Annotated in this window: 104 protein-coding genes (1 of these 104 only partly in view); 43 read left to right on the top strand and 61 right to left on the bottom strand. The window is 73.0% G+C overall.

All coding sequences use genetic code 11. The features are described from left to right. On the top strand, positions 1-1658 hold a 1658-nt coding region (locus tag JOD46_RS00005), incomplete at its 5' end, for a YhgE/Pip domain-containing protein (RefSeq protein ID WP_204390613.1). A gap of 22 nt (positions 1659-1680) precedes the next feature. Here JOD46_RS00005 and JOD46_RS00010 read toward each other — a convergent pair. From JOD46_RS00010 to JOD46_RS00025, 4 genes are read right to left on the bottom strand one after another with little or no spacing between them, the layout of a single operon-like run. Beyond that, positions 1681-2049 carry a DUF4440 domain-containing protein gene (locus JOD46_RS00010; protein ID WP_204390615.1) on the bottom strand — a complete coding sequence of 123 codons (369 nt, stop codon included), beginning with the start codon at positions 2047-2049 and terminating at the stop codon, positions 1681-1683. A 32-nt stretch (positions 2050-2081) separates the two neighbouring features. Then, a complete protein-coding gene (locus JOD46_RS00015; RefSeq protein WP_204390616.1) occupies positions 2082-3098 on the bottom strand; it encodes a magnesium and cobalt transport protein CorA in 1017 nt (338 codons plus the stop codon). Between the two features lie 22 nt (positions 3099-3120). Further along, the gene (locus JOD46_RS00020) at positions 3121-3753 is read right to left on the bottom strand and encodes a TetR/AcrR family transcriptional regulator (protein ID WP_204390619.1); all 633 of its coding nucleotides are present in this window, start codon (positions 3751-3753) and stop codon (positions 3121-3123) included. A 39-nt stretch (positions 3754-3792) separates the two neighbouring features. Further along, a complete protein-coding gene (locus JOD46_RS00025) occupies positions 3793-4449 on the bottom strand; it encodes a TrmH family RNA methyltransferase (protein WP_204396027.1) in 657 nt (218 codons plus the stop codon). Between the two features lie 146 nt (positions 4450-4595). Between JOD46_RS00025 and JOD46_RS00030 the strand changes: the two genes are divergently transcribed. Beyond that, complete coding sequence (locus JOD46_RS00030) at positions 4596-5990, top strand: Nramp family divalent metal transporter (RefSeq protein ID WP_204390627.1); 1395 nt, start codon at positions 4596-4598, stop codon at positions 5988-5990. A 149-nt stretch (positions 5991-6139) separates the two neighbouring features. Here the strand turns inward: JOD46_RS00030 and JOD46_RS00035 are convergent, their stop codons facing one another. Then, positions 6140-8668 (bottom strand): rhamnogalacturonan lyase, encoded by a 2529-nt coding sequence (locus tag JOD46_RS00035; RefSeq protein ID WP_372431770.1) that lies wholly within the window; start codon positions 8666-8668, stop codon positions 6140-6142. 212 nt (positions 8669-8880) lie between these two features. On the opposite strand from JOD46_RS00035, the gene JOD46_RS00040 reads away from it, so the two are divergent. The 5 genes from JOD46_RS00040 (at position 8881) to JOD46_RS00060 (ending at position 12900) form a co-directional block, all read left to right on the top strand. Then, positions 8881-9540, top strand: a complete 660-nt coding sequence (locus JOD46_RS00040; RefSeq protein WP_204390631.1) for a metal-dependent transcriptional regulator — start codon at positions 8881-8883, stop codon at positions 9538-9540. 58 nt (positions 9541-9598) lie between these two features. Further along, positions 9599-11248 carry an FAD-dependent oxidoreductase gene (locus JOD46_RS00045; RefSeq protein ID WP_204390633.1) on the top strand — a complete coding sequence of 550 codons (1650 nt, stop codon included), beginning with the start codon at positions 9599-9601 and terminating at the stop codon, positions 11246-11248. Beyond that, positions 11245-11592 carry a UBP-type zinc finger domain-containing protein gene (locus JOD46_RS00050; RefSeq protein ID WP_204390636.1) on the top strand — a complete coding sequence of 116 codons (348 nt, stop codon included), beginning with the start codon at positions 11245-11247 and terminating at the stop codon, positions 11590-11592. The genes JOD46_RS00045 and JOD46_RS00050 overlap by 4 nt, the downstream gene beginning before the upstream one ends. Before the next feature lie 82 nt (positions 11593-11674). Then, positions 11675-12013, top strand: coding sequence for a UBP-type zinc finger domain-containing protein (locus JOD46_RS00055; protein ID WP_204390638.1), 339 nt, complete (start codon positions 11675-11677; stop codon positions 12011-12013). 89 nt (positions 12014-12102) lie between these two features. Then, positions 12103-12900, top strand: coding sequence for an HAD-IIA family hydrolase (locus JOD46_RS00060; RefSeq protein WP_204390639.1), 798 nt, complete (start codon positions 12103-12105; stop codon positions 12898-12900). Positions 12901-12906: 6 nt separating this feature from the next. On the opposite strand, the gene JOD46_RS00065 is transcribed toward JOD46_RS00060, so the two are convergent. The 8 genes from JOD46_RS00065 to JOD46_RS00100 all read right to left on the bottom strand — a co-directional run bounded on the left by JOD46_RS00065 (position 12907) and on the right by JOD46_RS00100 (position 22305). Next, on the bottom strand, positions 12907-13611 hold the full coding sequence (locus JOD46_RS00065; RefSeq protein ID WP_204390641.1) for an NUDIX hydrolase: 705 nt from the start codon (positions 13609-13611) through the stop codon (positions 12907-12909). A 48-nt stretch (positions 13612-13659) separates the two neighbouring features. After that, on the bottom strand, positions 13660-13968 hold the full coding sequence (locus tag JOD46_RS00070) for a hypothetical protein (RefSeq protein WP_204390643.1): 309 nt from the start codon (positions 13966-13968) through the stop codon (positions 13660-13662). 8 nt (positions 13969-13976) lie between these two features. Beyond that, entirely contained in the window at positions 13977-14924 is a 948-nt protein-coding gene (locus tag JOD46_RS00075; protein ID WP_204390645.1) for a nucleoside hydrolase, read from the bottom strand. Beyond that, positions 14921-15874, bottom strand: a complete 954-nt coding sequence (locus JOD46_RS00080) for a ribokinase (RefSeq protein WP_204390647.1) — start codon at positions 15872-15874, stop codon at positions 14921-14923. Before JOD46_RS00080 ends, JOD46_RS00075 begins: the two co-directional genes overlap by 4 nt. A 1-nt stretch (position 15875) precedes the next feature. Continuing rightward, positions 15876-18749: a septum formation family protein gene (locus JOD46_RS00085; protein ID WP_204390649.1), complete on the bottom strand. Its 2874-nt coding sequence runs from the start codon at positions 18747-18749 to the stop codon at positions 15876-15878. After that, positions 18746-19315, bottom strand: coding sequence for an orotate phosphoribosyltransferase (gene pyrE, locus JOD46_RS00090; protein WP_204390651.1), 570 nt, complete (start codon positions 19313-19315; stop codon positions 18746-18748). The genes JOD46_RS00085 and pyrE overlap by 4 nt, the downstream gene beginning before the upstream one ends. A gap of 63 nt (positions 19316-19378) precedes the next feature. After that, positions 19379-20761, bottom strand: coding sequence for a threonine/serine exporter family protein (locus JOD46_RS00095; RefSeq protein ID WP_204390653.1), 1383 nt, complete (start codon positions 20759-20761; stop codon positions 19379-19381). 80 nt (positions 20762-20841) lie between these two features. Next, positions 20842-22305: a threonine/serine exporter family protein gene (locus JOD46_RS00100; RefSeq protein ID WP_204390655.1), complete on the bottom strand. Its 1464-nt coding sequence runs from the start codon at positions 22303-22305 to the stop codon at positions 20842-20844. Positions 22306-22748: 443 nt separating this feature from the next. On the opposite strand from JOD46_RS00100, the gene JOD46_RS00105 reads away from it, so the two are divergent. Then, positions 22749-23732 (top strand): LysR family transcriptional regulator, encoded by a 984-nt coding sequence (locus JOD46_RS00105; protein WP_204390657.1) that lies wholly within the window; start codon positions 22749-22751, stop codon positions 23730-23732. Between the two features lie 13 nt (positions 23733-23745). On the opposite strand, the gene JOD46_RS00110 is transcribed toward JOD46_RS00105, so the two are convergent. Further along, complete coding sequence (locus JOD46_RS00110; RefSeq protein ID WP_204390659.1) at positions 23746-24612, bottom strand: restriction endonuclease; 867 nt, start codon at positions 24610-24612, stop codon at positions 23746-23748. Between the two features lie 49 nt (positions 24613-24661). Between JOD46_RS00110 and JOD46_RS00115 the strand changes: the two genes are divergently transcribed. Together JOD46_RS00115 and JOD46_RS00120 are read left to right on the top strand one after the other, a co-directional pair. Then, positions 24662-25456, top strand: coding sequence for an enoyl-CoA hydratase/isomerase family protein (locus JOD46_RS00115; protein WP_204390662.1), 795 nt, complete (start codon positions 24662-24664; stop codon positions 25454-25456). An 80-nt stretch (positions 25457-25536) separates the two neighbouring features. Further along, the gene (locus tag JOD46_RS00120; RefSeq protein ID WP_204390670.1) at positions 25537-26007 is read left to right on the top strand and encodes a CinA family protein; all 471 of its coding nucleotides are present in this window, start codon (positions 25537-25539) and stop codon (positions 26005-26007) included. Between the two features lie 91 nt (positions 26008-26098). Here JOD46_RS00120 and JOD46_RS00125 read toward each other — a convergent pair whose 3' ends face one another. The 9 genes from JOD46_RS00125 to JOD46_RS00165 all read right to left on the bottom strand — a co-directional run bounded on the left by JOD46_RS00125 (position 26099) and on the right by JOD46_RS00165 (position 36545). Further along, on the bottom strand, positions 26099-27637 hold the full coding sequence (locus JOD46_RS00125; protein ID WP_204390672.1) for a CoA-acylating methylmalonate-semialdehyde dehydrogenase: 1539 nt from the start codon (positions 27635-27637) through the stop codon (positions 26099-26101). Positions 27638-27725: 88 nt separating this feature from the next. Continuing rightward, the gene (locus tag JOD46_RS00130; RefSeq protein ID WP_204390674.1) at positions 27726-29045 is read right to left on the bottom strand and encodes an aspartate aminotransferase family protein; all 1320 of its coding nucleotides are present in this window, start codon (positions 29043-29045) and stop codon (positions 27726-27728) included. Between the two features lie 128 nt (positions 29046-29173). Continuing rightward, a complete protein-coding gene (locus tag JOD46_RS00135) occupies positions 29174-30319 on the bottom strand; it encodes an ABC transporter substrate-binding protein (RefSeq protein ID WP_204390676.1) in 1146 nt (381 codons plus the stop codon). 98 nt (positions 30320-30417) lie between these two features. Further along, entirely contained in the window at positions 30418-31290 is an 873-nt protein-coding gene (locus JOD46_RS00140) for an ABC transporter permease (protein ID WP_204390678.1), read from the bottom strand. Next, positions 31287-32213, bottom strand: coding sequence for an ABC transporter ATP-binding protein (locus JOD46_RS00145; RefSeq protein ID WP_204390680.1), 927 nt, complete (start codon positions 32211-32213; stop codon positions 31287-31289). Before JOD46_RS00145 ends, JOD46_RS00140 begins: the two co-directional genes overlap by 4 nt. Further along, entirely contained in the window at positions 32210-33181 is a 972-nt protein-coding gene (locus JOD46_RS00150; protein WP_204390682.1) for an ABC transporter permease, read from the bottom strand. The genes JOD46_RS00145 and JOD46_RS00150 overlap by 4 nt, the downstream gene beginning before the upstream one ends. Next, positions 33178-34194, bottom strand: coding sequence for a TIGR03842 family LLM class F420-dependent oxidoreductase (locus JOD46_RS00155; RefSeq protein WP_204390684.1), 1017 nt, complete (start codon positions 34192-34194; stop codon positions 33178-33180). Before JOD46_RS00155 ends, JOD46_RS00150 begins: the two co-directional genes overlap by 4 nt. Positions 34195-34208: 14 nt before the next feature. Then, a complete protein-coding gene (hydA, locus tag JOD46_RS00160; RefSeq protein ID WP_204390686.1) occupies positions 34209-35645 on the bottom strand; it encodes a dihydropyrimidinase in 1437 nt (478 codons plus the stop codon). Positions 35646-35696: 51 nt separating this feature from the next. Next, complete coding sequence (locus tag JOD46_RS00165; protein ID WP_204390689.1) at positions 35697-36545, bottom strand: nitrilase-related carbon-nitrogen hydrolase; 849 nt, start codon at positions 36543-36545, stop codon at positions 35697-35699. Between the two features lie 252 nt (positions 36546-36797). On the opposite strand from JOD46_RS00165, the gene JOD46_RS00170 reads away from it, so the two are divergent. Together JOD46_RS00170 and JOD46_RS00175 are read left to right on the top strand one after the other, a co-directional pair. Continuing rightward, positions 36798-38222: an aminotransferase-like domain-containing protein gene (locus JOD46_RS00170; RefSeq protein WP_307834845.1), complete on the top strand. Its 1425-nt coding sequence runs from the start codon at positions 36798-36800 to the stop codon at positions 38220-38222. Positions 38223-38387: 165 nt separating this feature from the next. Next, a complete protein-coding gene (locus JOD46_RS00175) occupies positions 38388-38969 on the top strand; it encodes a dihydrofolate reductase family protein (RefSeq protein WP_204390693.1) in 582 nt (193 codons plus the stop codon). A 63-nt stretch (positions 38970-39032) separates the two neighbouring features. Here JOD46_RS00175 and JOD46_RS00180 read toward each other — a convergent pair whose 3' ends face one another. Next, entirely contained in the window at positions 39033-41144 is a 2112-nt protein-coding gene (locus tag JOD46_RS00180) for an elongation factor G (protein ID WP_307834846.1), read from the bottom strand. A 50-nt stretch (positions 41145-41194) separates the two neighbouring features. Further along, positions 41195-42073 (bottom strand): LLM class flavin-dependent oxidoreductase, encoded by an 879-nt coding sequence (locus tag JOD46_RS00185; protein ID WP_204390695.1) that lies wholly within the window; start codon positions 42071-42073, stop codon positions 41195-41197. A 152-nt stretch (positions 42074-42225) separates the two neighbouring features. Between JOD46_RS00185 and JOD46_RS00190 the strand changes: the two genes are divergently transcribed. Further along, positions 42226-44130 carry a pectate lyase-like domain-containing protein gene (locus tag JOD46_RS00190; protein WP_239562482.1) on the top strand — a complete coding sequence of 635 codons (1905 nt, stop codon included), beginning with the start codon at positions 42226-42228 and terminating at the stop codon, positions 44128-44130. A gap of 76 nt (positions 44131-44206) precedes the next feature. On the opposite strand, the gene JOD46_RS00195 is transcribed toward JOD46_RS00190, so the two are convergent. Further along, entirely contained in the window at positions 44207-45520 is a 1314-nt protein-coding gene (locus JOD46_RS00195) for an erythromycin esterase family protein (RefSeq protein WP_204390697.1), read from the bottom strand. Continuing rightward, on the bottom strand, positions 45517-46926 hold the full coding sequence (locus tag JOD46_RS00200) for a phosphoribosyltransferase family protein (RefSeq protein ID WP_307834847.1): 1410 nt from the start codon (positions 46924-46926) through the stop codon (positions 45517-45519). The genes JOD46_RS00195 and JOD46_RS00200 overlap by 4 nt, the downstream gene beginning before the upstream one ends. A gap of 157 nt (positions 46927-47083) precedes the next feature. Between JOD46_RS00200 and JOD46_RS00205 the strand changes: the two genes are divergently transcribed. Then, positions 47084-48082, top strand: coding sequence for a zinc-dependent alcohol dehydrogenase family protein (locus JOD46_RS00205; RefSeq protein WP_204390701.1), 999 nt, complete (start codon positions 47084-47086; stop codon positions 48080-48082). Positions 48083-48493: 411 nt separating this feature from the next. Further along, complete coding sequence (gene cofD, locus JOD46_RS00210) at positions 48494-49561, top strand: 2-phospho-L-lactate transferase (RefSeq protein ID WP_204390703.1); 1068 nt, start codon at positions 48494-48496, stop codon at positions 49559-49561. On the opposite strand, the gene JOD46_RS00215 is transcribed toward cofD, so the two are convergent. From JOD46_RS00215 to JOD46_RS00240, 6 genes are all read right to left on the bottom strand, one after another. Further along, on the bottom strand, positions 49539-51380 hold the full coding sequence (locus tag JOD46_RS00215) for an ABC transporter permease (RefSeq protein WP_204390705.1): 1842 nt from the start codon (positions 51378-51380) through the stop codon (positions 49539-49541). The two genes, cofD and JOD46_RS00215, sit on opposite strands and share 23 nt — an antisense overlap. 3 nt (positions 51381-51383) lie before the next feature. Continuing rightward, the gene (locus tag JOD46_RS00220) at positions 51384-52529 is read right to left on the bottom strand and encodes a type 2 periplasmic-binding domain-containing protein (protein ID WP_204390706.1); all 1146 of its coding nucleotides are present in this window, start codon (positions 52527-52529) and stop codon (positions 51384-51386) included. 71 nt (positions 52530-52600) lie between these two features. After that, positions 52601-53815 carry an ABC transporter ATP-binding protein gene (locus JOD46_RS00225; RefSeq protein WP_204390707.1) on the bottom strand — a complete coding sequence of 405 codons (1215 nt, stop codon included), beginning with the start codon at positions 53813-53815 and terminating at the stop codon, positions 52601-52603. 78 nt (positions 53816-53893) lie between these two features. Beyond that, positions 53894-55423 (bottom strand): DHA2 family efflux MFS transporter permease subunit, encoded by a 1530-nt coding sequence (locus JOD46_RS00230; protein WP_204390708.1) that lies wholly within the window; start codon positions 55421-55423, stop codon positions 53894-53896. A 29-nt stretch (positions 55424-55452) separates the two neighbouring features. Next, complete coding sequence (locus JOD46_RS00235) at positions 55453-57057, bottom strand: LVIVD repeat-containing protein (RefSeq protein WP_204390709.1); 1605 nt, start codon at positions 57055-57057, stop codon at positions 55453-55455. A 135-nt stretch (positions 57058-57192) separates the two neighbouring features. After that, the gene (locus JOD46_RS00240; protein WP_204390710.1) at positions 57193-58161 is read right to left on the bottom strand and encodes a LysR substrate-binding domain-containing protein; all 969 of its coding nucleotides are present in this window, start codon (positions 58159-58161) and stop codon (positions 57193-57195) included. 83 nt (positions 58162-58244) lie between these two features. Between JOD46_RS00240 and JOD46_RS00245 the strand changes: the two genes are divergently transcribed. Genes JOD46_RS00245 through kynU form a run of 9 tightly spaced genes read left to right on the top strand, consistent with a single transcriptional unit; the run spans position 58245 to position 66716 of the window. Further along, complete coding sequence (locus JOD46_RS00245) at positions 58245-59777, top strand: 2-hydroxymuconic semialdehyde dehydrogenase (RefSeq protein ID WP_204390711.1); 1533 nt, start codon at positions 58245-58247, stop codon at positions 59775-59777. Continuing rightward, positions 59774-60610, top strand: a complete 837-nt coding sequence (locus JOD46_RS00250) for a 2-keto-4-pentenoate hydratase (protein WP_307834848.1) — start codon at positions 59774-59776, stop codon at positions 60608-60610. Before JOD46_RS00245 ends, JOD46_RS00250 begins: the two co-directional genes overlap by 4 nt. Then, on the top strand, positions 60607-61563 hold the full coding sequence (locus tag JOD46_RS00255; protein ID WP_204390712.1) for an acetaldehyde dehydrogenase (acetylating): 957 nt from the start codon (positions 60607-60609) through the stop codon (positions 61561-61563). The genes JOD46_RS00250 and JOD46_RS00255 overlap by 4 nt, the downstream gene beginning before the upstream one ends. Further along, positions 61560-62609, top strand: coding sequence for a 4-hydroxy-2-oxovalerate aldolase (dmpG, locus tag JOD46_RS00260; RefSeq protein ID WP_204390714.1), 1050 nt, complete (start codon positions 61560-61562; stop codon positions 62607-62609). Before JOD46_RS00255 ends, dmpG begins: the two co-directional genes overlap by 4 nt. After that, on the top strand, positions 62606-63454 hold the full coding sequence (locus JOD46_RS00265; RefSeq protein ID WP_204390716.1) for a 2-keto-4-pentenoate hydratase: 849 nt from the start codon (positions 62606-62608) through the stop codon (positions 63452-63454). The genes dmpG and JOD46_RS00265 overlap by 4 nt, the downstream gene beginning before the upstream one ends. Next, the gene (locus JOD46_RS00270) at positions 63451-63900 is read left to right on the top strand and encodes a RidA family protein (RefSeq protein ID WP_204390718.1); all 450 of its coding nucleotides are present in this window, start codon (positions 63451-63453) and stop codon (positions 63898-63900) included. The genes JOD46_RS00265 and JOD46_RS00270 overlap by 4 nt, the downstream gene beginning before the upstream one ends. After that, the gene (locus JOD46_RS00275; RefSeq protein ID WP_204390720.1) at positions 63897-64421 is read left to right on the top strand and encodes a 3-hydroxyanthranilate 3,4-dioxygenase; all 525 of its coding nucleotides are present in this window, start codon (positions 63897-63899) and stop codon (positions 64419-64421) included. Before JOD46_RS00270 ends, JOD46_RS00275 begins: the two co-directional genes overlap by 4 nt. Before the next feature lie 5 nt (positions 64422-64426). Then, positions 64427-65419 (top strand): amidohydrolase family protein, encoded by a 993-nt coding sequence (locus JOD46_RS00280; protein ID WP_204390722.1) that lies wholly within the window; start codon positions 64427-64429, stop codon positions 65417-65419. A 22-nt stretch (positions 65420-65441) separates the two neighbouring features. Beyond that, positions 65442-66716, top strand: a complete 1275-nt coding sequence (gene kynU / locus JOD46_RS00285; protein ID WP_204390724.1) for a kynureninase — start codon at positions 65442-65444, stop codon at positions 66714-66716. A gap of 61 nt (positions 66717-66777) precedes the next feature. Here kynU and JOD46_RS00290 read toward each other — a convergent pair whose 3' ends face one another. From JOD46_RS00290 to JOD46_RS00315, 6 genes are read right to left on the bottom strand one after another with little or no spacing between them, the layout of a single operon-like run. Next, a complete protein-coding gene (locus JOD46_RS00290) occupies positions 66778-67125 on the bottom strand; it encodes a hypothetical protein (RefSeq protein ID WP_204390726.1) in 348 nt (115 codons plus the stop codon). Further along, the gene (locus JOD46_RS00295) at positions 67122-67964 is read right to left on the bottom strand and encodes a DODA-type extradiol aromatic ring-opening family dioxygenase (protein ID WP_204390728.1); all 843 of its coding nucleotides are present in this window, start codon (positions 67962-67964) and stop codon (positions 67122-67124) included. Before JOD46_RS00295 ends, JOD46_RS00290 begins: the two co-directional genes overlap by 4 nt. Before the next feature lie 14 nt (positions 67965-67978). Continuing rightward, positions 67979-68842 carry an amidohydrolase family protein gene (locus tag JOD46_RS00300; protein WP_204390730.1) on the bottom strand — a complete coding sequence of 288 codons (864 nt, stop codon included), beginning with the start codon at positions 68840-68842 and terminating at the stop codon, positions 67979-67981. After that, complete coding sequence (locus JOD46_RS00305; RefSeq protein ID WP_204390732.1) at positions 68839-70077, bottom strand: CaiB/BaiF CoA transferase family protein; 1239 nt, start codon at positions 70075-70077, stop codon at positions 68839-68841. The genes JOD46_RS00300 and JOD46_RS00305 overlap by 4 nt, the downstream gene beginning before the upstream one ends. Then, the gene (locus tag JOD46_RS00310) at positions 70074-70670 is read right to left on the bottom strand and encodes an OsmC family protein (protein ID WP_204390734.1); all 597 of its coding nucleotides are present in this window, start codon (positions 70668-70670) and stop codon (positions 70074-70076) included. Before JOD46_RS00310 ends, JOD46_RS00305 begins: the two co-directional genes overlap by 4 nt. Continuing rightward, a complete protein-coding gene (locus tag JOD46_RS00315; protein WP_204390736.1) occupies positions 70660-71691 on the bottom strand; it encodes an alcohol dehydrogenase catalytic domain-containing protein in 1032 nt (343 codons plus the stop codon). Before JOD46_RS00315 ends, JOD46_RS00310 begins: the two co-directional genes overlap by 11 nt. A gap of 231 nt (positions 71692-71922) precedes the next feature. Between JOD46_RS00315 and JOD46_RS00320 the strand changes: the two genes are divergently transcribed. Continuing rightward, a complete protein-coding gene (locus tag JOD46_RS00320; RefSeq protein ID WP_204390738.1) occupies positions 71923-73011 on the top strand; it encodes an ABC transporter substrate-binding protein in 1089 nt (362 codons plus the stop codon). Between the two features lie 268 nt (positions 73012-73279). Here JOD46_RS00320 and JOD46_RS00325 read toward each other — a convergent pair whose 3' ends face one another. From JOD46_RS00325 to JOD46_RS00355, 7 genes are read right to left on the bottom strand one after another with little or no spacing between them, the layout of a single operon-like run. Beyond that, positions 73280-73714 carry a RidA family protein gene (locus tag JOD46_RS00325; protein ID WP_204390740.1) on the bottom strand — a complete coding sequence of 145 codons (435 nt, stop codon included), beginning with the start codon at positions 73712-73714 and terminating at the stop codon, positions 73280-73282. 10 nt (positions 73715-73724) lie between these two features. Next, the gene (locus tag JOD46_RS00330; protein WP_204390742.1) at positions 73725-74564 is read right to left on the bottom strand and encodes an ABC transporter permease; all 840 of its coding nucleotides are present in this window, start codon (positions 74562-74564) and stop codon (positions 73725-73727) included. Beyond that, positions 74561-75394, bottom strand: coding sequence for an ABC transporter permease (locus JOD46_RS00335; protein ID WP_204390744.1), 834 nt, complete (start codon positions 75392-75394; stop codon positions 74561-74563). The genes JOD46_RS00330 and JOD46_RS00335 overlap by 4 nt, the downstream gene beginning before the upstream one ends. Further along, positions 75391-76227 carry an ABC transporter ATP-binding protein gene (locus tag JOD46_RS00340; protein WP_204390746.1) on the bottom strand — a complete coding sequence of 279 codons (837 nt, stop codon included), beginning with the start codon at positions 76225-76227 and terminating at the stop codon, positions 75391-75393. Before JOD46_RS00340 ends, JOD46_RS00335 begins: the two co-directional genes overlap by 4 nt. Positions 76228-76265: 38 nt before the next feature. Further along, positions 76266-77273 (bottom strand): LLM class flavin-dependent oxidoreductase, encoded by a 1008-nt coding sequence (locus tag JOD46_RS00345; protein WP_204390748.1) that lies wholly within the window; start codon positions 77271-77273, stop codon positions 76266-76268. Positions 77274-77275: 2 nt separating this feature from the next. Then, complete coding sequence (locus tag JOD46_RS00350; protein ID WP_204390750.1) at positions 77276-78688, bottom strand: dihydroorotase; 1413 nt, start codon at positions 78686-78688, stop codon at positions 77276-77278. Then, positions 78685-79635: an alpha/beta hydrolase gene (locus JOD46_RS00355; RefSeq protein WP_204390752.1), complete on the bottom strand. Its 951-nt coding sequence runs from the start codon at positions 79633-79635 to the stop codon at positions 78685-78687. The genes JOD46_RS00350 and JOD46_RS00355 overlap by 4 nt, the downstream gene beginning before the upstream one ends. A 237-nt stretch (positions 79636-79872) precedes the next feature. On the opposite strand from JOD46_RS00355, the gene JOD46_RS00360 reads away from it, so the two are divergent. Genes JOD46_RS00360 through JOD46_RS00385 form a run of 6 tightly spaced genes read left to right on the top strand, consistent with a single transcriptional unit; the run spans position 79873 to position 84706 of the window. After that, positions 79873-80907: a putative F420-0 ABC transporter substrate-binding protein gene (locus JOD46_RS00360; protein ID WP_204390754.1), complete on the top strand. Its 1035-nt coding sequence runs from the start codon at positions 79873-79875 to the stop codon at positions 80905-80907. Beyond that, entirely contained in the window at positions 80907-81998 is a 1092-nt protein-coding gene (locus tag JOD46_RS00365; protein ID WP_372431798.1) for a putative F420-0 ABC transporter permease subunit, read from the top strand. The genes JOD46_RS00360 and JOD46_RS00365 overlap by 1 nt, the downstream gene beginning before the upstream one ends. Continuing rightward, a complete protein-coding gene (locus JOD46_RS00370; RefSeq protein ID WP_204390762.1) occupies positions 81995-82876 on the top strand; it encodes an ABC transporter ATP-binding protein in 882 nt (293 codons plus the stop codon). Before JOD46_RS00365 ends, JOD46_RS00370 begins: the two co-directional genes overlap by 4 nt. A 57-nt stretch (positions 82877-82933) precedes the next feature. Next, positions 82934-83452, top strand: a complete 519-nt coding sequence (locus JOD46_RS00375; RefSeq protein WP_204390764.1) for a nucleoside/nucleotide kinase family protein — start codon at positions 82934-82936, stop codon at positions 83450-83452. Then, on the top strand, positions 83449-84090 hold the full coding sequence (locus JOD46_RS00380; protein WP_204390765.1) for a pyridoxamine 5'-phosphate oxidase family protein: 642 nt from the start codon (positions 83449-83451) through the stop codon (positions 84088-84090). The genes JOD46_RS00375 and JOD46_RS00380 overlap by 4 nt, the downstream gene beginning before the upstream one ends. Before the next feature lie 55 nt (positions 84091-84145). Next, positions 84146-84706: an SAM-dependent methyltransferase gene (locus JOD46_RS00385; protein ID WP_204390767.1), complete on the top strand. Its 561-nt coding sequence runs from the start codon at positions 84146-84148 to the stop codon at positions 84704-84706. 35 nt (positions 84707-84741) lie between these two features. Here JOD46_RS00385 and JOD46_RS00390 read toward each other — a convergent pair whose 3' ends face one another. Genes JOD46_RS00390 through JOD46_RS18385 form a run of 3 tightly spaced genes read right to left on the bottom strand, consistent with a single transcriptional unit; the run spans position 84742 to position 87908 of the window. Then, on the bottom strand, positions 84742-85590 hold the full coding sequence (locus JOD46_RS00390; protein ID WP_204390769.1) for an ABC transporter permease: 849 nt from the start codon (positions 85588-85590) through the stop codon (positions 84742-84744). Beyond that, positions 85577-86554, bottom strand: a complete 978-nt coding sequence (locus JOD46_RS00395; RefSeq protein ID WP_204390777.1) for an ABC transporter ATP-binding protein — start codon at positions 86552-86554, stop codon at positions 85577-85579. The genes JOD46_RS00390 and JOD46_RS00395 overlap by 14 nt, the downstream gene beginning before the upstream one ends. Positions 86555-86564: 10 nt before the next feature. Then, on the bottom strand, positions 86565-87908 hold the full coding sequence (locus JOD46_RS18385) for a LolA family protein (RefSeq protein WP_239562486.1): 1344 nt from the start codon (positions 87906-87908) through the stop codon (positions 86565-86567). A gap of 137 nt (positions 87909-88045) precedes the next feature. On the opposite strand from JOD46_RS18385, the gene ggt reads away from it, so the two are divergent. Further along, on the top strand, positions 88046-89896 hold the full coding sequence (gene ggt / locus JOD46_RS00405; protein ID WP_204390779.1) for a gamma-glutamyltransferase: 1851 nt from the start codon (positions 88046-88048) through the stop codon (positions 89894-89896). A 58-nt stretch (positions 89897-89954) separates the two neighbouring features. On the opposite strand, the gene fgd is transcribed toward ggt, so the two are convergent. The 6 genes from fgd to cofE all read right to left on the bottom strand — a co-directional run bounded on the left by fgd (position 89955) and on the right by cofE (position 95471). Continuing rightward, positions 89955-90974 carry a glucose-6-phosphate dehydrogenase (coenzyme-F420) gene (fgd, locus tag JOD46_RS00410; protein WP_204390781.1) on the bottom strand — a complete coding sequence of 340 codons (1020 nt, stop codon included), beginning with the start codon at positions 90972-90974 and terminating at the stop codon, positions 89955-89957. Continuing rightward, positions 90971-91789 carry an NTP transferase domain-containing protein gene (locus JOD46_RS00415; protein WP_307834849.1) on the bottom strand — a complete coding sequence of 273 codons (819 nt, stop codon included), beginning with the start codon at positions 91787-91789 and terminating at the stop codon, positions 90971-90973. The genes fgd and JOD46_RS00415 overlap by 4 nt, the downstream gene beginning before the upstream one ends. Continuing rightward, the gene (locus JOD46_RS00420) at positions 91786-92637 is read right to left on the bottom strand and encodes a coenzyme F420-0:L-glutamate ligase (RefSeq protein WP_204390783.1); all 852 of its coding nucleotides are present in this window, start codon (positions 92635-92637) and stop codon (positions 91786-91788) included. Before JOD46_RS00420 ends, JOD46_RS00415 begins: the two co-directional genes overlap by 4 nt. Beyond that, positions 92634-93605 (bottom strand): TIGR03557 family F420-dependent LLM class oxidoreductase, encoded by a 972-nt coding sequence (locus JOD46_RS00425; RefSeq protein ID WP_204396064.1) that lies wholly within the window; start codon positions 93603-93605, stop codon positions 92634-92636. Before JOD46_RS00425 ends, JOD46_RS00420 begins: the two co-directional genes overlap by 4 nt. 170 nt (positions 93606-93775) lie before the next feature. Next, the gene (locus JOD46_RS00430) at positions 93776-94549 is read right to left on the bottom strand and encodes a GntR family transcriptional regulator (protein WP_204390784.1); all 774 of its coding nucleotides are present in this window, start codon (positions 94547-94549) and stop codon (positions 93776-93778) included. A gap of 97 nt (positions 94550-94646) precedes the next feature. Then, the gene (cofE, locus tag JOD46_RS00435) at positions 94647-95471 is read right to left on the bottom strand and encodes a coenzyme F420-0:L-glutamate ligase (RefSeq protein WP_204390785.1); all 825 of its coding nucleotides are present in this window, start codon (positions 95469-95471) and stop codon (positions 94647-94649) included. 21 nt (positions 95472-95492) lie between these two features. Here cofE and JOD46_RS00440 point away from each other — a divergent pair, with 21 nt between their 5' ends. The 5 genes from JOD46_RS00440 to JOD46_RS00460 all read left to right on the top strand — a co-directional run bounded on the left by JOD46_RS00440 (position 95493) and on the right by JOD46_RS00460 (position 99155). Further along, entirely contained in the window at positions 95493-95909 is a 417-nt protein-coding gene (locus tag JOD46_RS00440; protein ID WP_465251102.1) for a hypothetical protein, read from the top strand. 70 nt (positions 95910-95979) lie between these two features. Then, complete coding sequence (locus tag JOD46_RS00445; RefSeq protein WP_204390787.1) at positions 95980-96504, top strand: DUF6328 family protein; 525 nt, start codon at positions 95980-95982, stop codon at positions 96502-96504. Between the two features lie 42 nt (positions 96505-96546). Then, positions 96547-97386 carry an exodeoxyribonuclease III gene (locus JOD46_RS00450; protein ID WP_204390788.1) on the top strand — a complete coding sequence of 280 codons (840 nt, stop codon included), beginning with the start codon at positions 96547-96549 and terminating at the stop codon, positions 97384-97386. 63 nt (positions 97387-97449) lie between these two features. Continuing rightward, positions 97450-98721, top strand: coding sequence for a serine/threonine-protein kinase (locus tag JOD46_RS00455; RefSeq protein WP_204390790.1), 1272 nt, complete (start codon positions 97450-97452; stop codon positions 98719-98721). After that, positions 98718-99155 (top strand): hypothetical protein, encoded by a 438-nt coding sequence (locus tag JOD46_RS00460; protein WP_204390792.1) that lies wholly within the window; start codon positions 98718-98720, stop codon positions 99153-99155. The genes JOD46_RS00455 and JOD46_RS00460 overlap by 4 nt, the downstream gene beginning before the upstream one ends. 19 nt (positions 99156-99174) lie before the next feature. Here the strand turns inward: JOD46_RS00460 and JOD46_RS00465 are convergent, their stop codons facing one another. After that, complete coding sequence (locus JOD46_RS00465; RefSeq protein ID WP_204390794.1) at positions 99175-100011, bottom strand: SDR family NAD(P)-dependent oxidoreductase; 837 nt, start codon at positions 100009-100011, stop codon at positions 99175-99177. A gap of 119 nt (positions 100012-100130) precedes the next feature. On the opposite strand from JOD46_RS00465, the gene JOD46_RS00470 reads away from it, so the two are divergent. Both JOD46_RS00470 and JOD46_RS00475 read left to right on the top strand, forming a co-directional pair. Then, positions 100131-101303 carry an acyltransferase family protein gene (locus JOD46_RS00470; protein ID WP_204390796.1) on the top strand — a complete coding sequence of 391 codons (1173 nt, stop codon included), beginning with the start codon at positions 100131-100133 and terminating at the stop codon, positions 101301-101303. A 32-nt stretch (positions 101304-101335) separates the two neighbouring features. Next, on the top strand, positions 101336-101806 hold the full coding sequence (locus JOD46_RS00475; RefSeq protein ID WP_204390798.1) for a GNAT family N-acetyltransferase: 471 nt from the start codon (positions 101336-101338) through the stop codon (positions 101804-101806). A 15-nt stretch (positions 101807-101821) separates the two neighbouring features. On the opposite strand, the gene JOD46_RS00480 is transcribed toward JOD46_RS00475, so the two are convergent. The 5 genes from JOD46_RS00480 to JOD46_RS00500 form a co-directional block, all read right to left on the bottom strand. Continuing rightward, positions 101822-103507 carry a DUF5671 domain-containing protein gene (locus JOD46_RS00480; RefSeq protein ID WP_239562488.1) on the bottom strand — a complete coding sequence of 562 codons (1686 nt, stop codon included), beginning with the start codon at positions 103505-103507 and terminating at the stop codon, positions 101822-101824. Beyond that, positions 103507-104019: an LpqB family beta-propeller domain-containing protein gene (locus JOD46_RS00485; RefSeq protein ID WP_204390800.1), complete on the bottom strand. Its 513-nt coding sequence runs from the start codon at positions 104017-104019 to the stop codon at positions 103507-103509. The genes JOD46_RS00480 and JOD46_RS00485 overlap by 1 nt, the downstream gene beginning before the upstream one ends. 95 nt (positions 104020-104114) lie before the next feature. Next, positions 104115-105644, bottom strand: a complete 1530-nt coding sequence (locus JOD46_RS00490) for a polysaccharide deacetylase family protein (RefSeq protein ID WP_204390802.1) — start codon at positions 105642-105644, stop codon at positions 104115-104117. Between the two features lie 53 nt (positions 105645-105697). Further along, the gene (locus JOD46_RS00495; protein ID WP_204390804.1) at positions 105698-106990 is read right to left on the bottom strand and encodes an RNA polymerase sigma factor; all 1293 of its coding nucleotides are present in this window, start codon (positions 106988-106990) and stop codon (positions 105698-105700) included. Positions 106991-107034: 44 nt separating this feature from the next. Further along, a complete protein-coding gene (locus JOD46_RS00500; protein WP_204390806.1) occupies positions 107035-107391 on the bottom strand; it encodes a YciI family protein in 357 nt (118 codons plus the stop codon). Between the two features lie 194 nt (positions 107392-107585). Here JOD46_RS00500 and JOD46_RS00505 point away from each other — a divergent pair, with 194 nt between their 5' ends. The 4 genes from JOD46_RS00505 to JOD46_RS00520 all read left to right on the top strand — a co-directional run. Beyond that, positions 107586-108284: a DUF998 domain-containing protein gene (locus JOD46_RS00505; RefSeq protein WP_204390807.1), complete on the top strand. Its 699-nt coding sequence runs from the start codon at positions 107586-107588 to the stop codon at positions 108282-108284. A 234-nt stretch (positions 108285-108518) separates the two neighbouring features. Continuing rightward, positions 108519-109982 (top strand): DUF6421 family protein, encoded by a 1464-nt coding sequence (locus JOD46_RS00510; RefSeq protein ID WP_204390809.1) that lies wholly within the window; start codon positions 108519-108521, stop codon positions 109980-109982. Between the two features lie 107 nt (positions 109983-110089). Beyond that, positions 110090-110749, top strand: coding sequence for an SDR family NAD(P)-dependent oxidoreductase (locus JOD46_RS00515; RefSeq protein WP_307834852.1), 660 nt, complete (start codon positions 110090-110092; stop codon positions 110747-110749). Positions 110750-110885: 136 nt separating this feature from the next. Continuing rightward, on the top strand, positions 110886-112494 hold the 5' portion of the coding sequence (locus JOD46_RS00520) for an amylo-alpha-1,6-glucosidase (RefSeq protein ID WP_204390813.1). 542 nt of this gene lie beyond the right edge of the window; only the first 1609 of its 2151 coding nucleotides appear in the window; the start codon lies at positions 110886-110888; its stop codon lies beyond the right edge, outside the window.

Below are 112494 nucleotides of genomic sequence, written 5' to 3' on the forward strand. Positions count from 1 at the left end.
TCGTGGAGGACGGCGCATTCGACTGGCACCGCGTCTCGGCCGATGCGGCCGCCGCAGGCCTCGACGACGCGACCTACGACTTCGCGATCACGCTGCCCGCCGACTTCTCCGACGCGCTGGCCTCGATCGAGACCGACCACCCGCGGCAGGCCGAGATCCTGCTGTCGACGAACGACGCCAACAGCTACCTCGCCGGCACGATCGGCGCGCAGGCGGTCGAGCGGATCCGCGCGGCGGTCGCCGAGCAGGTCGGCCACGAGGCGGCCGCGCTGCTGCTCGACTCGATCAGCGAGGTCCGCGGCGGGATCGTCGACGCCGCCGACGGGGCGTCGCAGCTGGCCGACGGGACCGCGAGCGCCGTCGACGGCGCCGCCCAGCTGGCCGACGGCGCGGGCCGGCTGAGCACGGGTTCGTCGCAGCTCGCCGACGGGACCGCGCAGCTCGCCGACGGCACCGCCCGGCTCGCCGACGGCTCGTCGCAGCTCGCGAGCGGCGCGGCGCAGGTGGCCGACGGCAACGAGCAGCTCGCCGCCTCCGCCGACCGCGTGGGCGCGGCGGTCGACGAGGCCGCCTCGGCCGTGCCCGAGGCCCGGCAGGCGATCGCCGATGCACTCGCCGCACGCGGGGTCGACCAGGCGACCATCGACGCCGCGCTCGCCGAGCTCGACCCGGTGGGCGACCGCATCGCCGCGGGCGACGACCGCGTGCAGGAGGTCGTCGGGCAGATCGACCGGCTCGCCGAGGGCAGCCGCCAGGTGGCCGACGGCAGCGCCGAGCTCGCCGCGGGCGCCGCCTCGGCCGCCGACGGCGCCGCGCAGGTCGCGGACGGCGCGGCGCAGCTCGCCGACGGCGCCTCGGCGCTGCAGGGCGGAGCGGGCGCGCTCGAGGAGGGGTTGGGCCGGCTCGAGTCCGGCGCGGGCGAGCTGCGCGACGGCCTCGCCGACGGCGCCGCGGAGATCCCCGACACGACCCAGTCCACGCGCGACGCGCAGGCGACGACGATCGCCGACCCGATCGCACTCGAGACCGACTCGGTGACGCACGCCGACAGCTACGGGGCCGGCCTCGCGCCGTTCTTCGCCGCGCTCGCGGGCTGGATCGGCATCTACGCGCTGTTCCTCATCGTCAAGCCCGTCTCGCGGCGCGCGGTCACGGCGCTGCACTCCCCCGTGCGCATCACGCTCGCGGGCTGGCTCACGCCGGGCCTGCTCGGCGCGGTGCAGATGGGCGCCCTGTTCCTCGTGCTCGCGGTCACGCTCGGCTTCCCGATGAGCCATCCGCTCGGGACCTTCGGCGTGATGACGCTCGCGTCGGCGACGTTCGCGGCGATCATCCTCGCGCTGAACGTCTGGCTCGGCTCGGTCGGCCAGTTCCTCGGGCTCGTGCTCATGGTGCTGCAGCTCGTGACGGCGGGCGGCACGTTCCCGTGGCAGACGCTGCCGGCGCCGCTCGCGGCCCTGCACCACGTGCTGCCGATGGGGTACGCGGTCGACGCCATGCGGCAGGTCATGTACGGCGGCGACCTCACGCGTGCGGGCACCGACGCGCTCGTGCTCGGGGCCTGGCTCGCGGGCGCGTTCGCGCTCGCGGCGATCGGGGTCACGCGGATGACGCACTTCCGCACGCTGCGCGACCTCCAGCCGAGCCTGATCGGCTGACCGGCCTCGAGACGCGGCCGCGCTACGCCGGAGTCTGCTGGTGCGCGGCCACGTGCCACGCGCCGTCGTCGTAGAGGTACGTCGTCGACATCCGGATGTTCGCGACCTCGTCGCCGCGGCGCGCGACCGCGCGGTACGCGAGCACGCCCGCGTGCTCGCCGAGGCGCACGACCGCGGGCTCGTGGATCTCGTACGCGTCCCACGGCGGCGTGCTCGCGAACGCAGCCATGATCTCGTCGCGGCCCAGCACGGCGCCCTCGACGATCATGAGCGCGTCGCGGGTCATCGCGCGGGCGTAGTGCGCGCCGCCGCGACCGGCGAGGATGGCGCGCCACCCCGCATGCTCCTCGTGCAGCAGCCGGGCGGGCAGATCGTCGGTGATCTCGGTCATGCGGCCACGCTACCCCGCGCCGGGCGCGGCTCCTACAGCCAGTTGCGCCGCTTGAAGATCACGTAGAGCGTGATGCCGAAGAGCACCATCGCGGCGAGCGCGATGGGGTAGCCGAGCGGATGGTCCAGCTCGGGCATGTGCCGGAAGTTCATGCCGTAGATGGTGCCGATCAGCGTCGGGGCGAAGATGATCGCCGCCCAGCTGGAGATCTTCTTGACCTCCTCGCTCTGGGTGAGGCTCGTCTCGGTCAGGCGCTGCATCTCGTCGTTCTGCCGCTGCGTGACGAGCGTCGAGTGCACGGCGAGGGCGTTCTGCAGGAGCTGCCGGAAGGACTCGCCGCGCTCGACGACGCGGATGACGTGGTCGAGCACGTCGCGCAGGTAGCGCTGCAGCTCGAGGTCGACGCGGTACTTCTCGAAGCCGCGCTCGATGGCCTGGACCATGTCGACGAGCGGGCGCGTGGCGCGCTGGAACTCCATGACCTCGGAGGCGAGGTCGTAGATGCGGCGGGTCACCTGGGGGTCGCCGTCGAAGAGCTCCTCCTCGATCTCGTCGATGTCGTTCTCGAGTCCGGCGAGCACGGGCGCGTATTCGTCGACGACCTCGTCGAGCACGGCGTAGAGCACGGCCTCGGGACCCTGTGCGAGCAGGTCGGGACTGCCCTCGAGACGCCGGCGCACCTTCGCCAGGTTCGGCGACTCGGCGCGGCGGATCGTGATGGCGAAGTCGCGCCCGACGAACAGGTGGACCTCGCCGAACTCCACCTCCTCGGTCGGGTCGAGGTAGCGCGCGGGGCGCAGCACGACGAAGAGCGTGTCGCCGTAGCGCTCGAGCTTGGCGCGCTGGTGGCCCTTGCGGGCGTCCTCGACGGCCAGGTGGTGCAGCGAGAACTCCTCGGCGACCGCGTCGAGCTCGTCGTCGGTCGGCCGGTACAGGCCGATCCAGGAGAAGCCGCCGTGCTCCTCGCGCAGCTCGAAGCTCTCCTCGAGGGTCGCGGGACTCGCCACGCGGCGGCCGTCGCGGTAGACGGCGTTGTCGATGACCGGCACCGCTCCAGTCTCCCCCGCCGGGTCAGTGCGCGGCGGCCCATTGCCCGCGCGTCGGCGTGGGACGCGTGCGGGCGAGCGAGCCCGACTGCATCGCGAGGCGCGCCTCGGCGGCGGCGAAGACGATGCGGTCGGCCTCGGCCTCGTCGATCAGGCCGATGGCGTGATGCTGCACGGCGACGCCGTCGAGCAGGGCCGTGAGCATGCGCGCGTCGGCCTCGGGGTCGGCGCTCGTCGCCGTTCCGGCCGCGACGTTGCGCTCGATGATGTGCGCGAGGCGCCGGTCGGAGTCGCGGTGGTGCCGGGTGAGCGCGGCGTGCAGCTCGGGGTTCCGGGGCGCCTCGCTCCAGGCGTCGATCCAGACGAGGTAGTGCTCGCGCGGGGTCGTGGTGAGCCAGTCGGCGAGCGCCTCGACGGGCTCGAGTCGCTCGGCGAGCTCGTCGTCCTCGATCGACTCGGCCAGCACGGCCGCGTCGAAGGCGGCGGCGACCAGCTGCTCGCGCGTGGCGAAGTAGTGGCGGATGAGGCCGTGCACGACGCCGACCTCGGCGGCGACGTCGCGGAGGGTCACGCCGGCGAAGCCGTCGCGCGCGACGAGGCGCAGCGTCGCCGCGATGATCTGGTCGCGCCGTTCCGCTGGAGCCAGTCGTGTCGCCATCCGCTCATCGTACCGCTCTTGTCCGCATGGACAACGCGATCATCTCCGCGCGTGACGGCGCACCCACTCGTGCATGACGATCGCGGCCGCGGCGCTCGCGTTGATCGAACGCGTCGAGCCGTACTGCGTGATCTCGACGACCGAGTCCGCCGCCGCGAGCGCCTCCTCGCTGAGCCCGGGGCCCTCCTGGCCGAACAGCAGCACGCACCGCTCGGGCAGCTCGGCCCGGTCGACGGGGCGCGCGCCCTCGACGTTGTCCACCGCGACGATCGGCAGGTGCTCGGCGTGCGCCCAGGCGACGAAGTCGGCGACATCCGGATGGTGCATCAGGTGCTGGTATCGGTCGGTGACCATCGCACCCCGCTTGTTCCAGCGACGGCGCCCGATGATGTGCACGGTCTCGGCCGCGAACGCGTTCGCGGTGCGCACGATCGAGCCGATGTTGAGGTCGTGCTGCCAGTTCTCGATCGCGACGTGGAACGGATGCCGCCGCTCGTCGAGGTCGGCGACGATCGCCTCGAGCCGCCAGTAGCGGTAGCGGTCGACGACGTTGCGCCGGTCGCCGTGCTCGAGCAGCTCTGGATCGTAGCGCGGGTCGTCGGGCCAGGCGTCGCGGCAGCCGGGCCACGGCCCGACGCCGTGCTGCGGCAGCTGCGGCTCGTCGTGCGCGGCACCTTCGGGGTGCGGCTCGCCCACGTCATCCGCTCCTCGCTGGATCTCATCCACCACGCGCCCACGCTAGCCCGACGCGTGCCGCGTGCACGACGGCGACCCCGGCCGCGGCCGGCCCCTCCACGAGTCGAGGGGTTTTCGGCGTGCCGAAAAATCCGTATCCTTTCGGTATGCCGAAAACCGTTGACGAGGACGTCACGACCCCGCCCGTCACGACCCGGGCCGCGCCGCAGGCCTCGGTCGCCCGCCTCGCGTGGCTGATCGGGCCCGCGCTCGTGGCCGGCGTCGCCTACCTCGATCCCGGCAACGTCGCGAGCAACATGACCGCGGGGGCGCAGTACGGCTACCTGCTGGTCTGGGTCGTCGTGCTCGCCAACGTGATGGCCTGGCTCATCCAGTACCTGTCGGCCAAGCTCGGCATCGTCACGGGCGAGAGCCTGCCCGAGGTGCTCGGGCGGCGCCTGCGCAACCGCTGGGGGCGGCGCGCCTACTGGCTGCAGGCCGAGCTCGTCGCGATGGCGACCGACCTCGCCGAGGTCATCGGCGGCGCGGTCGCCCTCAACCTGCTCTTCGGCGTGCCGCTCATCTGGGGCGGCCTCATCACGGGCGTCGTGTCGATCGCGCTGCTCGTGCTCCAGTCCCGGCGCGGCCCGCGCACGTTCGAGTTCGTCATCATGGGGCTGCTGATCATCATCGCCGCAGGATTCACGGTCGGCGTGTTCATCGCGCCGCCCGACCCGGCCGGGCTCGCCGCCGGGCTCGTGCCGAGGTTCGAGGGGGCGAACTCGGTGCTGCTCGCGGCGTCGATCCTCGGTGCGACGATCATGCCGCACGCCATCTACGCGCACTCGGCGCTGAGTCGCGACCGCTTCGTGATGCGGCAACCGCTCGGAGCGGCATCCGGTTCGCTGCCGGCCCGCCGTGGACTCCTCGGCCGCCTCGTGGTCCGCGAGGGCGAGGCGTCCTTCGACCGCCGCCGCGGCGGCGAGCCCGGCACGGCGACCGCGCTGCCCGCCGACCGGCTCGTGCGCGCCACCCGGTGGGACGTCTCGATCGCCATGGCGATCGCGGGCACGGTCAACCTCTGCATCATGCTCCTCGCCGCCGTGAACCTCGCGGGCGTCGAGGGCACCGACAGCCTCGAGGGCGCGTACGCCGCCCTCGACGCCTCGCTCGGACCGGCGATCGCCACGCTCTTCGCCGTGGGCCTCCTCGCCTCGGGGCTCGCCTCGACGTCGGTCGGCGCCTACGCCGGCGCCGAGATCATGCAGGGGCTGCTGCACATCCGCATCCCGCTCATCCTCCGCCGGCTCATCACGCTCGTGCCGGCGCTCGCGGTGCTCTGGCTGGGGTTCGACCCCACGCTCTCGCTCGTGCTGAGCCAGGTCGTGCTCTCGTTCGGCATCCCCTTCGCGCTCGTGCCCCTCGTCGCGCTGACCGCGCGCCGCACCGTGCTCGGCCGGTGGCGCAACCACTGGGCCACGACCGCCGCAGGGATCGCCGCCTCGGTCTTCCTCATCACGCTCAACGGCGTGCTGCTCTGGCTGGTCTTCACGGGCGCGTGAGCCGAGCTCCCGTCGCCCGGCCCGCCCCCCGGCCGCGACGACGGGAACCGCCCCGGGTGCACGGCACGGAACGGCACCCGGGGCGGGGTCATCGGCGGTGACGGATGCCGCGGCGGGCGGCACGCGGCATCCGTCACCGCGGTTCGGGGTCAGTCGTCGAACACCGACGACCACTCGGCATCGGCGCCGTCGGCGATCGAGACCCACGCCTTCGGCACGGCGACCACCGCGACCTCGCCCGTCGCGGCGAGCTTGCCCTTGCCGGCGAGCTCGCCGTCGACGTAGTACGCGAACGCCGGGTCGTACGGGATCTGCACCACGTCGTGGTCGGTGCCCGGGCGGTCCTTGAACGTCGGACCGACCGGCGTCGCGGGCGCCGTGAGCACCGGCACGTCGGCGAAGTCCATGTCGCTGGCCAGGTAGAACGACGTGTACGCGGGCTGGTTGTACGTCGTCTGCTGGCGCGCGGTCTCGGCGCGGTACTGCACGTCGTGCATGAGCGTCGGCAGCGCGTGCGTCGTGGGCTCGGTCGCCGTGTAGATGCGCAGCGCGGTCGAGTCGGCCGCGCGCACGAGCAGCTCCTCGCGCCAGTCGCCGAACACGTCGGCGACGAGGGACGGATTGCCCTTCGTGCTGTTGTTCGTCAGCGTTCCGGCCGCCGTGAGCACGCGTCCGCGCTCCCAGTCGTCGATCGTCGGCGTCGCGGTGCCGCTGCCGTTCACGATCTGCGTCGTGAGGTCGGGCGACCAGCGGATGGACATGTTCGTACCCGGAATGGACGACGACAGGATGTCGCCGCTCGCGCTGAGCAGTCCGCTCGCCTCGGTGCCGCCGGGCATGCTGGCCCACACCTCGATGCCGGGCACGTCGCTGCGGACGTCGCCGATCATCGCGCGGCCGGTGTCACGGCCGGAGTATGCGCCGAAGAGCGCCTGGCCGGTCGCCGCGTCGCGCAGCACGGAGCCGTAGGGCGCGTACGAGGCGCCCTCGTGCGCGGTCCAGATCTCGACGCCCGGACGCGCCGGGTCGATGTCGGTCACGTGCATCGCGTCGCCGTGGCCGAGCCGCACGGTCTCGCCGGGCGCCGCGCTGCCCTCGGGCAGCACGTCGGTCGAGCTGTACAGCAGGCTGCCGTCGTCGTCGATCGTGGCCGAGCCGTAGACGACCTCCTGCCGGCCGTCGCCGTCGACGTCGGCCGCGCTCAGGGAGTGGTCGCCCTGCGTCGTGATCGAGCCGAACTCGGGGTCGGTGCCGTCGCGGCCGTGCGGCGAGTCGTTGAACGGGTTCGACATCGGCACGTGGCCGCTGTCGACCGACCAGCGCTCGCTCAGCCGCTCGCCGTCCCAGTCGTAGGCGACCATCGTCGTGCGCGTGTAGTACCCGCGTGCGAACAGCGCGGACGGGTGCTCGCCGTCGAAGTAGCCGACGCCCGCGAGGAACCGGTCGACTCGGTTGCCGGGCTCGATGCGGGCCATGGCGTAGTCGCCCCAGAGCAGGCCGTCGTCGCCGCGCCCGGGCTCGTACGGGATGGTCTGGAGCTCCTCGCCCGTGGCGCTGTCGAACACCGTGAGGTACTCGGGCCCGTCGACGATGAAGCCCTCGAACGTCGTGAGGTCGTTGCGCGCGCTCCGCGCGGGAGCGTAGACGCCGATGAAGTGGTCGACGAGCTCCTCGGCGCCCTCGCGGCTGAGCGGGTACTCGTGCGTCACGGGGATGCCGAACGCCTCCTCGAGCGTCGCCGGCCAGTGGCCGGCGACCACCTCGGGGTGCTCGCTCCAGCCCTGGAACATCTCGACGAGGTGCTCGCGGTAGTCGGCCGCGCTCATGCGGTAGTCGTCGTCGTGCGAGTACCCGGCCGCGACATCCGCCTCGGGCATCGTGACGAAGCGCTCGCCCGCGACCGAGCCGTCGGCCGCGTAGGTGATCGACTTCGTGCCGGGCGCGGTCTTCAGCATGGTCTCGGAGCGGCCGTCGCCGTCGAAGTCGTAGACCAGGAACTGCGTGTAGTGGGCGCCGGCCCGGATGTTCACGCCCAGGTCGATGCGGTTCAGCAGCGTGCCGTCGAGCTCGTACGTGTCGAGGTAGACCGTGCCCGTGTAGCCCTTCTGCGAGACGTCCTTCGAGTTCGACGGGTCCCACTTGACCACGAACTCGTACTGGCCGTCGCCGTCGACGTCGCCGACCGACGCGTCGTTGGCCGAGTACGTGAAGGCCTCGCCGGCGGGCGTCACGCCGTCGGCGGGCTTCTGCAGCGGCAGGTCGTAGTAGCCCTGCTGCCAGGCGGAGGTCGCGGCACTCGCCTCGAGCTCGACGCCGTTCACGATGGGTGCCACGGTGTACTCCGCCTCTGCCGAGCCGTCGGGGTCGGCGAAGTTCGTGCTGTCGGTGACGACCGCGATGCGCTCGCCGTCGCGCGAGACCGCGAAGTCCGGGCCGTCGACGCCGGTGTCGGTGGTGCCGCTCACCTCGGGGGCGAGCAGGCGCCAGCTGAGGAACACGCCCTCGCCGGTGGCGACGGCGACGAGGCCGCGGTCGAGGGCCTCGAGCTGCGGCGTGCCGGCGGGCGGACCGGCGTCTGGCGGCGCCGCGGTCGCGGGCTGGGCGACCCCGGCGATGAGGCAGCCGGCGGCGGCGACCGCCAGCGCTGCGCGGAGCGGATGGTGTCCGAGATTCATCATCGAATCCTTCTCTGGGCGTGCGGCCCGTCGTTGGGATAGCGCTTTCCGTGCCCGCCCGACGCTACCCCCGTCCGGGGGCCGGGTCAACCCCGGGCCATCCGCTCGCCATCCATTCATGCGGATATACGATCCGCCACGCCGGGATCGCGGCCGGATCCGCGGCGCGCCGGATCGTATCTCCGCAGAAGCGGACGCGGGTAGGGTGGGGGCCGATGCCGACGACCCCCAGCCCCGCCATCGAGGACTACCTCAAGACGGTGTACGCCCACACCGAGTGGCAGCCCGAGGCCATCACGCCGTCGGGCCTCGCCGCGGCGCTCGGCGTCGCCCCGTCCTCGGTCACCGAGATGGTCAAGAAGATGGCCGCGCAGGGCCTCGTGCAGCACGTGCCGTACGGCGCCATCCGACTCACCGAGGCCGGGCGCACCCGCGCGCTCGCGGTCGTGCGCCGGCACCGGCTCATCGAGACCTGGCTCGTGCGCGAGATGGGCTACGCGTGGGACGAGGTGCACGACGAGGCCGAGGTGCTCGAGCACGCGCTCTCCGACCGGCTGCTCGAGGCCATCGACGCCCGGCTCGGCCGGCCCGCGCGCGACCCGCACGGCGACGCGATCCCCGCCGCCGACGGCACGCTCGCCTCCGAGCCGGCCGTGCGGCTCGACGAGGCGGCCGCCGGTCACGTCGGCCGGGTCATCCGGATCAGCGACCGCGACCCCGCGGTGCTCCGCGAGCTCGACGAGGCCGGGGTCGGCCCCGGCAGCGAGCTGCGGGTCGCGGATCGCGCGGACGCGGCATCCGTCACCGTCGTCGTCGACGGCACCACCCGCGCCATCGCCACGGAGGCCGCGGCGGGCATCTGGGTCTCTGCCTGAGCCATTCGCCGTCGGAGAATTCCTCCCGCTCGAGTCGATCGTCCGCGAGGATGGGGTGATGGGCCACGCAGGCGAGAAGATCACGCCCGAGCTGACGGATGCGCAGTGGGACCGGCTGCGGCGCTACGGCGTGCCGGTCGACACCGCCGCGGGCGACGTGCTGTTCCGGGTCGGCGATCGGAACTACGACCTGATCCTCGTCGAGTCCGGCGAGGTCGAGGTCGTGCGCGAGGCGCTGTGGTGGACCGAGGAGACCCAGCTCGCGCGCCTCGGGCCGCGGACCTTCGTGGGCGAGCTCGGGCTGCTCAACGGCCAGCGCGCGTTCCTCACCGCGCGCGCGACCGAGCCCGGGCGCGTGCTCCGCGTCGACCACGATGCGCTCCAGCGCATGATGGCCGAGGACGACGAGTTGTGCGACCTCATGCTGCGCACGCTCTGGGCGCGACGCGAGATGCTGCGCCACGGGCCCGCCGCGTGGACGCTCAAGATCGTCGGCTCGTCGCGGTCGGCCGAGTCGCTCGCCGTCCAGCGCTACGCCGAGCGGCTCGAGCTCGTGCACACGTGGATCGACGTGGAGGACCCCGCGCTCACGCACGACATCTGGTCGCACGGCTACACGCGCGACGACCTGCCGGTCGCGATCGTGCAGGGCGAGATCGTGCGCAGGGCGACGCCGGGGCAGATCGCCGAGATGCTCGGCCTCGCGTACACGGCCGATGACGACACCGAGTTCGACCTCGCCGTCGTCGGCGCGGGCCCGGCCGGCCTCGCAGCGGCGATCTACGGCGCATCCGAGGGCCTGCGCACCGTCCTCCTCGACGCGGTCGCGCCCGGCGGGCAGTCGGCCACGACGTCGCGCATCGAGAACTACCTCGGCTTCCCGTTCGGCGTGAGCGGCGACGCGCTCACCTCGCAGGCGTCGCTGCAGGCGTTCAAGTTCGGCGTCCGCATCGCGGCGCCCTGCCCCGTCGTGAGGCTCGACGCCGACGCCGGCGTGCACCGCCTGCTGCTCGCCGACGGCACGGTCGTGCGCGCCCGGGCCGTGGTCGTCACCACGGGCGTGGCATACCGCGGGCTCGACCTGCCGCGCTGGGACGAGTTCGAGGGCGCGGGCATCCACCACGCGGCGACCGCGCTCGAGCTGCGCCAGGTGGCCGGCTCCGACGTCGTCGTGATCGGCGGTGCGAACTCGGCCGGGCAGGCCGCGCTCGCGCTCGCCGCGAACGCCTGCCGAGTGCGGCTCATCGTGCGGTCGGGCGACCTGTCCGAGCGGATGTCGAGCTACCTCGTCGACCGGATCCGCGAGGACTCGCGCATCGACGTGCACACCGGCACCGAGGTCGTCGCCCTCGACGGCGGAGACCGGCTCGAGCGCGTCACCTTGCAGGGCCCGTCGTCGATGGAGACCGTCGACTGCACGGCGCTGTTCTGCTTCATCGGCGCGGTGCCCGCGACCGACTGGCTCGTCGAGCTCGAGCGCGACGAGGCCGGGTTCGTGCACACGGGGGCCGACGTGGTCGGCGTCGGCGACGCCTGGCGCGAGCTCGAGCGGATGCCGCTCCCCTTCGAGACGTCGGTGCCCCGCGTGTTCGCCGCGGGCGACGTTCGGCGCGGCTCGATGAAGCGCGTCGCGGCGGCGGTCGGCGAGGGGTCGAGCGCCGTCGCCTCGGTCCACCAGGCATTGGCAATGATGGAGGTGTTCGCATGACGGATCAGAAGAAGCAGCCCCCCGCACCGTCGGGCACGGGATGCGTGGAGTGCCTGGAGAGCGGCGGCTGGTGGTGGCGCCTGCGGCGCTGCGTCGAGTGCGGCCACATCGGCTGTTGCGACTCGTCGCCCGAGCAGCACGCCAAGCGGCACGCGCACGAGACCGGGCACGCCGTGGTCGCCTCGTTCGAGCCTGGCGACTACTGGTTCTGGGACTACCTCGCCGACACCTCCGCCGAGAGGTTCCCGCTGCCTCCGCCCCTCTCCCGGCCCGAGGACCAGCCGTCGCCGGGCCCGGAGGGCAAGGTGCCGCCGAACTGGCGGGACCTTGTGCTCTTCGATTGACCGCGCGCACCGCGGCGGTCGGCGAGGGCTCGAGCACCGTGGCATCCGTGCACCGCGCCCTCGCCGTACTGGAGGTGTTCGTATGACCGACCTCGCCCCGCCGCCGTCGGGTACCGGCTGCGCCGAGTGCCTTGCGAACCCCGACGGCTGGTGGTTCCACCTGCGCCGCTGCGTGGAGTGCGGCCATATCGGCTGCTGCGACGCGTCGATCGGACGGCACGCGCGCCGCCATGCCGACGAGACGGGGCACGCCGTCGCCGCCTCGTTCGAGCCCGGCGAGGAGTGGTTCTGGGACTACGAGGCCGAGACGTCGGCACGGCGCGTGCCGCTCGCGCCGCCGCGGTGGCGGCCCGAGGACCAGCCGGCGCCCGGACCCGAGGGACGCGTGCCGGCTGACTGGAAGTCGCGCCTGCACCAGTGAGCGCGCACTGCGGCCGGGTCCCGGCCCGGTGCACCCCGCGGCATCCGCTGTTCATCGGCTTGTGATGTGCGCCCCGTACGCTGGTGCGCATGGCGAAGCGTGAAGAGGTCGAGGCCTGGCTGACCGACATGGACGGCGTGCTCGTGCACGAGAACCACGCCCTCCCGGGTGCCGCCGAGCTGCTGCAGCAGTGGGAGGACGCCGGTACGCCCTACCTGGTGCTGACCAACAACTCGATCTTCACCGCGCGCGACCTGTCGGCGCGACTGCGCGCCTCGGGCCTCAACGTCCCCGAGGATCGCATCTGGACCTCCGCGCTCGCGACCGCGGACTTCCTCAAGCAGCAACTCCCGGGCGGCTCGGCGTTCGTCATCGGCGAGGCCGGCATCCTCACGGCGCTGCACGACGCGGGGTTCATCATGACCGAGACGAACCCCGACTTCGTCGTCGTCGGCGAGACGCGCAACTACTCGTTCGAGGCGATCACGAAGGCGATCCGCCACATCGGCAACGGTGCGCGGTTCATCGTCACGAACCCGGATGCCACGGGGCCGAGCGCCGAGGGCCCGCTGCCCGCGACCGGGGCGATCGCCGCGCTCATCACGAAGGCCACGGGCAAGGAGCCCTACGTCGTCGGCAAGCCGAACCCGATGATGTTCCGCTCGGCGCTGAACAAGATCGGCGCCCACTCCGAGCACACCGCCATGATCGGCGACCGCATGGACACCGACATCGTCGCGGGCATCGAGGCCGGGCTGCACACCGTGCTCGTGCTCACGGGCATCAGCGACCAGGCCGAGATCGAGAAGTACCCGTTCCGGCCCGACGAGATCCTCGGCGGCGTCTTCGAACTGGTCTCGGCCGAGCCGGTCGAGGTCGAGCTCTAGCCCGCGTCAGGGCAGGTCGATCTCGCGGGCCGGATCCCACGGCTCGGTCCAGCCGAGCCGGTCGAACATCGTGTCGAGCACGAGCGCGGTGAAGCCCCACACGAGCCGCTCGGCGCCGGCGGCGTGCACGACGAAGCCGGGGCCGCGCCATTCCTCGCCGTCGCGCCGCAGCACCGTCGTGCGCCGGTTCGCCGGATCGAGCAGGTCGGCGACCGGCGTGCGGAAGACCGCGGAGGACTCGGCGACATCGACGGGCCGCACGGCCGAGGGCCGGCTCCACCAGCCGAGCACCGGCGTCACGAGGTGCCGCGAGTAGGCGAGCGGGATGGCCTGCAGCGTGCCGAGCACGTCGACGCCGGTCGGGTCGAGCCCGGTCTCCTCGTACGCCTCGCGCAGCGCGGCCTCGATGAGGTCGCCGTCGCCGTCCTCGACGCGGCCTCCGGGGAACGCGATCTGGCCGGCGTGCGACCGGAGCGTGGCGGCCCGGGCGAGCAGCAGCACGTCGAGGTCGCGCGAGACGGCGGACGCCTGCGCGGCGTGATCGCTCGGCAGCCCGTCGAGCACGCCGAAGAGGATCAGCACTGCGGCCTCGCGGGCCTCGCCGTCGACCGGCTCGCGCACGCTCGCCCACCGCTCGGCCAGCCCGGCGTCGTCGACGAGCGCCGCCAGCTGGGCGCGGGCGGTCGCGGGCGCGTCGTCGCGGGGGGTCACCCGATGAGGGTACCCCCTCGCCCGGCTCCGGCCGGTGTGCGAGTGCGCCTACGCGCGGTCGGGTTCGCTCGAGCCGTCGGCGGCCGGCGGCTCGTCGGGACCGTCGGCGGCCGGCGGCTCGTCGGGACCGTCGGCGGCCGGCGGCTCGGGGGGATCCGGACGCTCGTCATGCGCGCCCTGCTCCGAGGCGTCGACCGCCTCCTCGGCGGCCCCGGGCTCGTCGGGCTGCTCGGCGTCGTGCGTGGCCGGCTCGTCCTCTCGCGGGCGGCGCGACCAGCGGCTCTCGTGCAGGAACACCTGCGTCACGATGACGGCGGCGACGATCACGACCGCCGCGACCCAGAAGGTCCAGTCCATGGTTCCCCTCAGGCCAGCCGGCCGTACGCGAGCTCGACGCCGGCCCAGAACCGCTCGACGTCGAGTCCGACCGCGACGCGAGCATTGGGCTCGCGCGCGAGCATCCCGTCGAGGTCGACGCTCGTGGCGCCCACGGTCTCGGACCCGACGAGCTCGACGTCGAGTCGCGTGTGCACGACCTCGACCGCGCCCGGGTCGGCGAGTACGGCGACGGCGACCGGGTCGTGCAGCGGGCCGTCCGGCATGCCGAACACCTCGTCGTTGGTCCGGCAGAAGAACTCGAGCAGCTCGTCGCCGAAACCCGCTGTGCGATTGCCGACGGCCGCGAGGCGTTCGCGCACGCGGCTCGTCACGAGTGCGCGGTGCGTCACGTTCAGGCCGACCATGGTGAACCGGACGCCGCTGCGGAGCACGAGGTCGAGGGCCTCGGGGTCGACCCACGCGTTGAACTCGGCGTACGGGGTCACGTTGCCGCGCTCGGTCGACCCGCCCATCCACACGATCTCGCGGACCCGATCGGCCAGCTCCGGCCGGTCGCGCAGGAACACCGCCACATTCGTGATGGGTCCGGTCGCGATGATCGCCACGGGCTCGGATGCCGCGACGAGGGTGTCGGCGATGAGCTCGGTGGCGCTGCGGACGTCGAGCGGCACGGGCGTCTCCCCCGCGTCGGGATCGGGCAGCTCCGGCCCGCCGAGCCCGTTCTCGCCGTGGATCCACTCGGCCGTCGACAGCTCGCGCTGCAGCGGACCGGATGCGCCCGCGGCGACGGGCACGCCGGCGACGCCGGCGACCGAGAGCGCGATGCGGGCGTTGCGGCTCGTGTGCTCGAGCGGAACGTTGCCGCCCACAGTCGTCACGGCGAGCAGCTCGAGCTCCGGGTGCCCGGCGGCGAGCCACAGCGCCATCACGTCGTCGTGTCCTGGGTCGCAGTCGACGATCACGGGAACGGTCACGGAGCCTCCATCCGCTCGGCGAGATCCAGCACCGCGTCGCGCGCGGCGTACGAGTCGACGGTGCCGCGGCCCTGCACCGCGAGCGCGCCGGCGGCGACCGCGGCCCGCACGGCGTCGAGCAGCCTGCTGCCCTCCGCGAGCATCGCGGCGAGCGTCCCCGTCGCGGCATCCCCCGCGCCGGTGGTGTCGACGACCTCGACCTCGGGCGCCGCGACCGCCCACGACCCCGTGCCGTCGGCGGCGACCGCACCGCGGGCGCCGAGCGTGACGACGACCGACCGCGCGAGCGCGCCGACGACGGATGCCGCGGCCTCGCGCCACGCGTCGGCCGGCGCGTCGTCGGCGAGCCCGGCCCCGAGGCCGAGCGTCCGCGCCTCGTGGACGTTGACGACGAGCGGGTCGGCGACGGCGACCGCCTCCTCGGCGACGGCGACGGGGGGCGCGAGGTTGAGCACGAAGCGCACGCCCGCCGCATCGCATGCCGCGGCGAGCGCCTCGATCGTCGGCACGGGCAGCTCGCCCTGGGTGAGCACGACGCCGGCGACGGCGATGCGCTCGCGCTCGGCCGCGACCACCTCGACGCCGAGGGCCGAGTTCGCGCCGGAGGTCACGACGATGGTGTTCTCGCCCGTGCCGGACACCGTGATCTGCGCCACCCCGGTCGGCTCGCCGGGCACGGAGGCCACGCCATCCGTCGCGAGGCCGAAGCCCGCGAACGCCTGCCGGGGCACCTCCGCGTTCGCGTCGTCCCCGACCCGCGCGACGAGCTCGACGGGCGCGCCCGACAGGTGCGCGGCGACCGCCTGGTTCGCCCCCTTGCCGCCGAGCGCGACCCGGAAGCCGTGCGAGTGCACGGTCTCGCCGGGACGCGGGAACTCGCCGACGTAGCTCGTCGCGTCGACGTTCACGGAGCCGAACACGACGACGCCGTGCGACCGCGTCTCGGCCACGTCAGGCCTGCGGGCCGGGGCCCTGCACGCTCACCGCGAGCGGCTCGCCGCCGGAGCGGTTCACGAAGCAGTAGAAGGTCCGCTCGCCCGAGGTCCACTGCGCCTCGTCGACCGGGTACGAGAACTGCATCTGCAGGTCGGTCACGTCGCCCACGGCGGCCGGATCGATCACGCCCTCGGCGGCGCACAGCTGGGCGACCTGCGCCTGGACCTCGGCCTCGCCGGGGAACGCGGCCGCCTCGTCGGTCGAGACCTCGCCACGGAGCACGAGCTGCGCCGAGTGCGGCGTCGCGCAGTCGACGACGGTGTACTCGTCGGCCCACGCGTCCTGGAAGGGTTCGAGGCACTCGCCGCCGAAGAGCTGGCTCCACGGATACACGCCGGGCGCCTGCACGGCCGTCGGCTCGGGCAGGTCGACCGTGTCCTCGGACCCGGACGCGACCTGCTCGGATGCGCCACCGCCGGCCGTCATGCGCGAGACCAGGGCGATTCCGCCGACGACGAGCAGCACCGCCGCGAGGGCGCCCGCGATCCAGGCGAGCACCGTGACGGGCGAGCGCCCGCCCCGGTCGTCGTCATCGGATGCCGGGCGCGCGGCCGGGCGACCACCGCGGTCGTCGCCGTAGCGGTCGTCGCCGTAGCGGTCGTCACGCACATCGGCGCCGCGGCCGAAGGGGTCGTTGCCGAACGGGTCGCGGCCGAACGGGTCGCGGTCGTCGCGGCCGAAGGGGTCGCGGCCGTACTCGTCGTCGCGGGAGGCGGGCCGCCCGGCGGGAGGCACGGCGGTGCGACCGGCCGCGGCCCCGGAGACCACGCCCATCGGGCCCGTCGCGCCGAAGCCGGCGCCGCCGAAGAGCGCCGAGAGGCCGTCGCCCGTCTCGGTTCCCGGCTCGGCGGCGCGCCCCGTGCCGGGGCGGTCGTCGAACCCGGGAGCGTCCTGGCCGCCGCGGTCGTCGGCCCACGGGGCGCGACGATCGTCCTGCTCCCAGGGCGCGCGAGCGTCGTCCTGCTGCTCCCAGGGCGCGCGGGCGTCGTCCTCCTGCTCCCACGGCGCGCGAGCGTCGTCCTGCTGCTCCCACGGCGCGCGAGTCTGGTTCTGCTCCCATGGCGCGGCGTCGTCGTCCTCCTGCCACGGCGCGCGGCGATCCTCGACCTCGTCCTGCGCGAAGCGGGCGAACGGGTCGTCCGCGTACTCGTCGGCGTCGCCGGCCTCGGTCTCGGGCGCGCCGAAGCGGCCGACCGCGGCATAGGTGTCGACGCCGAAGGGCTGGTCGTCGCGAGCGGCGTCGTCGCCCGTGCGTCGACGGGGTCCGGGAGCGTCGTCGTCGGGCTCGGCCTTCGGGTCGCGACCCGTGGGGTCGGGCGTGAGATTCCAGAAGTATCCGGTCTGGGCCAGTTCCTGCGCCATCGGCGAGCTCTCGCCGCGGTCCCACGGCGCTCGCTCGCCGGCGTCGGCGTCCGGCGCCCAGCGGTCGGAGGTGGCGTCGTCGCGCGGGTCCTCGCCGCGTCGACGCTCGCGCTCGGCAACCTCGTCGGCGTACCAGCGCACGTCGTCGGCGCCGTCGGCGTGCTCCGAGCGGCCCCACGTCGGCGGGAAGGCCTCGCCCGCGGCGTCGTCGTACCCGTCGCCCCCGGCGTGGCCGGCGGCATCCTGACCGGGCTCGTCGTACCCGAAGCGGTCGTCGTACCCCGCGCTGCGGTCGTCGTAGCCCGACCGCTGGTCGTACCCGCGGCCGTCGTAGCCCGACCGCTCGTCGTACCTGCGGTCGTCGTAGCCCGACCGCTGGTCGTAGCCGCGGTCGTCGTACCCCGAGCGGTCGCCGTAGCCGGACCGGCCGTCGTCACCGGATCGGCCATCGTAGCCGGACCGGTCGTCGTAGCCCCGACCGTCGTCGTAGCCGCCGCCGTCGGCGAACAACTCGGGGGCGAACCCGGACGCGTCGGCGCCGGCCCCGTCCGCGCGGTCGTCGTATCCGTCGTTCCCGCCGAAACGATCACGCCAGTCGTCGCCGTCGTTCCAGCCGGCGTCGTCGCGCGGGGTCCCGGCGTCCTCGGTCAGCGCCGACCAGAGCTCGTCGTCGAAGTCGGACCGCGCGGGCGGGAAACCACCGCCCGGCTGGGGAGCCGGGGTGAACGGCTGCGGCGCGGCGGAGGGCGGCGCGAAGGCGGACCGGTCGGCCGTCGGCTCCTCGGGACGCCGGGCGGGCTCGGGCGCATCCCAGTGCGGCGGCTCGTCGTGACGTGCCTGGTCGACGGGTTCCGACAACTGGCGGAACGCCGCACGCAGGCCCGCCTCGGAGTCCATCGCCTGGTCGCCCCACGTGAGGGCGAAGCTGGCCGGCGGCGTGACGGGACCGGGCGGCACGACCGGAGCGGGCGGCACGACGGGCATCGCCGGGGCCCCGCCGAAGGCGGGGGGCACCGGCGCGCCGACCGGCGGCTCGACCGAGGTCAGTCGCTCGGATGCGGCAGGCGCACCCGGCACGTGCGGCGGCGCCGGGTGGGCCGGCTGGTTCCACGCGGGCTGGTTCCAGGCGGGCGCGGGCTGGACCGCGGGCGCGGGTTCGGGGGCCTGCTGGCGCAGCGGCTCGCCGACGACCGGCAGCGCGCGGGTGGCGGCATCCGGCTCCTCTGCCGGCTCGGCGAGCGAGAACCAGTCGAGCGACTCCTCGGTGCGCCGGCGCCCGCGCGAGGCGGGAGGCGGCGGCTCGACCGGCGCGGGCGCGGCGTACGGCTCGGGCATGACGGGCTCGGTGGCGGACGGCAGGGTCGGGCGACCCTCGAGGTCGGGTCGACGACCGCTTCCGAGCTGGCTCAGCAGCCAGTCGGCGTCCTCGTAGTCGCCCCCGTCGTAGCGTCCGTCACGTCCGTTCATTCCAGTCCCAGATCCTTCAATCCGATCGCCGCGAGGTAGGGCACCCCCGCGGCCTCGATGACCTCGCGCGCGCCGGTGTTCCGGTCGACGACGACCGCGACGGCGGCGATCTCGGCGCCCGCGGTGCGCAGCGCCTCGATGGCCTTGAGCGGCGAGCCGCCGGTGGTCGAGGTGTCCTCGAGCACGATCACGCGCTTGCCCGCGACATCCGGGCCCTCGACCTGCCTGCCGCGGCCATGGTCCTTCGGCTCCTTGCGCACGACGAACGCGTCGTAGGCCAGGCCGCGCGCGGCGCCCTGGTGCAGGACCGCCGTCGCGATGGGGTCGGCGCCCATCGTCATGCCGCCGACCGCGGCGACGTCGGGCACGTCGGCGATGAGGTCGAGCATGACCTGGCCGATCAGCGGCGCGACCCGGTGGTCGAGGCTGACCTTGCGGAGGTCGACATAGTAGGTGGCCTTCTTGCCGCTCGTCAGCGTGAAGTCGCCGTGGAACACCGCGTCGGTGGAGATGTACTCGATGAGCCGGCGGCGCGCGTCAGTGGCGAGGGGGGTTCCGGAGGTCACCCGAATACTCTACGTCGTGCTTCCTGAGCGTCGGAGGGCGGATTGCACGCCGGTCCGGCGTGCTCAGTCGCGCCGGCCACGTCGCCGCCGCGACGACCGGGTCGTGGTGGCCGAGGCGATGCGCGTGAGGACCGGCTCGTCCGAGGGCGCGAGCACCGCCGGGAGGTCGATGTGGAACTCCGAGAGCTCCTCGGCGCTCCGCCGCACGAATCGGTACAGCGCGGAGCCGATCAGCACGCCCAGCGCGATCGACATCACGGTCACGAACGCGGCCGAGAAGTCGCCGATGCCCGCGCTCGCGCCGACCGCCTCGGTGACCCCGATGAGCCCCGACGCGCCGGGCACGAGCACCCAGAACGCGGGCAGGAAGACCATCTGCGAGGGCACGCCGCGCAGGTCCTCGATCCACAGGACCAGCGGCGCGACGACGAGCGCGCCGAAGAACCCGCTCACCGACGGCCCGAGCAGGAACGCGCCCAGCTGCTGCGCGCCGTAGGCGACGACGAGCGCGAGGAGCACCCATCCGTAGCTGCGGCCCGGCGCGGCGAAGTGCAGGTAGGTGCCGAGGGCGTAGAGGGCGAGCCCGATCCCGGCCACCCACCAGGGCAGCGTCGTGGTGGCCTCGAGCGGCGAGTACGACTCCTCGCCGACGCCGACGATCGTGCCCGCCGAGAGGATGCCGAAGGCGAGCAGGGCGAGCTGCACCAGGCCGGCGCCGAGCCGGGAGGTGCCGGCGACCATCTGGCCCGCCGCGAGCTCCCGCACGCCGGTGGTCAGCAGCGCGCCCGGGAGGAACGTCGCGAGCGGGGCGATGAGCACGCGCAGCGGGTCGCCGAGCGCAACGTACGGCGCGAGGAGGAAGACGATGAGCGCGCACGTGAACGACGCCACGATGGGCAGCACGAGCGTGAGGGTCTGCGAGCGGACGAGCTTGGCGACGCCGATGAGCGCGCCGAGACCGAATCCGACGAGCGCGGCCTGCCAGCTGGGCGCGAGCAGGAGCGCGAGGCCCGCCGTGAGCAGCGCGTGCCCGAAGGTGCGCATGAACCAGTGCCGCGACGGCGGCATGGCGCCGATCTCGTTGAGGCGCCGGATGCCGTCGGCCGGCGTGATCTCGGCCGCGCGGGCCTGCCGCATGAGTCGCGAGAGCTCGGCGATCTGGTCGAAGCGGAACGTGGCCCGCACCGACCGCAGCGCGACGCGTGCGGTGTCACCGCGGCCGGTCTGCACCATCGCGATCGTGGGCAGGACGACCACGTCGACGTCCTCCCAACCGTACGCGCGGGCGATCTGCACGACGTCGGCCCGGATCCGGTCGGTCGACTCGGCCGACGCGGTCATGCCCTCGGCGAGGCCGAGGAGGAAGGTGCGCAGCAGGGCCGGGTCCTGCACGGTGTCGCTGGGGCGCTCGCCGTCGGCCGGCGGCGGCGCGGGGGTGATCGGCATGGTTCGCTCCCGTCGTGCGTGCCGTCACGCTATCGGGCCGACCTGCGCGACCGCCACGGGGTCCCGCGCGCCGGAACGGCCTAGGTCGCGGCCGCCGCGGGGCCCGGATCCGCACCCCGTCCGCCGAGGCCGCCCGCCTCGCGCCCGTCACGGCCGTGCGACGGACGATGCCAGATCGATCGCGGCGTGCCCGGCAGGAACCGGGCCCACAGCGGCGGCTCGTCCTCCTCGGTCAGCGCAGCCGGGACCTCGACGTGGAACTGCGCGACCTCCTCGGCCCCGCGGTGCACCGTGCGGTAGAGGGCGACGCCGATCAGCACGCCGAGCGCGATGGACATCACCGAGGTCAGCGCCGTCGCGAAGTCCTCCAACCCGGCGCCGGCGCCGACGGCCTGGGTGAGCCCCAGCAGGCCGGCCGCACCCGGCACGAGCAGCCAGAACGCCGGGAGGAAGGTGAGCTGCGAGGGGGCGCCGTTGCGCAGGCTCGCGATCCAGAGCACCACGGGCGTCATCGCCAGGGCGCCGATGAAGCCGCTCACCGTGGCGCCGATGAGCGCCGCGCCCGCGGCCTGCGCGCCGTAGGCGACGGCGAGCACCAGCAGCACCCATCCGAACGTCGAGGGCGGGGCGGAGAAATGGAGGTGGTTCCCCAGGGCGAACAGCAGCACGCCGAACGGGGCCACCCACCATGGCAGGCCGCTCGTGGGTGCGAGCGGGACGTAGCCGGACTCGCCGATGCCGGCGAGCGTCCCGGCGGCGAGGATCCCGAACGAGAGCAGTGCCAGTTGGACCAGACCGAACACGAGGCGGGACGCGCCCGCCGTCATCTCGCGCGCGGCGAGCTCCATGGTCCCGGTCGTGAGCATTCCGCCGGGCAGGAAGGTCGCGAGCGGGGCGATGAGCAGTCGGATGGGGTCGCCGATCTCGACGTACGGTGCGACCAGGAACACGGCGAGCGCGCAGGCGAAGGAGGCGAAGACGGGGAAGACGAGCTGGAGCGTCGGTGACCGCACGAGCTTCGCGAGCCCCACCGCCGCACCGAGGACGAACGCCACGATCGCACCCTGCCAGGTGGGCGCGAGCAGGAGCGCCAGCCCGGTGGTGAGCACGGCGTGCCCGAAGGTCCGCACGAGCCATCCGTGCCTCGGTCGCATGGACCCGATGTCGTTGAGGCGGCGGATGCCGTCGAGCGGCTCGACCGCGCCGCGTCGCGCCTGCTCGATCAGCCGGTACAGCGCCGCGATCTGGTCGAACCGGAAGCTCGCGCTGACCGACCGGATCGCGACGCGCGACTCGTCCTGGGTGCCCGTCTGCACGAGGATCGCCCTCGGCAGCACCACGAAGTCGGTGTCGGCTCGGCCGTACGCGCGGGCGACGGCCGTCATCGTCTCGCCGATCCGGTCGACCGACTCGTCCGCGGCGTTCATGCCCTCCGCCAGTCCGAGCAGGAACCGGCGCAGCACGGCCTGGTCGACCGGCGCCTCGGTGCGGCCCGACGCCGGGCGGTCGTCGCGGCGGCGGCGTGGTCTCGAACGGTGGTCCATGTCGTCGCTCCCCTCGCCCGGCGCGACCGCCGCAGGCGCAGCGGTCGTCGACCGGTCAGCGTCACGCTAACGGCGACGCGCGGCGCGCCGTGGGTCCTTCGACATGCGGAAGGGCCGCCCCGCGGGGTGTCCCTCCCCCGCGCGGCGGCCCTGCTCGGAGCGACGGGCGCTCCTCGGACGCGCGACTCAGACGGTGCGCGCGAACGTCTCCCGCGGCTGGCGACGGTAGCCGTCGCGAGCGGTGACGACGATGGATCCGATGACGCCGGCGACCGAGGCGGCGGCGAGCAGGACGAAGAGAGACACGGCAGTTCCTTTCAGCGATGCGCGAGGGGATGTCGGGCGATCGAGCGCCCTTGCACGTGTCCGACACCATCTATTGTGCGACGTCGAAATGTTCAGCACAAGCGTATGGAACTACACGAACGATGTAGCATCGCTACATGGATGTGAACCGCCTCGACCTGCTCCGCGAACTCGCCGAGCGCGGCAGCGTGACCGCGGTCGCCGAGGCGACGGGGCGCACGCCGTCGGCGGTCTCGCAGCAGCTCAAGGTGCTCGAGCGCGAGGCCGGCATGCCGCTGACCGAGCGGGTCGGGCGCGGGGTCGTGCTCACGAGCGCCGGGCACGCACTGGCGCGCAGCGCGACCGAGGTCGCGATCGCGCTCGAGCGCGCGACCGCCCTGTGGGACGAGTTCCGCAACCACCCGAGCGGCGAGGTGACGCTCCTCACCTTCCCGACCGTGGGCGCCACGCTCCTGCCGACGGTGCTCGCCGATCTCCGCTCGGTCGCCGGGCTCGTGGTCCGCGCGACCGACCTCGACCCCGAGCTCGCCGAGTTCCCGGAACTGACCAACGACTACGACATCGTGCTCGCCCACACCATGCCGGGCGAGCTGCCCTGGGGCGGGCGGGGCCTGCGCGCGTTGCCGCTGCTCACCGAACCCCTCGACATCGGCCTGCCCGTCGGCCACCGCCTCGCCGGCCGGTCGCACGTCACTCCGGCCGACCTCGTCGACGAGACCTGGCTCGGCGTGCCGCCGGGCTTCCCCTTCGAGCGCATCCTGCACGCGATCGAGCAGGCGGGCGGGAAGCGGCTCGAGGTCTCCCAGCGCTTCAGCGACATGCGCATCGTCGAGGCGTTCATCGAGGCCGGGCTCGGCATCGCGTTCGTGCCCCGGTACACCTCGGGCGCGCTCCCCGAGGGGATCGTGCTGAAGCCGCTGCGTGGCGTGACCTCCGTCCGGCAGATCTTCGCGCTCGTGCGGCCCGATGTCGCGGAGCGCCTCGCGGTGCGGACCGTGCTCGAGGTGCTCGTCGATCGGGCCGCCCGGCTCGATCGCTCGCACGACCACCCGTCCCGGGGCGGGGTGTCGGGCGAGGGCGCGGGCCCGGGCACCCCAGTGGACGACGCGACGACGGCGTGAGTCCGCCGTTCCGTCAGGACGGCGGGCGCAGGCCCTCGACCACCGCCGCGCGCGCGAGGCCGTTGGCCGCGCGCAGCGCGCCGCCCTCGGCGTGGTACTCGAACAGGCCCATTCCCGCGCGGTCGGCGAACGCCACTCCGCCCGTGGAGTACGTGCCCGACGTGAAGAACAGCGGCCGCCTCCCGTCGTGCGCGGCCACGCCCGCCAGTTCGCGGATGTGCGCGACGGGCACGGTCGTGCGCTCGCCCAGGTTCTTGACCTGCGCGATCCAGTGCGCGCTCACGACGTCGACGCCGCCGTCGCCCGTGAACCGGGTGACCTCGGCGTCGGCCGCCCCGAGGTGGCGCATCCAGTCGGCGACGAGCTGCTCGGCTCCGCGATGCGAAACACCGTACGGCTGCGGCGCGGGCCGGGGCCACGCGGGTTCGAGCGGGAAGCCGGGTGCGGACCGGCCGGCCCTCAGCGCCTCGACGAGACCTGCCTCGATCGCGCGGTCGGTCACGGCGCAGGCGAGCCGGGCCGCCCGTTCGTCGTGCACCGCGCGCACCCAGCGCTGCACGGCCGCGAGCACGCCGGCCGCCCATGCGAGCAGGACCGCGTGGGCCGCGGGGCCCGCGGCGAGCGGCATCGGGAACTCGGGCCGGGTCGACAGCGCGAGCGCCGCGACGCCGGCCGCCGCCCACGCGGCGGCGTAGACGAGCCACCACCACCAGGTGACCGGACGCCGGAGGCCGGACTCGCCGACGATCCGCGGTGCGGCGAGCCGAGCCGCGCGCGACAGGGTCTCGCGGGCGGCGGCCTCGGGCAGGCCGAGCGGGACGCGCCCACCGAGCCGCAGGCCCAGATCGGCGGCGGCGCGGTCGAGGGGCTCGGTCAGCACGTTCGCATACTAGGAACGGCATGCGACATCGGCGGGGTAGCATCCGAGGATGCCCGACGACGTGATCCTGTTCGACGTGCGCGACGGACTCGCGCACCTCACGCTGAACCGCCCGGCCAGGCTCAACGCGGTCGACCCCGAGGCGATCGCCCGGTGGCAGGAGCTCGCGCACGAGATCGCTGACCGCGACGACATCGCGGCGGTGCTGTTCGACGCGAGCGGGCGCGCGTTCTGCGCCGGCGGCGACGTGGTCGCGATGTCGGAGCTCGCGGCGCAGTCCGCCGACCGTGCACCCGGCGAGACCGTCCGGCGCCTCGCGGATCGCATCCACGACGGGCACCGCACGCTCCGCGAGTGCGCGAAGCCCATCGTCGCGGCGGTGCAGGGTCCCGTCGCGGGCGGCGGACTCGGGTTCATGCTCGTGGCCGACGTGATCGTGGCATCCGAGCGGGCCACCTTCGCGAGCCGGTACGCCGACATCGGCCTCACGCCCGACTGCGGGGTGAGCACCCTGCTGCCCGAGGCCGTCGGCGTGCGCCGCGCGCTGGAGCTCACGCTCACCCCGCGCACCCTGAGTGCTGCCGAGGCCCTCGAGTGGGGACTCGTCGCCGAGGTCGTCGCGCCCGACGCCCTCGACGGCCGCGCACGCGAGGTCGCCGCGGCGTGGCTCGGCGGCGCGGCGCACGCCGCCGGGCAGACCAAGCGGCTCATGCACACCGGGCTCGGCCGCCCGTTCCAGGACGCGCTCGACGACGAGGCCCGCACGATCGGCGCCGCGTTCGAGACCGAGCACGCGCAACGCGCGGTCGCGCGCTTCGCGGCCGCCTCCGCGTCGCGCCGCTGAACCCCCCGGCGGGGATCGGCCGAGGCGCCGTGCCGGCGCAACCCCGTGACGGCGCGCCATCCGCTCGGCAGGATGAAGGCATGGCAGCCGACGACGACCTGCACTCCCTCGCCGACGAGATCGGCCGGATGGCGCGAGCCCGCGGTCTCGCGGTCGCGACGGCCGAGTCGCTGACCTCGGGCGCGATCGCGAGCGGCCTCGGGCGCGGCGAGGGCGCGTCGGAGTGGTTCGCCGGCGGGGTGGTCGCCTACGCCGAGCGCGTCAAGCGCGACGTGCTCGGCGTGACCGCGACGTCGGTGCTCACCGCGCAGTGCGCCCGGGAGCTCGCGACCGGGGTGGCCCGGCTGCTCGACGCGGACGTCGCCGTCGCCGTCACGGGCGTCGGCGGCCCCGACGCCGAGGAGGGCCTGCCGCCCGGCACCGTCTACGCCGCCCTGCGCGTGGGCGACGAGGTGACGGACGCCACGTGGCGGTTCGAGGGCGACCCGTCGTCCGTCGTCGAGCAGACCGTCCGGGCCGCCATCGGCCTCGTGCGCGCCGCGCTGGGCTGACTCGGCCCACCGATCGGGGGACGGCGCCGCGCGTGCGGCGGCCGTGGCGCCGGAGCGAGCGTAGGCGGTCGCTCCGGCGCCATCCGCTCACTCAGTCGTGCTGGGGGAACCCCAGGTTGATGCCGCCGTGGCTCGGGTCGAGCCAGCGCGACGTGATCGCCTTCTCCTGCGTGTAGAAGTCGAAGCCGCGCGGGCCGTACGCCTTCGCGTGCCCGAACAGCGAGTCCTTCCAGCCGCCGAACGAGTGGTAGCCGACCGGCACCGGGATCGGCACGTTGATGCCGACCATGCCGACCGTCACCTCCCGCTGGAAGCGCCGGGCGGCGCCGCCGTCGTTCGTGAAGATCGCCGTGCCGTTGCCGTAGCGGCTGTCGTTGATGATCCGCAGGCCGTCCTCGTAGCCCTCGACGCGCACGACCGAGAGCACGGGCCCGAAGATCTCGTCGCGGTAGACGGCGGATGACACGGGCACCCGGTCGACGAGCGTCGGTCCCATCCAGAAGCCCTCGGCCTCGCCGTCGATCGCGTGCTCGCGACCGTCGACGACCACGTCGGCGCCGTCGGTGCGGGCGGTGTCGACGTACCCGGCGACCTTGTCGCGGTGCTCGCGCGTGATGAGCGGGCCCATGTCGGTGCCGCGCGTGCCGTCGCCCACCGTGAGCTTCGCCATCCGCTCGCGCACCTTGTCGACGAACACGTCGGCGACGGAGTCGACCGCGAGCACGACGGAGATGGCCATGCAGCGCTCGCCCGACGAGCCGAACCCGGCGTTCACGGCCGCGTCGGCCGCGAGGTCGAGGTCGGCGTCGGGCAGCACGAGCATGTGGTTCTTCGCGCCGCCGAGCGCCTGCACGCGCTTGCCGGCCGCCGTGCCGTGCTCGTAGATGTACTTGGCGATCGGCGTCGAGCCGACGAACGAGATCGCGCGCACGCTGGGGTGCTCGAGCAGCGCGTCGACTGCGACCTTGTCGCCGTGCACGACGTTGAACACGCCGTCGGGCAGGCCCGCCTCCTGCAGCAGCCGCGCGAGCCACACCGACGCCGACGGGTCCTTCTCCGACGGCTTCAGCACGACCGTGTTGCCGGTCGCGATCGCGAGCGGGAAGAACCACAGCGGCACCATGGCCGGGAAGTTGAACGGGCTGATGATGCCCACCACCCCGAGCGGCTGGCGCACGGTGTAGACGTCGATGCCCGACGAGGCGTTCTCGGAGTACTCGCCCTTGGTGTACTCGGGCATCGCGCAGGCCAGCTCGACGACCTCGAGGCCGCGCGCGATCTCGCCGAGCGCATCGGAGGTGACCTTGCCGTGCTCGCTCGTGAGGATCGCGGCGAGCTCCGTCGAGCGTGCGGCGAGCAGCTCGCGGAACCGGAACATCACCTGCTGGCGCTTGGCGATCGAGGTGTCGCGCCACATCGGGAAGGCGCGTGCGGCGGCCTGCACCGCGGCATCCACGTCGTCCGCGCTCGCGTAGCGAACCTCGCGCTGCACGACGCCGCGAGCGGGGTCGTAGACGGGTCCGGTGCGGTCGGATGCGCCGGCGGCGGGGGCGCCGTCGATCCAGTGGTCGAGCACCTCGGCAGCGGGCGCGTCGCTCCGCGCCGCCTGGTCGGTGGTCGTGTCGGTCATGGTCTCGTTCCTCTCGGTCGAGTGTCCGGGTCTTCGCAGGGTGGGTCGACGGATGCCGCGGCGCCAGACGGATGCCGCGGCATCCGCCTCAGACGGCGACGGTGGCGAGCACCTCGTCGTAGATCTCGGCCGCCTGGGCGACCTCGTCGGCGGTCACCACGCACGGCGGCACCACGTGGATGCGGTTGTCGGCCGTGAAGGGCAGCAGCCCGCGCTCGACGAGCGCGCCCTTGATGCGCCCCATCTCGGCCGCGGGCAGGGGCTCGCGCGTCTCGGGGTCGGCGACGAGGTCGAGCGCCCAGAACACGCCCTCGCCGCGCACCTCGCCGATGACGCGGTGCTTCTCGGCGAGCTCGGTGAGGGCCGGCGCGATCGCCTCGGCGCCGACCTCGCGCGCGTGGTCGACGATGCCCTCGGACTCCATCGCGTCGATCGTCGCGACGATCGACGCCATCGCGAGCGGATGGCCCGAGTAGGTCAGGCCGCCGGGGAACACGCGCTCGTCGAAGTCGGCCGCGATCTCGTCGCTGATGATCACGCCGCCCGCGGGCACGTAGCCCGAGTTCACGCCCTTCGCGAACGTGATGAGGTCGGGCGTCACGTCGTAGCCGTCGAACGCGAACCAGCGCCCGGTGCGGCCGAAGCCGGCCATGACCTCGTCGAGGATCAGCACGATGCCGTGCCGGTCGCACAGCTCGCGCACGCCCGCGAGGTACCCGGGCGGCGGGACGATCACGCCCGCGGTGCCCGGCACGGTCTCGAGCAGGATCGCCGCGATCGAGGCCGGACCCTCCGACTCGATCACGCGGCGCAGGTGCTGCAGCGCGCGCTCGGTCTCCTGCTCGGGGGTCTCCGACCAGAACTCGCTCCGGTACGGGAACGGCCCGAAGAAGTGCACGTGCCCGCGCGCGAAGCGGTTCGGGATGCGACGCCAGTCGCCCGTCGCGACGATCGCGGCGCCCGTGTTGCCGTGGTACGAGCGGTACGTCGACAGCACGGTGTCGCGGCCGGTGTGCAGGCGCGCCATCCGGATCGCGTTCTCGTTCGCGTCGGCCCCGCCGTTGGTGAAGAACACCTTGTTGTGCGCGCTCGGGGCGCGCGCGACGATGCGCTTGGCGGCCTCGCCGCGCGCGAGGTTCACGGCCGACGGCGCCACGGTCGCGAGCAGTTCGGCCTGTTCCCGGATCGCGGCGATCACCGCCGGATGCTGGTGGCCGATGTTGACGTTCACGAGCTGGCTCGAGAAGTCGAGGTACTCGTTGCCGGCGTGATCCCACACGCGGGTGCCGCGGCCGCTCGCGATCACGAGCTGCGGCGGCTGCCCTTGGGCCGACCACGAGTGGAAGACGTGCTCCGCGTCCAGGTCGCGCGCGAGCGCGTCGAGGTCGGCGGTGAGGTTCTCGGTCATCAGCGTCGTCGCCTTTCTTCAATGGTGCACCCGACCCCGGTGATCGAGTAGGGCCGCCGGGCCCGTATCGAGATCCCTCGAGGTCTCGATAGGGCGCTGCGCGCCTACTCGACCACCGGCACGGGCTGCTAGTTGCCGCCCTCGTTGAGGGTGACCTCGATGGGCTCGTAGCCCTCGCCCATCACGTCGACCCCGTCTGCCTTGAGGTTGTCCAGGGCCTCGTCGACGTACTCGTTGGAGTAGGCCGTGTCCGGCGGGTCGGTCGTGATGACCTGCGCGCCGTCCTGGTTCTTCGTCATGAGGGCCATCTCGACGGTCGAGTTCCACTGGTCCTCGTTGATGTGGCCGATGCCGCTCGTGGACGGCCAGATCAGCTTGTTGATCTCGTTGGCCATCCACAGCTGGTGGCTCGTGCCGAGCGTCGAGCCGGCCTCGGTGACCGCGTCGGCAGCGGCCTGCGGGTCGTCGCGCTGGTCGATCCATCCGAGGATGGCGCCCTGGATGAGCTTGACCGCGGTCTCGCGGTACTGCTCGTCATCGGCGAGCCGATCGGTGTTCGCCCAGATCGCGTCCTGCAGCATGGCGGTGCCGACCTCGTTCCAGTCGATGACCGAGAAGTCCTCGGGCTGGTAGAGCTCGCCGGTCTCCGGGTTCACGGCCTCGAGCAGCTGCGCGTACTCGTTGTACGTCATCGCCTGCGCGGCGTCGATCTCCTTGTTGAGCAGCGCGTTCATGTCGAAGTTCTGCTGCACGATCGTGTAGTCCTTCGCGCCGGCCTCGGTGAGGCCCGCGAAGAGCTCCCACTCGTTGCCGAAGCCCCAGCTGCCGATCTGCTTGCCAGAGAGGTCCTCGGGGCCCTCGATGCCGCTGTCGGCCCACGCGACCTGCAGGGTCGCCGACCGCTCGAAGATCTGGGCGATGTTCGTGATGTTCGCGCCGGCCTCGATCGACGCGAGCGCCTTCGGCACCCACGCGATGGCGAAGTCGACGTCGCCCGCCGCGAGCACGTCCTGCGGCACGATGTCGACCGCGCCGGGGATGATCTCGACGTCGAGGCCGAGGTCCTCCCAGTACCCGTTGGCCTTGGCGAGGTAGTACCCGCCGAACTGCGCCTGCGTGAGCCACTGCAGCTGCAGGGTGACGGGCGTGAGCTCGCCGTCCCCGCCGCCGTCGGAGGCGTCGCCGCCGGTGTCGCCCCCGCTGGAGCAGCCGGCCAGCACGAGCGCGGTCGCGGCGGCTGCGGCCGCGAACGCTGCGATCCTGTTGCGCTTCATCTGCATTCCTCTCTTGGTGGTGGTGCCGTGGTGCATCCGACCGGCGGTGCCGGTGGCGGTGGCGCCGGTCGTCGTCGTCCGGCGGGTCAGGGTTCGGGTCATCGGTGGCGGGAGGCGATCCTCTCGATCAGGCTGGTGAGGGCGAAGAAGACGAGGCCGAGCAGGATGGCGCCGATCACGAAGGCCCACGCGCGGGCGTAGGCGCTGGATGCCGCAGCCGTCGTGATCGCCGAGCCGAGGCCCTCGCGGGGTCCGCCGAAGTACTCGGCGACGAGCGCCGAGATCACGGCGAGCGACGAGGCGATGCGCAGGCCCGTGAAGAAGTGCGGCAGCGCCGACGGGATCGTGACGAAGACCGTCTGCTGACGCGAGGATGCGGCGTAGGCGCGCATGAGGTCGCGGTGCACCGGCCGCACCTGGCGCAGCCCGCGCAGCGTGTTGAGGAACACGGGCACGAAGGCGGCGAGCGACGCGATCATGATGCGAGCGACCTCGGACGTGGAGCCGAACATCGTGTAGAGCACGGGCGCGAGCGCCACGATCGGCACGACCGCGACCGCCGCGACGACCGGGGCGAGCATGCCGTCGATCGAGCGCACCGACGAGGCGAGGATCGCGAGCACCACGCCCAGCACGGCGCCGATCGCGAGCCCGATGAGCGCGTTGACGCCGGTGACGAGCGTCGCGGCAAGCACCTGGGGCGCGTACTGCACGAGCTGCGCCCAGATCGCCGACGGGCTCGCGAGCACGAAGGGCGGGATGCCGGCGGCGACCACGATCAGCTCGACCAGGAGCACGAGCACGATGAACAGCGCGACGGGCGGCACGACCAGGGCGACGAATCGGCGGAACGCGCCCGCGGGTCGCGGCGCACGCGTCCCGCGCGTCTCGAGGCCCGTCACGGCGAGCTCGGGGTCCCGGGACGGCGCGGGAGGCGCCTGGTCGACCCGCACCGGCGGAGCGTCGGTCATCGCACGTCCACCCCCCGAGCGCTGCCGGTCGCCGGCGCGGAGGCCGGCCCGTGCAGCGCCTCGCGCACCGCGGTCACGCCGGCGAAGAAGGCCGCGTCCTCGCGGAGGTCCTCGCCGCGCTCGGCTGCGTCGCCGAGCCGCACGTCGACCTCGTCGGTGATGCGACCCGGCCGCGGCGACATGACGACGACCCGATCGGAGAGGTAGACGGCCTCGGGAATCGAGTGCGTGACGAAGACCACGGCCGCGCCGGTCTCGGCGCGGATCCGCAGCAGCTCGGTCTGCATGCGCTCGCGGGTCATCTCGTCGAGCGCGCCGAACGGCTCGTCCATGAGCAGCAGCCGCGGCTGCTCGGCGAGCGACCGGGCGATCGCGACGCGCTGCTGCATGCCTCCCGAGAGCTGGTCGGGGTAGTGCGTCGCGAAGTCGGTCAGGCCGACGAGCTCGACGAGCTCGGCGACCCGGGCGCGGCGCTCGGCCGCCCCGATGCCGTGCAGTTGGAGGGGCAGCTCGATGTTCGCCGAGACCGTGCGCCACGGCAGGAGCCCCGCCTGCTGGAACGCGATGCCGTAGGACTGGTCGATCCGGGCCTGCTTGGCGGTCTTGCCGAACACCCGGATCTCGCCCGAGGTGGGCGTATCGAGGTCGGCGATCAGGCGCAGCAGGGTCGACTTGCCGCACCCGGAGGGGCCGATCAGCGAGACGAACTCGCCCGCGTGCACGACCAGGTCGATGCCCGTGAGCGCCGTCACCGTGGCGCCCTTCGCGCCGGGGAACACGCGCTCGACGCCGCGCACGACGACGGCCTCGGACGCCGAGGACGCGGCGGATGCGCCGGACGCGGCCGGCACGGGCGTGCTGGACGAGGCCGGCGTGGGCTCGGGCGCCGAGGCGGCTGTGCTCGCGGATGACGGGCTGCTCATGCGACGGTCTCCTGTCGACGGAAGGGGCTGAGGAAGGCGGCGAGGAGGGCGACGAACCCGGCCGCCACGAGGCCGAGCAGCACCGCGCCGAAGATGGGCGCCCACGGCTTCGCGGGGTCGCTCGACGCGGCGACCGCGGTCTCGAGGATGAGCCGCCCGATGCCGCCCGAGAAGCCGACCGAGATCTCGGCGACCACCGTGCCGACCACCGCGTTCGCGGCGGCGAGCCGCAGCGCCGGGATGAGGAACGGCACGCTCGCGGGCAGCCGCAGGCGGAACAGCGTGGTCCACCACCCGGCCGCGTAGCTGCGCATCAGGTCGAGGTGCGCGGCATCCGGCGACTGCAGTCCCCGCAGCGCGCCGACCGCGACCGGGAAGAACGCGAGGTAGCTCGCGATGATCACGACCGACATCCAGCTCTCCCACGAGAACGCGCCGAACTCCAGGCGCGAGCCCCAGTTGCGGATGAGCGGCGCGAGCGCGATCAGCGGCACGGTCTGGCTGAGGATGACGAAGGGGAGCACGGCGCGCTCGGCGATCCGGAACCCGAGCATGAGCAGCGCGAGCGCGAAGCCGACGATGACGCCCACGAGCCATCCGAGCGCCGCGACGCCGAGGCTCGTGAGGGCCGCCAGCAGCACGACCACGCCGAGCGGCAGCGCGCCGCGCGCCCGGGTCACGGGCTCGATGATGCGCGCGACCATGTCCCAGGTGTGCGGCATGGCCTGGTCGCTCGTGCGCGGGAGCAGCCGGATGCCGCTGCCCGTCACGCCCTCCTGCGCGCCGACGAGCCATCCGTCGGCCGGGCCGACCAGCTTGTACAGCTCCCACAGCGCGGCCAGGGCGAGCACGCCGAGCGCCCCCCACAGCACCGCGCGCCAGCGGCGCGACGTCGGTCGGGCCCGCACCGGTCGACGGGCGTCCGGCGGAGCCGCACGCGTGTCGAGACCCGCAGCCGGTGCGGTCATGACTTCGCCGTGATGTGCTCGGAGAGCGCGGGGATCACCGTCTCGCCGTAGACCCGCAGCGTCTCCTCCTTGTTGTCGTGCTGGAGGTAGCCCGCGAACTGGTCGACGCCGAGCGCCTTCAGCTGCTCGAGCTTCTCGATGTGCTCGCTCGCCGACCCGAGCACGCAGAACCGCTCGACGATCTCGTCGGGCACGAACTCGGTGTGCGTGTTGCCGGCGCGACCGTGCTCGTTGTAGTCGTAGCTCTGGCGTCCCTCGATGTACTCGGTGAGCGCGGTCGGCACCTCGCCCGACTTCCCGTACTTCGCGACGATGTCGGCGACGTGGTTGCCCACCATGCCGCCGAACCACCGGCACTGGTCGCGCATGTGCTCCCAGTCGTCGCCGATGTACATCGGCGCCGCCACGCAGAACTTGACCTCGGCCGGGTCGCGCCCCGCATCCTCAGCGGCGCGGCGCACGGTCTGGATCATCCACGACGCGATGTCGATGTCGGCCAGCTGCAGGATGAACCCGTCGCCGACCTCGCCGGCGAGCTTCAGGGCCATCGGCCCGTAGGCGGCGACCCACACCTCGAGCTCGGAGCCACGGCTCCACGGGAACTGGATGTGCGAGCCGTGGTAGTCCACGCCGCGAGAGTTGCCGAGCTCGCGGATGACGTGGATCGACTCGCGGAGCTCCGCGATCGTGGTGGGCTTGCCGTTGGTCACGCGCACCGCCGAGTCGCCGCGGCCGATGCCGCACACGGTGCGGTTGCCGAACATCTCGTTGAGCGTCGCGAACACCGACGCCGTCACGGTCCAGTCGCGTGTCGCCGGGTTCGTGACGAACGGACCGACCTTGATGCGCTGGGTCTGCGCGAGGATCTGGCTGTAGATGACGTAGGGCTCCTGCCAGAGGATGTGCGAGTCGAACGTCCACACGTGGCTGAAGCCGTGCACCTCGGCGAGCTTCGCGAGCTGGATGGTGCGCGACGCCGGGGGGTTGGTCTGGAGGACCGCTCCGAATTCCATGCTGCTCCCGTCGCTCAGATGAGGTACTGGCTGAGGCCGCGCTTGAGGTACTGCCCGTGGCCCGCCGCGCCCGTGAAGGTGTCGTTCTCGACGACCACCCGGCCGCGGCTCATGACGGTGTCGACCTTGCCGTCGATCTCGTAGCCCTCCCACGCGGAGTAGTCCATGTTCATGTGGTGCGTCTTGTCGAGGCCGATCGACGTGTGGCCGTTCGGGTCGTAGACGACGATGTCGGCGTCGGCGCCGGGCTGGATGACGCCCTTCCTCCCGTAGAGGCCGAACATGCGCGCCGGCGTGGTGCTGGTCAGCTCCACCCAGCGCTCGAGCGTGATCTCGCCGGTCACGACGCCCTGGTACATGAGGTCCATCCGGTGCTCGATCGAGCCGATGCCGTTCGGGATCTTCCGGAAGTCGCCGAGCCCGAGCTCCTTCTGGTCCTTCATGCAGAACGGGCAGTGGTCGGTCGAGACCATCTGGAGGTCGTTCGTGCGCAGCGCCTGCCACATCGAGTCCTGGTGGCCCTCGGCGCGGCTGCGGAGCGGCGTCGAGCACACCCACTTGGCGCCCTCGAACGCGCCCCACTCATCGGACTTCGCGCCGAGCTGGTCCTCGAGCGAGAGGTAGAGGTACTGCGGGCAGGTCTCGCCGTAGACGTTCTGGCCCTTGTCGCGTGCCCACGCGAGCTGCTCGACCGCCTGCTTCGCCGAGACGTGCACCACGTAGAGCGGCGCGCCCGTGAGCTTGGCGAGCATGATCGCGCGGTGCGTGGCCTCCTCCTCCATCTCCCAGGCACGCGCGATGCCGTGGTAGTACGGGTCGGTCTTGCCGGCGTCGACGAGCTGCGCCGCGAGCACGTCGATCGCCGGGCCGTTCTCGGCGTGCATCATCGTGAGCAGGCCGGTGTCGCGCGAGACCTGCATGGCCTTGAGGATCTGCGCGTCATCCGAGTAGAAGACGCCCGGATAGGCCATGAACATCTTGAAGCTCGTGATGCCCTCGTCGGGCAGGCGCTTCATGGCCTCGAGCGAGGCCTCGTTGACGTCGCCGACGATCTGGTGGAAGCCGTAGTCGATCGCGCAGTTGCCGCCGGCCTTCTCGTGCCAGGCCGCCAGTCCGTCTTCGATGCGCTGCCCGTAGGTCTGCACGGCGAAGTCGATGATCGAGGTCGTGCCGCCGTGCGCCGCCGCGATGGTGCCCGATTCGAAGGTGTCGGATGCCTCGGTGCCCCCGAACGGCAGCTGCATGTGCGTGTGCGCGTCGATGCCGCCGGGGATCACGTACTTGCCGGTCGCGTCGATGACGCGGTCGGCGGATGCCGCGACATCCGTGCCCATGAGCTCGCTGCCGGGCTGCAGCACGGCGACGATGCGCTCGCCGTCGACGAGCACGTCGGCCTCGACGCGCCCGGTCGCGCTCACCACGGTGCCGCCGGAGATGAGGGTGGTCGTCATTGGTTCTCCTTGGTGTCTGCTGGTCGAGGAGCGCGAAGCGCGTCTCGAGACCTACGGCTTGGGGATGGACGTGTACGACTCGGGGCGACGGTCGCGGTAGAACTGCCACGAGTTGCGCACCTCGCGGATGAGGTCGAGGTCGAGGTCGCGGATCACGACCTCCTCGTGCTCGTCGGAGCCGTACTCGCCCACGAGGTTGCCGCGCGGGTCGACGAACTGGCTCTTGCCGTAGAAGGTGACGGCGAGGTCGCCGTACTCGTTGTCCTCCGTGCCGACCCGGTTGGGCGCACCGATGAAGTAGCCGTTCGCGGCGGCCGCGGCGGGCTGCTCGATCTCCCACAGCCGGTTCGAGAGCGCGGGCTTGGTCGCGTTGGGGTTGAACACGATCTGCGCGCCGTTCAGGCCCAGCTCGCGCCATCCCTCGGGGAAGTGCCGGTCGTAGCAGATGTAGACGCCGATGGGGCCGACCGCGGTCTGGAACACCGGGTAGCCGAGGTTGCCGGGCCGGAAGTAGAACTTCTCCCAGAACTTGTCGAGGTTCGGGATGTGGTGCTTGCGGTACTTGCCGAGGATGGTGCCGTCGGCGTCGACGACGACCGCGGTGTTGTAGTAGACGCCGGGCTGCTCCTCCTCGTAGATCGGCAGCACCATGACCATGCCGAGCTCCTTCGCGAGCGCCGCGAAGCGCTGCACGATCGGGCCGTCGGCGGGCTCGGCGTAGTCGTAATACTTCACGTCCTCCGTGATGCCGAAGTACGGACCGTAGAACAGCTCCTGGAAGCAGATCACCTGCGCGCCCTGCTCCTTGGCCTGCCGGGCGAACTGCTCGTGCTTGTCGAGCATCGACTCCTTGTCGCCCGTCCAGGTCGTCTGGGTGATGGCTGCTCGAACGATCGTCATGGTGCCTCCTGAGTCGGTCGGCGTCGTTGCCGCCCGCCCGGACAGGCGCGGTGCGCGTGCTGCGCTAGTGCCTGCCCTGCGCGCGGGGACGCCGAGAGGTGGTGCCGAGGACCGCCGTCGGCTGGGGGCCGGCGACGGAGGAGCGGGCCATCCGACCCGTTCTGTTATTCTTCGGCTTGAACATTTCCCTTGTGTTTCCGATTGTGACGCGGTGGTTAAACATCCTGTCCCTTGCTTGGTGAGGAGGCAATGGTGGGTTCTGCTCGTCGTGTGGATGTCTCGGAGCTGACGGCACTCGCCCCCTTCGCCGACACGACCCCGCGCGGCATCGCGGGCGACCTGGCGCGCCTCGTGAACAGCGGGGAACTCGCGGCGGGCGTGCGCCTGCCGACCGTGCGTGAGCTGGCCTCCGAACTGGGGGTGAGCCCCGCCACGATCAGCCAGGCCTGGCAGGCGCTCGCACGCGCGGGACTCATCGAGTCGCGCGGTCGCGCGGGCAGCTACGTCCGGCGCGACGCGACCGACGGTCCCGCGATGCGCATGCGCGGGATGGCCGCGCCCGACGACCCCGTGCGCCTCGACCTGTCGCGCGGCACGCCCGACCCGCTGCTGCTGCCGCCGCTCGGCCCCGCACTGTCGCGCGTCTCGGCACGCGCCGACGTGGGGAGCTACCAGGCCGAGCCGGTGCTCCCGGCACTCGCCGCGGTGCTGCGCGACTCATGGCCGGGCGACGCCGACTCCATCGCGGTCGTCGACGGCGCGCTCGACGCGATCTCGCGCACGCTCGACCAGGTCGTGCGGTTCGGCGACCGGGTCGTCGTCGAGCACCCCGGCTTCCCGCCCTTCCTCGACCTGCTCGACCTGCTCGGCGCCGAGGCCGTGCCGGTCGCGATCGACGAGCACGGGATGTCGCCCGAGGGACTCGCCTCGGCGCTGCGCCGACGACCGGCGGCGGTGCTGCTCCAGCCGCGCGCGCAGAACCCCACGGGCGCCTCGATGACGCCGGAGCGCGCCTCGGCGCTGGCGGGCGTCATCCGCTCTGCCGCCGACGACGGGCTCGCCGACCTCGTCGTCATCGAGGACGACCACTCGGGCCTCATCTCGACCGAGGGCGACGTGTCGCTCGCGCCGCACCTGCCCGACCGCGTCGTGCACGTGCGGAGCTTCTCGAAGTCGCACGGACCCGACCTCCGCATCGCCGCCGTGGGCGGGCCGCGCGAACTCATCGGCCGCATTACGGCGCGCCGCATGCTCGGGCCGGGCTGGACCTCGCGCATGCTGCAGTCGATCCTCCTCGACCTGCTGACGGATGGCGCGGCCATCGACGCCGTCGCCGAGGCGCGCCGCGCGTATTACACGCGCCAGCGCGCGCTTGGCGACGCGCTGCGCGCCCGCGGCGTGCCCGTCATGCGCGCCGACGGGATCAACCTCTGGATGCCCGTGCTCTCGGAACGCTCGACGCTCGTGCAGCTCGCGGCGGCGGGCATCCGCGTGGCGGGCGGGACGCCGTTCCTCGCGGCGGCGTCGAACGGCTCGCCGGTCGCGGGAGCGCCGCGCCGCGGCGGACCGGAGCGCGAGTTCGTGCGGGTGACGGTGGGCGCCGTGCGCGAGGACGCGCCATCCGTCGCCGACGCTTTGGCGAGCGCCGCCCAGCACCTCGCCGCGGGCGGGTACTGACGCGCTGCTCCGCAGTCCGCCACCCCTGCGGGGCGGGCACGCGTGGTCGACTGCGGGCTCGTTCCGCTGGGCGGGGTGGTGGCGGGGCGGGTGGGGGGTGGTCGCTGGGAGTGCGCGGGGCTAGCCTCGGGGCGGGGGACGGACGGGCGTCGAAGGGGACGAGCGATGCAACGACTGACCGTGGACTTCATCATCTCGCTGGACGGCTACGGGGCGGCCGAGGGCTGGCCCGGCTGGTGGGGCATGGAGAGCCCCGAATACCTGGGATGGCTCGAGCAGTCGCCCGAACGGGACCATCCGATCCTGATGGGCGCGACGACCTACCGGCTGATGTCGTCGCTCGCCGCGTCGGGCGAGCCGGGCACCGACATGCTCGACGCCGTGCCGAAGGTCGTGTTCTCATCGAGCCTCGCCGAACCGCTGACGTGGCCGAACACGCGCCTCGTGACGACCGACGCGATCGCCGCCGTGCGCGCGCTCAAGGAGGAGTCGGATCGGCCGCTGCGCACGCTCGGCAGCGTGTCGCTGTGCCGCTCGCTGCTGCGCGCCGGCCTCGTCGACCGGTACCGGGTCGTCGTGTTCCCCGTCATCACCGGGGCGACGGGCACCGACCGCATCTTCGACGGCTACCCCGACGTGCGCCTGGAACTCGTCGAGAGCCGCACCTTCGAGGGCGGCCTCCAGCTGCTCGAGTACGTGCCCACGGTGCTCGACGGCCCGCCCGGCGTCGGGCCCGCAGCTCGGTGACGACACTCGTTGCGGGTGCGCGGCCGCCCGGACCCGCAACGACCGTCCACACCTGAAGGGGGATCAGGCGCGCGCGGGGTTCGGCGCCTTCGCGTAGTGGTCGGGCGTCACCGTGAGCTCGGCCTGCCCCGCGGTGATCGAGCGCAGGTCGAGCACGTAGCGCTCCAGCTCGGCCTCGGGAACGTGCGCCACGACGCGAGCCCGGCCGTCGGGCGCGGACTCGGTCGCGTGCACCCGGCCGCGCCGACCCGACAGGTCGGTGAGCACGGCGCCCTGCAGGTCGTTCGGCACCGTCACCGTCACGGATGACACGGGTTCGAGCACGATCGTGCCGGCCTCGGCGAGCGCGGCCTTCACGCCGATCGACGCGGCCGTGCGGAACGCCATCTCGGACGAGTCCACCGAGTGGGACTTGCCGTCGAGCAGCTCGACGCGCACGTCGACCACCGGGTGGCCCTGCGGCCCGCCGGCTGCGAGCGCGTCGCGCGCCCCGCGCTCGACCGCGGGGATGTACTGCCTGGGCACCGCGCCGCCCGTCACCGAGTCGACGAACTCGAAGCCCTCGCCCGGCGTGAGCGGCGAGAGCCGCAGCTGCACGACCGCGAACTGCCCGTGCCCGCCCGACTGCTTCTTGAGCTTCCCCTCGACCTCGGCCGAGCCGGCGATCGTCTCGCGGTACGCGACCGGGGCGGGCCCCGTGGTGACGTGCACGCCGAACACGCGCGCGAGGCGCTCGACCGCGACGGCGACATGCGTGTCGCCGAGACCGCGCAGGATGGTCTTGTCGCCGGCGCGGTCGACCACGAGCGTCGGGTCCTCGGCCACGAGCCGCGCGAGCGCGGCCGACATCTTCTCGTCGTCGGACTGCGACGCGGGCTCGAGCGTGACCGAGTAGACGGGCGCACGCCGGGGCAGCGCCGCCGGCCGTGCCGTGCCGCTCGGCCGCGACCACAGCAGCGAACCGGATGGCGAGCCCTGCAGCTTCGCGACCGCGCCGACCTCGCCCGCGGCGAGCGTGCCGGCCGTGAGGTGCTCGGCCCCGCGCAGCCGGAACAGCCCGTGGATGCGCTCGTCGGCGCCCGTGGTGGCGTTGCGGAGCTTGTCGCCGGTGCGCAGCGTGCCCGAGAGCACCTTGAGCATCGACACCTGGCCGACGAAGGGATCGGCCACCGTGCGGAAGACGTGCACGAGCGCCTCGCCGTCGGGTTTCGGCGCGACGCCCAGCTCGGTGCCGCCGCCGTCCTCGGCCGACCCGCCGACGAGGATGCGCGCGTCGTGCTCGAGCGACGACGGCGCGAGCTCGCAGATGAGGTCGGCGACCCGGTCGACGCCGGTGCCGCTGACGGCCGAGCACACCAGTACCGGCACGGCCTCGCCCGAGGCGACCTCGTGCGCGAGCGTGCGCTCGAGCTCCCGCACGGGCGGTTCGTTCCCCTCGAGGTAGGCCTCGAGCTGGGCGTCGTCGTGCGACACGATGTCCTCGGTCACGTCCACGTGCATGCGGTGCTCCTCGGCCTCGGCCTCGGGCGGCAGGGGCTCGTCGTGGTGGCGACCGTCGCCGTCATAGACGAGCGCCTGCTCGCTCAGCACGTCGGCGATCGCGTGGAACGCCTGCTCCTCGCCGAGCGGCAGCTCGAGCGGCCACAGGTGCTCCCCGAACGCCGCGCGGAGCTCGCCGATCACTCGGCGGAAGTCGGCGCGCGCCTTGTCCTCCTGCGTCACGACCACGATCCGCGGCACGCCCGCGGCCTCGGCCGCCGCCCAGACGAACCGCGTGCCGCCGGTCACGCCGTCGACCGCGCTCACCACGACGATCGCGACATCCGCCACCGACAGCGCGGCGTCGACGCCGCCGACGAAGTCGGGATGCCCCGGGGTGTCGGCGAGCGTCACGCCGTACGGCACGCCGTCGGGCCCGGTCCAGTCGAGGTAGGCGAGCGAGAGCCCGAGGGTCGTGCCTCGCGCGATCTCCTCGGGCTCGTGGTCGCAGACGGTCGTGCCCTGCTCCACGGCGCCGACCCTCGGGATGGCACCGGCCCGATGCAGCAGCGCCTCAGCGAGGGTCGTCTTGCCCGAACCTGCCGCGCCCACCAGCGCGATGGTCCGGTGGGTGGGGGTCGATGCCGAGTTCATGAGGCCTCCCGCGCCGGTGCGGATCTCCGTCAGTCCATCCATCGTGGACCCGTCGGCGTGGGAATGCCAGAGGTCGGAGGTCCCTCGCGGCTTCACCCGACCAGTGGCGCCGCCGTGCGGCGGTCGGCGACGAGCGCACGGGCCTCGGGGATGATCCGCGCGCCGAGCTCGGCGACCAGCGCCTCGTCGTCGCCCGCGACGATGAACGTGTCGACGCCGTGCCGGGTCGCGAGGTCGGCGAGCACGTCGGGACGAGCCTGGTCGGGGCCGACGTTCAGCAGGCGGCGGATGTCGCGGGGCGCGCGTCCGGCCGACCGCGCCGCCGCGTCGATCACCGCGTGCCCGGCGTCGAGCGACGCCGTGCCGTGCTCGAGCCGGCCGAGGGAGGGCAGCCAGCCGTCGGCCGCGCGCCCGACGAGCCGCAGCCCCTTCGGCTTGAGCACGCCGAGCCAGATCGGGATGGGTCGCTGCACCGACGCCGGGCCGCGCTTGGCACCCCGGATCGGGTAATGGGGCTGATCGAGGAACACGCCGCCCGCGGCATCCGTGTCGAGCAGTTCGCGGATGGCCGTGACCGCCTCGGCGAGCGCGGCGCCGGACTCGGCCGGCGGTCGCACCGGCGCGCCCATCGCCTCGGCCGCCTGCGGGAACCCGCCGGCGCCGAGCGCGAGCACCACGCGACCGCCCGTGAGCAGGTCGAGGGAGGCCGCGGCGCGCGCGAGCACGGCGGGCGGGCGGAGCAGCAGGTTGTGCACGTTCGCCGAGACGCGGATGCGGTTCGTGCGCGCACCGACCCAGCTCATGAGCGTCCACGTGTCGAGGAAGCGAGGCTGGTACGGGTGGTCCTGGAACGTCGCGAACTCGAGACCGGCGGCCTCGCTCGCGAGCGCGAGCGCCACGGTGCGCTCCGGGTCCAGGGCCGAGGGCGTGATGAACGAGCCGAACTCGATCGGGCGGCCGTAATCGGGCATGGGCCAACGGTACGCCGCCGCACACGTGGGAGCGCTCTCCCGGTTGTCTGGGGCCCATTGCGGTTCGCCGACGGGATGGTTACTGTCTCGTCAGTGACCGGCAGCGGAGCCGGGCACGCGGCTCCACCACCGCCTCGAAGGAGAGGACCAGGATGAGCACGATCGCCCCACGCATGCAGACCACGAGACGCAGGGCTCTCGCCGCCGTCGCCGGCGCGGCCCTCGTCGCCGGCGCACTCGCCGCCGGCCCGGCGCAGGCGGCGCCCCCGCCGGTCGTCGACCCGATGCATCCCGACTTCGGCCCGAACGTCACGATCTTCGACCCGTCGATGCCGCTCGCCGACATCGACGCCGAGCTCGACGCGCTCGCCGACCAGCAGCGCGACGACGAGATGGGTTCCAACCGGCAGGCCGTGTACTTCATGCCCGGCACGTACGGCGGCGGCGCGACCCCGCTGCAGTTCGAGGTCGGGTACTACACCGAGGTCGCCGGCCTGGGCGCGTCGCCCTCCGACGTGACGGTCGACGGCAAGATCGAGGTCTACAACCGGTGCCTTGCCGACGGCGGGACCTCCAACTGCCTCGCCCTCGTGAACTTCTGGCGCACGCTGTCGAACCTGTCGCTCCACGTGAACGGCGCCGGCCAGGACGGATGCCGCGCCAGCGCGAACTTCTGGGCGGTCTCGCAGGCCGTCTCGATGCGCCGGCTCGACATCTCGGGCGCGAACCTGTCGCTCATGGACTACTGCACCGCCGGCCCGCAGTACGCGAGCGGCGGCTACATCGCCGACTCGCGCCTGCCGTTCACGATCAACGGCTCGCAGCAGCAGTGGCTCACGCGCAACAGCGACGTCTCGGCCGGCTGGAGCAACGCCGTGTGGAACCAGGTCTTCTCCGGCACCGTCGGTGCGCCCGACGAGACGGCGTTCCCGAACCCGCCCTACACGACGCTGGACAAGACGCCCGTCAGCCGCGAGAAGCCGTACCTGTTCGTCGACGACACCGGGGCGTTCAACGTGCGCGTTCCGTCGGCGGCGACGGGCACCCGCGGCATCTCGTGGGGCGAGGGCATGACGCCCGGGCGCACGGTGCCGATCGGCGACTTCTTCATCGCGAAGCCCGGCGACTCGGTGCAGGCCATCAACCGCGCGCTCGCCGCGGGCAAGAACCTGCTGCTCACGCCCGGCATCTACGACATCGGCGCGACGATCACGGTCAAGCGTGCCGGCACGGTCGTGCTCGGCATGGGCCACGCGACACTCACCGCGACCGGCGGCGCCGTGGCGATGGAGGTCGCCGATGCGCCCGGCATCGTCGTCGCCGGAGTCACGTTCGACGCCGGCGAGAAGCTGTCGCCCGCGCTGCTGCGCGTCGGCAAGGCGCAGAGCGGCACGAGCGGCGCGGACCGCGGCACGGCGACGGATCCGATCACCCTGAACGACGTCTACGTCCGCGTCGGCGGACCGCACGTCGGCAAGGTCGACACGGCGATCGAGGTCAACGCCGACCACGTGCTGATCGATCATGCCTGGGTGTGGCGCGCCGACCACGGCATCGAGGGCTTCACCGAGGGCGTGAACGGCGACACCGACCGCTGGAACACCAACACCGGGCGCAACGGCCTCGTCGTGAACGGCGACGACGTGACCGCGACGGGCCTGTTCGTCGAGCACTTCCAGCAGTTCAACACGCTCTGGAAGGGCGAGGGCGGCACGGTCGTCCTCTACCAGAACGAGCTGCCGTACGACCCGCCCACGCAGGCAGATTGGACCCAGCCCGACGGCACGCTCGGCTATCCGGGGTACGCCGTCGCCGAAGACGTCGGCACGCACGAGCTCTACGGCGCCGGCGTCTACGTGTTCAACCAGAACACCCCCTCGATCGTCACCGAGAACGGCTTCACGGTGCCCGAGCGCGAGGGCGTCAGGCTGCACCACGTGATGACGGTCAACCTCAGCGCCGGGACGATCCTGCACGTGGTGAACGGCACCGGCGGCACCGCCGACACGAGCGTGATCGGCCAGCCGCGCTTCGTCACGGACTACCCCGCGCCCTGACCGGAGCCGGCCGAGGCGCCCGGAGCGCCCGGAACCCGCGCGGTTCCGGGCGCTGGGGGGCGCCGCGACATCCGGCTCAGAACCCCGTCGGCTCGGTCTCGTACTCGGCCTCGGCCGCACGCGCCTCGCGGTGCAGCGGCAGGAGCGCCCGCGTCCGCTCGCACCAGAGCAGCGCGTCGTACCGCGCGCCCATGATCGTCGGCACGACGTTGCCGTGCTCGCGGGCGGGGTCGTAGACGACGCCGATCGCCCGGTGCCCGAGGCGCCGGGACAGCCACGGTCCCGACCGGTCCGCGCCGAACACGAACAGCGCCGGCGTGGCGAGCGTCTCGTGCAGCAGCCACTCGTGCGACGACGGTCGCGCCTCGGGCACGGGCATGACCCGGTCGGGCTCGCCCCACGCATCGGCCGCGACGACGGTCCCGCCCGAGGAGGCGAAGCCGACGAGCACCACGTCAGGCGTACCGTGGCGGCGCCGCAGCAGCTCGCCCAGGTTGACCATGCCCGCGGAAGCCATGTCCGTCGCGCGCGCATCGCCCACGTGCGTGTTGTGCGCCCACAGCAGTCCCTTCGCGTCGGGTCCGAGGTGCTCGGCGAGCCGGTCGGCCGTGTCGGCCATGTGGATGTCGCGCAGGTTCCACGACTCGCGGTCGCCGCGGACCATCACGCGGTAGTAGCGTTCCGCGGCCGCCACGACCTCGGCGTTCTGCAGCACGTCGAAGTCCTCGTCATCCAGGCGCGACGTCGGATGCGCCCGCCGGCGCACCTCGACGAGCAGGCCGACGACCTCGTCCTCGCAGTCCTCGGGCACGATCCGCGTCGCCCACGCGTACCGCTGCGGATCCTCCTGGTACGGCAGGAAGCACTGCCACGCCTGCATCGCCGCGGGCAGCGAGTCGACGCGGTGCGCAGCGAGCCAGCCGAGGATCTCGGACAGCGACTCCCAGAGCGAGTACACGTCGAGGCCGTAGAACCCGACGCGCTCGGTGCGGTCCAGGTTGACCGCGTGCAGCCAGTCAAGGAAGTCGGCGACCTCGCGGTTGGCCCACATCCACGTCGGCCATCGGTCGAACCGCGCGAGCACGCTCGCGGCATCCAGGCCCTGGTCGTCGAGCCCGCGCACCCAGCGGTCGAGGCGCCAGCAGTCGGGCCAGTCGCCCTCGACGCCGATCCACGTGAAGCCCGCCTCCTCGATGAGCCGCCGACTGAGGTCGGCCCGCCAGGCGTAGAACTCGTGCGTGCCGTGCGACGCCTCGCCGATCGCGACGAACCGGGCGTCGCCGGCACGGGCGACGAGCGGGTCCAGGTCGGCGGGCGTGCCGAGCGGGCGTGCGAGCGCGCGGATCTCCTCCGCCGCGGTGAGCGGGCCGCCGAGGCCGTCGAACGTCATGCGGGGCCTCCCGGGCCGGATCGCGCGGAGGACTCGGATGCCGCGGACGCCGCGGACGCGGCGGACGGTGCGGACGCCGCGGACCGTGCCGACCCAGCCGCCGGCGCGGACGGCGCGAAGTGCCGAAGGAACCAGTCGCGCGCGAGGATCGCGACCTCGGCGAGCGTGCCCGCCTCCTCGAAGAGATGCGTCGCCCCCGGCACGATCTCGAGCTCGCACGGCGCGGCGATGCGCGCCTGCGCCCACCGGTTCAGCTCGATCACCTGGTGGTCGGCACCGCCGACGATGAGGAGGGTGGGCGCGCGCACCGAGCCCAGCCGCTCGCCGGCGAGGTCGGGCCGGCCGCCGCGCGAGACGATCGCCGCGATGTGCGCCCCGGGCTCCGACGCCGCCCACAGCGCCGCACCGCCGCCGGTGCTCGCGCCGAAGTAGCCGATCGGCAGGCCCGTGGCCCCCGGATGCGCGCGCAGCCACGCGACCGCCGAGACGAGCCGGTCGGCGAGCAGCGGGATGTCGAACACGTTCGCGCGGTCGGCCTCCTCGTGCGGGAGCAGCAGGTCGGGCAGGAGCGTGCCGAGCCCGGCGCGCTGCAGCGCGTCGGCGACGAGCCGGTTCCGCGGGCTGTGGCGGCTGCTGCCGCTGCCGTGCGCGAACACCACGAACCCCGTCGGCGCTTCCGGCACGCTCAGGTCGGCCGCGAGCCGGAGCCCGCCGTGCGGGACCTCGACCTGCGCCGTCTCGATGGACCGGGCCGGTCGCCACGGCTCGCCCGCGAGGCGGCGCTCCGCGGCGTCCAGCAGCAGCATGACCTCCTCGTCGCTCGTCGGGGAGAAGTCCTCGTACCCCTGCCCGACGGCGTGGAACCAGTGCGGCGACTCCACGCACACGACCTCGTTCGCCGACGGCACGCGCGACGCGGCATCCTCCGGGCCGATCGGGATGGCGAGCACCACGCGGTGCGCGCCCAGCGAGCGTGCCACCCGGCACGCGACCTCGGCCGTCGACCCGGTGGCGAGCCCGTCGTCGACGACGATCGCGGTGCGGCCCTCGAGCGAGCGCGGTGCGGCGCCGCGTCGCAGCATCGCCACGCGCCGGTCGAGCGTCGCGCGCTCGTGCCGCTCGACCTCGGAGAGCTCGGCGATGGAGACGCCCGCGCGTCCGACGAGCTCGCTGTTGACCAACCGGACGCCGCCCTCGCCGATCGCGCCCATCGCGACCTCGGGCTGGAACGGCAGGCCGAGCTTGCGCACGACGATCACGTCGAGCGGCACCCCGAGTCCCTCGGCGACGACCGCGGCGACGGGCACGCCGCCACGCGGAAGGCCGAGCACCACGGCATCTTCGCCGCGGAGGTGGTCGAGGCGGCGCAGGAGCTGTGCCGCCGCATCGGGACGATCGCGGAACACCCCTCCAGCGTCGGCCCCCACCCCGCGCCGCGCGAGAGTCGTAGGTCCTCCCACGGCCGCTCGCGTGACCTTCGGCCCGGATGCCGCGCGCGAACCGCGGCACGCTGCTGCAGAGGGAACGAGCCGAGGGATCGGACGAGTTCGCACGGGGGTGCGCATGCGCGAGGTCGACGCGTGGATCACGCGAGGGGACGGTGGGCTCGAGCGCGCACGCCTGCCGGTTCCCGAGCCGCGGGGCGACGAGCTGGTCGTCGACGTGCTCGCGTGCGGCGTGTGCCGCACCGACCTGCACGTGATCGAGGGCGACCTGCCGCCGCACCGCACCCCGGTGGTGCCCGGTCACCAGGTCGTGGGCCGCGTCGCGGCGACCGGTCCCGGTGTCCGTCGCACGCGCGTGGGCGATGTCGTCGGCATCGCGTGGCTGCGCTCCACGTGCGGGTCGTGCGTCTGGTGCCGCACGGGGCGCGAGAACCTCTGCCCCGGCGCGACCTTCACCGGCTGGGACGCCGACGGCGGCTACGCCGAGGTCGCGACCGTGTCGGAGTCGTTCGCCTACGCCCTTCCCGCCGACACCGACCCGATCGCGGTCGCCCCGCTGCTGTGCGCCGGCATCATCGGCTACCGGGCGCTCCGACGGGCGAACCTGCCGCCCGGAGGCCACCTCGGCATCTACGGCTTCGGGTCGAGCGCCCACCTGACGGCGCGGCTCGCGATGGCCGCGGGCGCCACGGTCTCGGCGATGACCCGCGGCGAGGCCAATCGCGCGCTCGCGCGGGAGCTCGGCGCCGCGTTCGTGGGCGACGAGCGCGCGCGGCCGCCCGAGCCGCTCGATGCGGCGATCGTCTTCGCGCCCGCGGGCGAGCTCGTCCCCGTGGCGCTCGAGGCGACGGCGCGCGGCGGCACGGTCGTGCTCGCCGGCATCCACATGACGGATGTCCCGGCGATGACCTACGTCGACCACCTGTTCCTCGAGCGCGACCTCCGCACCGTCACGGCGAACACGCGCGCCGACGGCGACGAGTTCCTGCGGCTCGCGCACCGCCTCGACCTGCGCCCGTCGACCACGCCGTACCCGTTCGACCGTGCGCCCGAGGCGGTCGACGCGCTGCTCGGCGGACGCGCGTCCGGCTCGCTCGTGCTCGCGCGCGACGCCTGACGCGGCGGGCGGGCACACGGCCCCTCCACCGTCCCGCCTGGGCACGCCACCTGCCTCGCCCAGCGCACCCCATTCCCCGATTCCCGGACTTCCGCGGGTCCACCCACCACAACCCGGGACTCGGCACGCGAACCGCCGCCATCCTGCGCACCCCATTCCCCGAATCCCGGGTTTGTGCGGGCCCACCCACCACAATCCGGGACTCGGCACGCGAACCGCCGCCATCCCCCGCACCCCATCCCCCGAATCCCGGGTTTCCGCGGGTCCACCCACCACAACCCGGGACTCGGCACGCCCCCCGCCGCCATCCCCCGCACCCCATTCCCCGATTCCCGGGTTTCCGCGGGCCCACCCACCACAACCCGGGACTCGGCACGCGGGGCGGCGCGACGCACGGGATAGCGTGGGACGGTGAAGATCACGGTGCTCGCAGGAGGCGTCGGCGGCGCGCGATTCGTGCGCGGACTGCGGGCGGAGTGCGCCCGCAGATGGCCGGCGGACGGCACGGCGACGGCGGATGACGCGACCGCCGCCGCGACGGCGGGGCCCGGCGTCGCGACATCCGCCGACATCACGGTCGTCGTCAACACCGGCGACGACCTGTGGCTCGCGGGCGTGCGCCTCATGCCCGACTTCGACTCGCTGCTCTACGCGCTCGCGGGCGTCAACGACACCGAGCGCGGGTGGGGTCGCGCGGGCGAGACCGAGCGCGTGGCCGCCGAGCTGCGCGAGTGGGGCGTGGGCTGGCCGTGGTTCACGCTCGGCGACCTCGACCTCGGGACGCACCTCGCGCGAACCTCATGGCTGCGCGAGGGCCTCACGCCCTCGCAGGTCGGCGAGCGGCTGCAGCGGCGGTGGCCGCTCGGCGTCCGGCTCATCCCCGCGACCGACACGGAGGTCGACACCTGGGTGCGGATCGACCCTGCACACCCCGACGCGGCCGGCCGGAGCGAACTGCACTTCCAGGAGTGGTGGACGCGGCACCGCGCGTCGATCCCCGCGCTCGGCTTCGTGCAGCGCGACCTCGACCGCGCCCGCCCGGCGCCCGGCGTCGAGGCGGCGATCGCCGAGGCCGACGTGGTGCTGCTCGCGCCGTCGAACCCGGTGGTCTCGATCGGCACGATCCTCGCCGTCCCCGGCATGCGCGAGGCGCTCGCGGCGACGCCGGCGCCGGTCGTCGGGGTCTCGCCGATCATCGGCGGCCGCGTGGTGCGCGGCATGGCCGATGCGTGCCTGTCGGCCATCGGGGTCGAGACGGATGCCGCGGCGGTCGCGCGGCACTACGGCGCGCGCCGTCCGGAGGGCGGGCTGCTCGACGGATGGCTCGTCGACGAGACCGACGCGGCCGCCGTCGCGGGGCTCGAGGCGGCCGGGATCGCCGCGGCGTCCGTCCCGCTCTGGATGCACGATCTCGAGACCTCGGCCGCGCTCGCGGGCGAGGCCATCGACCTCGGGCTCAGGTCGTCGGCGACGCGATGACCGGCACCGCCGGCTCGCGAGCCGCGTCGTCCGGTGCGACCGAGCGCCCTCTCGCACGTCCGATCGCGCGCCGCGACACGGCCCACTGCAGGCCGTAGCCGATCACGAAGACCAGCAGCGTGAAGATCAGCGCCATCGCCGCGCCCTGGTCGGGCGCGTACAGCTGCGCCGATCGCGGGTTGATCATCGCGTACATGTAGACCGAGAGCGGCCGGGTCTCCGGCGTGGCGAGGAAGGCCGGCAGGGTGAACTCGTTGGTGCCCAGGATGAACACCTGGATCCAGACGGCGAAGACCGTCGGCATCAGCAGGGGCACGACGATCCGGCGGAATCCCTCCATCTGGCTGGCTCCGCTGACCTGTGCCGCCTCCTCCAGCTCCCGCCGGATCTGCAACGTCGCGCTGTACCCCGACCGGTAGGCGATCGACACCCGGTACGAGTAGGCGATGATCAGGGCGAAGAGGGTCCCCGCCAGCGGGATGACCGGATTGATCACCATGAAGGTCAGGAACATCGCGAAGCCCGCGATCACGGTCGGGATGGCCACGGACGACGAGGCGAAGAGGTCCATGCCCCTGGTCCACGCGGTCGAGCGGCTGCGGGCGATGCCGTAGGCGAGCACCGTCGCCGCCACGCTCGCGATGGTCGCGCTGCCGCCGGCGATGACCAGCGTGCGCCCGAGGGACGCCCAGAACTCGCCGTCGCCGAGGACCTCGCCGAAGGCGGTGAAGTGCGTCTGCTCGACCAGTGCCGAGAAGGAGAACGCGATCGGATAGGGCGTGATGGCCGCCCAGAGCAGGGCGAAGAGCGGCAGGATCGCCGTGAGGAGGATGAACACGACGATCGCGGCGAGGGCGGGGATCCGCCAGGCCCCGAGCCTCATCGTGGTCGGGCGGAACCCCTTGCCCGAGACGGACGCCCGTCGCTCGGCGTCGCGGGTCGCGCGGAGGTAGACCACGAACGCGATCGTCGTGATGACGAGGAAGACGCACCCCCACGCGGCGGCCAGGCCGTACTGCGGCAGTTCGCCCGCGTCGGCGCTGATGAGCGTCCAGAGCTTGAGGGCGAAGATCGACTGGCCGGACTGCTGTCCGAAGAGGAGCGGGATCTCCAGGCTCCCGAGTCCGAGGATGAAGGTGAGCACGGTCACGCCGAGCAGGCCCGGCCACAGCATCGGGAGCGTGACGCGTCGGAGGGTCTTGGGCCAGGACGCCCCGGAGACCCGGGCGGACTCCTCGAGCGATCCGTCCATGTTCGTGAGGATCGGCACGATCATCAGGTACGGGAAGGTCACGTTCGTGAGCGACTGGATCACGATCATGGTCGAGAAGGCGTACGGGTCGACGGTGACGCCCTCGAAGCCCGGCGCGGCGTGCAGGAGCTGGTTGAGGACTCCCGACTGCGGCGAGAGCATCAGCAGGTAGGCCTGCGCCTTGACGATGGGCGGGATGATGAACGGCACGATCACGAGCACCGAGATCACCCGCCGGAACGGGGCGTCGGTGCGCACCGTCACCCAGGCGAGCCCGAACGCGATCAGGAGCGAGAGCACCGTCGAGCCGCCCACGAACGCCGCCGTCGAGCCGAGGACCGCCCAGAAGTCCTCGCGGAGCTCCCACAGGGTCGCGAAGTTGTCGACCGACCACCTCGCGGACGAGACGCCGAACGGCAGGAACGGACCACGGAAGGCCGTGATGACCTGCACCACCAGCGGAATCGCGAGGAGGAGGACGATCACCGTCCCGGCGATGACCGTCGCGACCTTCATCGCCGTCGGCCGGGTGCGCTCGGCCTGCGTGGTCCGCCCTGCCCGGAACATCCGCTAGCCGTTCAGCGCGTCGTCGGCGGCGGTGATCATGGCGATCCAGTCGTCGCGGGTCTCGACCGTCTCGGTGGCCGATCCGTTCTCGAGGCCCTGGAGCAGCGCATCCGCGTTGGTCTTCATGAGGCCGGTGGCCTGCTCGAAGACGGAGGACGGCAGACCCGCGTACGGGACCTGGGTCGTCGAGAACCGCTCGTCGGTCATCCGGAGCTTCAGCCATTCGGGGTCGAAGGCGTTCCAGAGCGACCAGAGCATGGCGCCGGAGGGGTTCTCCGCGTCGGAGTTCACGCCCGAGAACTGCGCGAAGACCCCGGAGTGCTCGAAGGGCGCGACCGCCAGGCTCGGGTTCGGGTTGTACAGCGTCTGGTTGAGGGCGACGGGGACGTCGCCGCTGGACAGCGGCGAGTTCTGGTCCTCGAGCACGACGAGGTTCCCCGAGGACTTCAGCTCGCCGATGAGGTCGACCATGGCGTCCTCGCCTTCCGCCATGCCGTAGCCGGAGAAGACGATCGGGTTGTAGTTCGCGATCGAGACCTTGCCTCGGTACGCCGGGTCGAGCAGTCCGTCGAGCGTCGAGGGCACCTCGATCGCGTCGCGGTTGTACTGCATGAGCGAGCCGTTGATGCTGTCGGGCAGCATCCCGGGGGCGCCAACCGTGAGGAATTCCTCCGGAACGCCGAAGTCGGTCCAGTCGACGTCGGCCCAGAACCCCTCGTCGGTCATCGCGGCCGCCGAGACGAGGGATCCGGACAGGATGTCGCTGTTGCGCGAACCGGTCGCCTTGGCGGAGATGACCGCCGAGGACAGGTTGTAGGTGAGGCCGCGCGTCTCGATCGTGAGGTCGGGGTAGCGCTCGTTGAACTGGGCGATGACCTCGGGAGCGAGTTCGTACCAGTCCCAGATCACGAGCCGGCCGCCGTCGGTCTCCTTCGCCGTCTCGTAGAGCGCGTCCATCTGGCGGTCGATCTCGGGCCAGAAGTCCTCGTAGAAGTTCTCGCAGCGGGTGATGGCGCCGAGTTCGACGGCATCGCAGGCGGCGCCCTGCGCGGCGTCGCCGTCGGGGTCGATCGCGTCCGGCACCGCCGCCTGCGTCGAGCTGCATGAGGCGAGCAGCAGGATCCCTGCTGCCGGGAGGGCGATGGGCACTGCGCGTAGTGTGCGTGCGTTCATGATCCGGATGTCCTCTCTGACGTGGATCTGTCTCTTGTTGGGGTGGGTCACGCCGTCAGCACTCGGCACGCGCGGGGCGCGAGCTCGACGTGGATGGTGCTGCCGGGGCCGGGCGCGTTCATCGGGGCACCTCGTGCGATGAGGCGGCCGACCGCCGCGTCGCCGTTGAGGATGTCGACCTCGTACTCGACGATCTCGCCGAGGAACTCCGCCCGCACCACGCGGGCGGGCAGCACATTGGGTCGATCCGGTGCGACATCGTGCCACCGGACGCTCTCGGGCCGGAAGGTGATCGTGACGTCGGCTCCGATGCCCACGTTCTCGGGGCACGGGCTCGTCAGTCGGGCGCCGTACGCCTCGACGAGCGCGTCGCCGTCGGTGTCGCGACCGCGGACGACGGCCGGGATCATGTTGACCCGGCCGACGAAGTCGGCGACGAATCGGTCCGCCGGCTCGAAGTAGAGCTCGCGGGGCGTGGCCTCCTGCACGATGCGACCCTGGTTCATCACGGCGACGCGATCCGACATCGACAGCGCCTCCGACTGGTCGTGCGTGACGTAGAGCGCCGTGATGCCCAGGCGCTGCTGGAGGCTCCGCAGCTCGTTGCGCATCGTGTCGCGCAGCTTCGCGTCGAGGTTGCTGAGCGGTTCGTCCAGGAGCAGGAGCCGCGGGCGGTGGGCCAGTGCGCGGGCGAGCGCCAGGCGCTGCTGCTGCCCGCCCGAGAGCGCCGTCGCCGGGCGGTGGGCGAAGGCGTCGAGCTGGACGAGCTCGAGCGCCTCCATCGCGCGCTTCCGCGCCTCCTTCTTCGGCAGCCGCCCCGACGCCACCTGGAGGGGGAAGACGGCGTTGGCGAACACCGACATGTGCGGCCAGATGGCGTAGTTCTGGAACACCATGCCGACGTCCCGCTTGTCGGGCGAGAGGTGCCGGCTGCTGCTCGACAGCACCCGATCGTCGAGCGTGATGCGCCCGCCGTTGCTGGTCTCCAGGCCGGCGACGCAGCGCAGCGTGGTGGTCTTGCCACATCCCGAGGGGCCGAGGAGCGAGGTGAAGGTGCCCGGCTCGATGGTGAACGAGACGCCTTTCACGACCCCGACGCGGGCGCCGTCCAGCTCGTAGTGCTTCTCCAGCCCGTCGACCACGAGGCGACCGCCGCCGATGCGAGGGTCGACCTCGCCCGGGGGTTCGCCGTTCGCGGCGTCGGGTGCGGAGTCCTTCGGGGCCCGCGCGATCCGCCCGCTGTGCTGGTACGACGTCGTCATCGACGGCTCCTTCGGCATTCTCTGGATTCTGGATACATGAATGGATCGGCTGCGTAGCTCCGGACGTCCGGCACGCGCCTAGCTGCCCGGCGCGGCGCCAGCGGGTTCCGGGTCCGCCGCCCGGTCGCCCTCGGCCGCGTGCTCGCCCCACTCCACGGTCACCCGCGGCGAAGCGAAGCAGAGGACCACCACCGCGCAGGCGGCGAATGCCCCGACCGCGAGCCACAGCGACTGGGACATCGACGCGGCGAACCCCTCGGCGAGCGAAGCCGGAAGCCCGCCGCCCGACCCCTCACCGGCTCGCCGGGCCACGTCCGCGTCCACGCCCGGGAGCTCGACGTCGAGCCGGGCGCTCATGAGCGCGGCGATCGCCGCCGAGCCGAGCACGGAGCCGAGCTGCCGAGTCGTCGTGTACACGCCGGATCCGATCCCCGCGCGGGCCGGAGGCAGGTTGCGCGTCGCCGTCGACGCGAGCGGGGCGAAGACGCCCGACATGCCGAGCCCGAGGAGCGCCGACGGCAGCAGCAGCATCCAGAGCGCGACGTCCGGGGACATCAGCGCGACGTAGCAGCCGAGGGCGGATGCCACGGTGGACAGCCCGGCGAACGCGATCCACTTGGGGTTCACGCGATCGCCGAGCCGCCCCACGAGTGGCGCCAGGACGCCCGAGACCACCGCCATGGGGACCAGCATGAGCGCGCCCTCGGTCGGAGTCATGCCGCGCCCGACCTGGAAGTAGAACGCGAGCGGCAGCGGCATCGCCACGACGCCGACGCCGACCAGCGCGATCGCGAGATTGGAGAGGGCGAAGTTGCGGTCGCGGAACAGCGCGAGCGGCAGGAGCGGCTCGACCGGGTTGAACGCCTGCCAGGCCACGAAGGCCGCGAGCACCGCGACACCCGTCCCGATCACGCCCCACACCGTGATCGGGCCGACGACGGTGCCCCACTCGTACGTCGCGCCCTCCTGGATGCCGAACACGAGCAGGAACATGCCGATCGCGCTGAGCACGACCCCCAGCCAGTCCAGGCGGTGAACGTGCCGTTCGAGGCGCGGGACGAATCGCCAGGCGAGCAGGAACGCCGCGATGCCGAACGGCACGTTCACCAGGAAGACCCACTGCCACCCGAACGCGTCGACCAGGAGTCCGCCGAGGATCGGGCCGACCAGCATGGCCACGCCCGCGACGGCGCCCCAGAGTCCCATGGCCGCGCCGCGGTGCTGCGGCGGGAAGATGCGCGTGATGACGGCCATGGTCTGGGGGGTCATGAGCGCGGCACCGAGCCCTTGGACCGCGCGGGCCGCGATGAGCACGCCGATGTCGTCGGCGAACCCGCACCAGAGGGAGGCGAGCGTGAAGACGACCAGTCCGGCCAGGTAGACGCGCCGCGGCCCGAACCGATCGCCGAGACGGCCGGTGATCAGCAGCGGCACGGCGTACGCGAGGAGGTAGGCGCTGGTCACCCAGATCACCGCCGTCAGGTCGGTGCCGAGGTCGCGCAGGATCGCCGGGTTGGCGATGGTGACGATCGTGGTGTCGACGAGGATCATGAAGAACCCCATGACGAGCGCCCACAGGGCGGGCCACGGCGTGGTGATCCGGTTCATTCGCGGGCCTTCCGGGCTCGGGATGTCGCTCAGTCCGCGACCGGGAGCCCGACGAGCGGCTCGCCGAGGAGGGGCGTCGAGACCGCGTAGATGCCGTGATTGGCGAACACCCAGATCAGGTTCCGGTCCCACTCGACGAAGATGCCGTGGACGGGGGCGGCGAGGTCGTCGTCGTCCTTGAGTCCCATCGGCGGCACGAAGTAGGCGCCCACCTTCGGATCCTCCGGGTCGCGCACGTCGAAGACCTGGAGACCCGCGGCGTAGAACGCATACGGGATGACCCCGCCGTGCGGCGTGCCGGTGTTGATGAAGTACCCCGATCGCTTGGGCCCGAACGACCCGCGTCGCTGCGCCCAGTCCGTGAACGGCGCCTCGGCGGGCGGGAGCGGTCGGGGCAGCGTCCGCACCACTCTCGGCTGCGTCGGGTCGCTCACGTCGACCTGGTAGATCTCCTTCGCGGGCTCGTAGCAGTCGGTGTTCATCGGGTACCCCGAGACGTAGACGTACCCGGTCTCCTCGACCTGCGTGGTGTCGACGTTGTCGCCCTCCGTCCCGGCCACGCTCACCGGCAGGTCGCACCATCCGACATGGTGGATGTTCGCCGGGTCGGACACGTCGAGGACGAAGAAGCCCTGCCCGCCCTGCGCGGCGTAGCCGTAGCGCCATCCGGACTCCACCGAACGCGGCATGAAGATGCCCATGCGCGAGCCGAACCACGACGTCTTGTTGTTCCACCGCGCGTTCCCCGCGAGGTAGGGCGAGTCCGCTTCCTCGCCGACGCGGGTGCCGGGCACCCACCACGTCGACAGGTGCACCGGTCGGGCGGGGTCCGAGACGTCGTAGGCGGCGTGACCGGCGGCCCAGAGCGTGGTGCGGTACGGCTGATTGGTGAACGTGTTGTCGGGCGCGGTCGCGACGAACAGGTAGCGGTCGCCGTAGTAGACGGGCAGGTCGAGGACGCCGTTGCCCTCCTGGATCTCGTCCGGGCCGTGGTTCGGATCGGTCGAGACCTCGGTGAGCAGCGTCCAGTCGCGCGGCGTCGGACCGTTCACCTCGAACACCCGGAACCCGCGCAGCCCCTCCCACCCGAGCAGCTGGCCCTCGACGGTCGGGTCGGTCCACTTGTTGGCGACGCGACCCTGCAGGAAGTAGCGCGGGGTCTCGTTGGCCTGGATGGCGATGTGCTTCCCGAGCCTCTCGTTCCACTGGATCGTCACGGCACCGAAGCTCGGGCCGCTCCAGGGCAGCGTCTCCTCGTCGACCACGACGAGGTCGCGCGGGTCGGTGATGTCGTACACGTTCCACCGGTTCCCGCCGCCGTAGTGGAGCATGTAGCGCCGGCCGTCCCAGTCGTAGACCGCCTGCCAGGTGTGGCTCGTGTTCACGACGATGGGGTAGAATGCCTCGGCCGTCGCGTTCAGGCTGTAGGTCGCCGGGTCGCGGTACGGGAGCTGTCCGGGCCAGTCGACGAACACGTCGCGCGGCACCGACGGCGTGGACTCCGGCGGCAGGAACGTCCCGTCGGGCTGCATGCCCCAGCTCCCGGGCTCGGGGTCGGCCGGTTCGCCGTCGACGCGCTCGAAGTCCTCGGGGTCGTACTTCTTCGCGTCGGGAACGTACGGGGAGCCGGCCATTTCGCCTCCAGGATCGGCAGGGGTGAGATCTGGGATCGGCGACCACCCCGCGGGGCGTCGTCCCTCTCAGCGTCACGAGACCGATCGATGCTGTCCAATATCTATCCGGCTCCGAGCCATGACCGGATGGGCATATCAGGTTGAGGAGCGCGCCTCGGTCCTCGCGTACTCGCGCTCGAGCTCCGCGAGCCGCTCGCCCTCCGCCCGCAGGTGCGCGAGCAGCGCGGCGGCGGCAGGGGACGGCGCGCGGTCCTTCGGCACGGTGACCCCGACGGACCGCCGGATCGAGCTCAGCGGCGTGGGCAGGATGCGCAGGTCCCGGTCGTCGACGGCGATGAACATGGGCAGGGCGGCGATGACGTCGGTCGAGACGAGGAGGTTGCGCAGCGTGAGCATTGAGGTGCACTCGACCCGGTCCGCCGGCAACGGGAGGCCCTCGTGGAAGAAGACCGCCTCGAGCTCGGCGCGCAGGGCCGTCTGCGCCACGGGGAAGATCCACGGGTAGGCGATCAGGGAGGCGAGCGATGCCGCGCGCGTCCCGCCGATGACCGGATGGCCCGCCCGGGCCACGAGGCGGATCGGCTCCTGGTGCAGGCGCTCCTGCTCGAGGCGCGCCGGGACGGTGGGTGAGAGCCTGCCGACCGTGAAGTCCAGGTCGCCGGCGAGGAGCCACTGCTGGAGCGCGTCCGGCGTCCCCTCCCGCACGACCACGGTCAGCCGCGGGTGCTCGGCCTTCAGCGCGGCGATCGCGCGCGGCAGCAGCAGGTTCGACCCAGCCAGGTGCGTCCCGACCGTGACGGTCCCGAGCTGGCCGGACTGCATCAGCCGCACCTCCTCGCCCGCGGCCCGGAGCTCGGCGAGCACCGATCGGGCCCGCTCGATGAACGACCGGCCGTAGGGCGTCGGCGCGACCCCGCGCGGCATCCGCTCGAACAGCGGCACGCCGAGCACGTCCTCGACCTCGCGCAGGCCGCGGGTCACGACGGGCTGGGTGATGTGCAGCGACTCCGCCGCGCGCACCAGGGTGCCCTCGTCGGCGATGGCGGTGACGAGGATGAGATGCCGGATCTTGAGCCGGCCGTCCAGGAGGCGATCGATGGCCATGCCGCGAACTATAGCCACAGGGGCATGGCACTGCATCAAGTGGGCATTTGTCCGGCATCGTTCGGCCTTCCTAGCCTGAGGCCATGCCCAGCCAGACCACGAGCGCGACCGCGACGAGCGCCGGCACGATCCACGGCCGGCCGCCACGGAGGACGCGCGCGACCCGCACGATCCGCAACCTGATCGGCGGTGCGGCCGTCGACGGCATCCGCACGTTCGACAAGGTCGACCCGGTCGACGGCACGCTCATCGCCCGCGTGCACGAGGCCGGCCCCGAACAGGTCGACCTCGCCGTCGCCGCGGCCCGCGCCGCCTTCGAGGGCCCGTGGGGGCGCATGGGCGTCGCCGAGCGCGCCCGCCTGCTGCGCCGGATCGCCGACGCGGTCGAGCGGCATGCCGAGGAGCTCGTCGCGGCGGAGGTCGGCGACACCGGCAAGCCGGAGACGCTCGCCCGCGACCTCGACGTCGCCCGCGCCGCCGCGAACTTCCGCTCCTTCGCCGACACGATCGCCGCCGCCGGACTGGACTCCTACCTGACCGAGCTGCCCGACGGCCGCAACGCGCTCAACTACGCGGTGCGCAAACCGCTCGGCGTGGTCGCCGTGATCGTGCCGTGGAACCTGCCGCTCCTGCTGCTCACGTGGAAGCTCGCGCCGGCGCTCGCGGCGGGCAACACCGTGATCGTGAAGCCCTCCGAGGAGACGCCGTCATCGGCGGCACTGCTCGCCGAGATCCTCGCCGAGGCCGGGCTGCCCGATGGGGTCGTGAACGTCGTGCACGGGTTCGGCGTGGGCTCCGCGGGCGAGGCTCTGACGCGGCATCCGGGCATCGACGGCGTCACCTTCACCGGCGAGACGGCCACCGGCTCGGCCATCATGCGGGCCGTCTCGCCCCGGGTGCGGCCCGTCTCCTTCGAGCTCGGAGGCAAGAACGCCGCCGTGGTGTTCGCCGACGCCGACCTCGAGCTCGCCGTCGCCGGGCTCGCCCGTTCCACGTTCCTCAACACCGGCCAGGTCTGCCTCTGCACCGAGCGGATCTACATCGAGCGCACCGTGTTCGACGACGTGGCCTCGGCGCTCGCCGACCACGCCCGGCGCCTCCGCCTCGGCCGTCCCCAGGATGCCGCGACGACCACCGGCCCGCTCATCTCGCAGGCGCACCGCCAGAAGGTCCACTCCTACCTCGACCTGGCACTCGAGGAGGGGGCCACCGTGCTCGCGGGCGGCGGCATCCCGAGCCTCGGCGGCGATCTCGACGGCGGATCCTGGATCGAGCCGACGCTGTGGACCGGACTGGACAACTCGCACCGCACGGTGCGCGAGGAGATCTTCGGCCCGGTCGCGGCCCTGATCCCGTTCGACACCGAGGAGGAGGCCATCGCGATGGCGAACGACACCGACTACGGCCTCGCCGCCGTGACCTGGACCTCCGACCTCACGCGCGGTCACCGCGTCGCGCAGCGCATGCGGGTCGGCATGTCATGGGTGAACACGTGGTACCTCCGCGACCTGCGGAGCCCGTTCGGCGGCGTCGGGCTGTCGGGCATCGGCCGCGAGGGCGGCCGCCACTCGCTCGAGTTCTACACCGAGCCGACGAACGTGTGCGTGCAGCTGTGAGCGCCGAGCGGATGGCACGGCTCGACCCGGTGCACGCCGCCGAGGCACGACTGCGCGCGGCCTCGTGCGTGCACGTCGCGTGCGCGCCCGTGCGCGACCTGATCGCGGAGGACGACCAGGACGCCGCCTACGCGGTGCAGGCGCTCGGCATCGCGCGGCGCATCGCGGAGGGTCGGCGGGTCGTGGGCCGCAAGATCGGCCTCACCTCGGCCGCGGTGCAGGCGCAGTTCGGCGTGCACACCCCCGACTACGGCGTCCTGCTCGACGACATGGTCGTGGCCGACCGCGAACCGCTGCCGCTCGACCGCTTCCTCCAGCCGCGGGTCGAGGCCGAGGTCGCCTTCGTGCTGGGCCGCGACCTCGACTCCCCCACGACGCACGTCGCCGACGTCCTCCGCGCCACGGCGTTCGTCCTGCCGGCGATCGAGGTGGTCGACTCGCGGATCGCCGCCTGGGACATCCGCATCGCCGACACGATCGCGGACAACGCCTCGAGCGGGGCCGTCGTGCTCGGCACGACCCCGCGCGGAGTGGACGGGCTCGACCTCGCCGCGGTCGGCATGCGCCTCGATCGCGACGGTGAACCGGTCTCGACGGGCTCGGGCGCCGCGTGCCTCGGCAGCCCCGTCACGGCGGTCGCATGGCTCGCCAGAGCGGTCGCGCGACACGGGCGGCCGCTGCGGGCGGGCGAGATCGTGCTCTCCGGCGCGCTCGGCCCGATGGTCGCCGCCGAGGCGGGCGTCTACCACGCGCGGCTCGAGGGCCTCGGCGAGGTGCGCGCCGATCTCGTGGCGTCGGCCGAGCCGGCCCTGGCGCTCGGCGGTGCGGCATGAGCGCCGGCGTGGCCGTCATCGGCTCGGGCAACATCGGCACCGACCTCATGATCAAGGTGATGCGGCTCTCGGAGACGCTCCACGTCGCCGCGATGGCCGGCATCGATCCCGGCTCGGACGGCCTCGCGAGGGCGCGGCGGCTCGGGGTCGCGACGACGCACGAGGGCGTCGACGGCCTCGTGCGGATGCCGGAGTTCGCCGACGTCGAGCTCGTGTTCGACGCGACCTCCGCCGGGGCGCACCTGCGCAACGACCGCGTGGTCCGGGAGCATGGCCGGATCATGGTCGACCTCACCCCGGCCGCGATCGGACCGTACGTCGTCCCGGTCGTCAACCTCGATGCGCACCTCGGTGCGACCAACGTCAACCTGGTCACCTGCGGCGGCCAGGCCACCGTGCCGGTGGTCGCCGCCGTCTCGCGGGTGGCGCGCGTCGCGTACGCCGAGATCGTCGCGTCGATCGCGTCGCGCTCCGCCGGTCCCGGCACGCGTGCGAACATCGACGAGTTCACGCAGACCACCGCCCGGGCCATCGAGGCGATCGGCGGCGCCGAACGCGGGAAGGCGATCATCGTCCTGAATCCCGCCGAGCCGCCGCTCGTCATGCGCGACACCGTGTTCTGCCTCGTCGAGCACGATCCCGGCGGCACGCTCGACGAGGCCGCGGTGCGACGCTCGGTCGCCGACACGGTCGCCGAGGTGCACGACTACGTCGGCGGCTACCGGCTCAAGCAGGAGGTGCAGTTCGATGCGGTCGAGGAGGCGTACGTGCCGGCGCTCGGCCGGCCGTTCCGCGGCACGAGGGTCACGGTCCTGCTCGAGGTCGCCGGAGCCGGCCACTACCTGCCCGAGTACGCGGGCAACCTCGACATCATGACGTCGGCGGCCCTGCGCACCGCGGAGCGGCTCGTCGCCGCCCGCATCGCGGCCGACCGATCGGAGGTGGTCGCATGACGGCGACGGCGCCTCGCGTCTACGTGCAGGACGTGACCCTCCGCGACGGCATGCACGCCGTCGGCCACCGCTACTCGCTCGAGGAGGTCCGCGCGATCGCGTCGGCCCTCGAGGCCGCGGGTGTCGACGCGATCGAGGTCGCCCACGGCGACGGGCTCGGCGGGTCGAGCGTGGCCTACGGGCACGGGGCGCACACCGACGAACGGTGGATCGAGGCCGCCGCCTCGGTGCTCGAGCGCGCCCGGCTCACGACCCTGATCCTCCCGGGCATCGGCACGATCGACGACCTCGAGCGAGCACGCGACCTCGGCGTGCGGAGCGTGCGCGTCGCGACCCACTGCACCGAGGCCGACGTCGCCGCACAGCACATCGGCTGGGCGCGCGAGCACGGCATGGACGTCTCGGGTTTCCTGATGATGAGCCACTTGAACGACCCGGCCGGCCTGGCCGGGCAGGCCAAGCTCATGGAGTCGTACGGCGCGCACTGCGTGTACGTCACCGATTCGGGGGGCCGCCTCACCATGCGCGACGTGGCCGAGCGCATCGATGCGTACCGCCAGGTGCTCGGGCCCGCGACCGAGATCGGCATCCACGCCCACGAGAACCTCTCGCTCAGCGTCGCGAACAGCGTCACCGCGGTCGAGCACGGCGCGGACCGCGTGGACGCCTCGCTCGCGGGCCAGGGCGCGGGCGCGGGCAACTGCCCGATCGAGGCCTTCGTCGCGGTCGCCGACCTGCTCGGCTGGCAGCACGGCTGCGACCTCTTCGCCCTGCAGGACGCGGCCGAGGAACTCGTGCGGCCGCTGCAGCGCCGGCCCGTCCGCGTCGACCGCGAGACCCTGACGCTCGGATACGCGGGGGTCTACTCGAGCTTCCTGCTCCACGCCGAGCGCGCCGCCGAGCGCCACGGGCTCGACGCCCGCGACATCCTGGTCGAACTCGGACGCCGGCGGATGGTGGGTGGCCAGGAGGACATGATCGTCGACGTCGCGCTCGACCTGGTGGCGGCCCGACGAGCGACCAGCAGTGCGGAGGGGGCGGCATGAGCGCGGAACAGGGCACGCACACGCACCACGACGACCGGGCCACGGTGGCCCGCCACGCCGTCGCGGCCGACGCCGCCGCGCTCGACCAGGCGCAGCGCACCGCCTCGCCGATCGCCGGCCGTGCGGCTGGCGCACCGAGCGGGCTGGACGCCGCGTACGCGACCCAGCACGCGCTCATCGCGCGTCGCACCGACCGCGGCGAGCGCGTCGTCGGCGTGAAGCTGGGCTTCACGAGCCGGGCGAAGGCGGAGCAGATGGGCGTGGCCGACGTCATCCTCGGCACGCTCACCGATGCGATGGGCGTCGACGACCACGGCCGCTACGACCCCCGGACGGCCATCCACCCGCGCGTCGAGCCCGAGGTCGCGTACCTGCTCGGCCCCGGCGTCGAGGACGAACTCGCGGAGCCCGACCCGTCCGCCTCGATCGCGGCGGTCGCGCCAGCGCTCGAGGTCATCGACTCCCGGTACCGCGACTTCCGCTTCAGCCTCGACGACGTCGTCGCCGACAACGCCTCGGCCGCCGCCTTCGCGATCGGGCCGTGGCGCCGCCCCGCGGACACCGGCCCGATGGACAACCGGGCGGTGTCGCTCGAGTTCGACGGCCGGCTCGTCCAGGCCGGCTCCACGGCCGCGATCCTCGGCGACCCGGGCCGGGCGATCGCCGCGGCACGGCGGCTCGCGGGGCGCCACGGCTTCGCGCTGCGCGCGGGCATGATCCTGCTCGCGGGCGCGGCGACCGCCGCGGTCCCCCTGCCCGCCACCGGCGTGGTCGGCGCGGAGATCGCCGGCCTCGGCCGGGTCTCGCTGCGCGTCGGCGACGGCGCCCGGACGGAGGCACGATGACCGAACGACGATCGATCCTCGTGGCCGGCAAGGCCGCGCCCCGCGGCCGGTTCCCGCACGCCAGGGTCGCCGGCGACCTCGTCTTCGTGTCGGGCACGTCGAGTCGCCGCCCCGACCACACCATCGCGGGCGCCGACGCCGACGAGTTCGGCGCGACCCGGCTCGACATCGCCGTGCAGACGCGCGCGGTCATCGAGAACCTGCGCGAGATCCTCGCCGAGGCCGGATGCCGCCTCGAGGACCTCGTGCAGGCGACGAGCTACCTCGTCGACATGAACGACTTCGCCGGGTACAACGCCGTCTGGGCGGAGTACTTCGACGAGTCCGGCCCGGCGCGGACCACCGTGGCCGTGCACGCCCTGCCGCACCCGCACCTGCGCATCGAGATCCAGGCGATCGCGAGGCGCACCGAACCGACCGCCATCGAACTCCAGGAGGAGAAATGAGCACCCTGCCCCCCGTCATCGACTTCGCCGCGTGGATCGCGGAGAACGAGCACCTGCTCAAGCCGCCCGTGAACAACAAGCAGGCCTGGCAGCCCATGGGCGACTTCATCGTCCAGGTCGTCGGCGGCCCCAACCAGCGCACCGACTACCACTTCGATCCCTACGAGGAGTGGTTCTACCAGTACCGCGGCGACATGCACGTGAACGTGATGACCGAGGACGGCCCGCAGCGCATCGACATCCGCGAGGGCGAGATGTGGCTGCTGCCCGGCAACGTCTACCACTCCCCCCAGCGTCCGGAGGCCGGCTCGATCGGCATCGTCATCGAGCGGATCCGCGAGGAGGGCACGCTCGAGAAGTTCGCGTGGTTCTGCCCGAACTGCGACACGAAGGTGCACGAGGTCGAACTGCAGGTCCGCGACATCGTCGAGGACCTGCCGCCCGTGTTCCGCGACTTCTACGAGAGCGAGGAGGGCCGCACCTGCCCGAACTGCGGCACGGTCCACCCCGGCAAGGGCTGACGCGGGTGGGCACGATCGACGTCCACACGCATTACGTGCCGAGCGCTTGGCCCGACCTCTCCACGCGGGCCGGGCCGGGCACGTGGCCGTCGTTGCGGGTCGACTCCGAGCGCGAGGCGATGATCATGCTCGGCGACGCCGAGTTCCGTCGCATCGGCGCCGACTGCTGGGATGCCGCGGCGCGCGTCGCCGACATGGACGCCGAGGGGGTCGAGCTCCAGGTCGTCTCCCCCACGCCGGTCTTCTTCGCCTACGACAAGTCGGGCGACGAAGCCGCGAAGGTCGCGCGAATCTTCAACGACCTCGCGCTGGAGATCTGCGAACCGGCGCGCGATCGCCTGCTCCCGTTCGCGCAGGTGCCGCTCCAGGATCCGGATGCCGCCTGCGCCGAGGTCGACCGGGCCGTGGCATCCGGGCATGTCGGCGTCGAGATCGGCAATCACGTCGGCGACCGCGACCTCGACCACGAGGGCATCGTGACCTTCCTCCAGCATTGCGCCGGTCGCGGGATCCCCGTGTTCGTGCACCCCTGGGACATGGCCGGCTCCCCGCGGCTGGATCGGTGGATGGCGCGCTGGCTGACCGGCATGCCGGCCGAGACGCACCTCTCGATCATCGCGATGGTGCTCGGCGGCGTCTTCGACCGCGTGCCCGACTCGTTGCGGATCGCCTTCGCCCACGGCGGGGGCTCGTTCGCGTTCTGGCTGGGCCGGTTCGAGAACGCCTGGCATCGTCGACCCGACCTCATCGGCGTGAGCGAGCGGCCGCCATCCGAGTACCTCGACCGCTTCAGCGTCGACTCCGTCGTCTTCGATCCGGCCGCCCTCCGGCTGCTCGTCGAGACGCTGGGCGCCGACCGTGTGATGGTCGGCAGCGACTACCCCTACCCGCTCGGCGAGCGCCCCGTCGGCGCGGTGGTCGACCGGGCCGACTTCCTCTCCGATGCCGACCGGGCCGCGATCCGGCACGGCAACGCACGCCGCTTCCTGGGCGTGTGAGACCCCACGAAGGCAGGACCCCATGAACACGCCGACCTCGGTCGCCCACTCGCTCGACCGCGCCACGTGCACCGCCCTCGATGCGGCGGATGCGCTCGCCCCGTTCCGGGACCGCTTCGTCCTGCCCGCGGGCGTGGTCTACCTCGACGGGAACTCGCTGGGGGCGCTCCCCGGGCACACGGCCGCGCACGTCCAGCGCGTCATCACCGAGGAGTGGGGCACCGGGCTGATCCGCAGCTGGAACGACGCCGGATGGTTCGCCAAGCCCGTCGCGCTCGGCGACCGCATCGCCCCCCTGATCGGCGCCGCACCCGGCGAGGTGGTGCTCGGCGACTCGACATCGGCGAGCCTGTTCCAGGCGGCCGTCGCGGCCGTGCGGATGCGCCCGGGGCGACGCGTCGTCGTCTCGGAGCGGGGAAGCTTCCCGACCGACCTCTACATGCTCGAGGCCGTGCAGGAGCTCCTCGGCGGCGACGAGCCGCTCGAGCGCCGCTTGATCCACGACGAGGGGCCAAGCCTCGAGGACGTGCTCGGCGACGACGTCGCCGTGGTCGTGCTCACGCACGTCGACTACCGCACGGGCCGCATGCGCGACCTCGCCGAGGTGACCCGGCAGGTGCAGGCGTCGGGGGCGCTGATGCTGTGGGACCTCTGCCACAGCGCGGGCGCAGTGCCGGTCGACCTGAACGGCGCCGGCGCCGACCTCGCGATCGGCTGCACGTACAAGTACCTCAACGGCGGCCCCGGGGCACCCTCGTTCATCTGGGTCGCCGAGCGTCACCAGTCCGCCGCCAAACCGGCACTCACCGGATGGCACGGCCACGCGCGCCCGTTCGACTTCGAGTTCGGCTACGCGCCCGCCGACGGCATCACCCGATTCCGCGTGGGCACCCCGCAGCTGCTGTCGATGGCGGCGCTCGAGGCGAGCCTCGAGATCTGGGAGGAGGTCGACCTCGAGGCGGTCCGCGAGAAGAGCCTGCGGCTGACCGAGCTGTTCATCTCGCTGGTGGACGCCCGACTCGCCCCGTGGGGCGTCGAGGTCGTCACCCCTCGCCAGTCGGCGCTGCGCGGCAGCCAGGTCGCCCTGCGCGTCGAGGACGGCTTCGCCGTGATGCAGGCGCTCATCGAGCGCGGCGTCATCGGCGACTTCCGCGCGCCCGACCTCATGCGCTTCGGCTTCGCCCCGCTCTACGTCTCGCACGCCGACGTGTGGGACGCGGTCGCGGCCCTCGAGGAGATCCTCTCGACGGAGGTGTGGCGGGAGCCGCGATTCGCCCGGAGGGGCGCGGTCACCTGACCCGGCCCGGCCACCCCATGACGAGGGGCCGCGTGCGTCGCACGCGGCCCCTCGTCATGGGTCACGGGATGTAGTCGACGTGCCCGTGGGGCGCGACATCCGCCCGGTAGCGCTCGACGAGGTCCCGCCAGCCGAAGCCGTCGCCGAACTCGTGCGTGTGCGCGGCCTCGATGAAATGCCACAGCAGGTACGGGTGCGCGCCGAGCGCGTACAGCGCCTCGTGGTCGATCGTCGCGAACGCGGCGCGCTCGGCCTCGGTCAGCGACCGGTCGTCGGTCGGCCGGTGGGGTCCGCCGGCGCCGGCCAGCCAGGCGTCGACGAACGCGGCCGGGTCGGCGACGTACCGGGCCACGTCGGCGTCGCTCATCTCGACCGCCCGCATGAACTTGTCGATCATGTACTTGCTCACGCCGGATCCCTCCACATGAAGAACGGGCTCGAGGCGAACCGCGACTCGGTCGCCTCGGCCAGGTCGGCGGGGCGCCCGCCCATCGCGGCGAGCGCCGTGATCACGTTCACGTACTGGTAGGTGACGTTGCCGGCCGCCATGACACGGTCGAACCGGCATCCGGCGATCGCGCCCTCGAGGTCGCCGTCGCGCATCCACGCCACGGCCTCGGCGTCGAAGGCGGGGTCGGGCGAGCCGGCGAACTGCCTCGGCCCCCCGACATCCGTCGCCATGTGCCCGGAGGTGATGAGCGCGACGCGCGCGTCGGACTCCCAGCCGGCGATCGTCTCGCGCAGGTGCTCGCCCAGCACGGCGAAGCGGCGCGGCGAGGGCAGCGGCGGCAGGGTGGCGTTGGTGTGGATCGGCACGATGGGCAGGTCGAGCTCGGGCCGCAGGTACTGCAGCGGGATCACGAACCCGTGGTCGAGCCGCCACTCGTGGCTCACCGCGAAGTCGATCGCCTCGGGCAGCAGCTCGCGTCCGGCGATGCGCTCGGCGAGGTCCGGATGCCCCGTGAGTTCGACGTACTCCATGCCGAACGTGCGCACCTCGTTCTCGTAGGTGCCGTGGTAGTGCGCGGCCTTGCCGACGACGAACGCGGGCGCGTGGTCGAAGAAGAACTGGCGGATGTGGTCGGTGCCGACGACGACGAGCACGTCGACGCCGAGGTCGCGGATCGCGTCGCGGATGCGCGCGAAGTTGCCGGCGACGCCGGCGAGGTCGTCGGGCATCGGGTCGCGCATGGCGCGCCAGAGGAGCGGGTTGTGCGGCGTCGCGGCCGCGAGCACGAGCTTCGCCATGGTTCGCCTCCGCCTCAGATCCCGAAGAGCCCGCGGGCGTTGCCGAGCAGGATCTTCCGCCGGGACTCGTCCTCGAACGGCAGCCCGGCGAACTCGTCCATCCACCGGTCGGCGGTCATCACGGGCCAGTCGGAGCCGAACAGCACGCGGTCGGTGATGAGCGAGTCGGCGTAGCGCACGACCTCGGGCGGCAGGTACTTCGGCGCCCAGCCCGACAGGTCGAGGTACACGTTCGACTTGTGCCACACCATGGCGAGGTTCTCGAGGTGCCACGGCCAGGCGGGGTGCGCGCTGATGATCTTCAGCTCGGGGAACTCGGCGGCGACGTCGTCGAGGTACGGGATGGGACGGGCGTTCTCGAGGCGGTACCCGCCGCCGCCCGGCGTTCCCGCGCCGGCGCCCGGGAAGCCCGAGTGGAACATGACGACGAGCCCCAGCTCGGCGCAGGTCTCCCAGATCGGGAAGAACCGCCGGTCGTTGGCCAGGAACTTCTGCCGCGACGGGTTGAGCTCGCCCACCCCCTTGATGCCGTACTCGGCGTGCATGCGCCGGATCTCGGCGATCGCCGCCTCGCCCTTCCACGGGTCGATGCCGGCGAACGCGAGGAACACGTCGGGGTGGTCGGCCTGGGCCCGGCCGAGCAGGTCGTTGGGGGCGCCGGGGATGCCGGAGGTCGTCTCCGAGTCGGAGTTCACGATGACGGCCATCATGCGGCGGTCGCGGTACTGGTCGGCCTGCTCGGCGAACGACACCACCGGGCGCTCGCGGCCGAAGTGCTTCGCCATCTGCTGGTGGCGCGCGCCCATCGCGGCGAGGAACTCCTCGGTCTGCGGGTGGGTGTGCACGTCGATGGCGACGAGATCGTCCATGCGGTTCATGCGCGGCTCCGTTCGTCGGTGGTCGTCGAGGCGGTGGTCGTCGAGGCGACGGTGGTCGAGGCGGATGCCGCGGCCGCGGCGAGCACGTCGGCCTGTCCCTCGCCGAGCCGCGGCGCCGCGCGAAGGGCCGGTCGCCCGCTCGCGTGGAACACGGTGCTCGGCGCGGGCACGCGCAGTGGCGCGCCATCCGGGCCGGGGATCTCCTCGACGAGCGCCATCGAGGCGACCTGCGGATCGTCGAACAGGTCGGCGACCGTGTTGAGCGGCCCGTGCGGGATGTCGTGCGCCTCGAGCCGGTCGAGCCAGTGCTGCCGCGGCATCCGCCCGGTGATCGCCTTGAGCTCGGCGTCGAGCGCGTCGTAATTGCGCACGCGCGCCTCGCGCGTGGCGAAGCGGGGGTCGTCGGCGAGGTCGGGCCGCTCGAGCACGGCGAGCAGGCCCGTCCAGAACTTCTCGGGCACCGACATGTGGATGACGAACGCCCTGCCGTCGGCCCCGACGCACGCGTAGGCCTGCGCGCGGCGTGGGCGGGAGTCGGGCCCGGCGACCTGGCCGGTCTCGAGGTAGGTGGACGCGGCCTCGGTGAGGAAGTCGATCAGCGAGCCGACCATCGACACCTCGACGTGCTCGCCCTCGCCCCGCGCCTCGCGCGCGTGCAGCGCGGCGAGCACGGCCTGCGCCGCCGACATGCCCGAGAGCAGGTCCGAGAACGCCGGCCCGAGGGGTCGCAGCGTGTCGGCCGGCACGACCTGGCTGTACATCGCGCCGACCGCCGAGATGACGGTGTCGTACGCGGGCCGGGCGGCGTAGGGACCGGTCGGGCCGAACCCCGTGATCGAGCACGTGATGATCCGCGGGTTGAGGTCGTGCAGGGCCTCGGGCCCGAAGCCGAGCCGGGTGGCCACGCCCGGCCGGAAGTTCTCGATCAGCACGTCGGCGTCGCGCGCGAGCGCGTGCAGCGCGGCGATCCCGCCCTCGGTCTTGAGGTCGAGCGTGACGGCGCGCTTGCCGCGGTTGTACGCCGCGAACTGGGGGCTCATCGCGCCGTGGCCCTCCCACCGGCGCATCGGGTCGCCCTCGGGCGACTCGACCTTGACCACGTCGGCGCCGAGGTCGGCGAGCAGCTTGGCCGCGTAGGGGCCTGAGATGTACTGGCCGAGCTCGACGACGCGGATGCCCGCGAGCGGGCCGCCGCCTCGGGCGGGCGGGCCGGATGACTCGGTGCGGGGGCTCATCGGGTCTGCTCCTCTCGGTGCTCGTTCCTGAGGTCGTCGGGTCGGGTGTCGAGCACCGTCCAGCCCCGCTGCACGAGCACGAGGTGCAGCGGCACGGCCTTCGACACGAGCGCGGTGGTGGGGCATCGGCGGATCGCCTCGTGGAGCAGGCCCACCGCCTGCTGGGGGGAGGCGTCGTCGTCGATGCGCACCTCGACCACGAACCAGAGCGGATGGGCCGGCACCGCCTCGACGAGGTGCTCGCCCCGCAGGTCGAGGCACGTGCGCACCTCGGCCTCGAGCGAGCGCACCGCGATGTCCGCCGCCGACCAGGTCTTCGCCGTCCAGCCGAGCACGCAGAACGCGATCGAGCTGAGGAGGTAGCGCATCGGGCTCGGCGCGGAGTCGTGGCCGCCGCGCTCGGCGGACTCGTCGGAGCGGAAGGCGTAGCGCGTGCCGTACTGCTCGAACTCCGACACGGAGGCGACGTCGCCCTCGAGTCGCGCGGCGACCCAGGGGCGCATGCGAGCGGATGCCGCGTCGGCCCGGGTCCGATCGGCGATGCGGTGGAGCGACGCGCGCAACCGCGGCCGGTCGATGAGGTCAGCGGACATCGATGATCACCTTGCCCGGGGTCGTGGTGGGGAACTCGCGGTAGGCGCGTGCCACGTTGTCGAGCACGTAGCGCGCTCCGATGCGGGGGCGCACGGCGCCGTCGCGCACGAGGTCGAGCGCACGGCGCACCTGGTCGAGGTCGGCGCTCGCGACGCCGGCGAGGCGCTTGCGCGAGAGGTAGAAGTCGCGGGCGTCGATCGTGAGGCGCGTGTCGACGGATGCCGCGCAGAATGCCGCACGTCCGCGCCAGCCGAGCGCGGCGATCGCCTGGCCGAGCAGCGCGGCGCTGCCGCTGACGTCGACGACCGCGTCGAACCCCGCGGCCTCGAGTCCGGTCACGGCGGCCGCGCGTTCGAGGGCGCCGGCGAGGTCGGCGTCGGGGCCCGTGACCACGACGCGGGCGCCGTCGGGGGCGTCGTCGAGCGGATGCCGCGTGGCGGCGGTCACGTCGGCGCCGAGGTGCAGGCCGTACTCGATCGCGACCCGGCCGAGGGTTCCGCTCGCTCCCGTGACGAGCACCCGCTCGCCGGCGCGGACGCCGGCGGCGTCGAAGGCGTTGAGCACGATCGGCAGGCTGTGGATGGTCGCCGTCGCGGTCGCGGCATCCAGGCCGTCGCGGTCGAACGCGACCTCGGCGGGCACCGCGACGTACTCGGCGGCGCCGCCGTCGAGATGGACGCCGACGACCTGCTGGGCCGGGCAGTCCGCCTCATGACCGGCGAGGCAGGCGTCGCAGCGGCCGCAGGGGATGTTGGGCTTCACGACGACGCGCTCGCCGACGCGCGAGCGGTCGACGCCGGCGCCGACCTCGACCACCTCGCCGGCCGGGTCGATGCCGAGGATGCGGGGGAGCTTGGCCGCCGCACCGGGGCCCCGACCGACGATGACGTTGAGGTCGAGCTGGTTGACGCCGACGGTCTCGACGCGGATGAGGACCTCGCCGTCGCCGGGTGCAGGCGCGGCGACGCGTGCGACGTCGATTCCGTCGAGGCCATGGGCCTGGAGGAGGGCTGCACGCACGCTTCGCCTCGTTCCCGGGTCGGCACGGCGTCCATCGCCGCTTCTTGGATACCGTATCCAAAAATGGGCGCGCTCGTCCAGCACCTTCGTCGAGTTCATCGTCCCCCGAACTCGGGCCGCGGGAAAGCATGGACAGAGCCTCACATTTTGGATACGGTATCCACCAATTCGCGAGAGGCTCCGTCTCCGCGGGAGGCCGACCGCGAGTCAACCCGCCACGAATGGAGAGTCATGCGCAGATCCATCCCCCGCTCCGGCCTCGCAGCGGCCGCCGGCCTGGCAGTGTTCGCACTGCTGACCGGCTGCGCCACCGCGGGCGATGCCGCCGGAGGCGGCGACAGCGACCCCGTCGAGCTCGCCGAGGGCGAGCCCGGCGAGCCCGAGGACACCGAGATCACGGTGGCCATCCCCTTCCCCGACATCACCATGTACTCGATGTACGTGCTCGCGACCGACCTCGGCTACTACGAGGAGGAGGGCCTCAGCGTCGAGGTCATCACCGCCGACAACGTGACGGCGGCCGTGGCATCCGGCAGTGCCGACATCGGCGTCGAGTCGACCGGAACGGTCATCGAGGCCATCCGCGGCGGCGTCGAGGTCGACCTCGTGTCCGGGCACTACTGCCGGCAGAACTTCGACTTCGCGGTGCAGCCCGAGATCGAGTCCGTCGAGGACCTCGAGGGCAGCGCGATCGTCCTCGCGGGCACGCCCGGCGACCCGGCCGAGTTCCAGCGGGCCCGCGTGCTCGCCGAGGAGGGCTGGGACCTCGAGGGCGTGAACGTCGAGGTCGTCTACCCGGGCCCCGGCTCGGAATCGTGGACGGAGTTCTTCGTCAACGACCGCATCACCCTGCAGCCGTTCTACGGCGACGACCGCCCGGCGCTCGAGGAGGCCGGGGCGGAGTTCCCCGTCGAGGCGCTCCGCAACTGGGCGAACGACGTCATGGTCGCCGGGTCGGGCTACGTCGAGGAGAACCCCAACACGCTCGTGCGGTTCCTGCGGGCGACGCTGAAGGCGGTCGAGTTCATGACCGCCCCGGCACCGGGCGAGATCCCCGAGAACGCCGACGAGGTCCTCGACATCTACGAGGCGAACGACTTCGACGTCTCGGGCCTCCGCGGCTCCGACAGCCCGTGGGTGCTCGACGGCCACCTCGCCTGCCAGAACCTCTACTTCGACACCGAGGCCTGGGACACGACCGTCGAGACCCAGGAGTTGCAGCCGATCGAGTTCGACGAGGCCCAGCTCGTCTACCTCGAGAAGGCGCAGGAGCTCCTCGGCCTCGACAACTCCGGCCCGGAGACCCTCCCCTACCCCTGATCCCCCGACACCCCGATGCCGTGACCGGCATCACGACGGGCCCCCGCCGCAGCGCATGACGGCGGGGGCCCGTCGCGTGCGCGGGACAGAGGGTCGAGACGTCGAAGATGGCGGGCGATCGTGCACCGCGACGTCTCGATGAGCGGGCGATCCGGACGGCCCGATCGCACGGCTACGCGGCCGAGACGCGTGGCGCGAGCAACGGAAACCGGCCCCCGTCATCGCGCATGAGACGGGGGCCGGCGGTCCGGGGCGAGCGGATGCGGCGTCAGCCGCTGGGGGCGACGGCTGACGCCGCGGCATCCGCTCGGGTGGGCACGGCAGCGATCGCCTCGATCTCGAAGCGGTACTCCGGCGAGGCGAAGCCCGCGACCTGCACGAGCGTCGAGACGGGGAAGTCGTGCGTGAAGTGGCGCGCGCGGATCTCGCGCACGTCGTCGCGCACGAGCCGGAAGTCGTCGCGGACGAACACGTTCACCTTGACGACGTCGGCGGGGCTCGCGCCCGCGGCGTCCAGCACGCGCGCCAGGTTCGCGAAGGCGAGCTCGACCTGCTCGCGGACGTCGGCCGGCATCGTGCCGTCCGGGCGCATGCCGATGATCCCGCTGACGAACACGAGGTCGCCGCCCGAGACGCGGATGGCCTGGCTGAAGTCGGCCGTGGGCGGGTACACCCCGGCGGGTTCCACGATCTGCTTGTGCACGCGCGGCCCCCTACGACGCCCCGGCGATCTTGCGATCGTCGTACCACGGCGCGAGCCGGCGGCGCAGCACCGAAATGAGCCACAGCGTGAGGTTCGCGATGATCACCATGACGATCACCATCGCGATCGCCTCGGCCATCATGAACTGGTACGCCGCGTACTCCAGCAGGTGGCCGAGGCCGCCCGTGCCGCCGAGGAACTCGCCGAGCACCTCGCCCGTGAAGCCGAGGGCCGCGCCGCGCTGGATGCCGGAGAGGCTGTACGGCAGGGTCGCGGGGAAGATGACCTTCCAGCCGAGCGCGATGCCGTTCACGCCGAACACGCGGCCGGCGTTCACGAGCGACGGGCTCACCGTCACCGCGCCCTCCATCGTGTTGAGGATGATCGGGAACACCGCGAGCAGGAACACCAGCGCGATCTTCGACTCGTTGCCGAGCCCCAGCACGAGGATGAACAACGGGGCGAGCGCGACCTTCGGGGTCGAATACAGGAGCCAGAGGAACGGCGCGACGGTGAACCGCAGCACCGGCGACCAGCCCACCGCGAGCCCGACGACCACGCCGACGACGATCGCCATGGCCAGGCCGACCAGCGCGTTGCCCATGCTGTACGCGAACGCGGCCCAGAATTCGGGTTCGCCGAGCAGGCGCACGAAGGCGACGACGATCTCGGAGGGCGGCGGCAGGAAGGCGGCGGGCACCAGCTGGAACCAGCTGACCACGGCCTCCCACACGAGCAGGATGCCGCCCACCACGACGAGCAGCAGGAGTCCCCACCTGGCCTCGCCACGGCGCACGACGCGCCGCGGCCGGACGATGCGGTTCGTTCCGGTGGCGGAGGTGACGGTCATCGCCGGCCCTTCCTGGTCCACGGCGCGACCCAGCGCTCCACGAGGGTCACCACCTGCGTCATGCCCACGCTCCAGACCACCACGACGGCGATCGCGGCGAAGGCCTGGTCGGTCTGGTAGGTGTTCGCCGAGCGGATGATGAGCGCGCCCATGCCCGACGAGGAACCGGCCATCTCGGCGACCACCATGCCGATCGTCGCGAGCACCACGGCCTGCCGGAGCCCGGCGAACAGGAACGGCACGGTCGAGGGCAGGTACACCGAGCGGTACAGCTGCATCCGGCTCGCCCCGTAGACCCGGCCGGCGCGGATGATCGACGGGTTGGTCGTGCGCATGCCCGCCGCGATGTTGAGCAGGATCGGGAAGAGCGCGCTGATCGCCACGAGGAAGATCACCGGGCCGATGCCGAACCCGAACCACGCCTTCGCGAGCGGCTGGTACGCGATGGTCGGCGTGGCGTAGATCGTCCACGCGATGGGTCCCACGATGCGGTCGACCGCGAGCACCGAGCCCATGAGCAGGCCGACCGGGATGCCGATGACGACCGCGACGGCGAAGCCGGTCAGCCACGCCTGGACCGAGACGGCCAGGTTCGCGGCGAGCGCCCCGCTCCCGACGAGCTCGAGGAAGCCCTGCCAGATCGCCGACGGCGGCGGGAAGAACACCGGGTTGATCCAGCCGAAGACGCCGACGACGAGCTCCCAGACGACGAGCATCACGACGACCTCGCCCGCCAGCACGAGCGCCTTGCCGCGCGCGCTCAGTCCGGCGAGCCAGGCCGCGAGGCCGCCTCGGCCGAGGTTCGGCCCCGCGGCGAGGAAGGCGCTCATTTCGAGACCGCCGCCGCCGTCGCCTCGCCCTGCAGCGCATCCCACAGGTGGTCGCGCAGTTCGAGGAAGCGCGGGTCGCTCTGCACGCTGCGCTCGGACCGCGGCCGCTCGAGACCGGTCTCGATGACCTCCTTGATCGCGCCGGGGTGGCTCTTGAACACCACGATCCGGTCGCCGAGGAGGATCGCCTCCTCGATCGAGTGCGTGATGAACAGCACCGTCTTGCCCGTCGCGGCGATGAGCTTCTCGATCTCCTCGCGCATGACCTCGCGGGTCAGCGCGTCGACGGCGCCGAGGGGCTCGTCCATGAGCAGGATGCGCGGCTGCGCCACGATCGCCCGGGCGAGCCCGACGCGCTGCTGCATGCCGCCCGAGAGCTCGCGCGGGTAGGAGTGCTCGAAGCCGGCCAGGCCGACGAGCTCGATCGCCTCCTGCACGCGCTCGCGCCATCCGGCGCCCTTGAGGGCCTTCTGCATCTCGAGGCCGAACCGCACGTTGTCGAACACGGTGCGCCACGGCAGCAGCGCGTAGTCCTGGAACACGACCGCCCGGTCGGGGCCGGGGCCCGTGACCGGCCGGCCGGCCACGAGCACCTCCCCCGCCGTGGGCTTCACGAGCCCAGCGATCACGTTCATGAACGTCGTCTTGCCGCAGCCCGACGGGCCGAGCACGGTCACGAACTCCCCCTCGCGCACGTCGAGGTCGACGCCCTCGATCGCGACGAGCTTCGAGCCCGTCCGTGCCACGTCGTAGCTCACCGTCAGGTCGCGCACCGAGATCAGCGGGGCCTCGGATGCCTCGCCTCCGGCCGGCTCGATGGTCGTCGTCGTCATCGCAGTCCCCTCTTCCACGCTCACGGGAGCCCCGTCGCTCACGTCAGTGCCGGTTCGGCGGCGTGCTCCCGCATCTTCGGCAGGACCTCGGTGCCGAGCAGCTCGATCTGCTCGAAGAAGCGGTCGAACTTGAACCGGAAGTCGAAGACCAGGTGCTCGGTGCCGATGGCCTCGAACTTCTTGAGTTCCTGCACGGCCTCGTCGGGATCGCCGACGATGAGCTGGCCCTCCAGGTCCTCGACGGTCTCGAACCTACCCGAGGGCGGCTTCACCGCGAACTTCGCCTTGTTCGCCCAGGCCAGCAGGCCCGGGATGTTGACGTGCTTCAGCGCCTCCTCGCGGGCCTCCTCGATCGAGGTCGGCGGGATCACGGCCACGGTCGGCATCGGGCGGCCCGAGGCATCCGTCATCTCGCGCATGGTGGCGATGCGCTTCTCCATGGTCGCGAGCGAGATGCGGCCGGGCATCCACCCGTCGGCGTACTCGGCCGCGAGGCGCGCCGAACGCGGCGTGGCGCCGCAGTACCAGAACGGGATGCGGCCGCCGACGGGCTTCGGCTCGATCGTGACGTCCTCGAACGAGAACACGCCGTCGTCGTAGGTGACGTCGTTCTCGGTGAAGACGCGCTTGAGGATCTCGGCGTTCGATCGCACGAGCTCGACGCGGTCGAGGTCGCCCCAGCCGACCGCCTCGAACTCGTGGTCGAAGGTGCCGGCGCCGAAGCCCAGGATGAGGCGCGGGCCGACGAGCTGGGTCATGGTGCCCGCCATGAGCGCGGTGATCAGCGGGTGCCGGAACGGGATGAGCGACCCGGTGCCGAGCTCGATCTTCTCGGTCACCGCGCCGATCGCGGTGAGCGTGGTCATCGCGTCGTAGAACGTGCGATTGGGCTTCTCCATCTCGCCGTGCGGCTCGAACACGAGGTGGTCGCGCACCCACACGGAGTCGAAGCCCATCTGCTCGGCGAGCTTGGAGCCCTCGAGCAGCTTCTCGCGGCTGGCCTCCTCGCCGAAGTGGGGCAGCAGCAGTCCGAACTTCATCGCCATGGTCAGTTCCCTTCCTTTCCGGCCGTCTCGGCCGAGCGTTCGGCCGGTGCGGCCGCGAGCTTCCCGTATCCGGGTTCGCCGACGACGGCGCCGTCGGCGTAGACGTCCCGGCCGCGCACGAGGGTGCGCTCGATCCGGGTGCTGATGCTGCGGCCGTCGTACGGCGTCCAGCCGATCTTCGAGAGGACGTCGTCGTTCGTGATGGTCCACTCGTGCTGCATGTCGGCGATCACGACGTCGGCGTCGGCGCCGACCTCGAGCGCACCCTTCACGCCCGCGAGCCCGAACTTGTCGGCGGGGATGCGGGCGACCATGTCGACCGCGCGCTCGAGCGTGAGCTCGCCGCGGTTGACGGCGTCGAGCATGAGCTCGTAGTAGTACTGGATGCCGGGCGTCCCCGTGTGGGCGCTCCACATCTCGGTCCAGCCGATCTCCTTCTCCTCGCGGGTGTGCGGCGCGTGATCGGAGCTCGCGATGTCGATCGTGCCGTCGCGCATGCCCTCCCAGATGGCGGCGCGGTTGTCGTCGGGCACCCAGTACGACAGCGCGTACGGCCCGAGCGTCTCGACGTCGTGCCACGTCGAGAGGAACGGCGCCCAGTGGTTGACCTCGCACGTCACGTCGATGCCGGCCGCCTTCGCGCGCCGCACGGCTTCGATGGAGCGGCGGGTCTGGATGTGCGCGATGTGCACGGGGCATCCGGATGCCTCGGCGAGCCGCAGGATGACGTCGATGGCCGTATCCCAGATGACGCCCTCGCGAGCCGCGTACGCCGAGGCGTAGCCCTGCGGCGTGTTCTCGCCGCGGGCCAGGACCTCGCCCTCGATGTAGTCCATGAGCGCCTGGTCGTGCGGGTGCACGATGAACCGCTTGCCGGTGCCCGCGATGCGGTCCATGATCTGCAGCAGGTGGCCGTGGTCGTGGATGCCGGTGCCGGCCGGGTGCGGGTAGGTGCGACCCGTGTCGACGACCATGTAGATCTTGTAGGCGTTGATGCCCATCTCGGCCATGGGCACGATGTCGTCGAACTTCGTCGGGGCCGGGTTGTGGTTCCAGTCGACGATCGAGGTCGCCGCGTACCGCTCGAACACGTCGGTCAGGGTTTCGACGTCGACCGTCGGGGGGTTCAGGTTGGGCATCCCGAAGATCGTCGTGACGCCGCCGGCCGCCGCCTGGCGGGTGGTCGTGAGGATGTCGTCCTTGTGCTCGTAGCCCGGCTCGCGGGTGTGCACGTGGACGTCGACCATGCCGGGCAGCACGAGCCGCCCGGTCGCGTCGATGGTGCGGTCGGCGTCGACCGGCACGTCGGCCGCGACGATGCCGGCGATACGGCCGCCGTCGACGAGCAGGTCGGCGGCCGTCGGGCCGGACGGCGTGACGACGATGCCGCCCGCGATTCTCAGGTCGATGGTCACTGTGCTGCCTCCATGCGCTCGAGGGACTCGCCCTGGCCGGGCGAGCGGGTGGTGCGGACGTCGACGTGGCTCGGGCGCACGTGGCGGTCCAGCCAGTCGACGATCAGCGGGGTCGTCTGCTCCCAGTAGCGGTCGTAGGCGGCGTAATGAGTGGTGTGCCGCTGCATGACGAGCTGCTTGGGACCGCGCGCCGCGGTGTAGAGCCGTTCGGCGTGGTCGGTGGGCGTGGTGGCGTCGCCCTCGACGCCGATGACGAGCAGCGGGGTCGTGAGGCGGGATGCCGCGTCGATGGGCCGGTAGGCGAGGATCTCCTCGGCGCACGAGAGCGGGATGGCGCTCGGGATGCGGTCGTCGACGTCGGCCTTGATCGTGGTCGCGCGGCGCTCCGGCGTGGGCACCATGATCTCCTCGCGCGGGTGCACGAGTCGGCCCGCCCCCGTCGTGACGCGCACGCGGCGGTCCTGCTCGAGGCCCGCGAGGAACGAGAGCCATTCGTGCTCCTGGCGCATGCGGTGCAGCCAGTCGGTGCCGTCGGCGACGGGCACCTGGCTCACCGCGGCCTTCACGCGCGGGTCGGCGTCGGCGAGGAGGACCGCGTTGCCGCCGCCCGTGCCGCCGGTGCCGAAGACGCCGATCGCGTCGGCGACGACGTCGTCGCGCGTCGTGAGGTAGGTGACCGCGTTGACGAGGTCCTGCAACTGGCGCACGGGCGAGAGGATGCCGCGGTCGCCGCCCGAGTCGCCGAAGCCGCGGTAGTCGAAGACCAGCACCCCGAATCCGGCGGCGGCGAGCGCCTCGTGGTAGCGCACGTAGAGCTTGGCGTCCTTGAGTCCGAGCCATCCCGGACCCTGCACGATCGCGCGGAACGGGCCGGGGCCCTCGGGGGTGCGCCAGAGTCCCGCGAGGCGGTCTCCCTCGCTGTAGAACTCGACCGGTGTCGTCTGCATGGATGCGACGTCCTTCCGTTGAACGCTGCGACGCGTGGTTCGGGCGCATGCCGTCGCCCGTGATCCAGATCATGACCTATTTTGGATCCAGAATCCAGTATTGATTTCGAAATCCTCGACATGCGAGGATGGCGATGACGACCGGTCGGGCTTGATCGGTCGGGCCGGCCCGGGATTGGGCCGCGAGTCGCCGACGCACGTCGGATCACGCACACGCACACCCGTCCCGGAGGAACCATGCCCACGCCCGACCAGCCCGCCCCCCGCACCTCCCGCGCCGCGCGCACCCGTCGCGCCGCCGCGATCGCCGCGGCCGCGGCATCCGTCGCCCTGCTCGCCGCGTGCGCGCCCGGCGCCCGGGCCGGCGGCGACGACACGCCCCAGGCCGAGGCCGCGTCATCCGGATACCCGGTGACGCTCGACAACTGCGGCACCGAGGTGACCTTCGAGCAGGCGCCGCAGCGCGTCGTGACGATCAAGTCGTCGACGCTCGAGCTGCTCCTCGCGCTCGGGCTCGAGGATCGCGTCGTCGGGGCCGCGTTCACCGACGGACCCGTGCCCGACGAGTACGCGGACGCCGCCGCGGGCATCGACATCCTCTCCGACAAGGTGCCCTCGCAGGAGGCCACCCTCGCGGCCGAACCCGACCTCGTGTTCGCGGGCTGGGAGTCCAACCTCACGGCCGAGGGCGCCGGCGACCGCGGCACGCTCGAGCAGCTCGGCGTGCACACCTACGTCGCCCCGGCCGCGTGCCAGGAGGAGGGCTACCAGCCCGACCCGCTCACCTTCGCCGGGGTGTTCGCCTCGTTCGAGGAGGCCGGCGCGATCTTCGGCGTGCCGGATGCCGCGGCCGACCTCGTCGCCGCGCAGCAGGCCGCGCTCGACGCCATCGAGCCGAACGACGAGGGCCTCACCGCCCTCTGGTACTCCTCGGGCGACGACCAGCCCTTCGTCGGCGCCGGCATCGGCGCACCGCAGATGATCATGGAGGCCGCGGGCCTCGAGAACGTCGTCGGCGACGTGCAGGACTCGTGGACCTCGCTGTCCTGGGAGGCCGTGGTCGACGCGAACCCCGACGTGATCGTGCTCGTCGACGCCGCCTGGAACACCGCCGAGTCGAAGATCGCCAAGCTCGAGGCGAACCCGGCCACGGCTGCGATGCCCGCCGTCCAGCAGGGCCGCTACGTGATCGTCGACTTCCCGGCGACCGAGGCCGGCGTGCGCAACGTCGACGCGGTCGCCTCGATCGTGGAGCAGCTCGGGGCGCTCTGATGACGGTGCAGGCGAGCAGGGCGCGCGACGAGCGCAGGGCGACGGATGCCGCGGGCGCGGCGTCGATGCGTCCCGCTCGCGCCGACACGGGCACGGCGCTCGGCGTCGGCATCGCGCTGGGCGTGATGCTCGCGGCATCCGTCGTGCTCGCCGTCACGATCGGCCCCGCCGGACTCGCCCCGGCCGACGTGCTGGCGTCGATCGCCGCGCACCTGGGCATCGGGGAGCCGACGCTGTCGCCGCTGCGCGACGGCATCGTGTGGGAGCTGCGGATGCCGCGCGTCCTGACCGCTGCGGCGGTCGGCGCGGGCCTCGCGATCTGCGGCGTCGTGATGCAGGCGCTCACCCGCAATCCGCTGGCCGACCCGTACCTGCTCGGCCTCTCGTCGGGCGCCTCGGTCGGCGCGGTGATCGTGCTCGTGCTCGGCATGGCGATCGCGCTGCCGGTCGCGGCGTTCGCGGGGGCGCTCGCGGCGCTCGCGGCGACGCTCGGCCTCGCACGCGCCGCCGGCGGGCTCAGCCCGACGACGACCGTGCTCGCCGGGCTCGCCGTCTCGGCCGTGTTCGGCGCGATCACGAGCCTCGTGATCTTCTGGAGCGCCACGAACGACAGCTACCGCGAGATCCTCAACTGGCTGCTCGGGTCGCTCTCGGGCGCGGACTGGCCGGCGGTCGCGCTCGCGGGCGGCGCCCTGCTCGTCGTGGGCGTGCCGCTGCTCGCGACCGGGCGCACGCTCGACGCGTTCGCGTTCGGCGACACCGCGGCATCCGCCCTGGGCGTGCACGTGCCGCGCACCCGCGCGCTGCTGCTCGTCGCCACCGCGCTGCTCACCGGCGCGCTCGTCGCCGTGAGCGGCGCGATCGGGTTCGTCGGCCTGATCCTGCCGCACGCCGTGCGGCTCGTGATCGGCTCGCGGCACCGCGCGCTCCTGCCGCTGTCGGCGCTCGCGGGCGCGGTGTTCCTCGTCTGGGTCGACACGGGCGCCCGCACGCTGTTCGATCCGCGCGAGCTGCCGGTCGGCATCCTCACCGCGCTCGTCGGCGGGCCGGTCTTCGCCGCGCTCCTGCTCCGCACCCGGAGGGCGTCGTGAACGCGCCGCGGCCCGGGGCGGGCCTCGAGGCGTCCCGGGTCAGGTTCGCCCGAGGATCCCGGCTCATCGTCGACGGCGTCGACCTCACCGTGCCGCGCGGCGCGGTCGGCGCCCTGCTCGGCCCGAACGGCGCGGGCAAGAGCACGCTCCTGCACCTGCTCGCCGGCGTGGAGGCCGCGGAGGTCGCGGCGCTCACGCTCGACGGCGACGACCTGGTCGCCCTGCGCCGCCGCGAACGCGCCCGGCGCATCGCGCTCGTCGAGCAGGACGCGCAGGCCCCCGACGGACTGCGGGTCGATCACGTGGTCGGCCTCGGACGCGTGCCGCACCAGTCGGCGTGGGGCGGCGACTCGGCGCGCGATCGCGAGATCGTCGCCCGATCGCTCGCGGCCGCCGGCGCGTCGTCCTTCGCTCAGCGACGCTACGACGAGCTGTCTGGCGGCGAGCGCCAGCGGGTGAACCTCGCGCGCGCGCTGGCGCAGGAACCCGAGCTCCTGCTGCTCGACGAGCCCACGAACCACCTCGACATCCGCGCCCAGCTCTCGACGCTCGAGCTGCTCCGGCGATTGGCCGACGACGGGCTCAGCGTGCTCGCCGCCCTGCACGACCTGTCGCTCGCGGCGTCGTACGCCGACCACGTCGTCGTGCTCGCCGAGGGCGCCGTGGTCGCCGCGGGTGCGCCGGCCGACGTGCTCACGCCCGAGCTGATCCGCGCGGTGTGGGGCGTCGAGGCGACCGTGCTCGCACACCCGGCCACCGGGCGTCCGCTGATCGCGTTCGCCCCCGCCGGCACGGACGGCGGCACAGGCGGCGGCGCGACCGCGGGCGACCCGGGTGATCGCGCGCTGGTCGTCACCGACTCCCCCGCCGCATCCTGAACCTGCGATCTCCTGAGAGCGGACGGCGCGACGCATCGACGGGCGTAGCGTGGGGGCATGGGTGAGCTCAGCGACGCACGCCGCGACCTGCTCGAGTCGGTCGCGGAGGAATTCCTGCACAACTCGTGGCGCGGCCGAAGGCTCGTGGCCGTCGAGGGCACGTCGGGCGGCCCCGCCTCGCGCTTCGCCGACGACCTCGCGGCCGTGCTCGCCGAGCGCGGCCAGCCCGTCGTGCGGCGCTCGACCGGCGACGTCGACGAGGCGGCGCTGCGGCGCGAGACCGTCGAGCCGTTCCGCGCGGGCACGCTGCCCGGGGCCGAGGACGACGAGACGGTGCTGGTCGTCGACGGCCGCCGCCTGCTCAACCGGTCGGTGCGCGGCGTCTGGCACTTCACGGTCTGGACGCTCGGCGGCGACGAGCTGCCCCACGACGCCGTGAACGTGAACGTCGACGTGAGCGACGAGGCGGCGCCGTCCCGCTACTTCTACGACCTCTGCAAGCTCCCGCCGAGCATCGGCGAGCGCCGCGCCGACCCCGTCGTGCCGGCCGTCGAGCCCGCGGCACCCACGACATGACCGCGGTCGACGGAGCGGTCCGCGGCATCCCGATCACGACCGCCGAGGAGCTCGAGGCGATCGTGGGCACGCCGATCCCGCGCGTGGCCGAGAAGGTGCGCGATCGCCTGCAGGACGTCGACCGCGAGTGGCTCGCCGCGGCCCCCCTCGCGTTCGTCGCCACGAGCGACGAGCACGGGCGTCTCGACGTGTCGCCGAAGGGCGATCCAGCGGGATTCGCGCTCGTGCTCGACGACACGACCCTCGCGATCCCGGAGCGGCCCGGCAACCGCCGGGCCGACGGCTTCCGCAACATCCTGCGGAATCCGCACGTCGGCCTGCTCTTCGCCATCCCCGGCCGCGGCGACACGCTGCGCATCAACGGCCGCGCGACGATCGTGCGCGACGCGCCGTTCCTCGACGACATGGTCGTGAAACGCCACCGTCCCGCGCTCGCCCTCGTCGTCGACATCGACGAGGTGTTCTTCCACTGCTCCAAGGCCTTCCTCCGCTCGCGCGCGTGGCAGCCCGAGGAGTGGCAGCCCGACGTCGTCCGCCGTCGCGCGCTCATCGCGAAGGCGATCGAGCAGCCCGAGGCCGACGTCGCGACGCTCGACGAGTACTACGGCCCCTCGTACGCCGACCGGATCTACGGGTGACCGCCGCGCCTCGCGACCCGATCGCGATCCAACCCGGCTCTGGCATGCTCGGAGCATGAGCGCGTCGGCGATCCCGGAGCGCGTCCGCTGGGCGGTCGCGGTGCTCGACCCGCGGCCCGGCGAACGGGTGCTCGACATCGGGTCGGGCACGGGCGCGTCGGTCGAGGCGCTGCTCGCCGAGATGGGCGGGGCGGATGCCGCGGCGCCCGCGTCGGTCGTCGCGATCGACCGCTCGGGCACGGCGGTCGCACGCATGCGCGAGCGGCTCGCCGAGGCGGCCACGACCGGCGCGGTCGAGGTCGTGCATGCCGGGCTCGCGGACCTCGACCCGGCGCTCGGGCCGTTCGACGCGGCGGTGTCGGTGAACGTCAACGTGTTCTGGACCTCGGCGGCCGTGCCCGAGCTCCACGCGCTCGCGCGCGCGCTGCGGCCGGGCGGCCGGCTGCTCGTCGCGTTCGGCATCGGCCCCGTGCCGCTCGCCGACGCCGGCCACCTCGACGGCGTGGCTGCCGCGATGCGGGCGACGCCCTGGTTCGCGGTGCGCGAGCGCCTCGAGGCCGAGCACGGCTCCGGCGTCCTCGCCGAGCGCACGGAGGCGCCGGCCGACAGCGCGTGAGGCGCCCGCGCGGGCGCCCGCGCCGCGGCATCCGCTCAGGACAGGATGTCGCGCGTCGCGAACCGCCAGGCGGCGAGGCCGCCGAACACCGCGACGTACGCCGCCTGGAGCAGCGCGTTGTCGCCGAACGAGTCCCATGAGGGCGGCGAGCGCAGCAGGTCGGCGAAGTCGAACCAGCGATCGGTGAACAGCCACGGGTGCAGCCATTCGAGCTGCGGGATGGCGCCCGCGATCTGCGCGGCCACCGCGAGGATCGCCGTGGCCGCCATCGCGCCGACGGGCACGACGGTGAGCGTCGACGCGAACAGCCCGATCGCGCTGAGGCCCAGCATCGACACCGCCACGTAGGCACCGATCGCGAGGAGGCGCAGCAGCCCCTCGCCGACCGGGATCTGCCCGCCCGAGAGCACCGTGACGGGCCCGACCGGGAACAGCGCCCAGCCGATGAGCGTGCCGACCGCCACGACGACGAGCGCCCCGGCGACGCAGAACACGGCCGCGACGAGGTACTTCACGACGAGGAGCCGCATGCGACCGGCGGGCGCGATGAGCAGGTAGCGCAGGGTCCCGAGGCTCGCGTCGCCCGCGATCGCGTCGCCCGCGACGACCGAGATCGTCAGGGGCAGGAACAGCGGCGTCGCCACGACGAGCGCGGTCACGCCGACGAACAGCCCGTTGCCCGCGACCTGGTCGAGGAAGGCGGGGCCCCGACCGGGCGACGAGGCGCCGGCGACCCGGATCGCGACGGCGATGAGGATGGGGATGAGCGCGAGCGCCGCGAGCATCGCCCACGTGCGCCAGCGGCGGAACAAGGTCGCGACCTCCGAGCCGAGCAGCGAGAGGCCGAGCGCCGGGCGGCCGCCGGTGGCCTCAGGCGACGACATCGAAGCCCTCTCCCGTGAGCTCGACGAAGCGCTGCTCGAGGCTCGCGCGGCGCACCGCGAAGCCGCGCACGCGGACGTCGCCGGCGACGAGCGCCGCCACGATCGCGTCGGGCGGCGGCGGATCGTCGCCGAGGACCGCGGTGACGAGGGCGTCGACGGATGGCGCTCCCCGCCCGTCGTCGGCCGAGGCGGTGGCCGCGGCATCCGTCACCAGCCCCAGCCCGGCGAGCACGGCGCGAGCCCGACCGGGATCGGGCGTCAGCACCTCGACCCGCGACTCCCCCGACCGCCGGAACTCCTCGAGCGTGCCCTGCGCGACGAGCCGCCCGGCGCTCATCACGCCGACGTGCGTGCAGAGCTGCTCCACCTCGGCGAGCAGGTGGCTCGAGACGAACACGGTCGTGCCCTCGGCCGCGAACGAGCGGATGAGCGCGCGGACCTCGCGCGTGCCCTGCGGGTCGAGGCCGTTCGTGGGCTCGTCGAGCACGAGGAGCTCGCGCGGCATCAGCAGCGCGTTGGCGATGCCCAGCCGCTGCTTCATGCCGAGCGAGTAGGCGCCGGCCTTCTTGCGGGTGGCGTGCGCGAGCCCGACGCGGTCGAGCGCCGACGCGACGCGGGCGCCGCGCGTCGCCGGAGCCGCGTGCCGGTCGGCGGCGTCGAAGCGTCGCAGGTTCGCGGCACCCGACAGGAAGGGCGCGAACGCGGGCCCCTCGACGAGCGCCCCCACGCGCGGCAGCACGGTGTCGAGGTGTCGCGGCATCTCGTCGCCGAGGACGTGCGCCGTGCCGTCCGTCGCGCGGACCAGGCCGAGCAGCATCCGGATGGTGGTCGTCTTGCCCGAGCCGTTCGGCCCGAGGAACCCGTACACCGCACCCTGCGGCACCGCCAGGTCGATGCCGTCGACCGCGGCCTGCGCGCCGAAGCGCTTGGTGAGCCCCTCCGTCCGGATCGCGAGGTCGCTCACGCGCGGCCCGTCAGCGACCCGACGCGGCGTACTCGACGAGCGTGTCGACGGGCACCGAGCCGACGAGCACGCGGCCGTCCTCGGTGAGGAGCACCGAGAGCAGCGAGGTCTGCAGGGCGCGGCCACCGTCGACCGGGGTGGTCAGGGCCTCGAGTGCGGCGGATGCCTCGGCGAGCTGCTCCTCGGTCGGAGCGCCGGTCGCACCGGTCGCGCCCGTCGCGCCGTCCGCGCTCTCGTCACCAGCCGCCGGCCCGCTCCGCTCGGCGATCGCGGCCATCGCCGTCGCGGCGTCGACCTCGACGACGCTCGCCCAGCCTTCGCCGTGGACGACCGGGTGCGGGAGGTCCGACGGGTCGGGAGCCGCACCGGCTTCGGCCTCGGCGTGGGCTTCGGCGTCGGCCTTCCACTGCGCCCACTCCTCGGCGGTCGGCACCGGGAGCACCTGCTCGCTCACCGTCATGTCGCCGGCGGGCTCGAACGCGAAGGCCGACGGATCGGGCGCCGAGAAGTCGACCCGCGAGTACCCGACGGAGAACGCGGGGTCGGCGGCGCCGCGCGCGGTGATCGACGCCGCGAGCGCGGCACCGTTCTCACCGTCGATCGCGAAGCGCACCTCACCCACGAGGGTGTCGTCGGTGCGGGGTTCGAGCACCAGCTCGTACGCCTCGCGACCCGCGACCCGCCCGTCGGTGCCGACCGAGACCGCCGTGGTCTCGTCGAGCCGATCGAGCGCCCGGTCGAGCAGCTGCTGGGGGGTGGGCAGCTGCTCGCCATCCGGGAGTTCGGCCTCGGCACGCGCCCTCGCCTCGTCGGCGAGACGCTCCGCCTCGGCCTGCGCGTCGGCCTGCAGCTGGGCGAGGTCGGTGCCCGCGGGCAGGGTGAGCCGCGTCGCGGTCATGCTCTCGGAGTCGACGAACCACGCCTCGTCGGGGCCGAGGTAGACGTTGCGCTCCGCCATCCGGTCGAGGACCTGCAGGCGGGCGTGCTGCTCGTCGAGGTACACGTTCGCGTCGAAGCTCCCCGTCGCGAGGGCGAGCAGGTCGTCGAGTCCGGCGGATGACGCGCCATCCGCCGACGCGCCCGGGCCGCCGACGCCGCCCGGGCCGCCGCCGGCGAGACCGGACAGGTCGGGCAGGCCGAGCTCGGACCGCTGCTCGATCGTGCCCGAGAGCGCGGGCACGTCGCTCGACCGGGCGAACGCGACGAGCTCCTCGACCGTCTTGTCGGGCAGGTCGACCGCGGCGTTCGCCTGCATCGGCACGAGGACCGCCGCGGCGATCGCGATGGGCACGCCGACGGCGGGGATCACGAGGCTCGGGCGGAGTCGGGTCGGCCCGGTGGCGCGTGGGCTCATGTGCTCAGGCTACGCCCGCGCGAGCCCCCGATGGCCCGCGTCGGGCGAACCCACAGCCTCGTGCAACCCATTGCCGCCACCGTCGGGCGGGTCTAATGTGCGACCCATTCGATGTCACCAGTTCGGGGGGTACGCTCATGATCGACATCCAACGCCGCTCCGCGCTCCGCGGGTCGGCCCTCCTCCTCGCCGGGACGGTCGCGCTCGGATGCGCCGCCGTCGCCGCGCCCGCGAGCGCCGCACCCGCGCCATCCGCCGTCGCCACGGGCCGCCCGGCGCCACCGGCCCCGTCGACCTCGACCGGATACGGCGGCGCCGTGTCCTCCGTCGACGCCGAGGCGAGCCGCATCGGGCTCGAGGTGCTGCGCGACGGCGGCAACGCGGCCGACGCCGCCGTGGCCACGGCCGCAGCCCTCGGCGTCACGGAACCGTACAGCGCCGGCATCGGCGGCGGCGGGTACTTCGTCTACTACGACGCTGCGAGCGGCGAGGTCACCACGATCGACGGCCGCGAGACGGCGCCCGCCGCGATGGAGAGCGATGCGTTCATCGACCCCGCCACGGGCACGCCGTACTCCTTCGCGAACGCGGTCTCATCGGGCCTCTCGGTCGGCGTGCCGGGCACGCTCGCCACGTGGGAGACGGCGCTCGACGAGTTCGGCACCGAGTCGCTGCGCGACATCCTGAAGCCCTCGATCCTGCTCGCGACGCGCGGATTCCGGGTCGACGCGACGTTCCGCCAGCAGACGCTCGACAATGCCGCGCGCTTCGCGCAGTTCCCGGACACGGCCGAGCTCTTCCTCCCGGGCGGCGACGCACCCGCGGTCGGGTCGACCTTCCGCAACCTCGACCTCGCGAAGACGCTGCGGCTCATCTCGCTGCAGGGCACCGACGTGTTCTACGACGGCCCGATCGCCGACGAGATCGCTTGGGTCGTGCAGGACCCGATCACGAGCGGCGACGCGACGCTGCCCGCCTACCCGGGCTTCATGACCGACGACGACCTGGCCGAGTACGAGGTGCGCCTCCAGGCCCCGACGCACGTCGAGTACCGCGGCCTCGACGTCTACGGCATGGCGCCGTCGTCGTCGGGCGGCACGACCGTCGGCGAGTCGCTGAACATCCTCGAGGACTTCGACCTCGCGGCGGACGACCCGGGGCAGGCGCTGCACCTCTACTTCGAGTCCACCGCGCACGCCTTCGCCGACCGCAACGCCTACGTCGGCGACCCCGCGTACGTCGACGTGCCGACCGAGACGCTCCTGAGCCAGCCCTTCGCCGACTCGCGCGCGTGCGAGATCGACCCCGGCACGGCCTCGGCCAAGCCGGTGGCGCCGGGCGACCTCGAAGCGACCGGCTGCGAGGCCGTCGCCGCCGCGGCATCCGCCGACACCGAGGGCCTGTCGACCACGCACCTCTCGGTCGTCGACCGATGGGGCAACGCGGTCGCGTACACGCTCACGATCGAGCAGACCGGCGGCTCGGGCATGACCGTGCCCGACCGCGGCTTCCTGCTGAACAACGAGCTGACCGACTTCAGCTTCACGCCGAACCCGGCCGACCCGAACATCGTCGAGCCCGGCAAGCGTCCGCGGTCGTCGATGTCGCCGACGATCGTGCTCGAGGACGGCGAGGTGCGCTACGTGGTCGGCTCGCCCGGCGGATCGACCATCATCACGACCGTCGTGCAGGTCCTCATGAACCGCATCGACCTCGGGATGTCGCTGCCCGACGCGATCGCGGCGCCCCGCGCGACGCAGCGCAACACCGCCTCCACGCCCGCCGAGGCCGAGTTCATCGCGCAGTACGCCGACGACCTCGCGCCCTACCAGCAGGCGCTCACGCTCGTGGGCGCGCCCGGCACGTCGGCGTCGCAGATCGGCGCGGTCGCCGCGATCGAGGTCGACGCCGACGGGCTCATGACCGCGGCCGCCGAGCCGGTGCGCCGCGGCGGCGGCACGGGACTCGTGGTCGAGCCGGCCGAGTGACGGTTCCGGTGGTCGAGGCGCCGAGCGGCTCCTCGACCACCGGAACGTGCCGAGCAGATCAGCCGAAGTCGCGCAGGCGGGGCGCCAGGTCGCGCTCGAAGAGCTCGAGGAACCGGCGCTGGTCGTGGCCCGGCGCGTGGAAGACCAGGTGGGTGAAGCCCCATCGGATGTACTGGGCGATCTCGTCGACGACGATGTCGGGGTCGGTGCCGACGATCCATCGGCCCGCGATCTCCTCGATGGGCAGTGCATCGGCCGCCTGCTCCATCTCGACCGGGTCGGTGATGTCGTGCTTCTGCTCCTTCGAGAGCGACAGCGGCGACCAGAACCGGCAGTTGTCGAGTGCGGCGTCCTCCGACTCCTCGTACGAGAGCTTGATCTCGATCATCCGGTCGAGCGCGTCGTACGAGCGACCGCCGGCCTCGGCGCCCTCCTTCACGGCGGGGATGAGCTGGTCGACGTAGAGTTCGGCGCCCTTGCCCGACGTGCAGATGAACCCGTCGCCCGCGCGCCCCGCGTACTTGGCCACGGTCGGGCCGCCCGCGGCGATGTAGACGGGCACCCCGCCCTCGGGCTTGTCGTAGATCGAGGCGTCGTGCGTCGAGTAGTACTCGCCCTCGAAGTTCACGCGTTCGCCGTTCCAGAGCGCGCGCATGAGCCGCACCGACTCGCGCAGGCGCGCGAACCGCTCGCGGAAGTCGGGCCAGTCCTGCTCGCCGGCGCCGCGGAAGCCGGTCGCGATCTCGTTGAGCGCCTCGCCGGTGCCGAAGCCCGCGATGACGCGGTCGGGGTACATCACCCCGAGCGAGGCGAACGCCTGCGCGAGCACGGCCGGGTTGTACCGGAACGTCGGCGTCATCACGCTCGTGCCGATCTTCACGTTCGAGGTCCGCTCGCCGACCGCGGCCATCCAGGTCAGCGAGAACGGCGCGTGCCCGCCGGTGTGCCGCCACGGCTGGAAGTGGTCGCTGGCCCACACGGACTCCATGCCGTGCGCCTCCGCGGCGACGGCGAGCTCGACGAGCTCGCGCGGGTCGAACTGCTCGGCGCTGGCCTTGTATCCGAGGGTCAGGGTCATGAGGCTGCCTTCCTGTCTGCGCCGGGCGGCGCGGTCGATGGGTCGAGCGGATGCCGCGGGGCGGGCCCCTCGGCGAGGTCGAGGGCACGCAGCGCGGCGGACGTGTGCGGCCCCACGCCGAGCGCGACGACCGCGCGGAGCTCGGCGGCGGTGTCGACGTCGCGGCGCAGCCGGGCGGCGATCGCGTCGGGGTGCGCGGCGGCCAGGTCGGCGAAGCCGGCGGCCGCGTGCCGGGCCGCCGAGTCGCGGCCGAAGTGCGCCTCGAACGGCTCTCCGGCGCGAGCGGTCGCGAGCGTCGTCCCGGTGTCCTCGGCGTCCGGGACGAAGGCGAGCGGATGTCGCGCCGCGGCCTCGAGCGCCGCGTCGAGATCCTCCGACCGCACCGACGGCACGTCCCCGAGCAGGACCGCGACCCCGCCCCCATTCCCCGTGTGGGCACGCGATGCGGGTTGGACGAGACGCAGACCCACGTCGACTGTCGTCACGGGCGGCCGTTGCGCGGCGACGGCGATGCCGTGCGCGATCGCGGCGCCGAGGCCGCGCGCGGCGGGCTCGGGCACGACGTCGACGCCCGGGAGCCCGCGGAGGGCGTGCTCGATCGCGGGCTCGTCCGAGACGACGACCACGCGCCGCACCCGCCGGGCGGCGCGCGCCGCCTCGATGGTGTCGAGCGCGAACGCGCGGGCGAGTGCGGCGCGCTCGGCCGGGGAGTGCTCGGGCGCGAGCCGGGTCTTGGCGGCCGAGAGCGACTTCACGGGCACGACGACCGTCCAGGCCGCGGCATCCGCGGCCGACTGCACGCCCTGCCCGGTCACGAGCGCACCCGCTCGTGCTCCGCGGCACCGATCCCGGCCGTGAAGCCCTCCGTGAATCCGGCCGCGCGACCGGCGGAGTATCCTGCGGAGCGGCCGGCCGCGGTGCCGAGCGCGATCGCCTCGTCGGTGCCCATGCGGAAGAGGTCGCGATCTCGCGGGCGGACGATCGAGCGAGCGCCCGGCAGGTCGAGCCCCCCGACAAGGTGCGGGAGACCGGACACCACGGCGACGGGGCATCCCGTGGCCTTGCCCTTGACGAGGTCGCCTGCCGCAGCGAGCTCGTCGGCGAGGCAGGGCATGGTGACGGCGAGCGGCTTGCCCGCGGCGTCGACCGTTCCGCGCAGGTCGTCGAACACGTGCACTCCGGCCGCGCCGATCGCCACGTCGGTCTGGCCCTCGCGCCAGGGCCGGCCGAGGGTGTCGCTGATGATGACGCCCAGGGCCCGGCCCGTGCGGGCGCGGAGGCCGGCCGCGAGGGCGCGCGCCGAGGCGTCGGGGTCGACGGGGAGGAGGAGCACGGTGCCCTCGTCGGTGTTGCTCGCATCGACTCCGGCCGCGGCGGCGACCATCCCGAGCCGGTTCTCGACGATCCGGGTGACGCCGTCGGGGTGACTGCGGGTCGCGACCACCCGCACGGTCTCCTCGGTGATCGCACGTTCGCGGTCGGACGCGTGCACGATGCGACCCTCGGCCTTCGACACGACCTTCGAGGTGACGACCAGGATGTCGCCCTCGGCGAGCGACCCGCGCGCGGCGGTCGCGATCACGTCGACCAGGTCGTCTCCGGGTCGGATCTCGCCGATGCCCTCGAGCACGCGCACGCCGAAGGCCCGTGGCACGCCGCTCATGCGCGCAGCCTCGGGAGGACGTCGCGCCCGAACACCTCGAGGAACTCCGCCTGGTTGCGTCCGACGTTGTGGAGGTAGATCCGGTCGAAGCCGAGGTCGAGGTGCCGCTGGATGTGGGCGCGGTGCAGGTCGGGGTCGGCCGAGACGAGCATCCGGCCGTCGAAGTCCTCGGGCCGCACGGTGCGGGCGAGCTGCTCGAACTCGAACGGCGAGCGGATGTCGCTGCGCGAGAATCGCATGCCGCCGATCGGCCATTCGACGAGGGCGTTCCGCATCGCCTCCTCGTCGGTGGGAGCCCACGAGAGATGCAGCTGCAGGACCCGCGGCAGCGCGTTCGCGTCACGCCCGGCGTCTCGGGCGCCGTCGGCGAACCGGGCGAGCAGCGCCGCGAGCCGGTCGTAGGGGGCCCCGGTGGTGATGAGGCCGTCGGCGACCTTGCCCGCCCGGCGGGCGGTGACCGGGCCGGCGGTCGCGACGAGGATCTTGGGCGCGGTCTTCGGCATGGTCCACAGCCGGGTGGTCTCGAGCCGGAAGTACGGCCCGCGATGGCGCGTCTCGCGCCCGGCGATCGACGCCGTGAAGAGCTTGCGGATGACCTCGACGGCCTCGAACATCCGGTCGATGCGCTCGTGCGCCTCGGGCCAGTACTCGCCGACGACGTGCTCGTTGAGCGCCTCGCCCGACCCGATGCCGAGCCAGTGGCGGTCGGGGTACATGGAGGCGAGCGTCGCGCTCGCCTGCGCGACGATCGCGGGGTGCGAGCGGAACGTCGGGGTGGTCACGCCGGGCCCGAAGTCGCCCGTGGTGCGCGCACCGATCGCGCCGAGGACGCTCCAGACGTGCGCGGACTGGCCCTGCTGCGGCAGCCAGGGCTGGAAGTGGTCGGTGGCCATGACGCCGGTGAACCCGTTGCGCTCGGCGAGCTCGGCGTATCCGACCGCGTCGGATGGAGGGAACTGCTCGAGCATCGCGGCGTAGCCGATGTGCACTGACACCCCTCCATCCTGACGCGTCGTCGCAATGGTGTCATTCGGAGCCGGTCGGCCCGAACGGCGGGTCCACCTCCCGCATCCCCATCATTTCGGATTCTGGATCCAAAATGCAAGGACAATCTTCGGCCACGACGGCGCCAGGCGATTCAGGAGCCCCCGCGGCGCCGACGCGCGGCGGGCTGCGCTCCCGTGAGCGGTTCGGCCTCGAGCATGGCGAGCACGCCGTCGCGCACCCCTTCGAGGTGGTGGCGCAGCAACTCGACCGCCGGGCCCACATCGCCGGCCCCGACGGCATCGGTCAGCTCGCCGTGCGAATGACGGTGCCCGTCGTTGCCGACGAGACGCCAGCCGAGCATGTACCGGCCCACCTTGAGCCGGAGCTGCTCGATGAGCTCCCACTGGATCGGGTGCCGCGCCGCGTCGTAGAGCTCGGCGTAGAACTCCGTCCGCGCGTCGATGAACCCGGCGCCCTCCTGCTCCTCGTCGGCGACGCGACCCAGCTCGCGGAGGCGTTCGAGCCGCTCGTCGGTCATCTCGGCCATCGACAGCCGCAGCGCTTCGGTCTCGAGCAGGATGCGCAATTGGTACACCTCGCGCGCCTGGGCCACCGAGAGCGACTTCACGACCGCGCCGCGCCGGTCGTGGAACTCCACGAGCCCGTCCGCCTCGAGCTGGATCAGCGCCGACCTCACGGGCAACCGCGACACGCCGATCAACTCGGCGAGCGTCTCCTGGCGGAGCTTGTGCCCGGGCGGCAGGGTGCCGTCGAGGATGGCGTCGCGGATGATGTCGTACGCCATGGTCCCGACCGAACGGTACCCGGCGGCGTGCCGGTCGGCGAGGCGAGCGAGCGCGCTCTCGGGATCGGGTGCGGGTCCCGGTGCGGCGCCAGCCGATCCGCTGGTCTCACGTGCGGTCATGGATCCCGAATGTATCGGAAACCACACGGCCGACCCACGCTTTGGATCCAGAATTCGGTAAACCGGGATCGGGGACCCCCGGGGCGGATGCCGCGACTCAGGCCTCGCGCAACGGGCCCTCGGCCTGCGCCTCGTCGAACCCGTCGCGGTAGCCCTCCTCGTACGCCTCGTCGGCGCCGCGTCGGAACATGTCGCGGTCGGCGGGTCGTACGATCGAGCGCGCACCGGGCAGATCGAGGTCGCCGACGAGGTGCCCGAGCCCGCGCACGACGGCGACGGGCACGCCCGCCGACTTGCCCTTCACCAGCTCGGCGGCACCCGCCAGCTCGTCGGCCACGCACGGCATGGTCACCGCGAGCGGCTTGCCCGAGGCATCCGCCTGCCCTCGCAGGTCGTCGAAGACGCGCACTCCGGCGGCGCCGATCGCGACGTCGGTCTGACCCTCGCGCCACGGACGGCCGAGGGTGTCGGAGACGAGCACGCCCACCCGCGCGCCGGTGAGCGATCGGATGCCGGTGGCGATCGAGCGCGCGGACGCGTCGGGGTCGATCGGCAGCAGCAGCACGGTGCCGTCGGGCGCGTTCGACGCGTCGACCCCCGCCGCCGCGCCGATGATGCCGAGCCGGTTCTCGACGATGCGCGTCGGCGCGCCCCCGGCCGGGTTCTCGCGCGTGGCGACGACGCGGACGGTCTCGTCGGTGATCGCCTGCTCGCGGTCGTCGGCGTGCACGATGCGGCCCTCGGCCTTCGAGACGATCTTGGACGTGACCACGAGGATGTCGCCGTCCTCCAGCGGCTCGGCCAGTGCGCCGACGATGAGCCCGGCCAGGTCGGCGCCCGCGATGACCTCGGGCAGGCCTTCGACGCCTTCGATGCTGAACCTCACCGATCCACCCCCGCGCTCGCGAACCTGGAATCCCATCTTGGCAGCACCGCCTGGGCGCTGACAGACTTCGATCGACGCGCCCGCCGCGGGCGGGAGGGGGACGGGTCGATGGTCGAGACGAGCGCGCCGGCGAAGCGCCCGGTGATCGTGTGGGACCTGGTGCTCACGATCGTGCTGCTCGTGCTCATGGCCGGCCTCGGGTTCGTGCTGTTCTTCTTCTCGTTCTTCCTCGCGTTCGCGAGCGACTCGTGCGGCGCGTCGTCGGTGTGCGACACCGACCTGATCGCGACCGGGATGCTCGTCGCGATGACGCTGCCGATCGGCGTCGGCGTGCTGGCGCTGGTCGCGGCGATCATCGTGCTCGTGCTCAGGCGCGTCGCGTTCTGGATCCCGATCGTCGGCGTGGTGCTCATGGTGGGCGCGTTCCTGCTCGGCGCAGCGATCGCGACCGCCGGCGTGCAGCCGACCGGCTGAGCTGCTGCCGGTCCGGGCGGCGGGACGCAAGGCCTCCCGGCCCTGCGCCGCCCGGCGCTAGCATCCACGCATGGCGTACGACCCTGCTGACGAAGAAGCCGACGAGGACGGGGACCCGCGCGAGGTCCGGAACGAGACGCGCGGCGAGCGACTCGACCGGAAGTGGAACGACATCCTGCAGGAACTGCGCGTCGTGATGACCGGAACCCAGCTCATCACGGGTTTCCTCCTGGCGGTCGCCTTCCAGCCGAAGTTCGCCGAGCTCGAGCGCTACGAGGTGGGGCTCTACCTCGTGCTCGTCGTGCTCGCGACGACCGCGACGATGCTGGGGCTGGCACCCGTCATCCTGCATCGGCAGCTGAGCGGCCAGAAGCAGAAGGAACGCGTGGTGCGCATCGCGAACGCCCTGCTGCTCACGCTGCTCGTCGTGGTGTCGCTCGTGGCGTCGGGCGTCGCGATGCTCATCTTCGACGTAACGGTCAACCGCGAGACCGGATGGCTCGCCGGCGCGATCGCGGTCGTGCTGCTCCTGCTGTTCTGGATCGTCGTGCCCCGGATCGGCAAGCGCGAGCCGCGGTCGGCACGCTCGCGCTGAACCCGCGCGGTCGCGTCGGCGCTCGACCGTAGGCTTGAGTCCATGCGCATCGCCACCTGGAACGTCAACTCGATCCGCACCCGCTTCGGCCGCGTCGTCGATTTCATGGTGCGCGAGGATGTCGACGTGCTCGCGATGCAGGAGGTCAAGTGCACGGCCGAGCAGTTCCCGCACGAGGCGTTCGAGCAGGCAGGGTACGAGGTCGCCATCCACGGGCTGAACCAGTGGAACGGCGTGGCGATCGCCAGCCGCTCGCCCATCGCCGACGTCGCGACCGAGTTCCCCGGCATGCCCGGCTTCCTCAAGGGTCAAGAAGGTCCCGACCTGCCCAAGGAGGCGCGCGCGATCGGCGCGACGATCGACGGCGTGCGCCTGTGGAGCCTCTACGTGCCGAACGGCCGCTCGCTGGGCGATCCGCACTACGCCTACAAGCTCGACTGGCTCGCGGCGCTCGCCGAGCACACGCGCACCGAGACGACGTCGCACCCCGAGGTGCCGTTCGCGCTCATGGGCGACTTCAACATCGCCCCGCTCGACGAGGACAACGGCGACCCCGCGGTGGTCGAGGGGCTCTCGACGCACGTCTCCCCGCCCGAGCGGCAGGCGTTCTTCACGCTCGAGGATGCCGGCGTCACCGACGTGGTGCGCCCGCTCGTGCCGTCGGGCTTCACCTACTGGGACTACAAGCAGCTGAAGTTCGTGCGCAACGAGGGCATGCGGATCGACTTCATCCTCGGGTCCGACCCCTTCGCCGAGGCCGTCACCGCCGCCACGATCCACCGCAACGAGCGCAAGGGCGACGCGCCGAGCGATCACGTGCCGGTGCTCGTCGACCTCGAGCTCAGTCGCGAGGACGACGACCTGCCGATGATCTTCGGCTGACGCGATCCTCCGTGATCCGCAACCCCGTGGGACCGCCCAGCCGCACGGGCTACCCTTCGTGTGATGGACTCCCCCACCGAACAGGTCCCCGCGACCGCGCCCGACCCGCTGGTCGGCGCGACGCTGGACGGCCGGTACCGCATCGAGGGGCTCATCGGGCGAGGCGGCATGGCCGCCGTGTACCGTGCAGCCGACCTCGCGCTCGGACGACACGTGGCGGTCAAGGTGTTCTCGTCGGCCACCGAGGGCATCGACGACGCCGATCGTCGCCGATCCGAGACGGCGCTGCTCGCGAGCCTGACGCATCCCGCCCTCGTGACCCTCTTCGACGCGGCGAACGACCCCGAGACGCACCGGGAGTTCCTCGTGATGGAGCTGGTCGAGGGCCCCGACCTCCGCGAGGTCCTGCGGAGCGGGCCGATCCCCGGAGCCGACGCCACGCGCATGCTCGCCGACCTCGCCGAGGGCCTGCACGTCATCCACTCGCGCGGCATCGTGCACCGCGACGTCAAGCCGGCGAACGTGCTGCTCGCCTCCGCCCACCTGCCCACGCGCCGCTGGCACGCCAAGCTCGCCGATTTCGGCATCGCGCGCCTGCTCGACGAGTCGCGCCTGACCGCCACCGGCCGGATCATCGGCACGCCCGGCTACCTCAGTCCCGAGCAGGTGCGGGGCGAGCCCGTCGGCAGCTCCGCCGACATCTACTCGCTCGGCCTGCTCATGCTCGAGGCCCTGACCGGCGAGCAGCCGTTCCCCGGCCCGGCACTCGAGTCGGCGAGCGCTCGGCTCGTGCGCGACCCCGTCATCCCCGCAGCACTGGGCGCCGAATGGGTGGGCCTGCTCACGGCGATGTCCGCGCGCGAACCGTCGGCTCGGCCGTCGGCGCTCGACGTGGCGCTCGCGGCCCAGTCGCTCGACGCGCCGGCCGGCCGGCCGACCACCGAGCAGACGCTCCTCCTCCCCGCGACGACCCCGGCCGCGGGCGCACCGAATGCGTTCGCCGACGACGACACGCGCATCACGACCGTGCCGGCGCATTCCGGCGACGACGCCACGGCGGCGACGCGCGTGCTTCCCGCCGCGGCGCCCTCCGGGATCGGCGAGGTCGACCCGGCTCCGGGTCCGCGGCGGATGCCGCGCTGGCTCGCCCCCGCCGCCATCGCCGGGGTGCTGCTCGCTGTCCTGGCCGTGCTCGTGCCGAGCCTGATCGGCGGGCTCGGCGGCGCCGGCGATGCGAGCGGGAGCGGGACGGAACCGTCGCCCACGCCGATGCCGAGCGTGCCGGGCGACCTCGGCACGCACCTGCAGCAGCTGGAGGAGGCGGTCTCGGAATGAACGGCAGCATGCTCCGCCGCGCGCTGGTCGCGGCATCCGTCTCGCTCGCGCTCGCGTGCGGCCTCGCCGGGTGCGCCACCGGTCCCGACACCGCCGAGGCGGAGGCCACGGCCTACCGTGCGCAGGTCGTGGCCATCGCCGACGCCTCGGCGGCGGGGAACTACGCGGAGGCGCTCGGAAAGCTCGAGGCGCTCGAGGCCGAGCTCGACGCCGCGGCCGCCGACGGCACGCTCACCGACGAGCGCGAGCAGCGGATCCGCGACGCGATCGCGCTCGTGCGCGCCGACCTGGAGGCGGCGATCGCCGCGGCGGTGACACCCGAGCCCGTGCCCACGGAGGAGGCGGGCGACGACTCCTCCGGCCCCGGCAACAGCGGCGAGAACGCCAAGCCGGGGAAGGGCGAGGGCAAAGGCAAGGGCAAGGGCAAGGACTGACCCGGGCGGCGTGCCCGCGTCAGTCCCTCCCCCGGAACTCCTCCATCGACCGGTAGACGCCGAAGCCGTGCCCGATGATCCGGTCGAAGGTGCGCGTCGGCAGGACCGCGCGCAGGAATCGGCCGAGCCGCACCGTGCCGGGCATCTCCACGAGCGCCTGGCCGGCGAGCATCGCCTTCCAGACGCGGTCGACGACGACCTCGGGCTCCAGGATCGGCGCGAGCAGCGGGCCGCGCACGCCGTGGAACATGCCCGTCGCGATGTACGAGGGCGTGACCGTCGTCACGCGGACGTGGTCGTGCCCCGCCTGCTCGAGCTCGAGCCGGAGCGAGTCGCTCCATCCGTTCAGCGCCGCCTTGGACGCGGCGTACACCGCCATGCGCGGGTTGCCGAGCGTGCCGGCGGCACTGCCGATGTTGACGATGCGCGAGGGGCGATCCGAGGCGATCATCGCGGGCAGGAACTCGTGCGCGACGTACATCGGCGCGAGCGCGTTGACGAGCATCGTCGGCCGCACGTCTTCGCCCGCGTGGCTCTCCCAGAAGTAGCGGTTGCCACGGACGATGCCGGCGTTGTTGATGAGCACGTCGGGATCGCCGACGTCGCGGCGCACCTTGTGGGCGGTCTTCGCGATCGCGCCGAGCTCGGACACGTCGACCGCGTACGAGCGCACGAGGGTGCGACCGCGGGCAATCGCGCCGAGCTCGTCGGCCGTGCGTGCGAGGGCAGGCGCGTCGCGGTCCCACAGCACGACCGACGCAGCCCCCTCGTCGACGGCACGCTGCGCGTACATGCGGCCCATTCCGCCGGCCGCGCCGGTGATCAACAGGTGTGCGCCTTGCGCGGTTCTCGCCATGGCGATCATTCTCGCAAGACCGCGCTCGCCCCGTGCACGTTCCGCTCGCGTTCGTCACTCGATCTCCGCGGGCCGTTGGCCCCGGCCGCGCGACCGCGCGCGCGGCTAGCCTCGGGGGCATGGTGGCGCGGACGCCGTCGCTCACCGGGTGGACCACCGACCGGAAGACGTACCTCGACAACCTCAAGGTGGTGCTGATCGCGACGATCATCGCCATCCACGGCGTGCTCGGCTACGTCGGATCCGACCAGTACTGGACCTACGCCGACGTGCAGGAGACCGCGCTGCAGCCGGTGACCGAACTGGTGCTCGCGGTCCTCGTGGTGCCGTTCGGGCTGTTCATGATCGCCCTGCTCTTCCTCGTCGCCGGGCTCCTGACACCACCGTCGTTCCGGCGCAAGGGCGCCCGGCGCTTCGTGGGCGATCGGCTGCTGCGGCTCGGCGTCCCGTTCGCGGTGGTCACCTTCGTGCTGTGGCCGATGCTCACGTACGCGCTCTACCATCCGCTCGGCGCGGCACCGGGGTCCTTCTGGGAGGAGTACCTGAGTGACGAGGGGAACATCGACACCAGCATCCTCTGGTTCGTCGGCGTGCTGCTGATCTTCTCGATCGGGTACGCCGGCGGCGTCCTCATCCTCGGGCGGTTCGGCCCCCGCCATCCCTCACCCCGGCGCGTCGACGCCATCCGACTGCGGCACCTCGCGCTGCTCGCGGCCGCGACCGCGGCGGCCACCTTCCTCGTGCGCCTCGCGTTCCCGTACGGCAGCGAGTCGGCCACCGACCTCAACCTCTGGGAATGGCCCGGATGCCTCGCGCTCTTCGGCTTGGGGATCGTTGCGTGCGACCGGGGCTGGGCCGCCGAGGCGCCGCCACGGCTGGTCCGCGCCGCCGGAGTGATCACGGCGATCGCCGGGGTCGCCGCCGCCGGGTTCCTCCTCGTCATGCTCCGCGCCGACCTCACCGACGCGATGTGGGGCGGCTGGAGTTGGCCGGCCCTCGTGTTCGTCCTGATCGAGAGCCCGCTCATGGTCTTCGGCTCCGTGTGGCTGCTGGGCGTGGCGCAGCGCCGTCTCGCCCGGCCGGTGCGCGGCGGCGACGCCCTCGCCAGGAGCGCCTACGCGGCGTTCCTGGTGCAGGGCTTCGTGCTCATCGGCCTCGCTCTGCTGTTGCGGCCGGTCCCGCTGCCGGCCGAGCTCAAGGCGCTCCTGGTCTCCGCGGGCGGCGTCGTCGGCTCGTTCGGGATCGCGTGGCTGCTCGTGAGCCGCGTGCGGTGGCTCGCGCGGGTCCTCTAGCCCGTCGCGACCGTCGGTGCCACCATGGTCGGATGACCGCAGAGCGCGTGGAACTCGTCCTGAAGAGCGACGCCCAGGTGGCCGAGTGGCTCCCCGTCGCGATGGCGCACTACGAGCAGGCGCGCGTCGAGGCGGGCGACTCGCCCGCCCAGGCGGCGGCGGGACGCCGCGCGTCCGAGGAGCGGTTCTTCCCCGGCGGCCGGATCGTCGAGGGCCAGCTGCTCCACACGATCCGCCTCGGCGTCGAGGACGCCGGCTGGCTGTGGATCGGCCCGTGGGACTCGGAGGGCTCCCTCTGGTGGGTGTGGGACCTGATGGTGCACCCCGAGTTCCGCCGGCGCGGCATCGCACGCGATGCCATGCTCGCTGCGGAGCGGATCGCGCGCGAGCACGGAGCCACCTCGCTCATGCTCAACGTCTTCGCATTCAACGAGGGTGCGATCGCGCTCTACGAGGCGCTCGGCTATCACCCGGCCTCGATCCACATGGCCAAACCGCTCTGACCGGCGCCGCGAGGCTCACTCCGCGAGCGGGACGACCTCGATGCGGTCGCCCGGGCCCGCGAGGACCAGCGCGCGCCGGGCCGTCACGCCCTCGAGCGCGGCGACGACCGCCGCGGCATCCGGTGTCATTGGCACCGCTGCGGTCCCGGGCACCGGGACCGCCTCGGCGGGGGCGGCCCGCCACACCGTGACCGAGGCGCCCGTCGACTGCTCGAGCGCGCGCTCGAGCGGCGCCGTGTCGCCCGCCGCGACGAGCACGATGCGGCCGATGCGACGCACGGGCGCGAGACCGTGCGCCGCGATCTCGGCGCGGTCGCGCCGCCACACCGCGAAGTGGTAGCCGAAGACGAGCGCGGTGGCGACGAGGAGGCCCAGCGGCGCTCGGACCCGGTCGACGAGGCTCGCCGCCGAGGTCGGGTCGAGCACGAACTCGAAGATGCGGTAACCGACGATGAGCAGCGCGACGAGGGCGACCACGGCGCTGATGCCGAAGACCACGATGAGGTAGACCCGCCGCCCGGTGTCGGCGACCTCCGCGGCGTCGACGCGACGCGCGGGCCGCCAGTTCAGCCACCACACGGGTGCGCCGACGACCAGCGCGCTGACGCCGCCGAGCAGCAGCGTGCGCGTGTCGGACGCGGCGAGCGGCGCGGCGACCTCGGCCAGCGTCGCGTTCAGCACGACGCCGATCCCCGAGGCCGCGGCGACGAGGCCGAGGCCGGACATCACGAGGCGGGCGGCGCGTCGCGTGCGGGCGGAGCGTTCGGCCGCGATGCGCCGGTGGTACGCCCACGCCAGCGCCCCGACGGCCGCGCCGGCGATCGCGGTACCCAGCGGATCGAGGATGGAGTTCACCGACTCGCCCCGATCGAAGACGAGACGCAGTCCGACCCAGAGCGCGACGCCGACGCCGGCGAGCGCGACGGCCGCCGTCACGAGCACGCCCACCGTCACGAGCGCGACGTCGGCGAACGCGGTCACGAGGCTGCGGACCCGGTCGCGGAACCAGTGCCACGCCCAGATGCCGGCGCCGAGCGCGAGGACGACCGCCGACTCGACCGGCCCGCGCCACCATGCCTCGCCGGCGAGCGCCGACGTGCCGAGGATCGTGGCGTCGAGCAGTGCGCCGAGGGCCGCGACGGCACCCGAGAGCCCGAGGAGCAGACCGTACGCCGAGGCGAGCACGAGCGGCACGGTGGCCATGCGCACAGGCGACTTGCGGCCGTGCCGCAGCATCCATCGATGCCACACCCACACCAGCGCCCACGCGATCGCGGTGGCCAGCTCCGCCGCCGCCCAGCGCCCGTCGATGAGCGTGCCGATCGCAGCCGTGAGCGCGGAGACGGCCACGACGAGCGACACCGTGTACACGGCCGTGAGGTAGAGACCCCACGCGAGCGAGCCCCGCTCGGCCGGGTCCGCGAGTCGTCGCCACACCGACCACCACAGCACGGCGGCGAGCGGGCCGCCGATGAACGTGAACGCGAGCGAGAGCGCGAGGTCGCCCGTACCGCCCGCGACGAGCGGCGCGGCGACGTCGAACAGCCGCTCGAGCAGCCCGGCGACGCCGATCGCCGACACCGTGACGAGCACCGCGAGCAGCGAGTAGACGATGAGGCGCCGGACCGTGCCCTGCGCCGAGCCGCCCGGCACGGCGGCGGGTGCGGCGGGCGGTTGGGCCGGTGCGGTCGATTCGCTCATCACTGGACTCCCGTCGGCTGGCAGATGGTGAGCGGCCAGGGCGCGGTCTCGATGCGCCACTCGCCGCCGTCGCGCACGAGGTCGAACACGCCGTCCTCCTGGTACTCGTCGGAGCCGAACGGACCGCCGCCGCCGTACGAGATGGTCAGCAGCACCCGGACATCGGCGGAGTCCTCGCGCTCCTCGGTGTCGACGAGCGTCACGCGCAGGTCGGCGCCCGTCGCCGGCTCGATCCGGACGCAGTCGTCGGCGACCTCGGCGACCAGGTACTCCTTCGCGGCCTGCTCGTCGCCGTCGATCACGGCGGCCGAGTAGCGCTGCACCACGCCCTCGGGCGTGGACTCGTCGAGCAGCTCGGGTTCGCCGCGCGAGAACACGACGACCAGCGCCACGATGACGAGCGCGACGATGATCCCGAGGATGACGAGGAGCGTGCGGTCCGGGCGTGGCGCCGACTCGGCGGGCGCCGGTGCGCTCGGCTGCTCGGGCTGGGCTGGGGAGGCGGCGTCCATGCTCGAATCATGGCGCGCGACGACGGGTTGCGCACGGACCGAAGGTCACGTGTCGTGCCCGCCCCGCGGGACCGGCCGGCCCGGTCGTAGGCGGCTCAGCGCGGACCGTGGCTCACGAGCGTCCCGGCGGGCGGGAGCTCGCCGTCGAACTGCGCGGGCACGGTCGCGAGCGTGAAGCCGCGGGCACGCAGTCCGTCGACCACGGCGGGCACTGCCTCGACCGTCGGCTCGTGCGTGTCGTGCATGAGCACGACGCTGCCCGGGCGGCTCTCGCCGACGGCGCGCTGGACGACCGTGTCGACGCCCGGCTCCTCCCAGTCGCGCGTGTCGACGTCCCAGACGACCACGGGCAGGCCCACCAGCTTCCTGACCCGCTCATCGGACGCACCGTACGGCGGGCGCAGGCTCGTCGCCGGGGCGCCCGTCGCGGCGTCGATCGCCGCCTGCGTCCGCGACACCTCGCGGCGCACCTGGTCGTCGGGCAGCTTCGTGAGGTCGGCGTGGCGCCACGTGTGGTCGCCGATGGCGTGCCCCGAGTCGACGATCCGCCGCGCCACGTCGGGCGAGGAGTTCACGGCCGGTCCCAGGACGTAGAACGTCGCCGGCGCGCGTTCCCGGTCGAGCACATCGAGCAGGCCGGGGGTGAGCGAGGACGGGCCGTCGTCGAACGAGATCGACACGCAGGCGACGAGCGTGCAGTCCACCGGGTCCGCTCCGGCGGGAGACGCACCCGGGTCGTAGGGCGCTCCTCCGGCCGCGACCTCGATGGCTCTGCGCCCCTCCTCGGAGAGCAGGGGGTCGAGCAGTCGCTGCGGCACGTGGACGGAGACCGGCACCTCGCCGGCGACGGGCACCGTGACGACGACGCCGGACGGCGTCACGGCGCTGTCGGCGAGCACGGCGTGCACGGCGCCCGCATCCGCGCCGGCGAACGGGTCCACTCCTGGCGCGATCCGCCCCGACGCGCGCAGTCCCTCCGCGACGAGCGCCAGCACGCGCGCCTCCTGCCCCGTCGCGTAGAGGGCCGAGCCGTCGAACACGGCACCCGTCGCGGCATCCGAGTACCAGGTCTCGCGCGAGATCGACGTCGCGACGCCGGCCTCGCGCCGCGTCACCACCACGCGCTCGCCCACGAGCGGCCCGGCGGTCGTCACGACCGCGCAGTCGACGGTGAGGCTCGCGGGCGGCACCGACAGCAGGCTGCCGCCCCAGCACGGCCCGCCGACCCCGCCGGCGACGAGGTCGACACCGGGTCGCCATGCGGCGCCGTGCTCGTCGGCGTACGACCGCACGGCCTCGGCGACCCGCGACGAGAGCGCGTCGCCGAACTCGGTCGCGCCGGGCGGCGTCGCCCACCTCGCGGAGACCGCGAACGCGTCGGTGCGCATCGCGGCGAGTCGCGGGACGAGCCCGGCCGTGCGGTCCGGGCCGAGATGCGGCGGCCCGGCCACAACGACGGGGGTCGCGAGCGCGGGCACAGGTCGGGCCCGCGAGGCGGACGGCGTCGCCGTGCCCGGGACCGGTGCCTCCGGTCCGGCCGTGCACGCCGCCGTGCCGAGCGCAGCCGCGACCGCGACGGGCACCAGCCAGCGCACCCGTCGGCGCCCTCCCCGCGCCGGTCGCATGCGAACACCGTAGCCAGTCCCCCTGACCGCCCGGTGGACGCGGGCCGGCCGCGTCAGGACGACGCGATCGGTCCGCCCGCGGCACGCGCGTCGCGGGCCCGGCGTTCGAGCAGCCCTCGCTCGCGCGCGTTCGCCGCCATGCCCGCCGCCCGACCGAACTCGGCCGCGGCTTCGTCCCACCGTCCGAGTTGCGCGTAGAGGTCGCCTCGCACGCTCGGCACGAGGTGGTACCCACGCATCGCGGGAAGGTCGGAGACCTGGTCGAGCAGCGCCAGGCCCGCCTCCGGACCCCGCGCACGGCCGAGGGCGACCGCGCGATTGAGCTCGACGACGGGCGAGCCCGTGCGGCGGGCGAGCCGCTCGTAGAGCGAGGCGATCCGCTCCCAGTCGGTGTCGTCGACCGAGGCGGCACGTGCGTGCTCGGCGGCGAGGGAGGCCTGCAGCACGTAGGGTCCCGGTTCGGCGGCCGGCCCGGCGTGCGCGACGAGCGCGACGGCACGATCGAGCAGGTCCACGCCTCGGCGGATGCGCGAGGCATCCCATCGTCGCCGGTCCTGCGCGTCGAGCAGGATGGGCTCGCCCTCGGCGTCGGCGCGCGCGGCGAGCCGCGAGGACTGGAGCTCCATGAGGGCCGAGAGCCCGAGCACCTCGGGATCCTCGGGGACCAGGGCCGTGAGGATGCGCCCGAGGCGCACGGCCTCGTCGCAGAGCGCCGGTCGCATCCAGTCCTCGCCCTCGGTCGCCGAGTACCCCTCGTTGAACACGAGGTAGACGACGCCGAGCACCGTGCCGAGCCGTTCGGCGCGCTCGGCGGCGGCCGGCTCCTCGATGGCGGCACCCACCTCGGCGAGCGTCCGCTTGGCCCGGGAGATCCGCTGGGCCACGGTCGCCTCGGGAGCGAGGTGCGCCCGGGCGATCTCCCGCGTGGAGAGCCCCGCGACGAGCCGCAGCGTGAGCGTGGTCTGCGCCTCCGCGGTGAGCGCGGGGTGGCAGCAGATGAACATCAGGCGCAGCACGTCGTCCTCGACGTGGTCGATCCCGGCCGAGGGGTCCTCGTCGACGACCTCGGCGAGGTCGTGCGCCAGCTCGGCGGCCGCCCGGTCGTGACGGGCACGGGCGCGGAGCACGTCGATCGCCCGGCGCTTCGCGGTGGTCATCAGCCACGCGCCCGGATTCGCGGGGATCCCGGCGACGGGCCACGCGGCCAGCGCCGCCACCACGGCGTCCTGCGCGACGTCCTCCGCGAGCCCGACGTCGCGGAGCATGCGCACGAGGGCGGCGATCAGCCGGGTCGACTCCAGCCGCCACACCGCCTCGATCGCGGCACGCGTGGCCTGTTCCACCATGGGTGGATGAGACCACGCGCGCCGCGTCGGCGCAACCGCCGAGGTCAGAAGTCCGCGATCTGGCGGATCTCGACGGTGCCCCGCCATTCGGGGATGTGCTCGAGGTGCAGCTGCACGAGCCGGCGGCCGAGCTCGACCGCCTCCTCACGCGAGCGCACGTCGACGACAGCGTAGCCGCCGACCAGTTCCTTGGCCTCCGCGAACGGTCCGTCGATCGCCTTGACGCGCCCGTCGGCGGCCGAGACGATCGCGCCGGCGGCGCTGGGCAGCAGCCCCCGGCTCTCGACGAGGGTGCCGTTCAGGCGCCCCTCCTGGTCGTACGCCGCCATCGCCTCGTAGAGCGCGCCGGGGATCTCCCACGGCGGGTTCTCGTCCGTCTGCACCATGCACAGGAAACGCATCGTGTCCACCTTCCGATCGGTTGTGCGGCACGCCCCGTCGGCGTGCCCTCACCATAGCGACGCCCGCGTCCGCCGGTTCTCGACATCACGCCCGGGATTTCCGCGGTCCATGTCGAGAACGGGGTCCGCCGGGCGTCGCACCAGTGAGGCGTCGATCGACCGGATCGACGCGACGGATCGGAAGGACACACGTCATGGACACCACCAGCACTCACCGGATCGGCGCGCGCGCCGGCACCGCACCGGAGGCGAGCACGGTCGACGCCCGTGCACGCGCGCTCGTGGGAGCGGGCATCGTCGCCGGGCCGCTCTTCGTCGTCGTCGCCGTCGTGCAGACGGCGACGCGAGAGGGGTTCGACCTGGCGAGGCATCCGATCAGCCTGCTGGCCCTCGGCCACGGGGGCTGGGTGCAGATCGCGAACTTCATCGTCGCGGGCGCCCTCATGCTCGCGTTCGCGGTGGGAACCCGGCTGAGCCTCCGCACCGGCCCGGGCCGGCGGTGGGCGCCGATCCTGTTCGGCGTCTACGGCGTCGGACTCGTCGTGGGGGGCGCGTTCACGGCGCAACCCGCGCTGGGGTTCCCGTCGGGTGCGCCCGAGGGCTACCCGGCGCACCTCGAGTTCCACAGCATCGTGCACGGGTTCGCGGCGCCGTTGTCGTTCCTGGCGGTCGTCGCGGCGATGTTCGTGGTGGGCCGACGCCTGGCGTGGGAGGGGCACCGCGCCGCGGCGGCATGGTCGTCCGCGGCGGGCGTCGCCTGCGCCCTGCTCGTGGTGCCGGTCGGTCCGGGGTCGAGCGTGCGGCTGTTCGTCGGCGTCGCCGTCGCATTCGCGTGGATCTCGGCGTACGGCGTGCACCTGCTCCGCCGGCCGGCACCGGCGTTGCGCGCGTAGGCCCGCGCACGGCCGATGGCGCGGCATCCGGACGAGGACCGTCGTCCGGATGGCGCGTCGGCCGCGCCGCGCGCGATCGCAGCATGCGCGCGCGAATCGTTGCGTGCACGCAAGAATCCCGCGTCGGACCGCAATCAATCGCGGAGGTCGCGCACGTAGCCTTGAGAGGCGCGCGGGAATCCCACCGCGCCATCCGCTGCCGCACGGCGCCGAATCCCGAGAACGGAGGTTCCGATGTCACAGACCACTCTGAATGCAATCGTTGGCGAACCCGAGGTTCTCGAGGACGAGGCCGGCATCTCGATCACCCCCGAGCTCATCGCGCTCGCCGCCGGCGTCGAGGCCGACCCGGCGTGGCTCCGCCTCAAGGAGTCCGCGACCAGGCTCCAGGCGCTGCAGGTGAAGGACGGCTCGGTCCCCGAGGAGGGCGACCGGCCCGAGGCATCCGCGCTCGTCGACGCCATCGTCGAGTCGGTCGCCGCGCTCGCGCCGCGCTTCCCGCACGAGGCCGCGTACCTCGAGGCGCTGCAGGCCGACTTCCGCCGCTGGCAGGCCGAGGGCCTCGGCGTGCCCGACTTCCTCGACTCGCTCGTGGAGTTCCAGCCGCAGCAGCACCGCGTCGACGGCATCCGCCACCTCGTGGTGTTCCCGATGTACACGCAGAACGGCTCGTCGGACCGCCACGTCGAGGCGCTCGTCGTCGAGACGATCTGGCCCGAGTTCATCGCGCACCTCGAAGCGGGCGACTACGGCAACAAGCTCTTCGTGAGCCTGCGCCTGGTCGACTTCACGCCCGGGTACGACACCAACTCGGCGGTGCTCTTCCCCGAGACGGTCGCGATGCGCGAGATCCCGCCCTTCACGTGGGGCGCGATCTTCCAGGACCGCGAGGCCGCACGGTACCGCCGGGTCGTGCGCGCGGCATCCGAGATCACCAAGCTCGATCTGCCGGATGACGCGGCGTCGCTGCTGGAGGACCAGGAGCTCGCCGAGCGCACGTTCGTGATGTGGGACATCATCCACGACCGCACGCACATGCGCGGCGACCTGCCGTTCGACCCGTTCATGATCAAGCAGCGGATGCCGTACTTCCTCTACTCGCTCGAGGAGCTGCGGTGCGACCTCACCGCGTTCCGCGAGTCGGTGAAGATCGAGCGCAGCCTGCGGGCGCGCGTCGAGGCCGGCGAGGAGCTCGACGCAGTCGACGGGCAGCTGCTCGAGCACGCCAAGCTCGTGCAGTACGCGGTGATCTTCGACCGGATCTTCCGGTTCGCGATCACGGGGTCGCGCGTGCGCAACTACGACGGCGTCGGCGGGCAGCTGCTGTTCGCGTGGCTGCACCAGAAGCACGTGCTCGACTGGACCGACGTGTCGCTCAGCTTCGACTGGAACGCCGTGCCCGACGCGGTCGTCGAGCTCGGCGACGCGATCGACGAGCTGTACTGGAAGTCGATCGACCGCCCGAAGACGGTGCACTGGCTCGCCGCGTACGACCTCGTCCGCTCCGTGCTCACGCCGAACCCGGCGTCGGTGTGGGCCGAGGGCCTGCCCCGCGAGGTGCTCGCGGGCCCGCCCAAGGGCTACACCGACCTCGTGATGGACGACGAGTTCCCGCTCTCGATGTTCTACGAGGCGCTCGACAAGAAGATGAAGCCGGTCATCGAGTCGACGGTCGGCATCACCGCCACCGACGCCTGACGTCTCGACACGCCCCCGAGCGGCCTGCTCGGCCGCCGGCATCCGAGCCGGTGGCCGAGCAGCGCGCGGAGCGTGCTCCCCGAGACCCCATGAGAGGATTCCCTACCGTGACTGAGCTGCAGGACCGGGTCGTCGTGATCGCCGGCGCGACCAGCGCCTCGGGCCGCGCCGTCGCGCGCGCGCTCGTCGACGCGGGCGCCCGCGTGGTCGCCGTGGGCAGCCACCAGGGCCGCCTCGACGAGCTCGAGGTCGAGATCCCTGGCCTGGTCGGCGAGCGCGCCGACCTCACCGACGGCGATGACGTGCTCGAGCTCGCGATGCGCGTGCACGCGAAGGTGGGCGACGTCGACGGTGTCGTGCATCTGGTCGGCGGCTGGCGCGGCGGCGGCGGGATCCCCGGCCAGACCGAGGAGGACTACCGCGTCCTCGAGCGCTCCCTCACCGCGCTGCGCTACGTCAGCCGCGTCTTCTGGGACGACCTGGTCGGCTCCGACGCCGGACGCATCGCGATCGTCTCCTCGACCACCGTCGAGAAGCCGACCGCGGGCGGAGCGAACTACACCGCGATCAAGGCCGCGAGCGAGTCGTGGATGCGCTCGCTCGCCGACGGCTTCGCGAAGGCCGACTCCCGCGGTGCCGCGGTGACGTTCCGCGTGAAGGCCCTCGCGGGGCTCGAGCAGCGCCTCGCCGAGGAGGTCGTCGCGCTGTGGTCGGCCGACGCCGCGGCATCCGAGCTCAACGGACGCGTGACGACGCTCGCCGGCTGATCGCCGGGTAGCCGAGCACCGCCACCCGGTCAATCCCCTCGCCAGCGCGCGAGGGGCGTGCCTACGGTGGGGCCGACGCCGGACGCGGTCCGCCTCGTCGCATCGACGGGCGCACCGCCCGGGCGGAGGCGGTGACATGACCGGTTGGAACACGGACGCACTCGCGGGCACGGCCGGAGCCGGCGCCGTGACGATTGTCGAAGGCACGTCGTTCTGCGTCTCGGGGCCGAACGGCGACATGGCGCCCGAGCTTCCGCACGGGGCGTTCCACCGGGACACGCGCGTGGTGTCGCGGCTCTCGCTGCTGGTCGACGGCTCGCCCGTCGAGCCGCTCTCGTCGATGAGCCCGCACCCCGACCGGGTCGTCCTCATCGGCCGGGCCGGGCACATCCCCGGACGCGCCGACACCCCGCTCATCGTCGAGCGCGATCGCCGGGTCGGGCACGGGCTGCGCGAGCGCATCACGCTGCGCAGCTACTCCCGCGAGTCGATGGTGGTGCGCGTCGAGATCGTGCTCGAGGCCGACTTCGCCGACATCTTCGAGGTCAAGGAGGGCCGCGCTGCGCGACGTCCGGGCCGCATGCGCGAGGCGGGCCCGCACCGCTACCGGATCGCGTCACCCGTCGGCGAGCACCCCGGCCTCGCCGTGAGCGCCGAGGGCGCCGAGGTCTCGGACGGTCGGATGCGCTTCGACGTGGTGCTCGACCCGCGCGGCACCTGGTCGCGGCGGATCGTCGTCGCGCCGGAGGGCGACGACCTCGCCGCCACGGTCGGACCCGACGCCGAGGCGGCGTCCGCGGAGGAGCCGACGCGGCGCTTCCTCGCCTGGCAGTCGGCAGCACCGACCTCGTCGATGCAGGACGACGCGATGGAGCGCGTCATCCGCCGGAGCCAGCTCGACCTCGGCTCCCTGCGGATCTTCGACCCGCGACATCCGGACCGTCCCGTCGTGGCGGCCGGAGTGCCCTGGTTCATGGCCCTGTTCGGCCGCGACTCGCTCCTGACCTCGTGGATGGCGCTGCCGCTGGACCCGTCGCTCGCGCTCGGCACCCTGCAGACCCTCGCAGCGTTGCAGGGGTCGCGCGAGGTCGCGTCGTCCGAGGAGCAGCCGGGCCGCATCCTGCACGAGGTGCGGCTCGGCGCCACCACGAACCTCGCGCTCGGCGGCGGGTCGGTGTACTACGGCACGGCCGACGCGACCCCGCTCTACGTCGTCGTGCTGGGCGAACTCGCGCGCTGGGGAGGGCTGCCCGACGAGTCGGACGACCTGCTGCTGGCCGCCGATCGCGCGCTCGAGTGGGTCGACCGCGACGGCGACCGCGACGGCGACGGCTTCGTCGAGTACGCACGCCTCAACGAGCACGGCCTGCTCAACCAGGGCTGGAAGGACTCCTGGGACGGCATCAACTTCGCCGACGGCACGCTCGCCCAGCCGCCGATCGCCCTCTGCGAGGTGCAGGGCTACGTCTACGCCGCGTTCATCGCACGTGGAACCCTCGCCGCCATGCGCGGCGACGATGCCGGGGCCCGGCACTGGGCGGACCGTGCCGCCGCGCTCAAGCTCGCGTTCAACGAGCGGTTCTGGCTGCCCGAGCGGGGGTACTTCGCGGTGGCGCTGGATCGCGACAAGCGTCCGGTCGACGCGTGCGCGTCGAACATGGGCCACTGCCTGTGGAGCGGCATCGTCGACGACGACAAGGCACCGGCGGTCGCCGAGCGCCTGCTCTCGCCCGAGATGTTCACCG

This window comes from Agromyces aurantiacus, from assembly GCF_016907355.1.
Taxonomy (GTDB): Bacteria; Actinomycetota; Actinomycetes; order Actinomycetales; family Microbacteriaceae; genus Agromyces; species Agromyces aurantiacus.

Bases quoted from the DNA above. Each gene is read 5' to 3' on its own strand.
- JOD46_RS00010 (WP_204390615.1), bottom strand. From the start codon at position 2,049: ATGACCGAGATCACCGACGATCTGCCCGCCCGGCTGCTGCACGAGGAG.
- JOD46_RS00020 (WP_204390619.1), bottom strand. From the start codon at position 3,753: ATGGCGACACGACTGGCTCCAGCGGAACGGCGCGACCAGATCATCGCG.
- JOD46_RS00030 (WP_204390627.1), top strand. From the start codon at position 4,596: ATGCCGAAAACCGTTGACGAGGACGTCACGACCCCGCCCGTCACGACC.
- JOD46_RS00035 (WP_372431770.1), bottom strand. From the start codon at position 8,668: ATGATGAATCTCGGACACCATCCGCTCCGCGCAGCGCTGGCGGTCGCC.
- JOD46_RS00040 (WP_204390631.1), top strand. From the start codon at position 8,881: ATGCCGACGACCCCCAGCCCCGCCATCGAGGACTACCTCAAGACGGTG.
- JOD46_RS00045 (WP_204390633.1), top strand. From the start codon at position 9,599: ATGGGCCACGCAGGCGAGAAGATCACGCCCGAGCTGACGGATGCGCAG.
- JOD46_RS00050 (WP_204390636.1), top strand. From the start codon at position 11,245: ATGACGGATCAGAAGAAGCAGCCCCCCGCACCGTCGGGCACGGGATGC.
- JOD46_RS00055 (WP_204390638.1), top strand. From the start codon at position 11,675: ATGACCGACCTCGCCCCGCCGCCGTCGGGTACCGGCTGCGCCGAGTGC.
- JOD46_RS00060 (WP_204390639.1), top strand. From the start codon at position 12,103: ATGGCGAAGCGTGAAGAGGTCGAGGCCTGGCTGACCGACATGGACGGC.
- JOD46_RS00070 (WP_204390643.1), bottom strand. From the start codon at position 13,968: ATGGACTGGACCTTCTGGGTCGCGGCGGTCGTGATCGTCGCCGCCGTC.
- JOD46_RS00085 (WP_204390649.1), bottom strand. From the start codon at position 18,749: ATGAACGGACGTGACGGACGCTACGACGGGGGCGACTACGAGGACGCC.
- JOD46_RS00095 (WP_204390653.1), bottom strand. From the start codon at position 20,761: ATGCCGATCACCCCCGCGCCGCCGCCGGCCGACGGCGAGCGCCCCAGC.
- JOD46_RS00100 (WP_204390655.1), bottom strand. From the start codon at position 22,305: ATGGACCACCGTTCGAGACCACGCCGCCGCCGCGACGACCGCCCGGCG.
- JOD46_RS00105 (WP_204390657.1), top strand. From the start codon at position 22,749: ATGGATGTGAACCGCCTCGACCTGCTCCGCGAACTCGCCGAGCGCGGC.
- JOD46_RS00115 (WP_204390662.1), top strand. From the start codon at position 24,662: ATGCCCGACGACGTGATCCTGTTCGACGTGCGCGACGGACTCGCGCAC.
- JOD46_RS00120 (WP_204390670.1), top strand. From the start codon at position 25,537: ATGGCAGCCGACGACGACCTGCACTCCCTCGCCGACGAGATCGGCCGG.
- JOD46_RS00125 (WP_204390672.1), bottom strand. From the start codon at position 27,637: ATGACCGACACGACCACCGACCAGGCGGCGCGGAGCGACGCGCCCGCT.
- JOD46_RS00130 (WP_204390674.1), bottom strand. From the start codon at position 29,045: ATGACCGAGAACCTCACCGCCGACCTCGACGCGCTCGCGCGCGACCTG.
- JOD46_RS00135 (WP_204390676.1), bottom strand. From the start codon at position 30,319: ATGAAGCGCAACAGGATCGCAGCGTTCGCGGCCGCAGCCGCCGCGACC.
- JOD46_RS00140 (WP_204390678.1), bottom strand. From the start codon at position 31,290: ATGACCGACGCTCCGCCGGTGCGGGTCGACCAGGCGCCTCCCGCGCCG.
- JOD46_RS00145 (WP_204390680.1), bottom strand. From the start codon at position 32,213: ATGAGCAGCCCGTCATCCGCGAGCACAGCCGCCTCGGCGCCCGAGCCC.
- JOD46_RS00150 (WP_204390682.1), bottom strand. From the start codon at position 33,181: ATGACCGCACCGGCTGCGGGTCTCGACACGCGTGCGGCTCCGCCGGAC.
- JOD46_RS00155 (WP_204390684.1), bottom strand. From the start codon at position 34,194: ATGGAATTCGGAGCGGTCCTCCAGACCAACCCCCCGGCGTCGCGCACC.
- hydA (WP_204390686.1), bottom strand. From the start codon at position 35,645: ATGACGACCACCCTCATCTCCGGCGGCACCGTGGTGAGCGCGACCGGG.
- JOD46_RS00165 (WP_204390689.1), bottom strand. From the start codon at position 36,545: ATGACGATCGTTCGAGCAGCCATCACCCAGACGACCTGGACGGGCGAC.
- JOD46_RS00175 (WP_204390693.1), top strand. From the start codon at position 38,388: ATGCAACGACTGACCGTGGACTTCATCATCTCGCTGGACGGCTACGGG.
- JOD46_RS00180 (WP_307834846.1), bottom strand. From the start codon at position 41,144: ATGGATGGACTGACGGAGATCCGCACCGGCGCGGGAGGCCTCATGAAC.
- JOD46_RS00185 (WP_204390695.1), bottom strand. From the start codon at position 42,073: ATGCCCGATTACGGCCGCCCGATCGAGTTCGGCTCGTTCATCACGCCC.
- JOD46_RS00190 (WP_239562482.1), top strand. From the start codon at position 42,226: ATGAGCACGATCGCCCCACGCATGCAGACCACGAGACGCAGGGCTCTC.
- JOD46_RS00195 (WP_204390697.1), bottom strand. From the start codon at position 45,520: ATGACGTTCGACGGCCTCGGCGGCCCGCTCACCGCGGCGGAGGAGATC.
- JOD46_RS00205 (WP_204390701.1), top strand. From the start codon at position 47,084: ATGCGCGAGGTCGACGCGTGGATCACGCGAGGGGACGGTGGGCTCGAG.
- JOD46_RS00215 (WP_204390705.1), bottom strand. From the start codon at position 51,380: ATGTTCCGGGCAGGGCGGACCACGCAGGCCGAGCGCACCCGGCCGACG.
- JOD46_RS00225 (WP_204390707.1), bottom strand. From the start codon at position 53,815: ATGACGACGTCGTACCAGCACAGCGGGCGGATCGCGCGGGCCCCGAAG.
- JOD46_RS00230 (WP_204390708.1), bottom strand. From the start codon at position 55,423: ATGAACCGGATCACCACGCCGTGGCCCGCCCTGTGGGCGCTCGTCATG.
- JOD46_RS00235 (WP_204390709.1), bottom strand. From the start codon at position 57,057: ATGGCCGGCTCCCCGTACGTTCCCGACGCGAAGAAGTACGACCCCGAG.
- JOD46_RS00240 (WP_204390710.1), bottom strand. From the start codon at position 58,161: ATGGCCATCGATCGCCTCCTGGACGGCCGGCTCAAGATCCGGCATCTC.
- JOD46_RS00245 (WP_204390711.1), top strand. From the start codon at position 58,245: ATGCCCAGCCAGACCACGAGCGCGACCGCGACGAGCGCCGGCACGATC.
- JOD46_RS00255 (WP_204390712.1), top strand. From the start codon at position 60,607: ATGAGCGCCGGCGTGGCCGTCATCGGCTCGGGCAACATCGGCACCGAC.
- dmpG (WP_204390714.1), top strand. From the start codon at position 61,560: ATGACGGCGACGGCGCCTCGCGTCTACGTGCAGGACGTGACCCTCCGC.
- JOD46_RS00265 (WP_204390716.1), top strand. From the start codon at position 62,606: ATGAGCGCGGAACAGGGCACGCACACGCACCACGACGACCGGGCCACG.
- JOD46_RS00270 (WP_204390718.1), top strand. From the start codon at position 63,451: ATGACCGAACGACGATCGATCCTCGTGGCCGGCAAGGCCGCGCCCCGC.
- JOD46_RS00275 (WP_204390720.1), top strand. From the start codon at position 63,897: ATGAGCACCCTGCCCCCCGTCATCGACTTCGCCGCGTGGATCGCGGAG.
- kynU (WP_204390724.1), top strand. From the start codon at position 65,442: ATGAACACGCCGACCTCGGTCGCCCACTCGCTCGACCGCGCCACGTGC.
- JOD46_RS00295 (WP_204390728.1), bottom strand. From the start codon at position 67,964: ATGGCGAAGCTCGTGCTCGCGGCCGCGACGCCGCACAACCCGCTCCTC.
- JOD46_RS00300 (WP_204390730.1), bottom strand. From the start codon at position 68,842: ATGAACCGCATGGACGATCTCGTCGCCATCGACGTGCACACCCACCCG.
- JOD46_RS00305 (WP_204390732.1), bottom strand. From the start codon at position 70,077: ATGAGCCCCCGCACCGAGTCATCCGGCCCGCCCGCCCGAGGCGGCGGC.
- JOD46_RS00310 (WP_204390734.1), bottom strand. From the start codon at position 70,670: ATGTCCGCTGACCTCATCGACCGGCCGCGGTTGCGCGCGTCGCTCCAC.
- JOD46_RS00320 (WP_204390738.1), top strand. From the start codon at position 71,923: ATGCGCAGATCCATCCCCCGCTCCGGCCTCGCAGCGGCCGCCGGCCTG.
- JOD46_RS00330 (WP_204390742.1), bottom strand. From the start codon at position 74,564: ATGACCGTCACCTCCGCCACCGGAACGAACCGCATCGTCCGGCCGCGG.
- JOD46_RS00335 (WP_204390744.1), bottom strand. From the start codon at position 75,394: ATGAGCGCCTTCCTCGCCGCGGGGCCGAACCTCGGCCGAGGCGGCCTC.
- JOD46_RS00340 (WP_204390746.1), bottom strand. From the start codon at position 76,227: ATGACGACGACGACCATCGAGCCGGCCGGAGGCGAGGCATCCGAGGCC.
- JOD46_RS00345 (WP_204390748.1), bottom strand. From the start codon at position 77,273: ATGGCGATGAAGTTCGGACTGCTGCTGCCCCACTTCGGCGAGGAGGCC.
- JOD46_RS00355 (WP_204390752.1), bottom strand. From the start codon at position 79,635: ATGCAGACGACACCGGTCGAGTTCTACAGCGAGGGAGACCGCCTCGCG.
- JOD46_RS00360 (WP_204390754.1), top strand. From the start codon at position 79,873: ATGCCCACGCCCGACCAGCCCGCCCCCCGCACCTCCCGCGCCGCGCGC.
- JOD46_RS00365 (WP_372431798.1), top strand. From the start codon at position 80,907: ATGACGGTGCAGGCGAGCAGGGCGCGCGACGAGCGCAGGGCGACGGAT.
- JOD46_RS00375 (WP_204390764.1), top strand. From the start codon at position 82,934: ATGGGTGAGCTCAGCGACGCACGCCGCGACCTGCTCGAGTCGGTCGCG.
- JOD46_RS00380 (WP_204390765.1), top strand. From the start codon at position 83,449: ATGACCGCGGTCGACGGAGCGGTCCGCGGCATCCCGATCACGACCGCC.
- JOD46_RS00385 (WP_204390767.1), top strand. From the start codon at position 84,146: ATGAGCGCGTCGGCGATCCCGGAGCGCGTCCGCTGGGCGGTCGCGGTG.
- JOD46_RS00390 (WP_204390769.1), bottom strand. From the start codon at position 85,590: ATGTCGTCGCCTGAGGCCACCGGCGGCCGCCCGGCGCTCGGCCTCTCG.
- JOD46_RS18385 (WP_239562486.1), bottom strand. From the start codon at position 87,908: ATGAGCCCACGCGCCACCGGGCCGACCCGACTCCGCCCGAGCCTCGTG.
- ggt (WP_204390779.1), top strand. From the start codon at position 88,046: ATGATCGACATCCAACGCCGCTCCGCGCTCCGCGGGTCGGCCCTCCTC.
- fgd (WP_204390781.1), bottom strand. From the start codon at position 90,974: ATGACCCTGACCCTCGGATACAAGGCCAGCGCCGAGCAGTTCGACCCG.
- JOD46_RS00420 (WP_204390783.1), bottom strand. From the start codon at position 92,637: ATGAGCGGCGTGCCACGGGCCTTCGGCGTGCGCGTGCTCGAGGGCATC.
- JOD46_RS00425 (WP_204396064.1), bottom strand. From the start codon at position 93,605: ATGCTCGAGCAGTTCCCTCCATCCGACGCGGTCGGATACGCCGAGCTC.
- JOD46_RS00430 (WP_204390784.1), bottom strand. From the start codon at position 94,549: ATGACCGCACGTGAGACCAGCGGATCGGCTGGCGCCGCACCGGGACCC.
- cofE (WP_204390785.1), bottom strand. From the start codon at position 95,471: ATGGGATTCCAGGTTCGCGAGCGCGGGGGTGGATCGGTGAGGTTCAGC.
- JOD46_RS00445 (WP_204390787.1), top strand. From the start codon at position 95,980: ATGGCGTACGACCCTGCTGACGAAGAAGCCGACGAGGACGGGGACCCG.
- JOD46_RS00450 (WP_204390788.1), top strand. From the start codon at position 96,547: ATGCGCATCGCCACCTGGAACGTCAACTCGATCCGCACCCGCTTCGGC.
- JOD46_RS00455 (WP_204390790.1), top strand. From the start codon at position 97,450: ATGGACTCCCCCACCGAACAGGTCCCCGCGACCGCGCCCGACCCGCTG.
- JOD46_RS00460 (WP_204390792.1), top strand. From the start codon at position 98,718: ATGAACGGCAGCATGCTCCGCCGCGCGCTGGTCGCGGCATCCGTCTCG.
- JOD46_RS00465 (WP_204390794.1), bottom strand. From the start codon at position 100,011: ATGGCGAGAACCGCGCAAGGCGCACACCTGTTGATCACCGGCGCGGCC.
- JOD46_RS00470 (WP_204390796.1), top strand. From the start codon at position 100,131: ATGGTGGCGCGGACGCCGTCGCTCACCGGGTGGACCACCGACCGGAAG.
- JOD46_RS00475 (WP_204390798.1), top strand. From the start codon at position 101,336: ATGACCGCAGAGCGCGTGGAACTCGTCCTGAAGAGCGACGCCCAGGTG.
- JOD46_RS00480 (WP_239562488.1), bottom strand. From the start codon at position 103,507: ATGAGCGAATCGACCGCACCGGCCCAACCGCCCGCCGCACCCGCCGCC.
- JOD46_RS00485 (WP_204390800.1), bottom strand. From the start codon at position 104,019: ATGGACGCCGCCTCCCCAGCCCAGCCCGAGCAGCCGAGCGCACCGGCG.
- JOD46_RS00490 (WP_204390802.1), bottom strand. From the start codon at position 105,644: ATGCGACCGGCGCGGGGAGGGCGCCGACGGGTGCGCTGGCTGGTGCCC.
- JOD46_RS00495 (WP_204390804.1), bottom strand. From the start codon at position 106,990: ATGGTGGAACAGGCCACGCGTGCCGCGATCGAGGCGGTGTGGCGGCTG.
- JOD46_RS00500 (WP_204390806.1), bottom strand. From the start codon at position 107,391: ATGCGTTTCCTGTGCATGGTGCAGACGGACGAGAACCCGCCGTGGGAG.
- JOD46_RS00505 (WP_204390807.1), top strand. From the start codon at position 107,586: ATGGACACCACCAGCACTCACCGGATCGGCGCGCGCGCCGGCACCGCA.
- JOD46_RS00510 (WP_204390809.1), top strand. From the start codon at position 108,519: ATGTCACAGACCACTCTGAATGCAATCGTTGGCGAACCCGAGGTTCTC.